Origin of the sequence: Akkermansia sp. BCRC 18949 (assembly GCF_045011645.1) — a bacterium.
GTDB classification, from domain to species: Bacteria; Verrucomicrobiota; Verrucomicrobiia; order Verrucomicrobiales; family Akkermansiaceae; genus Akkermansia; species Akkermansia massiliensis.
Map to the genome: position 1 here is coordinate 576,403 of NZ_CP123619.1, position 114,785 is coordinate 691,187.

Genomic DNA, 114,785 nt, shown 5'->3' on the forward strand with positions numbered 1-114,785 from the left:
GGAGAACAGGCCGGGATGGAACGTCCGGTTAGGGGAATTTCTGCATGATTGCAGCATTGAAAATGAACAGGTTTTTTGTTATACTGGTTATTTTGGTTCAAAGCGCTGCTCATGGCTTCTCCCAGATGGAATTCACCATTGGCCTTTTTGATGGCGGCAGGAACAGAGTGGTTCCGGTAACCGTTTATCAGCCGGAGAGGGAAAGCTCCGAGACAAAGGTAATCATTTTCAATCATGGCTATGACGGAAACAGGAACGTCAAATCCAGCCAGACATATTCCTATTTGAACCGTTTTCTTGCAGGAAAGGGGTATTATGTAATCAGCGTACAGCATGAATTGCCCCAGGATCCGCTTCTGGCAATGGACGGGAATTTGATGGAGGCCCGCATGCCGAATTGGGAAAGGGGAGTGGAAAATATCCTGTTTGCCATTCAGGAGTTCAGGAAGCTGAAACCGGGATTGGATTGGGGAAAGCTTATTCTCATAGGGCACTCAAACGGAGGGGACATGGTCATGCTTTTTGCGGCCAGGCATCCCCTTTTGGCCGATAAGGCCATTTCCCTGGATCACCGCAGGATGAAGATGCCGAGAATCCGGAAACCGCGGCTGTATACCTTGAGGGGATGTGATTATGAGGCGGACGAGGGAGTGCTGCCCGGTATAAAGGAGCAGGAGGAGTTTCATATGAGGGTGGTGAAGCTGGAGGGAGTTACGCATAGCGGCATGGGAGGGGGCGGAACGGAGAAACAGCACGAGCTGGTCAATCGGTTTGTACTTGAGTTTATCAAGTGAGGTCCGGATTGCCCGTTGGTGGCGCGATGCCCAGGGAAGAGATTTTCCTCGAAGGAGCGGTCTTGTTCTGCGGAAATAGAAAGGGCCGTCCCCAATAAATGGAACAGCCCCTTCCAGGTTAAAAGTTATATTTGGCGTTACGCTTCCACGGCTTTGGAGAATTCCTCCACCGTGTCACAGGTGCAGACCAGGTTCCGGTCCCCGTAGACGTTGTCCACCCGGCCCACGTACGGCCAGAATTTGTGGATGCGCAGGCCGGCTACCGGATAGGCCGCCTCACTGCGGGAGTAGGGGTGCCGCCATTCGTCGGCGGAGACCATTTCCGCGGTATGGGGGGAGTTTTTCAGGACGTTGTCTTCCTTGTCCGCCGTGCCGTTGATGACGGCCGTGATCTCCGCATGAATGTGTTCCATGGCTTCGATGAAGCGGTCCAGTTCCTCCTTGGGTTCCGATTCCGTGGGTTCCACCATCAGGGTTCCCGGAACAGGGAAGGACATGGTGGGGCCGTGGAAGCCGTAGTCCATGAGCCGCTTGGCGATGTCATCCACGGTGAGTCCGGCGTCATGGGTGAGCTGGCGCGGATCCAGGATGCATTCATGGGCCACCAGCCCCTTGTTTCCGGAGTAGAGGACCGGGAAGAGGGGGCCGAGTTTTTTAGCGATGTAGTTGGCGTTCAGGATAGCCATTTCCGTGGCTTCCTTGAGGCCTTCCGGTCCCATCATGGACAGGTACATCCAGCAGATGGCGGCAATGGAGGCGCTTCCCCATGCTGCGGAGGCCACAGCTCCTTCCTCATGGCCCAGCGTGAGGTGGCCGGGCAGGAAGGGAACGAGGTGTTCCGCCACGCCGATGGGCCCGATGCCGGGACCGCCGCCGCCGTGCGGCATCGCGAAGGTTTTATGCAGGTTCAGGTGGCAGACGTCCGCGCCGATGCAGCCGGGGCAGGTCAGCCCCACCTGGGCGTTCATGTTGGCGCCGTCCATGTACACCTGGCCGCCGTTGGCGTGGACGATGTCGCAGAGTTCCCTGATGGTCTGTTCATACACCCCGTGCGTGGAGGGGTAGGTGACCATGATGCAGGAGAGGTTGTCCCGGTGGGTTTCCGCCTGGGCTTTCAGGTCCTCCATGTCGATGTTGCCGCCTTCGTCACATTTGACGGGCACCACCTTGAGGCCCGCCATGGCGGAGGAAGCGGGGTTCGTTCCATGGGCGGAGGTCGGGATGAGGCAGACGTCACGGTGGCCTTCCCCTGCGTGCTTCTGGTAGCGGCGGATGGCCAGCAGGCCGGCGTATTCCCCCGCCGCGCCCGCGTTGGGCTGGAGGGAGACGGCGGCAAAGCCCGTGATTTTCGCCAGGCGGTCAGACAGGACGGAGAGCATTTCCCGGATGCCTTCCGACTGGTCCGCCGGAACAAAGGGATGCAGGGAGCTGGTTTCCGGCCACGTGATGGGGATCATCTCGGAAGCGGCGTTCAGCTTCATCGTGCAGGAGCCCAGAGGGATCATGGCTTCGTTCAGGGCCAGGTCCCGTGATTCCAGACGGCGGATGTAGCGCATCATTTCCGTTTCGGAATGGTAGGAGTTGAAGGCCGTTTCCGTGCAGAAGGGCGTCTGGCGCGTATGGACTGGAGCCCAGGCGGGAGTCTCGCAGCAGCAGGGGGCGGAGGTTTCCGCGCCCGCAAGGGCGGAGGCCAGCGCCTCTACGTCTGCGCAGGTAGCGGTTTCATCCAGGGAAATGGTGACGTGGCCGGCATCCACCTTGCGGATGTTGTAACCCGCTTCCAGGGCTTTCCGGACCATGGCGTCCGCCTGGCCGGGGACGGTCAGCAGCAGGGTATCAAAGAAGTCCTTGTTTTCAATGGTGATGCCGGCGTTCGTGAGTGTCTTGTACAGGCTTTTGGTTTTCCGGTGGATTTCCGTGCCGATGCGCTTGAGGCCTTCCTGCCCGTGGTATACGGCGTAGAAAGCGGCCAGCACGGCCAGCAGCACCTGGGCCGTGCAGATGTTGGAGGTGGCCTTGTCGCGGCGGATGTGCTGTTCCCGCGTTTGCAGGGCCAGGCGGTAGGCCGGGCGGCCCTGGGTGTCTATGGACATGCCGATGAGGCGGCCGGGCATGCGGCGCTTCAGGGCGTCCGTGCAGGACATGTAGGCGGCGTGGGGGCCGCCGAAGCCCATCGGAACGCCGAAACGCTGCGTGTTGCCAATGCAGATGTCAGCCCCGAAGGCGCCGGGTTCCCGGATGACGGTGAGGGCCATCAGGTCCGCCGCCACGACGCAGAGCGCGCCCGTGGCATGCACGCGGGAGAAGAAGTCCGTGTAGTCGCAGATGCGGCCGAGCGTGTCCGGATACTGGACGAGCGCCCCGGCCAGGTCCGCGCCGACGGAGGCGGGGTCAAAGGAGGTCCAGTCCCCCACCAGGATGTTGACGCCCTGGAAGGCGGCGCGGGTGCGGATGACGCTGATGGTCTGGGGGTGGCAGGTGTCCGCCACAAAGAAGGTGTTTGCCTTGGGGCGCGCGTTCCGGCACATGGTGACGGCTTCCGCGGCGGCGGTGCCTTCATCCAGCAGGGAGGCGTTCGCCACCGGCAGGCCCGTCAGGGAGAAGACCATGGTCTGGAAGTTCATGAGCATTTCCAGGCGTCCCTGGGCGATTTCCGGCTGATAGGGCGTGTAGGCCGTATACCAGCCGGGATTTTCCAGTACGTTGCGCAGGATGACGGAGGGCGTGATGGTGCCGTAGTAGCCCTGGCCGATGAAGGTTTTCAGAAGCTTGTTTTTCCGGAGGATGGAACGGAGTTCCTCCAGGGCTTCCGTTTCCGATTTGGCTGCGGGCACGTCCAGGGGATCCTGCATCCGGATGTCTGCGGGAACGATGTCCGCAATGAGTTCATCAAGAGTTTGGTAGCCGAGGCTGTCAAGCATCTCCCGGCGTTCTTCCCCCTGGGGGCCGATGTGCCGTCTGGCAAAGTCTGAGTGGGTATTCATGTGGTATCTGGCAGGTAATGGAACCCGGCCGCGGGGGCCGGGTTAAATTCAAAATGCCCCGGGATGGAATCACCGGGGCGGGGGAGGGAGGAACGGGTCAGGAACAGTATTCCTCGTAGTCCGTGGCGTTCATCATGTCTTCCGTTTCCATGGGAACGTCCAGGCGGATTTTGTACAGCCAGCCTGCTCCGTAAGGATCGGAGTTGATGAGGGAGGGATCATTGGAAAGTTCTTCATTCACTTCCAGGATTTCACCGGAAACCGGGGTGTACACGTCACTGGCGGCCTTGACGGATTCCACGACGGCGACGGGGTCGCCGGCGGCAACGGTGGCGCCTACTTCGGGAAGGTCTACAAAGACTACATCGGAGAGTTCGGCCTGTGCATGGTCTGAGATGCCGATGGTGCCGATGTCCCCGTCAATTTCAATCCATTCGTGATCCTTGGAATACAGCAGATTTTCTGGTACGTCGTGCATAAGATGTAATTGTTTGAGGTGAGAGTGTAGTAAAATGCAGTGTTTGTCAGTTTATTTTTGCGCCGTAGTGTCAACCTTTCTTATAAAAGGGTTTTTTAACTACCACGGCAGGGAATTTCCTTCCCCTTACGTCAATTTCCAGCTCGGTGCCGACCTTGGCATGGGCGACAGGCAGGTAGGCCAGGGCAATGCCCTTCATCAGTGAAGGAGAGAGCACGCCGCTGGTAAGTTCTCCGATGGCTTCTCCTCCGGGAACGTGAACGGCATAGTGGGCGCGGGGAGGAGCTCCCTTGCCGGTGTATTCAATAGCCACCAGGCGCTGGGTGAGGCCGTTGGCTTTCTGTTCACGAAGAATGTCGGCGCCGGTGAAGTCCGTATCCAGCGCGCAGAAGAAGCCGAGCCCGGCTTCCAGAGGCGTTTTGTCCGGAGCGAGGTCGGAACCGTTCAGAGGATAGCACATTTCCAGGCGCAGGCTGTCGCGCGCGCCCAGGCCGCAGGGCTTGGCGCCTGCGTCAAGGAAGGCTTCAAACCATTTGACGCCTTCCCGGGCCGGACAGAAGAATTCAAAGCCGTCTTCCCCGGTATAGCCGGTGCGGCAGACGAGGAGGTCCGTTCCGTCCACCGTGATGCGGGAGATGCCGTTGCGGGGGGGGAGCTCCACGCCGGGAATGACGCGGGCGAAGATTTCTCCGCATTTGGGGCCCTGGACGGCCAGGCCCACATATTCGTCGGAATGGTTTTCCAGAACCACGTCCGCGGGCTTGTGGGCGGAGAGCCACGCGAAGTCTTCGTCAATCTTGGAGGCGTTCACCACCACGAAGAAGGTTTCCGGCTCCATCCGGTACAGGATGAGGTCATCAATGACTCCGGCCCGGTCATTGAGCATGATGGAGTATTGCCCCTGGCCGATGTCCAGTTTATTGATGTCATTGGTCAGCATGGAGTTCAGCCATGCAGCCGCTGCGGCGCCGGCCACCGTGAACTGGCCCATGTGGGAGATGTCAAAGATGCCGCAGGCTTCGCGCACGGCTTTGTGTTCGTCCAGGATGCCGGTGTACTGCACCGGCATGTTCCAGCCGGCGAAGGGAACCATTCTGGCTCCCAGTTCAACGTGCTTGGCTGCCAAAGGGGTGGATTTGACGTCGGGATCAGTCATGAGGCGATGTGAAGGTTATGAGCAATCTGCTCTCTGCATCAGGAAAAGTCAATGGAATTCCGGTAAAGCTTTGGGCTAAACATTGAAGCGGAATTCGACCACGTCTCCGTCCTTGACGACATATTCCTTTCCTTCAATGCGCAGCTTGCCGTGCTCCCGCGCTCCGGCCTTGCCGCCGCAGGATACCAGGTCGTCGTAATGCACCACTTCCGCAGCGATGAAGCCGCGTTCAAAATCCGTGTGGATGACGCCCGCCGCCTGGGGGGCCTTGGCCCCGGCCGGGATGGTCCAGGCCCGCGTTTCCTTGACTCCTGTGGTGAGGTAGGTGCGCAGGCCCAGAAGGTGGTACACGGCGCGGATGAGGTCGGAAACGCCGGAATCCTGCACGCCCAGGGATTCCAGGAATTCGCGGGCTTCTTCATCCGAAACGTCGATGAGTTCTTCTTCAATCCGGGCGGAGATGACAATGGCCTCCGCGTTGTGGTGTTCCGCCACGTATTTTTTCACCTGGGAGACGTAGGGGTGCGCGTCCGGATTGTTGATGGCGTCCGCCAGTTCGTCTTCATTGACGTTGCAGGCAAAGATGCTTTTTTTGTCCGAAAGGAGCTGGAAGGAATGGAGCAGCTTGCGTTCGTCGTCATCCAGTTGCGATTCAAAGGTGAGGGCCGGATTGCCCTCATTCAGGTGGGGCAGCAGCTTGGTGATGAGGGCCACCTCCGCCTTGGCTTCCTTGTCTCCGCTGCGGGCCTTGCGCTCCCGGGAGGAAAGCCTTTTGTCCATGGTGGCGATGTCCGCCAGAATGAGCTCCGAATTGATGATTTCAATGTCGCGCAGGGGGTCCACGGAACCAAGCTCGTGGATGATGTCGTCATTGTCAAAGCAGCGCACCACCTGCACGATGGCGTCCACTTCACGGATATTCGCCAGGAACTGGTTGCCCAGTCCGGCTCCTTCCGAGGCGCCCTTGACCAGGCCGGCAATGTCCACGAATTCAATGAGCGTGGGGATGATTTTTTCAGAGCCGGACATGTCGGAAAGCACTTGCAGGCGGGAGTCCGGCACCGTGACCATGCCCACGTTCGGATCAATGGTGCAGAAGGGATAATTGGCCGCCTGGGCCTTGCGGGTTCTGGTGACCGCGTTGAAGAGGGTGGACTTGCCGACGTTGGGGAGACCTACAATACCTGCCTGTAACATAGGCAGGACTGATAGCGGCTCACGCCGTGAAAGTCAAATACCAATTGCCGCCGTGCATTTATGCGGCGTCACCCAGGGCCCATTTGAGCAGGTTTTCAGATTCCGCCCAGATGCGGGACGGATGGCAGCCGAGAACGACGACGATGACATGGCGGCCGTTGAAGCCGGCGGAGGAAACCAGGCAGCGGCCGGCGGCGTTCGTGTAGCCGGTTTTCATGCCGGTGACCCACGGGTGCTGGGTGAGCAGCTTGTTGGTGTTTCTCAGCAGAAGCGTCTTGCCGTTGGCGCGGGTGAAGGCGTACTGGCGTTTGCAGATGATGTTGCGCAGTTCCGGATTGCGGTAGACGTAATAGGCGCAGCGGGCCATGTCAATGGCGGTGGAGTACTGGTCCGCGGGGAGACCGTTGGGGTTGACGAAGCGGGAGTTGTACATGCCCATCTGGCGCGCCTTGGCGTTCATCAACTGGGCGAAACGGGGAACGGACCCCGCCGTGTCGCGGGCCAGGGCCACGGCTACGTCATTGAAGCTGCGGATCATCAGGGCATTGAGCAGTTCCCGGCGGGAATAGACTTCTCCGGCGCGGAAGCCCAGCTTGGTGGGATCCGCCTTGGTGTCGGAAGGCTGGATAACCACCTTCCTGTCCAGGCTGCCGTGTTCAAGGACGACCATGGCCGTCACGAGTTTCTGCGTGCTGGCTACCTGGCGGTGCTGGAGTCCGTTGTGGGAGAAAAGCACTTTTCCGGTGAGGGCGTCCATGACGCAGGCGCTGGCACAGCGGGGCGTGCGGGGGGCGCTCGGCGGAATGGCTACCGGACGCGTGGGAAAGTTGGCGGGGCGGGGAAGGGCGTTGGCTACCGGCTGGGAAAGCTGCGGGGGAACAGGCGTTGCCAGGGGGATGTAATCACTTGAATCCCCATACGATTGGCAGCTCGTGGAGCTCAGGCAAAGGGTGAATCCTGCGAGAAGGGCGAACAAACGCATGTCTTGTTGCTACAGTAAGAAGTTTCATTCATCAAGCCCAAACTCCGCATTTGAAAGGGAGTTGGACAAAAAAAGGCCGCGGGTTGTTTGATCCGCGGCCTTTTCTCTCTATTAACTACCTATGGAACCAAAAACCACCCTGGACGGATTTTGAGTTACTTTTCCCACCCGTCGGATAGATCTTGTGAAGGGTGAGACTTTATCCCGCAAAAAGATGTTCAAAATATGTCCGTAAACGGTTATTTTTTTAAGAAATATTTCTGCATGTTTTTATGTTTGCATTAATATAAACACGTTATGGGGTTTTGGCCCTGCATGTACTGTCTGTTGCAGGCATGAGAGTTCTTCCGCAGGCCTTGAAGCGCGAGGGATCTTCCCTTGTTGACATATTTAATTTCTGGAATAATAACTGTTAGGAGGTAGCTTGACGGCTGTTTTAGATGTTTGAGGGTATTTGTTTTGCATCATGAGAAGAAAGTTTTTTTTGCCGGAAGCAGCCCGGAAGCAAAGAAAAAAGTCATTGCGGAGCATAGACGATTATGGTTCCTTACCATAAATTTGAATCATCATGAAAGTTTCCGTCCTGTTTTTGTCACTGGTAGCCTCCTGCATGGCCTGCGCCGAAGTTCTTCCGTTCAAGACGCCCTCTTTTGATACCAAGAGATGCGCTGACAGCGCCAAGTCCTCCGTGTCCATGGAGCAGAAGGAAACGTGCGTTGAAGTGAAGCTGCTGGACGGGGAGAACAGCATGGAGGCAATGATTCCCTTCCGGGACAAGAACGATTACAGTAACCTGGCCGTTTTTGAAAAGGCATTTGCCAAGGAGAATATTTCAAAGAAGCTTGATATTTTGAAGAAGGTGGAACCGAGGCTGGTCAAGACCATTATCCGGGGCAAGGAGGTGAAATGCCCGGTGGTGCCGCTCGTTTCTCCGATCAAGGGAGAGGACGGCTTGATGCTGGCGCTTTTCCTGGCGTCCTATGAAAAGATAGATTTCAAGGCCCAGCAGGAAGGCCGCTTTCAGAAGAAAAGAAACCCGGACGACATCAAGTTTGTATATGGAGTGATTTTTGAAGTTTCCGATCCCGTGTCCAAGAAGAAGCTGGCCGCCCCAGTCAAGTGGGAGCAGGCGGAGACGATTTCCGCCTGGATTGATGCCGTGCGCAAGGAGGTTAAGCAGTAGGAGCTTTTTCTGTTCCTTTAACCGGGCTGACGCGGGCTGTCGCCGTCCGGGGGCGCCCTGCCTGCTGTTGAGACATTTCCGGAAAGGGAGGAGAACTGTTTAGTGTCCCTTGTGGTTGATGGAAAAGTATCCGCCTGCATCCGGCGTGATTTGCCCTGCAATTTGCATTCTGGACAGAAGCGGCGTAATGGCGCATGCCGGTTTCCCCAGTGAGGCGCAGAGGGTGTCAATGGTATTGAATCCCATCCTGACGGCATGGAGGATTTCCTTTTCCTCCGCAGTGGGAGGCAGCGGAGGTGCAGCGGCGGAAAGGGAGGATGGGGAAAAAAGGGGCAGACCCTGTTCCGGGGCGGTCCATTTCATGTCATGCAGGATGTCGGAGGCTCCGGCGGCCAGCGTGGCTCCGTCCCGGATGAGGGCGTGGCAGCCGTCGGAGGAATGCCGGTCAACCGGGCCGGGAATGCAGAAGACCTCCCGTCCCTGTTCCCCTGCCGTCCGCGCCGTGATCAGGGCTCCGCTGCGTCCGGAGGCTTCCACCACCAGCGTCGCGCGGCTCCAGCCGCTCACGATGCGGTTGCGCATGGGAAAGGTGGTGCGGGAGGGGGGCAGCTCCATCGGGAATTCGGAGACTACCGCTCCATGGCCGTCCGCAATGCGCTGCGCCAGGTTTCTGTTTTCCCATGGATACAGCTTGCTGAGGCCCGCTCCGATGACGGCGACGGTGCGTCCTCCCGCATCCAGGGCTCCCGTATGGGCCTCCGTATCCACGCCGCGCGCCAGTCCGGAAATGACGGTTACCCCGGCCTCCGCCAGGTCATGAGAGACGGTTCTGGCGCATAGCCTGCCGTAGTGGGTGGCCATGCGTGAACCGACGACGGCGATGGAGCGTTCGGAATCCCCCGCGGTCCAGGATCCCCAGGAATAAAGGACGATGGGCGCGTCCGTCAGCTCGCGCAGGGCGGCGGGATAGGAGGCGTCAAAGACCGTGGTGACCGTGGCCCCCGCCTTATCCGCCAGTTCCAGCTCCCGGTACGGATTGACGATGCTCCGCCAGGATGAGATGTGGCGAGCCAGCTGTGCCCCGATGCCGGGAATATCCATCAGCATGGAGGCCGGAGCTTCCAGAACCAGTTCCGGAGAGACGAATACCTGCATGAGGCGCATGACCCTGACAGGGCCCAGCCCCGGTATCAGGTTCAGGGTTATGGCGGCTTCCCGGGGCGTCATGAATAAGGGGTCAGTTCCTGGTAAACGTCCAGATGGGCCTGAATCATATCCTCCATCTTGTAAGGGGAGGGTATGTGACGGGGCAGGGGAGGGGGCTGGGCGTACCAGCGGGAAAGCAGGGCAGCCATGGATGAGGTGTCCCCCACGGCGATGTTTCCTTCCGGCAGGAAGGCGTCCAGTTGTTCCTTGACTCCGCCGTGGGCGTACCCGGCAACGGGTCTGCCCAGGGCGAGCGCCTCAAGGGTTGATTTGCCGAAGGCCTCCGGGCTTTTGGTCAGGGAAAGAGTGACGGAACAGGTGGAAATGATGTCCCGCAGGTCCTGGCGGTGGCCGGTCCAGGTGAAGGCGTGGGAGACGCCGGCCCGCTCAATTTCCCGGAGGACTTCGTTTTTATATTCTTCCTTTCCCTTTTTGGTCTCTCCCACGATGACGGCGTGGGCCGGAATTCCCCGTTCCAGAAGCTGTCTTACAATGGGAATCAGGTCCAGCTGCCCTTTCAGGCGCGTGATGCGGCCTGGCAGGCACAGGGTGAATTTTCCCTTGAGCTCGGGATAGGACATATGCCAGCCCGTGAGCCATTCCCGGGAAGGGGAGTAGTCCGGGTGGTGCTGGTCCGGGGAAATGGCATTGGGGATGATTCTGATATGGTCCTCGGGAGTGGACGGATAATGGGTGAGGATGTAGTCCCGGATGCAGTTGGAAACGGCAATCACCCGTTCCCCCCGGCTCATGATGGCGGAGTACCGGTTGACGGAGTAAAAGCCGTGCACGCTGGTGACGAGGCCGGGCCTGTCTTCCGGCGGCAGTTTTTTCCATGCCAGGTAGCCTACCCAGGCGGGAACGCGGGAATGAAGATGCAGGATGTCCGGCCTGACGGCCTGGAGCAGGGCGCGGAGGGCGCCGATGCGGAAGAAGGTGGCGAGGCTTTTTTTGCCGATCGGCATCAGGATGTGGCGGGAGCCTTCCTTTTCCAGCCGGGGAATCAGGCGTCCGCCGCCGGAGACGACGATGTTTTCCACGCCCCGGGCGGAAAGGCCGCTGCCCAGTTCCATGACGACTTGTTCCACGCCTCCGGATTCCATGGAGGGGACGAGATGTACTATTTTCATAAGGCGTGGAGTTGGGGAAAGAATCTGGTGAGGATGTAGTCTGCGGCGCGGTCCGCCTCCAGAAGGGGGGCTCCGGGCGCTGCCAGGCGGAAGCCCTGCTTTTTCCAGTCCCGGTATCCGGTGACCAAGCCTTCCTTTTCCAGCATTTCCAGGCCGGACAGGATGCGGGATTTACGGTTGCCGTGGCGGCGGGGGACAGCCAGGACGCCTACGGGCGCCCCCGCGCCCAGCGCTTCATATACCATGGAGACGCTGTCCTGGCTGACCCAGGTGGCGGAGGCGTGCGCCAGATGCCGCGCTACCCACCCCGGCTGCGTTTCCTCCACTGGAACGACGGTGATCTCCGGAACGGCCGTCTGGATTTTCTCTGCAAAGCCCGTCGGCGTCCGGCGCGAGGTGGTCAGCACGATGTTGCCGGGGGTGTTGATGCTGATGTCCGAGAGCTGGTTGAGCATGGCTTCGTCATCCCAGTCAAAATCCTTGCTGGGACCTCCGATGAGGATCAGGGTGATGTCCTTCGGGATGGAGGGATCAGGCCTCATGGGGTGAAGCGCTCCATGGGTGGGAAAGATGCCCGTATCCGTATAGTCGCGCCCGGGGCGCAAGTCATGGCGGGGAATGAGGCAGAGGTCAAAAAAGGTGCAGGGAAGCGTGGGCTTCATGCAGAGGACAGCCCGGGTCTTGAAATGATGGCGGGCGCAGATGAGCGGGATGTGCGTGGCGTGTCCGGCGGAGATGAACAGGTCCGGCTGCGGCGTGTCGCTGCCGGAGACGACCTTCCGGATTTTCCCCAGAAGGGAAAGTCCCTGCAGGTCCACCGTTTCCACGGCCCCCCCTGCTTTGGCAATCAGAGCCTGCGCCAGTCCCAGGGACTGGTTGAGATGGCCCTGTTTCCCATCGCTCAGAATCCGGATGTTCATATAGGTCTATTATGAAGCGGCGGCAGGGTGCAGGCAATCCAATTTCCACCGGATTGAAGAAAATTCTTGGTGGAAGGGGCGCTCTTGTCCATGATGCGGGCGTGCTGACGCCGGATCCCGCTGTTATTAAAGATTCCCTGTGCGCCGTGTCCCGGCAGCTTGGGTTTTCCGGCTGCCGGGTGGCCCGTGCGGGAAGGAGCCCGCATGCGGAAAAATTGTTCCAATGGCTGGAACGGGGCTGGCACGCCGGGATGGAATGGATGGCGCGTTCTCCGGAGCGGAGGGCGGACCCTGCGGAGGTGCTTTCCGGCTGCCGTTCCGTCATCTGCCTGTCCTATGACTATGACAGCCCCGCCATGCGTCCGGAGGGGGAGGGAAGCATCTGCCTTTACGCCCACGGAAGGGACTACCACGGAATTCTGGAAGAGAAGCTGGCGGATTTGCAGGAACTGCTTTCCATTTACGGCGGCGAGCAAAAGGGATATGTGGACGCCGGACCCGTCATGGAACGGGACCACGCGGAAGCGTGCGGCCTGGGATGGCGCGGAAGAAGCGGCCTGATCGTTCGCAGGAAGGGAGGCTCGCGCTTTTTCATCGCCACCCTGCTGACCACGCTGGAGCTGGAGCCGGACGCTCCGGTCTCCCACGGGTGCGGAAGCTGCCGGCGCTGTGCGGACCTGTGCCCGACGGGCGCAATCATGGAAAACGGCCAGGTGGATGCCGGACGCTGCCTTTCCTACTGGACGATTGAACACCGGGGCTCCATTCCGGAGGAAATACGCCCCCTGGTTGGGACTCGGCTGTACGGGTGCGACACCTGCGTGACGGTCTGCCCCTGGAACGGGAAGCCCCTGCCGGAGGCGGATGAGCGGTTCCGCATGTCCCGCCTGCTGGCTTCCATTCCGCTGCGCGATCTGCTTGCCCTGGATGCCGGCGGCTTTGCGGACCTGTTCCGGAATTCCCCCCTGAAAAGAATCAAGAGGGAGGGGCTGCTGCGCAACGGCTGCATTGTGCTGGGGAATGCGGGAACTCCGGATGACATTGATTTTCTGAAGGCGCTTTCCGGAGAGTCCCCCCTCGTGGCGGAGCATGCTTCCTGGGCGGTGGAACGCATCCTGCGCCGCCACGGGCGGCATGCATGTTCAAGCGGCGCAAGAGATTAAAAATAGAAAAAATGACGTTTTGCTCTTGTCAAAACCTCAATTTATGGTATCCATCTTGCCCCAAGCAATAGCTCTGCGCGAGGCAGAGAAAAATAACAGCTAGCAAATCCAATCCATTATGGCACGCCTTTTCGGTACAGAAATACCCAACGAGAAGCGCATCGAGGCTTCCCTTCCGTATATTTACGGAATCGGGCACTCGACTTCTAAGAGAATCCTGGAACAAGCAGGCATCAATCCCGACATCCGTACGGGACAGCTTACCGACGAACAACTCACGAAGATTGTTCAAGTGATCACCACTGACGGAATCCTGATTGAAGGTGACCTTCGTCGTGAAAAGCAATCCATTCTCAAGCGTCTGACCTCCATCAACTGCTATCGCGGTCAGCGCCACCGCCGCGGCCTTCCGGTCCGTGGCCAGCGTACCCGCACGAATGCCCGCACCCGTAAAGGCAAGAAGAAGACCGTTGGCGCGCAGGCCAAGAAGAAGTAATCCGCCAACCTGAATTTTACTATATAGCTTTACTATGGCTAGCGAAGAAATCACCAACGAAACCGCCGAAAAGCCCGTGGAAGCGGCAACTCCCGCTCCTGCTGCTGAAACTCCGGCCGCCGCTGTTTCCGCTCCTGAAGAAGTCAAGAAGCCCGAACCCCGCAAGGACATTTTTGCGGAACTCGGTCTGGGCGGCGATGATGACAAGCCCAAAATCCTGAAGGCCAAGGGCAGCAAGAACGTTTCCTCCGGCGTGGTTCATGTTTCCTCCACGTTCAACAACACCGTCGTGACCGTCACCGACCAGCGCGGCAACGTGATCGGCTGGTCCTCCGCCGGCAAGATGGGCTTCAAGGGCTCCCGCAAGAGCACGGCTTACGCCGGCCAGGTGGTTTGCCAGGACGCCTGCCGCCAGGCCATGGGCCACGGTCTGCGTGAAGTGGAAGTGCGTGTGAAGGGACCGGGTTCCGGTCGTGAATCCGCCGTGCGTGCCGTGCAGACGATCGGTATTGAAATCACCTCCATCAAGGACGTGACCCCCATTCCCCACAACGGCTGCCGTCCCCCGAAGGCCCGCCGCGTCTAATTGAATCCTTTTACCTATAGATCAAATATATCATGGCTCGTTATACCGGTCCCCGCGATAAAGTGTCCCGCCGTTTTGGCGTTGCTCTTTTCGGTTCCACCAAGGCTCTTGAAAAGCGCCCCTTCCCCCCCGGCCAGCATGGCATGCGCGCCGGCCGCAAGAAGAAGTCCGACTACGGCGTGATGCTTGCTGAAAAGCAGAAGCTGCGTTTCCAGTACGGTGTGCTTGAAGGCCAGTTCCGCAAGTATTATGCAGAAGCCGCCCGCCGCCGCGGCATTACCGGCGACATCCTGCTTCAGCTCCTTGAACTCCGTCTGGACAATGTTGTGTACCGTCTCGGTTTCAGCAACACCCGCGCCGGCGCCCGTCAGCTCGTTTCCCACGGCCATATCACCGTGAACGGCAAAAAGACGAACGTTGCGTCCTACTCCTGCCGCCCTGGCGATGTGATCGCCGTCGGTGGAAAGGCCTCCTCCCAGCAGCTGGCTACCCGTTTCCTTGACCTAACCCAGGCCACCGTGGTTCCGGATTGGCTGGAATGCGACCGTGACAAGCTCACGGGCAAGATTGCTCGCGTACCTTCCAAGGAAGAGATTGCTCCCATCGTCAACGAGCAGCTCATCGTGGAATTCTACTCCCGTTAATCTTATTTCCTTCTGGATTTGCTTCAAAACCCCGGTTGCCTTTTGGCGGCCGGGGTTTTGGGCGTTTAAGGGAAGAGGATGGAGAGTTGAGAGTTGAGAGTTGAGAGTTGAGAGTTGAGAGTTGAGAGTTGAGAGTTGAGAGTTGAGAGTTGAGAGTTGAGAGTTGAGAGTTGAGAGTTGAGAGTATAGGATGGGGGTATGACGGATGATTTGAGCGGAAGGGGAGTGGCCCTTTTTGATATGGACGGAACGCTGCTGCCCTGGGATACGCAATACGTTTTTTCCTGTTTCGTGCTGAGGCTCCATCCATGGCGGCGCCTGCTGGTGCTGCTTTTCCTGGCCTGCATTCCTCTTTATGTTCTGAGGATATGGGATGAAAACCGGATGAAGAGGGCCTATCTCATTTATTTGTGGGGACTCCCCGCAGAAACGGTGCGGGAGTATGGAAGGAAATTCGGCTCTCTGGCACAGGAATGGATTTATCCGGAACTGAAGGAACGGCTGGAGGAACACCGGAAGAAGGGGGATCTGTGCCTCATGGTTTCCGCCTCCCCAACCTTTTACGCGGAACCTCTGGGTGAGCTGCTGGGATTTGACGGCGTTCTGGGAACGGACGTGCTTCTGGACGGCCGCATGCCGGCGATGCCGGAATTGCCGAACGGCAACAACAAGGGACAGATGAAAGTGGAGCGCCTGCGCGAGCGGAAGGTGCTGCCGGAGCACGGCGTTCTGAATAATGCCGCCGCCTACAGCGACAGTGGCGCGGATATGCCCATGCTGCTTTCCTGCGGGCGAAGGGTCCTGGTGAATCCTTCTCCTTCCCTGAAGGAAGACGAACGCCTGGCCGGGGCGGAATGCCTGTATCCTGCCCGGCCATGGAGAGGAAAGCTTGGCAAGATCTGGAAGATTGCTCTTTTTGTCATGGGGATGGTAAATATAAATGTTAGAAAATCAATGATTAGCTAACTGTGGGGGAGAAAAGGCTTTACATTTGTGACGGAAATGTTTCACTTTCCTTAACAAGGGGGAAAAGATACTTTTCTTTCCTTGTTAGCAAATCAACAATTAATACCCTAACCAAGTAATAGTCATGCAAACCAAGAACATCATCAGTGTTGCGGCAGCTGTGGCATCCTTTGCCGGCGCTGCTCTTGCGGGCACTCCCGTCAAGATTGTTGCTCCGACTCCGGTTCCCACTCCCGTGGCGACTGTCAGCCCGCTGTCCGGCGATATCTACGCCGGTTATGCCTCCAATTACACCAGCCGCGGCATCGTGGCTTCCCACGCCTTGGTGGGAGGGGATAGCGTTATCCCTGCCGGTGTAAATCTGAATTACAAGCTGAGCGACGCCAACTCCATTGTGGGTGCCGCTTCCTACACCTCCCTGACCTCCGGTCACGAGCTGCTTGGCATGAAAGATATTGCTTTCCACAATGAAACCAATTTCAACCTTGGCTGGAAGAACCAGGACGGTTTGCTGAAGAACCTGTCCACCACCCTCGGCTGGAATCTGATTCATGGCGGTCTGCTCGGCAACTTTGCCAAGTATGATTACAGCAACCTCCTTGCAAACGGCGTCGTTGGCCAGCGTCATGCCCACTCCGTGGCTCAGGAATTCTATCTGAACCTGAACTATGACCTGTGCAGCAACTGGTTCGCCGGTGTGACCACTAGCTATGGCTTCCAGGGAATGACCGGATGGTGGTTCCAGCCGTATGTGGGCTGGAAGGCTTCCATCTGCCCCGCCACGGACATCGTGATCACGGGCGGCATGTCTGCCACTGCCGGCTACTTCGACAGCAAGTCCGCTTTCATGTCCAACGGCGCGCAAGCTTGGTGGGTGAAGGCTGAACTGCCTGTCAAGCTGGGCGTGAAGAATCTGGCCGTGGTTCCCTTCGTCAGCTTCAACTGGGCCGGCAACGGCGCCTTGAAGGCTAACAAGGGCGTGGACGCAGGTTCCAAGCCTTACAAGAACTTCGGCGTGGTGGCTGGCGCCAACCTCGTCTATTCCTTCTAAGCCGTCCGGCTTACGATTGAATCATGTTTCAAGAGCGGCGGAGCAATCCGCCGCTCTTTTTCTTTCATGTTCCGGATGGAGGAAGGAGAAATTGCCGATTAAGGCGGGGACTAAGATCCGGCCATTGTTCCTGTTCCGGCCGGTGATGGCTTAGGAAAAGCCGTCACGGATATGGCTGCTGTTGCACTGGCTGGAAAATTTGGGGCAGCGGCAGGGCGGATTTTTTTATTCCTTGCAGGATGAGCGGCTTGCGGAGGAATTGACTTTCCGGGGTAAAGGAGAATTGCTCCGCTCCTTTTTTGCTTGTTGCCAGAGGCAGTATTTTTATTCAGAATGCCGCGGAACAGGAGTTCCAAGTTTATGAGTTTTTCCTTTTTTTCTGCTCTTGGGGCGGTTCTGGCCGTTTCCATTTCAATTTCCCTGGCGGAGTCACGCATTCCGGATGTTCCTTCCGATCCGCCTCTGAGACCCGTGAGCGGCAGCTTGAAGGCGGGCTATTCCACGAATTACGAATTCCGCGGCCTGATTCCCGGCGGCTGTAATCCCACGGCCCCCTTGCGTCTGGACTGGAGAAGCGACCTGAATGACCGGTATTCCCTGATTCTGGCGTTGAAGGAGGAAATTTTCCTGGGGCATCCGGCGGTTGACTTGGAGAATGAGACAATGGCTGATCTTGGGCTTCAAAGGAAGTTCGGGAAGGCCACTTACGCCGCATTATCCTTCCGTGCGAATGACGGCGGTTTGGCGGGGTTTGCCTCCGAACATTTGTTCGGCAACGGTGGGACAACGTATGAAACGGCGCTGATTCTGCGCCATGATCTGGGCTTCCTGCCCGGTTTTTATGCGCAGGGAAGCGCCGCTTATTCCTTTTACGGCATTACGGGCTGGTGGTTTGACATGTGCACCGGGTCGGATTTCCGGATGACGGAAAACCTTTACATGGGTTTCAAGTTCGGCGCGGTGCTGAGTTCCTCCTACTGGCCTTCCGGCAGCAACGGTTGGCAGTCCCTGTACGTCAGGGTGACGGCGAATTACCGTTTGTTCGGGAATATTTTTGTGGAGCCGTTTGTGGGGCTGCACTGGCTCGGCAAGGGAGCCCACGGAGTGAACCGGGTGTATGGGAGAACGCTGGTGAAGGGCAATAGCTGGGTGACGGGCGTCAGCCTGGTTTATAGCTTCTGACCAGTTGGAGGTGTTTCCCCCTCCTGCGGGAAGAGGTCCGCACGCATGCGGATCATGTCAATGCACTGCACGCCGTTGTCCCAGACGGGTTCCGGGTAGTTGTCCGTAAAGTGGTTTTTGACGACGCCTGAAATCCGGAAGCCACAGCTTTCATACAGGGCCATTGGGCCCGGGGAGGCATCGCACGTTCCCAGTTCCGCATATCTTGCTCCCTTGTTCCTGATGATGTGCAGGGCGTGCAGCACCAGAGCGGTTCCGCAACCGTGCCTTCTGTATTCAGGGGCTACGGAACAGTTCATGATTTCCCATGTGTCTTCCCCCGTTTGCCGGATGACGATAGCTCCGGCGGCAGCTCCGCGGCTCCGTGCGACGTAAAGTTCGCCGTGGGCCAGATGGTCCGCTACCTGCCGTTCGTCCGGATCGGCATCCAGCAGAAGTTCCCTGAGGGGAGGGGGCGGAGGCCACACGGCTGTTTCCTGCGCCACATGGAAGGCAGGGGCCATCATTCCGCGCGCATGAAGATGATGGAGTCCGCCAGCAGTTCCCCTTGCAGGCTGTCCCCCTGGATGACGACGGGCTGGCCGGAGGTGATAAGCCCTTTTTCCTTCAGCAGGTTCAGAGCGGTGGAGATCATGCGGGCCGGGTCTTTCAGGAAGGGGGATTCAAAGGCGGTCACGTCGCGTGCCAGCGCGAGCTGCCGGACGACAACGGGGTCATTGCTGAAGGCGAAGATGGGGGCCCGTTCCGGCCTGAGGACGGCTGCCTGCGTGGCGGCCAGGCCGCGGCGGGTGAAGATGACCATGCAGGCGTTTTCCACGGAGTCCGCCAGGGAGATGGCTGCCTTGGTGGCCTTCTGCCTGTCTCCGTTCAGGATGGCGGAGGCGGCAAAGTTAAGGTTGCCGGAGCGCTCCATGCGGTGCGCGATGGAGTCCAGGACCTCCACGCAGCGCACGGGATAATGGCCTACGGAGGTTTCTCCGGAGAGCATGACGGCGTCCGCCTGTTCAAAGATGGCGTTGGAAACGTCCGTGACTTCCGCACGGGTGGGGGTGGGCTGCGTGATCATGGATTCCAGCATGTGCGTGGCGACGATGCAGCGGCGCCCCAGCCTGTGGCAGTGGCGAATAATGCGGCGCTGGATGATGGGAAGTTCCTCAATGCTGACTTCAATGCCCAGATCGCCGCGCGCGACCATGATGACGTCTGCAGCCAGGATGATGTCGTCAATGTGGCGGATGGCCTGCTGGTCCTCGATTTTGGCGACAATCTGGGCCCTTCCTCCAAGGTTGTCGATATGCTCCCGGAGCTGGGCAATGTGGGCGGCGTCCCGGACGAAGGACATGGCTACGTAGTCCGTCTCGCATTCCACGGCTACGGCCAGGTCCGCCAGGTCTTTTTCCGTCAGGGCGGGGAGCCGCAGGGCCACGCCGGGGAGGTTGATGTGGCGGCGGGAGCCGAATACTCCTTCCGTGAGCACCTTGCAGATGAGCCTGTCCGGGCGCACTTCCTCAATGCGCATGAGAATGCCTCCGTTGTCCACCACCATCGTATGGCCTACCTGGACGTCCTGCAGGAGCCCGTCATAGTTCACCGTGGTGGAGAAGGGGAGTTCCGGCTTGGCCGTGCTCAGGCGGATTTCCAGCGTGTCCCCTTTTTTCAGATGGTAGGGTTCGGGCAGGTCCCCGGTGCGGATGGATGGCCCCTGGAGGTCAAAGAGAATGGCTATGTTCGCCTGCAGCTCCGCGGCTTTCCGGCGGATGCGGAAGACGACTTCCCGGACCCAGTCGTGTTTGGAGTGGCTCATGTTGAGCCGGAAAACGTTGGCTCCGGCTTCAATAAGCTGGCCCAGCATGTCGGAAGTGTCTGTTGCTGGTCCAATGGTGCAGATGATTTTGGTGGCGCGGGGCCGGGAAGGTGTGCTCATGGTCTTTGTCAGTGCCCATACTGTATCCTACGGGACGTTCAAATGAAGTTTTTTGTGGTACATGGCAGGATTGTTGCATGTCACGGAGCGGATGCGGGAGCATACTGGCGGCATGAAGCAGATCAGGGTTGAATTGATCAACACCGGGACGGAAATTTTACTGGGGAGCATTGTGAATACGAATGCCGCGTGGCTGGGCAACAGGCTGTTTGAGGCCGGATTCCGTGTGGAGAGGGAGACCGTGGTTCCCGACGGCTATGCCATTAACGAGGCCATGAGGGAGAGCGCCCGGCGGGCGGATATCGTGATTGTGAGCGGAGGCCTGGGACCGACGAGCGACGATGTGACCAGAGAAGCCCTGTGCGACGTGTGCGGCGTGGACATGCACCGTGACGAGCAGGTGGCGGAGAGGTTGAAGAGCTATTTTGAACGCAGGGGAATTTCCATTGCGGAATGCAATTTCAAACAGGCCATGGTTCCGGACGGTGCCGCGGTGCTGGAGAATTCCAACGGCACGGCGCCCGGCCTGGTGATGCCTGCCAGCGGTTCCCTTCCCATGTTCATCCTGCTGCCCGGACCTCCGTCGGAGTTGAAGCCGATGGTGGAGCAGTCAGTGATGCCGCTTCTGGAAGATCTGGCGGATGAGGATATTCCGCATCTGCGCGTTTTCCGGCTGGTAGGAATCGGGGAGAGCGACCTTCAGGAGCTGGTGGATGATTCCCTGCACCAGGTGGAGGGACTGGAGGTGGCGTATTGCGCGCGCATCGGAGAGGTGGATGTGCGCCTGGTGGGCAGTGAAGTGGCGCTGAAACAGGGGGAGGCGCGCCTGCGCATCCTGGCAGGAGCGTATGTGCTGACTCCCGCGGGAGTATCCCTGGAGAAGGCGGTGGTGCTCCATCTGGCGGAACAGGGGTTGAAGGTGGCGACGGCGGAGAGCTGCACCGGCGGCCTGATTGCCAAGAGGATTACGGATGTGCCGGGTTCCTCCGGCGTTTTTGAGTTCGGCTGGGTGACTTACGCTGACCGGGCAAAGACGAAGATGCTGGGGGTGCCGGAGGATATCCTGAAGCTTCACGGAGCGGTAAGCGAACCCGTGGTGAAAGCGATGGCGGAGGGGGCCCTGGACCGTTCCGGTGCCGATGTGGCGGTTGCCGTCAGCGGCATTGCGGGGCCGGGAGGCGGCACGCCGGAAAAACCTGTGGGTACCGTATGGCTCGCCTGGGCTTTCCGGGGGGGAGAGACGCGGACGGAGATGATGCTTTATCCGAGGGACCGAGGGTCTTTCCGGCAGATGGTTTCCCAGAAGGCCCTGGCGGGGCTTCTGGACGCCAGAAGAAGGGAGCAGGTTACGGAATGAGGAACCATACGGGGAGCACTCTGGCTTCATGTAGCCCGCTGATGAATTCAAAGATGCCGATGAACCAGATGAACCACAGCGCGTCCACGATGTTGTGCGTGAAGGTGGCAGGATTGACGGAGTAGGTTGCGGGCGGCGGCTTCAGCCGCGATAGGGAGGGAATGAAGGAGGGGACGCTCCGGCAGTAGTTCCGGTAGGCGTCTCCGAAGAGGGAGATGAGCCGTTCCTGTTCCTTCCTGATGACGGACGGGTAGTAAATGCCGAAGGCCAATGCCGTCAGCAGGGGGATCGTGAAGGTTTCCGTGGCGCACGCTACGCCTATGCCGCCGATGAAGCTGAAGAAGTAAAGCGGGTTGCGGCACATGGAGTACGGCCCTTCAATGACAAGGACGTTGTTTTTATAACCAGCAATGTAGAGGGAGCACCAGATGCGCCCGAAGGCGCCTATGCCGGCCATGAAACAGGCCAGGAGCATGAGGCTTTCTTCTATGAGCGGGGACATTTCCCACCGGGATTCCCCAAAGAGCAGGGCGCAGCCGATAGCCAGGCCGAAGAGGAGTGAGATGAGTGTGCGGAAGCGCTCGTTGAGTGATTTTGCGTGGGCTTGCATAATGCTGAATAAAGGGTAATGGAAAGATGTTACGGCCTCCGGCAATGGCGTGAAGATGTTTTCCGTGACGTTTCCGTCACCCGCCCGGCGAATGCAAAAGAGGCTGTACGCATTAGCGTACAGCCTCTTGAAGAAAAAATGGGATTCCGGAAATCAGGCGCGCCTGCGGCGCAGCATCAGAGCTGCCAGCCCCAGCAGGCTGAGGGTAGCCGTGGCGGGTTCCGGCACGGCGCCCGCTACTACGTATTGCACCTTGACGTCTCCGTTTTCCGTGTAGAGGTAGTATTGGCCCTGATAGTCCGCTGCATTTCCTTCCATGAGGCCGGAGGCCTTGGTCAGCGCGCTGCCGTCTTCAGCGGTAAAGTCCCCCAGGGAGATGGAACCGCCGTCAAAACCGGCGGAGGTGACCAGCGTACGGGTAACGAACTGGAATTCTCCCACAGTCAGGTCCGTGGATGTGGTGGCCAGCAGTCCGGAGACGGAGAAGCTGGACGCGCCCCATATTTTCTGGTTGACGTTCATGATGCCTCCAATACCGAAGACAAGCCGTGCGCCATTGCCGCCGGGATCAATGCCGCAGACGGTGAGGTTGAGGGTTCCGTCAAGGGTGATGTCACTGCTTTTGAAGTCCACTTGCCCGAGGTTGAGAGTGGAACCGGAGCCGACCGTTACATTCCCCGTATAGCGGGTGCCGCCGACGGTAACGTTGCTGTTGCCCGTAACGGTGATGCCGCCGCCGTCGGAGGTGTCCACCATGGCGCCGTTGACGTTGACGGTTCCGGCATTGTTGAAGATGACATCCGGGCCCTGGCCGTTGCCGCGGCTGGGAATGCCGTTGCTCCAGTTGCCCGCGTTGCCCAGTTCATAGGTGTTGCCTTCCGTAGGTCCGGCCCCACCGGTCCATTCCGTGACCATGCTGGCGGCATGGGCGCAAACGCACAATCCGCAGAGCAGGGCGGCGATAGATAAGGTTTTTTTCATATTAAAACAGAAATGACTTGATAAATAAGCCCAGAAGAGACGCTGGCGCTACAATGAGGCTACCGGATTTACAATCCGTTACGGATTATAAACGGAAAAATGTCCATCTCCCCGCAGGAAGCACCGCATGCCTTGCGGCAATTGAAATACGTGTGCCCGTCAGGACGTACCGGCTTCCAGGAAAGAGAGTTCGCTAACGCTCCCTTTCAAATTCAGATGCCGCAGACGTCTGCGGCACTCCTCGCCGGAGTTCGGCAACTCCGGACGGTTCCCCATTTTATGTAAACAGCTCCCGATAGGCGAAGGAATGCCGTCGCAAGTTCTTTTCCCTTAGAATCACAGCTTGACTCCGGATTGTAAATCCGCAGAAAATTGAAGCGCGGAAGGGATTCATTAGTTTTCCTGGTCGTATTCATCCGCTTCACGGGTGGAGAAGCGCATGAGCTCCGCTTCAAAGTGGAGCGGCACGTCCCCGGTGGGGCCATTGCGGTTTTTGGCCACGTGGAGGTTGGCCCGTCCGGCCATCTGCTGGCGTTTTTCCTCATCTTCCGCATAGTAGGCGGAGCGGTAGAGCAGGCCGATCATATCGGCATCCTGTTCGATGGAGCCGGATTCACGCAGGTCGGAAATGCGAGGGACGCCCAGGCTGGCGCCCGTCCGGCTTTCCGGGCCGCGGTTGAGCTGGGCCAGGACGATGACGGGTACCTTGAGTTCCTTGGCCAAAGCCTTGAGTCCGGAGGAGATTTCCGCGACTTCTCGTTCACGGCTGTTAACTGCCTGCTTGGAGTGGGAACGCATAAGTTGCAGATAGTCCACGCCGATGGCGGCTAACCCTCCCTGATCCCTCATAACTCGGCGAGCCTTGGCCCGGAGTTCGTTGATGGAGATGGCAGCCGTATCGTCAATGACGAGTTGAGATGCACCTACTTCCTTGACCGCTTGCTTGAAATGTTTCATTTCCAACTGTGTCAAATTGCCGCGCTTGATAATTTCCGCACGCCGCACGCCGGAACGGGCAAAGAGAAGGCGTTCTACAATTTGGACCGCGGGCATTTCACAGGAGAAGAGCAGGGTGGGCTTTTTTTCATTGAGGGCAATGTGTTCTATGATATTGAGCAGGAATGAAGTTTTCCCCATGGAGGGGCGTGCTGCTATAATGAACATGTCTCCCGGTTTGAGTCCGTTACTTTTTTTATCCAGTTCTTCAAAGCCCGTGGTTAGCCCCTGGATCTGTCCCTTGCTGGCGATGAATTTTTCAAAGTTGGTGACAGCCTGCTTGAGGACATTAGCCAAGCTTTGTTCATCTTTGGCGCTAGTATAGCGCTCTCGTATCTGAAAGATGTTAGTTTCTACGGAATCCAGTAATTCTGGCACATCTTCTGGATTGTCAAAAGCTTGCGTAGTAGATTGTGTGGCGATCTTGATGATGGAGCGCAGAATAAATTTATCCTTCAGGATATTGAGATAATGCTCAAAGTAGGCCCCCGTGGTGGTAAAAGTGTAGATTTCCGCCAAGCCTGCACTTCCTCCCACAGCTTCCAACTGGTGCATGTCTTCCAGGGTTTGGGTAATGGAGACGATGTCAATGGGTTGGTTTTTGTTGTAGCGGGTTTGAAAGAGATTCCAGAGTAGTTGATGAGCCGGCAGATAGAAATAGTCTTCCGTTATGCCGATGGTGATGCACTGGCCTATGTAGGTAGCAGGATCCATGGTCATGAGGGCAAGTACGCCTTTTTCTGGCCCTGGTGCCTGGGGAATATCTCGGACGTCCAGTGCCATAGCTTTGCGTGGAGCCTTGGTCATTTCCAAAGGGGAGTTAGCGTTATTGGTATCCGTGGTGTCCATGACGATGCTAGTAGAAGGAGGTAACCGGCAGAAAAGAAATAGCACAATGGAGGGGGCCGGGCAAATACTAACCATGGGTTAGCAAATTCGGTTCAGAGAGGCGTGTTGCCTACTTATTGTTATTTTCCCGTTCCTTCCTCAGTCTCAACTGGCCGCAGGCGGCGTTGATGTCATGGCCTTTTTCATACCGCATGGTAACGGGGATGCGCGCCTTGTGGATGGCGTCCCGGAAGGCGCGGCAGCGGCTCTCCGCAGGGCGTTGCCACGGGAGCCCCTCCACAGTATTGTATGGAATGAGGTTGACCTTGGCGTGCAGGCGCTTGGCGATCCGGACGAGATGGGATGCGTCGTTCAGGGAGTCGTTCACGTCCCGGATGAGAATGTATTCCAGCGTGGGCATCTGGTTCTTGTCCTTCCCCCATTCCTCCAACGCGGGAATGAGCTGGGAGAGGGGCCATTTTTTGTTGACCGGCATGATCTGGTCGCGCACCTCGTCCGTGGCTCCGTGCAGGGAGACGGCCAGACGGATTTGCCTGGGATAGGCGGCCAGTTTTTTCAGGCCGGGAACGAAGCCTGACGTGGAGATGGTGATGTGGCGCGCGCCTATTTCCAGCCCGCGGTGGGAGGTGATGATTTCCAGGGCGTCCTCCAGGTTGTCGAAGTTGGAGAGCGGTTCCCCCATGCCCATGAAGACGAGGTTGTTGACCCGTTTTCCGGCGATGGCTTCCGCAGAGAGGATTTGCCCGATGATTTCCCCGGTCGTGAGGTTGCGTTTGAGGCCCAGCAGGCCGGAGGCGCAGAATTTGCAGCCGAAGGCGCAGCCCACCTGGGAGGAAACGCAGAGGGTGATGCGGTCCGCCTGTTCCCCGTTTTCCGCAGCGGCGGCGGGAATGATGACGGATTCCACCAGACTGCCGTCTTCCATTCTGGTCAGGAATTTCCGTGTGGTGTCCGCAGAGCCGTGGATTTCCACGATTTCCGGTGTGTGGAAACGGAAGTTTTCCGAAAGCAGGTTTCTGAGCGCCGGGGGAAGGTTGGTCATCGCGTCAAAGGAGGTGACGCGTTTGCGCCATATCCAGTCCAGGACCTGCTGGGCACGGAATTTGGTGTGGCCGCGTTCCGTCAGGAAGGCGAGCAGCTTTTCCTCCGTCTGGGCAGTAATGAGGGGAAGAGAGGGCATGGGGTTGAACGGACCCGTTACAGCAGGGAATCCACGTAGCGGTCCCGGTTGAAGGGTTCAAAGTCTTCAGCTCCTTCCCCGGTTCCCAGAAAGGCAGGGGAGATGTGCATTTCATCCATGATGGCTACGGCCACGCCGCCTTTTCCGGAGCCATCCATCTTGGTGATGATGACGGAGTCCAGGGGAGTGGCCTTGTGGAATTCCCTGGCCTGGGCCAGGGCGTTCGCGCCCGTGGTGGCGTCCACCACCAGCAGGGTGCGATGGGGGGCCGCTGCATCCTGCTTGGCGAGGGTGCGGCGGATTTTGGAGAGTTCCTCCATAAGGTTGTGGCGCGTGTGCAGACGCCCCGCGGTATCGCAGATAAGGTATTGGAAGCCTTCCCGGATGGCCTGAGTGTGAGCCTCATAGCAAACGGAGGCCGGGTCCTGGTTGGGCGCTCCCTTGTAGATGGGAATTCCCAGCTTGTCCGCCCAGCTCTGGAGCTGTTCCACGGCGGCGGCACGGAAGGTGTCCGCCGCGGCCAGGAGAACGCGGGAGCCCTGTTTTTGCAGCAGGTGGCCCAGTTTGGCGGCGGAGGTGGTTTTTCCCGTGCCGTTGACGCCTACGACCAGAATGACCAGCGGCTTTCCCTCCGGAGGAGCGGGCAGGGACGGAGCGGTAGCAGGAAAGGCCTGGCAGAGGACTTCACGGGTGGCTTCCACCAGGTTTTCCGCATCCAGTCCCTTGCTTTCCCTCAGTTGGTCCGCAATGTTCATGGCGCGCCGGATGCCGATGTCCGCAGTAACCAGGTCCGCTTCCAGTTCATCCCAGTCTATCCGGGAACCGCGGGAGAATTTGGTGAAGAGTTTTTTAAAGAATCCAGCCATGGTACAGGGTAGTGGTTACGCCGGGCGTTCCGTTTTTGAGATGCCGGCCAGCACGCCGTTGACGAAGCGGGGGGATTCCGCGGAGGAGAAGCGTTCCGCCAGGCGGATGGCTTCCGAGATGACGATGGGGGCGGCCAGGTCTTTGCGGTGAAGGAGTTCGTAGGCGCCCAGGCGCAGGATGGCGCGGTCAATGGCGCTGACGCGTTCCGGAGAGTAGTTTTCCAGGGTGCCGTTGATGGCGGCGTCCAGTTCGTCCCGGCGGCGCAGAATGTCTTCCCCCAGGGCTTTGGCTTCACGGTAGAGTTCATCCGCATCCTTTCCGGCTTCCACCACTTTTTTCATTTCCGCCAGGGAGGGGCGGCCGTCCGGGTGGATGAGGCAGTTGATGCGGTCGTTGATTTCCTGGAGCTTGTTGCAGGAGGAAACAAGGGGAGCCCAGATGCCGTTGTAGGCAGGAAAGTCCTTGAGGGCATCCAGCAGGCGGCGGCGCATCTGCATCAGGGTGGTGTTGAGTTCCTGCGCGGCGTCACAGGCGGCGGAAAGCGCGCCTTTGTCATTGGAGGGGTCTTCGTACAGGGTTTTTTTCAGTTGGAGCAGGGAGGCGTTGAATTCCCCTTCCTTGACCAGCAGGTCTTGGAGCAGGTCGCGGACGGGCAGGGTGAGGGGGTCGTGCTGAAGCTTGTCCGCCGTTTCCCGCGCACGGGTGACGAAGAGTCGCAGCTTGTCCGGATAGTCCCGGGTCAGGTGGCCGGAGACGGCCTTGGCCCTGAGCTTGCAGTAGTCCCCGCGGAAGGGTTCCATCAGGATGTCCCAGATGCCTTCGTCCTGTTCCTGCTCCGCTTCCGGAGTCTGGGAGGTGGCGTAGAGGTATTGGAGGGCTGCTTGTCTGATTTGGTTGCGTGAGAGCATGGCGGTAGAGAAGAGAGAGGGAGGATGTGCCTTATTGCCGGGAGAGGGAGTTGAGGAAGAGTTCCGCCATGCGGGCTGCGGTGCGGGCCGCTTCCCGGCCGCGGTTGAGCTGGGAGGCGATGCAGCGGGCAAAGGCCTGCTTTTCATCGTTCAGGAGAAGGACTTCATGAATGACGGGCGTGGTGAATTCCAGCGCGAGCCGCATCAGGGCCTGCGTGATGGTGGACCCGATGAGGTCCGCGTGGTCCGTGCTGCCGCGCAGGATGACTCCCAGGGCCACCACGGCGTCCGGGCGTTTTTCCGGAGAGCGGGAGAGGACGGATTTGATGGTGACCGGGATTTCAAAGGCTCCCGGTACGCGGATGATTTCCAGCCGGACTGCGGGGAGCACGGCTTCCAGTTCTTCCGAGCAGTTGTCTACCAGGGCCTGGGTGTATTGCTCATTGTATTCCGAGGCGACGATGCAGATTTTGGCGCGCGTGCCCGTGGCGCGCTGGCGGCGTGGAAGTTCCGTGGACATGGAGGGATGGGATGGAGTGGGAGTTTACAGGATGTGGCCCAGCTTGCATTTTTTGGTAGCCAGGTATTTGCTGTTTTGTTCGTTGGGGGGGATGACGAGGGGAACCTGTTCCGTGATTTTAATGCCGAAGCCTTCCAGCCCCACGATTTTCCGGGGGTTGTTGGTGAGCAGGCGCAATTGGTCCGCTCCCAGGTCATGCAGAATCTGGGCGCCGATGCCGTAGTCGCGAAGGTCGTCCGGGTAGCCGAGCTTGAGGTTGGCTTCCACAGTGTCCAGCCCCTGTTCCTGGAGCTTGTAGGCCTTGAGTTTTGCCGCCAGGCCGATGCCGCGGCCTTCCTGGCGCAGGTAGAGGAGCACGCCGCCTTCCTGCGCAATGCGGCGCATGGCGGTGTGGAGCTGGCTGCCGCAGTCGCACCGGCGGGAGCCGAAGACGTCCCCCGTAAGGCATTCGCTGTGCACGCGCACCAGCGTGGGCTTGTCCGGGGAGATTTCCCCGTGCACCAGGGCCAGGTGAAGGGCTCCGTCCAGATGGGATTCATAGAGGTGGCAAATGAAGTCGCCGTAGTCCGTGGGCATCTTGACGGTTTCCACCAGGCGTATCTGCTTTTCCTTGGCCCGGCGGTATTCGATAAGCTGGGCCACGGTGCAGGCTTTCAGGCCATGTTTTTTCTGGAAGCCGCCCAGGTCGCCGGTGCGGGCCATGGTGCCGTCTTCCTTCATGATTTCACAGCAGACGCCGGCAGGCTGGAGGCCCGCCATGCGCACGAGGTCGATGGTGGCTTCCGTATGGCCGGCGCGGCGCAGCACCCCGCCGGGAACGGCTCGGAGAGGGAAGGTATGGCCTGGCTGCACAAAGTCATTGACGGTGGCCTTGGGGTCCGCCAGCGTGCGGATGGTCAGGGCGCGTTCCGCGGCGCTGATGCCCGTGGTGATGTCATGGGCCGCATCCACGGAGACGGTGAAGGCGGTGGACATGTTTTCCCGGTTGACGGAGGTCATGAGCGGGAGCTGGAGGGCGTCCGCCCGTTCCGGGGAAAGCGGGGCGCAGACGAGGCCCCTGGCGTGGGTGACCATGAAGTTGATGGCTTCCGTCGTAGCGAATTCGGCGGCAATGATGAGGTCAGCCTCGTTTTCACGACCGGGGTCGTCCGTAACGATGATCATCCGTCCCTGCCGTATTTCTTCCACGGCTTCGTCAACGGTGCAGAATTGAAGTTGGTTGTCCATAAAGGGGATGAAAGGAGAGGAGGTTATTTTTGCTTTTTGGCCCAGGAGTCCTTAAGGGCCACGGTGCGGTTGAAGACGGCGCGTTTGCCCGGTACATGGTCCCTGCGGTCCGCCACAAAGTAGCCGAGGCGTTCAAACTGGCAGCGGAATTCAGGTTCCGCTTCAGCTAGGGATGGTTCCAGCTTGGCGTTCGTGATGACGGTCAGGGAGCCGGGATTCATGACGGAGAGGAAGCCTTCTTCCGCGGCATCCGGGTTTTCTTCCGTGAAGAGGCGGTCGTAGATGCGGATTTCACCGTCCACGGCGTCCCTGGTGCTTACCCAGTGGATGGCCGCCCGGCACTGGATTCCTTCCGGAGGGTTGGAGCCGATGGTGCCGGGGATATGCTCGCAGAAGATTTCCGTGATGTTTCCGTCCGCATCCTGCCGGTAGTCCGTACAGGTGATGCAGTAGCCGCCGCGGAGGCGCACTGTGCGGCCGGGAGCCAGTCGGAAGTATTTCTTGGGCGGGTCCAGCATGAAGTCGTCCTGTTCAATCCAGACTTCCCGGGTGATGGGAAGACGGCGGGTTCCTTCCTCCGGTTTTTCCGGATTGTTCAGCACTTCCGCCATTTCCTCCGCGCCTTCCGGCGGAGTGGTGATGGTTACCTTGAGGGGATTGAGCACGGCCATGCGGCGCGGAGCGTTGGCGTTCAGGTCTTCCCTTACGCTGTATTCCAGCAGGGCCACGTCCGTGAAGCCGTTGAATTTGGTGATGCCTATGGTCTGGCAGAAGTTGCGGATGGCGGCGGGCGTGTAGCCGCGGCGGCGCATGCCGGAGACGGTGGGCATCCGGGGGTCGTCCCAGCCGCTGACGTGCCCTTCCTGCACCAGCTGGAGCAGCTTGCGCTTGCTCATGACGGTGTAGGTGAGGTTGAGGCGGGCGAATTCCGTCTGGCGCGGGCGTGCCGGCACGGGGCAGTTTTCAATCACCCAGTCGTACAGGGGACGGTGGTTTTCAAATTCCAGCGTGCAGAGGGAGTGGGTGATGTGCTCGTAGGCATCCTCCAGCGGGTGGGCGAAGTCGTACATGGGATAGATGCACCATGTGCCGCCCGTGTTGTGGTGTTCCGCGAACATGATGCGGTACAGCACGGGGTCCCTCATGTTCATGTTGCTGGAGGCCATGTCTATTTTGGCGCGCAGAATGGCTTTTCCTTCCGGGATTTCCCCGTTTTTCATGGCCTGAAAGCGTGCCAGGTTTTCTTCCACGGAACGGTTCCGGTAGGGGGATTCCTGGCCGGGCACGTTCACGTTGCCGCGCTGGGCGCGTATTTCCTCCACCGTCTGTTCGTCCACGTAGGCCAGTCCCTTGTTGATGAGGGCGACGGCGCATTCGTAAAAGAAATCGAACATGTTGCTGGCAAAAAAGAGATTGTCCCCCCAGTCGAAGCCCAGCCAGCGGATGTCTTCCTGGATGCTGTCCACATATTCCTGGTCTTCCTTGCTGGGATTGGTGTCGTCAAAGCGCAGGTGGCAGCGCGCGCCCGGAAATTCCTGGGCGATACCGAAATTGAGGCAGATGGATTTGGCATGTCCGATATGGAGGTAACCATTGGGTTCCGGGGGGAAGCGGGTTACCGGTGCCTGATGCTTGCCGGAGGCAAGGTCATCAGAAATCATATCGCGGATGAAATCTCGGCGTTCGGCAGGCTGCAATGACATGGCGAAAATTCTACTACCAAATTTCCTTCTCTGCAAGCGTGTTCACTCGGAATGACATGGGGAGGAATACGGCGGATAAAGAGAGTTTTTTATCTTTTCCCGGAAGGCCCCGGTTATAAAATTTAAATAATTTATGTATAGGAATGTTTGGGAATGTGGATTTCTGATGAAGGTTGGCTAAAAAATCCCCAGTCTTTTACTAGGAAAAAATGTTGTCGGCCGCTTCGTCTTGTGTTCAAGGTTCTGAGGAATGGTTGTCAGTTATAGAATATTTTAAATGTAAGATACCTAGGTTAAATTTAAAGTTCAGGAAAAAAGAGGTGGAACGGGATGGTTCGGGAAAGCGGCTGAACTGGAGTTCAATGGGACATCCTTGAAAATTTATGCAGAATAACCGGCGAAAGGAAAGTTTGAAAGACAGGTATTGCAAAAGAATCAAAAACGTGCATATTGAACTCCGGTGAATCTGAATTGTCCACAGTGCAAACGACATATCAATGTTCCTTCCGCTGCGGAGGGTTCCATGGTGAATTGCAGCAAATGCGGCCATGAGTTTCTTTGCGACAGGGAAAAGCTGATCCCCAAGAAGCCTTTTGCCAGGGCGAAGAAGGCCGTTACCGTGCATACCCCCAAAGACCGCCGGGAGGCCATTCAGAGCGCCTTGATGGAAACGGGGCTGATTCAACTGATGTGCCTTTGCGCCTCCCTGGTCATCGCCGCCGGCTGCGTCTGGCTTTTTTACAATGCCTCTTCCGAGATGGACGGGACCTTTTTCCTTTCCATGCTGCAGCAGCCCCAGCAAAAGGCGTTCGCCCTGTTTTTCGCCTGTCTTGCGGGGGGCTTGATGGCCTGCGCCGGACGCAGGCACAAGATTGTTTTCATTTTGCTGGGCTTTCTGGTGGCGGGGGGCATTGCCTCCCTGCCTTTCGTGTATCCGGTCAAACTGAATCCCTCCCTGCTCGGCGGGAAGGATGCGGTCGCCCAGGCTGAGGAGGAGGAAGGCGTCTCCGGCTTTACCAGCATGAGCCTGGAACAACTGGCCGAACAGAACGCTTCCGTTCAGAATTACGGGGAAGGGGATTTGAAGCCCCTGTTTGCCGCCATTGACCGGAAAGAGGCCCAGGGTGTTCTGGGCGTGTGGGTGGTCGGGGTGAATGCGGCCAACCGGGACATGGTGAAGGCGTATTTGAAGAGGATGGCCCAGTCTGAGGACGAGCCGATTTTTTATGACCGCAAAGGCACGGGCGGCGGCTTGTTCGTTATTACTCCTACTCCCATCACATTTAAGGAGTTTGTGAACGTGGCGGCCAAGATGGGGAACGTGACTTTGCAGGACAAGGAGCGTTTCTTTGTGGAAGTGGTTCTGAACCGGGACAAGTTTGAAGCGCGCCCGGCTTCCGCCGCGTTGCAGGATGAACGCCACCAGTATTTCGTACTGGCCAATTTGAAGGAATTGTCCTGTCTGGACATCCGGCGCGTGATTGCCGCGGCAAAGCGCCTGGCTTCCGTGAAGCCAGACAAGATGCGCCATGAAGTTTCCGCCAAGCTGGTGGAGCTTCTCCGGGAGCCGTGGGGGCGTGATGCGGAGTATGTGACCGCTTTGGCTTCCGCCCTCGTCGTGTGGGCGGAGCCGGATAACGCGGAGGCGCAGCGCGTGGTTTACTATGTGGCTACGGAGTTGAAGAAGGCGGACTGTGAGATTCCTGCCTCTCTGGTCAGGTTTTTGCTGCACGGTCCGGAGAAGAAGAGCTTTGCGCTGCTTCTGGATGAATGGAAAAAGGATCCCCAGAAGTGGGAGGACGAGTGCAAGGCCGTCGGTCCCACCGGGGAAGCCGACATTATCCGGCTGATGAACGAGTCGGACGATTTTGTGCTGAAACGTTCCGCCGCCCGTATTCTTGGGGAAATCGGTTCGGAGGCTTCCCTGTCCGCGCTAAAGGCTTTCACCCATGACGCCGACAACGAATTGCGCCTGTGCGCGGAGCTGTCCGTGAACCTGATTGAAAAGCGGCTGGGGATAGATTCTTCCGCGAAGAACCCCCAGTAGGGACGGCATCCGTTTCCGGAAGAGGGCCGGATGGACAGGGCGGGAGGTTTTTTATGCCCGGTCTGAATGGGACGCGTCGCACCGCTCTTTTTTCAGCTGAATGGTTCACGGGGCCGGAGGGAAGGCGCCCGCGTTTTTTTCTTTTGCGGCTGTTTTTTCATGAAGATGCGGGGAAAATGGCAGGAGGTGTTTTTGGAGTCATTTTAAACGATCTTCCTTTCCTGTACGGCTTCCTAGTTGTTTCTTTTGTGATATTTTTACCATTTGGGCGCATTTGAGGGGAGGAAAGTTGTTTTTGTCCCGGAAGCGTCTCTTTTTTGGTTGCGGAGAAAAGCCAATTTACTAGAATGCAACGACCATGACAGACCAAGAAAACATGAAGGCCGCCGTTCCGGATGCGGCCAGGCGATACATGCGCTACCTCCTCATCATGGCCGGTTTGGGCGGCCTGCTCTACGGTGTGGACGTCGGCGTGATTGCTGCGGCGCTCCCCTACATTGAGCAGACGGCTGGTTTCAATCCTTCCCAGCTTTCCCAGGTGGTGGCGGCCGTGCTGTTCGGCAGCGTGCTTTCTTCCCTGTTTGCCGGGTATCTGGCGGACAAGTTGGGACGCAAGGCGTTGATTACCGTAGCCGCCGCCCTGTTCACGGTGAGTATTCCCGTGATCTGCCTGTCCCAGGAAGTGTTCGGCATCATGCTGCTGGGCCGTATTCTCCAGGGCGCCAGCGCCGGTATTGTAGGCGTGGTGGTTCCCCTGTACCTGGCTGAGTGTTTGAGCGCGGAATCCCGTGGCAAAGGGACGGGGATGTTCCAGTTCCTGCTGACGGTGGGCCTGGTGTTCGCCGCCGTAGTCGGTCTGCTTGCCGCCAGTTATGTGGGCGGCGTGGAAAATTCCGGCGCGAGCGAGGAAACGCTGACTTCCGCCAAGATTTTTGCGTGGCAGGCCATTTTCTGGGTTTGCGCCGTTCCCGGCCTTTTCCTGTTTTTCGGTTCCTTCCGTTTGAGCGAATCCCCCCGCTACCTGTTCCGCCGCGGCCGCAAGGATGAAGCCATGGCCGTGCTGGTGCGCAGTTATGGAGATGTGCGCGCCAAGGAGGTGTTTGATGAAATGGTCCACATTGAAGAGGAAGAGAAGCAGAAGGCTGAAGAGCTTAAGAAGCAGAGTTCTTCCGGTGAATCCCTTCTTCAGCGCAAGTATGTGTATCCCTTTGTTCTGGCGGTCCTCGTCCTGGCGTTTACGCAGGCCACGGGTATCAACTCCGTGCTGAATTACTCTGTGAAAGTGTTCCAGCAGGCCGGCCTGGAAGGCACCACCGCCAACTGGGCGGACTTCACCATCAAGGTGGTGAACTGCTTGATGACCATCGTCGCCATGATCCTGGTGGACCGCAAGGGCCGCAAGTTCCTGCTCAAGATCGGCACTGCCGGCATTGTGGTGGGTCTGCTCGGCACCGGGTTCCTGTTCAATAATGTGGAAAAAGCCCGCAAGGACGTGACCACGGACGTGGCCGCCCTGCTGGCCGCCCAGAGCCCTTCCGTCCAGAAGGAGTTTGACCAGGGCAAGGACGTAGGCTCCATCCGCACGCTGCAGCTGGAACGCACGCCCGATTCCCCCTTCGTCAAGAACCTGCTTGCCAAGAACGGCATGGGCGACAAGGACATCAACAGGATGCAGCTCATCATCACCTATGACCAGCCGGAAGCCAATCCCGCCTGGTACCAGTTCCTGATGGGTTCTTCCACCCAGCTTTCCGTGGTGGAATTTTCCGAGCTGACCAAGGATGCCAAGGATATCAAGAAGGAAGAGGACAAGGCTTCCCTGGCCGTGATCAAGGCCGTTCCGGATTCCACCAACAAGATGGTGGTGAACGGCAAGGACGGCTATGCCATGAAGCCCGTTTCCATCCTGAAGGCGGAACTGGGCGAGAAGCCGGATACCTCCATGGGCTGGGGCGTGACCGCCTTCTTCATCATCTTCATCGCGTTTTATGCCACCGGCCCCGGCGTGTGCGTCTGGCTGGCCCTGTCCGAACTGATGCCCGCCCGCATCCGTTCCAACGGCATGGCGATTGCGCTGCTGATCAACCAGCTTGTTTCCACGATCATTGCCGGTTCCTTCCTTCCGTGGGTGGGAAGCTGCGGCTATTCCGGCGTGTTCTTTACGCTGGGCGGCATTACGGTGCTGTACTTCATTACGGTGACCTTCTTCCTGCCTGAAACCAAGGGCCGTTCCCTGGAGGAAATCGAAGGCTATTTCACAACAGGCAAGATGCCGGAAGATCTCAAGATGATCGGTGAAGGCATTGAAGCGGAAGAATAATCTTCCCTCCTGGGGTTTTCAAAGCCGCCTCCCCGTCCGGGGGGCGGCTTTTTCATGTTCCGCCAGAGGAAAATGTTTGCTCCATGGCTCCGGAAACCTGGCTGTTCCGGGCTTCCGGCATTTCCGGAAGGAGCATGCCGGGCGTGTTTAAAGACCGGAAGAGGCGGCTTGCGTAAAGTCTCTTTTGTACGGGAGAGGTCCGGGGATGAATCCTGGAACGGGCAGGCCAAGGCTCTGCTGCGGCTCGCTTGAAAGACCCGTGGCGGACGGGAACGGCCAGACCCCTTTTTCCGCTTTCACTGGAAAGGAAGATGGCGTTACTCGGTACGCGGTGCTTTTTTCTGTTTGGCCTGCCAGTCTTTAATGGCTTCCGCAATGGGGGGATACCCGTTTTTCATGTGGAAGTCATAGGCGGTCTGGCCGTCATCGTTGCGAAGGGCGGGATTGGCGCCGTTGTCCATGAGGCAAACGGCTATCTCAGGAGAGTTGCAGGCCATCAGCGGCGTCAGGCCGTCCACGTCCGGCTGGTTGGGGTCCGCTCCCGCCTTGATGAGAAGTTCAATGAGGGGGATGAGGCGTTCCGCCGGTTTTTCCTTGGTGCAGACCAGATGCAGGGGGGACTGCTTGCTTTCAAAGAAGCGTTCGTTGACGTCGCAGCCTGCCTTGATGAGCCGTTCGTAAATGGCAGGGGAAAGGCTGAGGAAGCCGACTCCGCGCGCCTGGGCGTTTAACCTGCGCTTGAGGTCCGGAGAACCGGCGTCCAGCAGGGCCAGGGCTATTTTTTCCTGTCCCGGATCAGAGTCATTGAGGGCGGCGGAGTACATGAACGGGGTGACGCCCCACGGTCCCGGCTGGTCCGGGTCGGCCCCGTGCTTGAGCAGGGACTGCACCAGCGGCAGCCTGTCTTCCGCCGTGGAGTTCATGTAAAGGCCCGAGAGGCAGGCCCAGGTGAGGGGGGTGTCTCCCGGTTCCTTAGTGCCGTCATGCATGAAGATGGATTGGGCGTTGACGGGAGCGCCCGCTTCTATCATCCGGATGGCCAGTTGATTCAATCCCAGGGCAATGCAGAGGTGCAGGGGCGTGTTGCGGTCCGGAGCCTGAAGCATGAGGTTGCCAGTCTCCCGGAATTGCTCCAGCATCCGGTAGCACTGGAGGATGGAGTGGAATTCCTGTTGAGCCTCTCCGGCGAACATGATTTCCAGGGGCCAGGAGTCGTGCAGGAAGCGGAGGGTAAGTCCCAGCAGCTTTTCATTTGCCGCTTGGATTTCCTGTTTTTCCGCTTCCGTGAGCTGGATCGTCCTTTCCTCCGCATCCGCCAGGGGGGCGGCTGCGACGGCTGCTGCGGACAGAAGCAGCATGGACCCTGTCATTTGTCTCATGGCATCCTTATAGGGGAAGGAAAGTGGCCTGTCACTTCAAATAAGGGGCATTATCCCAGTTTGGAGAGGCTGACATGGACTGCTTCCACCGTACGGTCAATGTCTTCTTCCGTATGGGCCGTAGAGATGAAGCCCGTTTCATACGGGGAGGGGGCAAAGTAGACGCCCTGTTCCAGCATGTTCCAGAAGAAGGGTTTGAAGAGTTCCTTGGAGGCTTTTTGCGCGGAGTCCAGGTCATAGACTTCCTGCTCCGTGAAGAAGAGGCAGAACATGGAGCCTGCGCGGTGGAAGGTGTAGTTTTTTCCGTGTTTCCGGAGAGCTTCCCTGATGCCTTCCTCCAGGCGTGCGCCGAGCTGTTCCAGGCGGTCGTAGGCGTTTCCGTCCAGGAGCTCCCGGAGCTGGGCAAGGCCCGCCGCCATGGCGACGGGGTTGCCGGAGAGGGTGCCCGCCTGGTACACGGGGCCGATCGGGGAGAGGCAGTCCATGATTTCCGCACGGCCTCCAAAGGCCCCCACGGGGAGGCCGCCGCCGATGACCTTCCCCATGCAGGTGAGGTCCGGCGTGATGCCGTGAAGCTGCTGCACGCCGCCGGGCGCGACGCGGAAGCCCGTCATGACTTCGTCAAAGATGAGCAGGGAATCGTGCCGGAGCGTGATTTCCCGCAGAAAATGGAGAAAATCGTTCTGCGGGAAGTAAAGCCCTGCGTTGGCCGGGAAGGGCTCTAGGATGACGGCCGCAATGTCGTTCCCGTGGAGCTCAAAGGCTTTTTTCACCGCTTCCCGGTCATTGTAGGGCACCGTAATGGTGAGCTGGGTCATTTCCCTGGGTACGCCTGCGCTGTCCGGTTCTCCGAAGGTGAGCGCCCCGGAGCCCGCCGCCACCAGCAGGGAGTCCACATGGCCGTGGTAGCAGCCGATGAATTTGATGATTTTGCGGCGTCCGGTGTAGCCGCGCGCCAGCCTGATGGCGGACATGGTCGCTTCCGTTCCGGAGTTGACCATGCGCACTTTTTCCACGGAGGGCACCATGCCCGTAATCATTTCCGCCATGTCCACCTCCGCCGGCGCGGGGATGCCGTAGCCCAGCCCCCTGTCCACGGCGGCATGGACGGCATTTAGAACGGTCTGCGGAGCATGGCCCAGAATGGCCGGGCCCCAGGTGCCGATGTAGTCAATGAGCTGGCGTCCGTCCGCGTCAGTGATGTAGGCTCCCTTGGCGGATTGGACAAAGAAAGGGTCGCCGTCCACGTTGCGGAAGGCTCTGACGGGGGAGTTGACGCCGCCGGGGATGACGGCGCGCGCGCGGGAGAAGAGCTGGGCGGACTGATTCATGTGCTGAGGGAAGCAAAAAGGGCAAACCTTGAGAAAGGGTTGCCCTCATTGAAATGGGTTCTATTCCCGAACCAATACTGATTTAAGCTTCAGGAGCGGAAGCGGGAGCTTCAGCGGTTTCGGGAGCGGCTTCTTCGCTCTTGTTGCTGTAACGCCATTTTACCTTGTTGCGCTTGCTGGCGGAACGGGCCTTGCGGCGGCGTTCGTCCATCGGGGTTTCAAAGGCGCGGCGGCGGCGCATTTCATCCAGAATGCCTTCAACATCCAGTTTTGTTTTGAGGCGCTTAAGAGCGCGGTCGATAGGTTCACCTTTTCTTACGGTAACTTCACGCATGATTTGTTTTCCTTTTTCTATTCGTCCGGGAACGGGAGACAATACGTAGTGCTTTCCTGCTTACAGGTCAAGATTTTTATCATGGCTGACCCATTTTTTGCCTCTGAAAGAAGGGTTCCGGCGCCCGGGGCGGAGGGGACAGCCTGTCTTGCGCCGTTTTCCGGCTCCGGAACGGGCTTCAACTGTCCTTGCCTTACGGTATGGGGCATGGTAGAAAGGAACGTCTCCCATGAATCGGCTGCATACATTGATTGACGGATTTCCCCGCGTGCGGATTCTCTGCATCGGTGACGTAATGCTGGACAAGTTTCTGTACGGGAGCGTCAGCCGGATTTCCCCGGAGGCTCCGGTTCCCATCATGAAGATGGACCGGGAGACGCGCATGCTGGGCGGCGCGGGCAACGTGGTGACCAACCTGTGCGCACTGGGATGCCGCACCACCTTCGTCAGCGTGGTGGGGAATGACGGCCATGGACGGCAGGTAAGGCGTTTTCTGGAAGAGACGTGCTGCGTTCCGGAGCTGCTGGAGTGCGAAGGGTATGAGACGACCGTGAAGGTCCGTTTTGTGGCGGGGAAGCACCATTTGCTGAGGGCGGACCAGGAACAGCCGCTGCGGATGGTTCCGGAGCTGGCCTCCCGTTTTCTGGAACGGGTGGACGCCTGCCTGCCGGAGGCCGACCTTGTTCTTTTGTCCGATTACGGGAAAGGGCTGTTTGACGGGCAGACAACCCCTGACGTGATCGCCCGGTGCCGTGCGGCGGGCAAGTCCGTGATTGTGGATCCGAAGGGTTCGGATTACTCCCGTTACAAGGGGGCCACGCTGGTGAAGCCCAATATGAAGGAGTTCCAGGAGGCGACCGGGGTGACGCTGAATCCTTCCGCGACAGGCTGGGAAAGGGATGCCATCGCAGGGGCGCAACGGCTGTTTTCCGAGTTCGGCATTGAGAATTTGCTCGTCACCCTGAGCGAGCACGGCATGATTTTCATTCCTTCCTCCAATCCTTCCGATTTTGTCTGCATTCCCACGGAGGCCCGTGAGGTTTTTGACGTGTCCGGAGCGGGGGATACCTCCCTCGCCAGCCTGGGCGCGGCGCTGGCGGCCGGAGCTACGGTGCCGGAGGCCCTGGTGGTGTCCAACGTGGCCGCCGGAATCGTGGTGGGCAAGTTCGGAACGGCCAGCGTGACCGGAGCGGAGCTGAAGAAGGCGCTGGAGGAGAAGGCCCTCAAGGCATCCTCCTGGCATCACCGGAACAATATTCTGACGCCGGAAGCCGCGGCGGAGCTGGCGGAGCGTTTCCGACGGGAGAAGAAGGTGGTGGGGTTTACAAACGGTTGTTTTGACCTGCTGCACCTGGGGCACCTGCATTCCTTCATGAAGGCGCGGGAAGCGTGCGACGTGCTTTTCGTGGGGCTGAATACGGACGCCTCCATCAAGCGGTTGAAGGGAGAGGACAGGCCGATCAATAATGAGGAGATGCGTTCCCTGCTGCTGGCCTCCCTGGATTTTATCGATTACGTGGTGCCGTTTGACGAGGATACGGCGCTGCCGTTGATTGAGAAGTTGCGCCCGGACGTGATCGCCAAGGAGGGCTATCCTCTGGAACGCTGGCCGGAAGGGCAGTACGTCACATCTTACGGGGGACAGGCTCTTGAGCTTCCCCGCCTGGAGGGCTTTTCCTCCACCAATATCATCAACCGCATGAAGAACAGTCCGGAATGAGCGAGTACATCAGGAATCAGATTTTAGGAATAGCGGATAATTTCAAGGCTCTGGCCGCCATGGCCGGAGAGATTGAACAGGTCGCCCGCGTCTGCGCGGATACCCTCAAGGCCGGGAACAAGATCATGTTCTGCGGCAACGGAGGCTCCGCCGCGGATTCCCAGCACCTGGCCGCCGAGCTGGTGGGCCGCTACAAGCTGAACCGTCCCGCCATGAATGCGCTGGCCCTGACGGTGGATACCTCCATCCTGACCGCCGTAGGGAATGATTACGGGTATGAAACGGTCTTTTCCAGGCAATTGCAGGGATTAGGCCGTTCCGGTGACCTGTTGGTGGGGCTTTCCACGAGTGGCAATAGCCAGAACATCGTCCTGGCGATGGAGCTGGCGCGCCGCATGGGCGTCAGGACCGTGGCCCTGACGGGCCAGGGCGGCGGGGAGATGAAAACCGTGGCGGATTTCTGCATTGCCGTTCCTTCCGATGCCACGAACAATATCCAGGAGATGCACATTGCCGTGGGCCATCTGGTCTGCGAGCTGGTTGAGCAGGAAATGTATGGCAGCTAAGGCTCTGTTTCTGGACCGGGACGGCGTGGTCAATGTGGACGGCGGCTACGTGCACCGCATTGAGGATTTTCAGCTGGTTCCCGGTATTCTGGACCTTTGCCGCCGGGCGAAGGAGAAGGGGTATCTGGTGCTGGTGGTGACCAACCAGTCCGGCATAGGCCGCGGCATGTTTACGGAAGGGGATTTCACCCGGCTGACGGAGCATATGAAAGGCGCGTTCAGCGCCGCCGGAGCGGAGATAGCGGATGTGTTCCACTGTCCCAGCGTGGATGACGGCCATCCTGACCGGAAGCCGAATCCCGGCCTGTTTTTGAAAGCCGCCGCCGCCCATGGACTGGATATGGCGGCTTGCGTGTCCGTGGGTGACCGGGAGCGAGACATTCGCGCTGCGCTTGCCGCCGGAGTGGGGCGGAATTTCCTTTTTTCCGCGGAAGATGTCCCGACTCTCGCCACAGCCCGTGTGGAGGCGTTGGAAGAAGTAGCGGCGTGGCTGTAAGCTTGGGAGTGATTGCTCAGGACTGCCCTGTCAGCCCTCCCCGTGTTCCGGCCGCCGGGATGTAATGATGGATGTTCCTGCTTCAAAAAGAAAGCTTTACAAGGGAATGAATATTTCTTATCTATCCAATAGGATGAAACCCTTGCTACCCCTGTTATTGATTGCGTTGTTTCCTGGCCTGTGCGCCGCTGCCAAAACCGCAGAGCCGGCCATGCCCGAGCGGCTGGAAAAAAGAGAAGCGGCCACCCGCATTACCTATCAGGGCGGAGACGGCTCCAGCTTTGAGAAGGCCGTCGTGATTGCCGGAGCGAAAAGTTCGATGGATGGCGTTCCTGCCGAACGGAAATGGCTCAAGAAGAAGTACGGAAATTACGAAAAGCTCAAGCAGGCGCTCGTCAAGGAAGGAGGCAAGTATTATGACCTGGTCACGATCAGGACGAAAAAAGGCAAGGAGCTGGTCGTCTATTTCGATATTTCCGGATTCTTCAATCGTGAAGAATAGGGGAGGCCGTTCTTTTGCAACTCTTGATGGCGTGCCGTCCCCGGCTGTCTGCCCGGTCGTTCCCGTGTTTTAGCACATTCCCGCTTTTCCCGTCCCGGGAGCTGCTCCTCCAGCGGCGGCCGTCGCGATGTGGAACCGGGCATGAAGGAGGGAAACGGAGAGCCGGGTTGGGAATCCGGCGGTGTTTGCGGGAACAACCGGATTCCTGAATGACTTATCCCCGGAAGAGGCAACTTCCCGAATGGGGCGAAGTAATTTGACATACGGGGAGCGCCCTGTTAGAAGTGGGGCGATTGGTCCGTAGTTTCGTGGACTTGTCCTGTACAGGCTTTTTACTTTTGCACATATGAACTTGATTTCCTTCCGATCCATGATGGCGGTTACGGCGCTGGGAGCCGGCCTTGCCCTTCCGGTGTTCGCCCAGTCCTCTTCTCCGGCCTCTTCCTCCGCGCCTGCGGCCTCCCGCGCCAAAAAAACGGCCAAGATGCCGGTGTATCCCATCCCGCAGAAGATGACCAGGAGCGGCGGTTCCGTGACGGTTCCGGCCCTGAAGCTGTCGGGAGCGCGGGACGAACCTACCGTGAATGCGCTGAAGAGCATGTTTTCCATCGCTCCGAACGGGCTGCCCGTGCAGATGTCCATCATCAAGGGAAGCAAAAAGGCCTCCGGGAATGTTCCGCAGAAGGCCGGGGCTTATTCCCTGAGCGTCACGCAGCAGGGCATCCGGATGACGGGCTATGACGACGAAGGCCTGTTTTACGCGGCCCAGACGCTGCTTCAACTGGCGGAGAAGACTCCTTCCGGCGTAACGGTGCCTGTGGTGGAGGTTCTGGACTGGCCGGACGTTCCCTTCCGCGGCACCATTGAAGGCTTTTACGGCCTGCCCTGGGGGCAGGAAGGACGCATCAGCCAGTTCAAGTTTTACGGGAAGTACAAGATGAATACTTACATCTACGGCCCGAAGGACGACGTGTTCCACGGTTTTTCCAAGCGTTGGCGCGAGCCGTATCCCGCGGACATGGCGAAGGACCTGAAAGAGCTGGTGAAGGTCGCGAAGCAGAACAAGGTGAATTTTGTCTGGGCGGTGCACCCCGGAGCGGACATTCACTGGGGGGAGGCGGACCGGAAAGCCGCCGTGAAGAAGTTTGAGATGATGTATGACCTGGGGTTCCGCTCCTTTGCCGTGTTTTTTGACGACATCGGCGGGGAGGGCGCCAAACCGGAAGGCCAGGTGGAGTTCCTGAATTACCTGAACAAGGAGTTTATCCACAAGAAGCCAGACGTGACTCCGCTGATCGTGTGCCCCACGGCGTATTCCGGCGGAGGTGGCCGCTACCACGAGGTGATGGGGGAACATCTGGACAAGGACATCGGCATCATGTGGACCGGGTCCAGCATCGTGAGCGATATCCGGACCCCGGCCTTGAAGGGGATCAACAAGTATTTGCAGCGGCCGGCGTTCATCTGGTGGAATTTCCCGGTGACGGATTACGTGCGCCACGCCCTGTTCCTGGGGCGCACCTATGGCGTGGATGCGGACGCGATGCCGTTCATGCAGGGGTTTGCTTCCAATCCGATGGACAAGCCGGAGGCCTCCAAGATTTCCCTGTTCAGCGTGGCTAACATGACCTGGAATGCCAAGGCCTATGATTCCGACAAGACATGGAAGGACAGCATCCGGATTTTGTTCCCCGGCTGTGCCTCCGCCATGCAGACGTTTGCCGACCATAACAGCGACGGGGGGCCCAGCGGGCACAATTACCGCAAGGAGGAGTCCGTAGAGATTGCCCCCGTGGTGGAGCAGGTGCTGGAATTGTGCCGCCGCGGCGCCAAGGTGTCTGAAAGCAAGGCGTTTGACCGCCTGAAGGCCGAGTTTGCGAAGATGGCCCAGGCTCCGGACATGATCCGGGCGAAATCGAACAATCCCGCTTTCGTCGCAGAGGTAGAGCCGTGGCTCATCCAGTTCGAGTCCCTGGGGAAAGCTGGAATGAACAGCATGCAGATGATTGAGGCCACGGAGGCGGGAAATGCCTCCGGAGCGCTGAATTACGCCATGGAGGCCGCCTGCCTGCTTGCCGAGATGCAGCGTTACAGCAAGGAGATCAGCAAGGCCATCAACAAGCACGTGACGGAGGTGACCAAGAAAAATTCCCCGTGGCAGACCGCCGTCAAGCCGTCCGAACTGGTGATGGCCCCTGCCGTGCGGGAGCTGCTGGACATGGGGTCCACCCCCGTGCTTTCCCGTGTGAGCGGACAGGCCGTTGGCCGTGTGAAGCCTTATGTTTCCACCAAGTCCAAGGGAGGGATCGAGAAGATGCTGGATGACGATCCCGAGTCCTTCTATTATTGCAAGGAGGTCCAGAAGAAGGGCGACTTTTTCGGCGTGGACCTGGGCGCTCCGCGGGAGATACGCACCGTTTCCATCGTGATGGGCCGCAATGATTCCGATACGGATGCCGTGAACAAGGGCCAGCTTGAGGTATCCATGGACGGGCAGTCCTGGTCGCCCCTGATGCCGGAGTCCAGCGGGCTTCGCGTGGAGTACCAGGGAAATGGCAAGAAGGGCCGTTTTGTACGCTACCGTGCTACGGCGCAGGGTGTTCCGGGCGGGAAGTCCGACGTGTGGACGGCCATCCGTGATTTCAAGGTGAATGCCCCCGCCGCTCCTTCCGTGCTGACGGACGCTCCGGCGTTCAAGACTGCTGTGGTTGAAGCCGGGGACAAGGATATTTCCCTGAAGCGCATCATGGAGGTGCATCCCCTGCCGCCGAAGAAGTCCCTGGGGCTTCAAATTCCGGCGGGAGCATCCGTGGAGTCCGCCTCCGTCAATTTGAAGACGCCGGACATGAAGTGGGCCAAATTGTACATTTCCATGGACGGAAAGTCCTGGACGGAGGTTCCGTTGAAGGCGGACGGTTCCGCGGAGATTGGCGGCGTGATCAAAGGCATCAGGCTGTTGAACGCCGGATCCTCCCCACAGGAGGTGACCCTGGAAGAGTTCAAGCTGAATCTTGCCAACAAGGGAGGAAAGTCTGCCGACAACGGAGCCGCCGGGGATTTCAACCTGGCTACGTTCCTCCCGGTGGAGCTGTCTCCGGAGAAGGTGGAGATTCCCTGTGATTCCCCCCGTGCGAATTCCGCCATTGTCCTGTCCGACGGTAAGGAAGCTTCCGTGCTGGCCTGCGGGGCCGACGGACGGTGGGTTCCCGTGGGCAATCTGGCCAAGGGCAGGAAGGTGAATACGTTCAGCCTGAAGTCCGTCAAGAAGCCGGTGAAGGCCCTCGGCCTGACCGGGAAGAAGGGAAGCTCCGTGAATGTTTTTGAAGTGATCTGGAAGTAACGGGTTCCGCCGGGGGCTGGCGCATGCGGCAGTCTTCCGCGGGGCGATGCCCGTTGATCCTGGGGCGGCTGTTTCCTCCGTGGAATGGCCGCCCCGGCTTTTTTCAGTTCCTGGTTTGCCGGGAGGCGCGTTTTTCCGCCAGGTGCATGCAGCCGAGGACGAGGGCTATGATGACCAGCGGACCCAGGATGTCCGCATACCCCACCATGCCCGTGTTCACGGGGGCCACGCAGAGCAGGAACCACCAGGCCAGGGTCAGCAGGCGGAGCAGGGGCGGAGCTCCGTTGCCGGAGAGGAAGACGTAGATGACGAGAGCCCATAGCTGCGGGAAACGGGGCAGCGTGACCAGCCATTCCCGGTGGTCCCCGCCGGGCCAGACAAGCGTGCCGTAGGAGCCGGCTGCGGGGAGGTCGCCCCACATGGCTCCCGCGGGAAGCGCCAGGTTCATCAGCAGGTTCAGGAGCAGTCCCGCATAAACGGCGATCATCAGGGCCCTCCATTGGGCGCCCGTACGCACCGCCAGGAACAGGAAAGCGGGCACCAGCAGGAAAGGCGTCAGTTCCAGCGCTCCCATCCAGGCGGGGAGGACGGTGCCTATTTCAGCGTAGCGGTCCGCGCCCTGTGGAACGGCGGAAAGAAGAGCCCAGTACAGGAGCATCAGGAGAATGCAGCGGTACCTGGCACCCTGGCCCACCGGGCGTTCCTCATCCGGAGGAAGGCCCAGCCATGCTCCGGAATGGGGCTGGTTGGAGGGGTACTGCATGGCGGGTTGGGAATGGAGCCTTTTGTAACGGGAATAGACGGCTTTGTCAATAAAGCCCGGTTCAGGTCCGGAACCGGGATTGTTTTTCAACAAAATGGGCATTCCTGCTGTCCACATTGTGACAAAGTTGTTGCCATCGGATTCTTGCCGCGGGCGGCTTCTTCTGCTAGTCGGTGCCTGAAAGGGCGCGGAAAAATGGCTGTGCCCCAGTAACTCATTCCTTTTGATTATGTCCCATTCCAGATTCCTGACGATTTTACCGGCCCTGTTTTTCTGCCTGCTGGCTGTTTCCTGCGGAAAGAAGGAGAAGGACGATCCGAACGTCATTGAATTGAACTTCGGCCATTTTCCCAACGTGACGCATGTGCAGGGCCTGGTGGCACACCATTTTTCCCGGCAGGGGAAGGGGTGGTTTGAGGAACGGCTGAAGGAGGCCACCGGAAAGGATGTCAGGATCAACTGGTACGTATACAATGCCGGCCCCAGCGCCATGGAGGCCGTGTTTGCCCGCTCCATTGAATTGGCTTACGTGGGGCCCAGCCCGGCCATCAATGCGTTTGTGCGTTCCCGCGGGGATGATATCAGGATGATTGCCGGGGCCGTGGAAGGAGGCGCCGCCCTGGTGGTTCCGGAGGATTCCACCCTGAAGGAGCCTGCTGATTTCCGCGGCAAGGTGATTGCCACTCCCCAGCTGGGGAATACGCAGGATGTTTCCGCCCGCGCCTGGTTTTCCCGCGGCGGCCTGCACGTGACGCAGCGCGGCGGGGACGTGACGATTTTGCCCACCCCCAATCCGGAGCAGCTCAGCCTGTTCCGGCAGGGCAAGCTGGACGGCGTGTGGACGGTGGAGCCGTGGGTGAGTCGCCTGGTGATGACGGCGGGGGGAAAGGTGCTGGTGAACGAGAAGGAGTCCATCGCTACCGTGCTGGTATGCGGAGCGGATTTCCTCAAGGAGAAGCCGGAGGTGGCGAAGGCCTTGGTGCAGGCGCATGAAGAGCTGAATGAATGGATCAGGCAGCATCCGGAGGAGGCCCGGGCGATCGTGGTCAAGGAACTGGAGGAACTGACCCATTCCAGGATAGACCCGGCGTTGATTGCGGAGGCCTGGAAGAGCATCGTCATGAAGGACAGGATTTCCATTCCCAAGCTCCAGCAGTTTGTGCGGGACGCCCATGAGGCCGGTTTCATGAAAGAGGTTCCGGACGTGGGCGGCCTGGTAGTGCCTGAGGCGGCGGAGGAACAGTTGACCATGGTGAAGGAGGCTGCCGGAAGATGATTGTGGGTGAAGAACATTGCGGCCCCGGAGGGTGCAAGCTCCGCATTGCCGGCGTGAGCAAGGTGTTTGACGGGCGGCGCGGAAAGGTGGTGGCGCTGGAGGGCATCAATTTGAATATCAGGAGCGGCGAGTTCGTCTGCCTGGTGGGGGCCAGCGGCTGCGGAAAGACTTCCCTGCTGAATATCATCGCCGGGCTGGAGTTTCCCACTTCCGGGGTGGTTGAACTGGACGGGGTTCCCGTGACGGGGCCCGGACGGGACCGCACCGTGATGTTCCAGGAGTCCGCCCTGTTTCCGTGGCTGGACGTGATGGGGAACGTAATGTTCGGCCTGAAGCTGACGCCCGGCCTGACGCGGGGGGACCGGCTCGCCATTGCGGAGAAGAATCTGGAGCTGGTAGGGCTGAAGGAATGCGCGCATTCCCATATTCATGAACTTTCCGGCGGGATGAAGCAGCGCGTGGCGCTTGCCCGCGCCCTGGCTACCAGCCCCCGCATCCTGCTGATGGACGAGCCTTTTGCCGCCCTGGACGCCATGACCCGCGAACAGCTTTACCAGGATATTCAGGATATCCATTTCCGTTGCGGCATGACGATCGTTTTCGTCACGCACAATATGCGCGAGGCCGTGTGCCTGGGGGACCGCGTGGTGCTGTTTACTCCGCATCCGGGCCGGGTCTGTGAGGAGTATTTCGTGGACCTCCCCCATCCCAGGGACATCAACAGCCGCGATCTGGCGCAATTGTCATCCCGCATCACCCGTGATTTGAAAGGAGCCATGGCATGAACAGGAACAAATGGTCCAAGTGGGGCGCCCATGCCTGCTCGCTCGTGTTTTTCATTCTCGTGATCTGGTTGTGGCAGTATTTGAGCGACCAGAAGGTCTGGAAGCCCTATTTGTTTCCCTCTCCGCTGGAGGTGTGGGAGTATTTATGCTCCTCCTTCCTGGACGGATCTCTGGAGGAAGCTTCATGGATTACTGTGAAGAGGCTGGTGATGGGGTATGGAATAGGCCTGGTGATGGGGATTCCCCTGGGCATGCTGTGTTCCCGCTTCCAGCTCATGCAGAATACCCTGGGCCTCGTTTCCCTGGGGTTCCAGGCCCTCCCGAGCGTATGCTGGGTTCCGCTGGCTACCCTGTGGTTCGGCCAGACGGAGGGGGCCATGCTGTTCGTGGTGATCATGGGGACGCTGTGGTCCGTGATTCTGGCGACGGCCAACGGCATGAGGAACGTTCCGCCCATTTATGCCCGCGCAGCGCGCACCATGGGCGCTGGCCCCATTTATTGCCTGATTCACGTGACGCTGCCTGCCTCCGCCCCGTTTGTGGTGAGCGGGATGAAGCAGGGCTGGGCCTTTGCGTGGCGTTCCCTGATGGCGGCGGAAATTTTCGTTCCCATCCTGACCGGCTTCGGCCTGGGGCAGCTTCTGCACTTCGGCCGGGAGTTGAACGCGATGAACCAGGTGGTGGGCATCATGTTCGTGATCGTGGTGATCGGCCTGCTGTCTGACAAGATTCTGTTTTCCCCGCTGGAACGGTTCCTGCACCGCCGCTGGGGGACGGGGCAGGCCTGAGGGCTGCGCCTTGCAGACACAGATGAGCTGGTTGCGTCCGGCGAGGGGAAAGCCCGTTACTTGCCGGGGGATTCCAGGTTCCTTTTAAGAGCGTGGACTTCCTTGATGAGGGCCGGGAGCTTTTTGAGCGCGGCATACTGGCGGCTGGCGTCCTTGAACGGAGATGCCGGGAAACCCCAGTAGGCGACGTTTTCCGGGATGTCCGAGATGACTCCCGTTTTGGCTCCCAGAACGGATTTCGAACCGATTTTAAGGTGTCCGGAGATGCCGACCTGGGCGGCGATGGTTGCATAGTCGCCGACTTGGGTGCTGCCGGCGATTCCGGATTGGGCGACAATCACGCAATGCTTGCCGACGACGACGTTGTGGCCGAGCTGGATAAGGTTGTCTATCTTGGTGCCTTCCCCCACGATGGTGCGGCCGAACCTGGCACGGTCAATGGTGGTGTTGGCTCCTACGTCCACGTCGTCCCCCAGCTCCACGATGCCCACCTGGTCAATGCCCACGTAACGGCCGTTGTCTCCCATCAGGAAGCCGAAGCCGTCGGAACCGATGACGGCCCCCGGCTGGATGGTCACCCGGCTGCCGAGCTTGCAGCGTTCCCGGATGATGACATGGGCGTGCAGGCGGCAGTTTTCCCCTATCGTGACGCCGTCCCCGATGTCGCAGCCGTTGCCGATGTCCGTGCCGTCGCCAATTACGCAATGGGCGCCGATGCAGGTATAGGCGCCCACATGGATTTTGTCCGGATTGAAGGTGGCCGTGGGGTCGATAATAGCTGTGGGATGGATGCCGGGCGTGAACCGGTAGGCGGAAGCCATGAAGTATTTCACCAGGGCGTTGAATGCCATGGAAGGATTGTCCACTTCCACAAAGGCGACGTTTTCCGGGTACGCGGGCAGGGCCGGAGGCACCAGGACGATTCCGGCGGAGGTGTGAAGAAAGTCTTCGAAGTATTTCTCGTTGCCGAGGAAGGAGGCTTCCTCATGAGATGCGTCGAGAAGAGAAGCGACCCCGAACACAGTCAGTTCGGGGTCGCCAGAAAGGATTTTCCCCCCGGTGAGGGCGGCCACGGCTTCAAGTGTAAGCTTCATGGGAGTATGATTCCGCCTTCCCGGGGGTAATGTCAAGGGTTAGTTGGCCGGGGCCGCGGGAGCGGCAGGAACGGCCGGGGTCTTTTTCTTGGTGGGGTCAAAGCCCTTGGGAGCGTCCTTGTTGAGTTCCTTCATCACGGAGGGGGTGATGTCCATGCTGGGCTTCGTGTACACGAAGACCTGGTTGGAACGGAGAGCCTGGGCGCTCTTATCCAGAATGAGGTCATAGTTGCCCTTGGTGGCGATGCCTTCCGTGATCTTGGTGATTTCACCCATGATCTTGGTGGAGCGCACCTTCATCTGTTCCTGAAGGGACTTGAGCTGGCGTTCCACGAAGCCGCGGCGTTCCTGTTCCAGCGCGATGACTTCCTGACGCTTGATCTGGGCTTTCTGTTCCAGCTCCTTCTTGTCCTTTTCATTCAGCATGGGATCCTGAAGCTGTTTGACCATGTCGTTGAAGTCGGCTTCCATCTTCTTGATGGTTTCCGCGCGGGTGTTGTTGGTTTCCTGTACGGTCTGGGCAGCCTTGTCTACTTCTGCCTGGGCTTCATGGGTCTTATAGTAGTCGGCGAAGAGTTTCTGCACGTCCACCGTTGCTACTTTAAGTTCGGCGTTGGCAGTGGCGCTTAATGCCATTGCAGCTGATACACATAATGCTGTTTTGAAGAATCTCATAATTTTTAGCGTCTTCTGACTTTGCCAGTTTACATGTGGAACGGCATGCGTCAACCTTCTAGCTATATTTCAGGATTGAACTTTTGTCATCATGGGGCCACTTTAGGCGCATGCAAACATTTTCCACCAAGGCCCAGTTGAAGGCGGCCCTTCTCAAGCATCACCGCAAGCATGACCACGTGGTTCTCGTTCCCACGATGGGAGCGCTTCACGACGGGCACCGCGCCCTGCTGGAACAGGCCCGCAAGCTGGCCGGGGAGGACGGCGTGGTGGTGGCCAGCATTTTCGTCAATCCCATCCAGTTCAACAATTCCTCCGACCTCCAGACCTATCCCCGCACCCCTGAAAAGGATTTGGAGGTGTGCGAGGGAGCGGGCGTGGATTACGTGTTTTCTCCCTCCCCGGAGGAGATGTATTCCGGGGAGCGCAGCATTACCGTGGAGGAGAGCTTTTTATCCGCTACGCTGTGCGGGGCGTCCCGCCCCGGACATTTTTCCGGCGTCTGCACGGTGCTTGCCAAGTTGTTCAACCTGGTGCAGCCCACGGACGCCATTTTCGGCAAGAAGGATTACCAGCAGCTGGCGATTATCCGCCACATGGTGCGTGACCTGGATTTCCCGGTGCACATCCACGGGGCGGAGATTGTGAGGCACGGGAACGGCCTGGCCTATTCCTCCCGGAACGCCCGTCTGACGGCGGAACAGAAAGAGCAGGCCGTGGTGATACGGAAGGCCATGCTTCAGGCCAGGGACGAGTTCCGGGCCGGAACGGATGTCCGGACGGTGAAGGAACATGCCGCTGCCATGATTGGGGCCGTGCCCGGCACGCGCATCGATTATCTGGAGATTGTGGATGCGGAGACGATGCAGCCGCTGGAGGAGAACCGGAATCCGGCCCTGATGGCCGCCGCCGTCTATTTTGGCGACGTGCGTCTTATTGACAATATAGAACTTTAATCCGGCACGGATTCCCTTATACTGCGCCCGTGATTACCGCCGCCAACCTCCACCGCAGCTATTCCATCGGCAAGAAATCCATTGAGATCCTGCACGGGGTGGACCTGCACATTGCCGCTGGGGAGAAGGTGTTCCTGTGCGGTCCCAGCGGAGCCGGCAAGACCACGCTGATGTACACGCTGGCCGGGCTGGAGACGCCCCAGGAGGGAAAGGTGACGATTGACGGCACGGATATTTACGCCTTGTCCGCCACGGCGCGGTCCGTGTTCCGGAACCGGAACATGGGATTCATTTTCCAGAATTACCTGCTGATGCCGGAGCTGACGGCGCTGGAAAACGCGTGCCTGGCTTCCTCCATCGGCAGGAGGCCGCGCGTGGAGTACGTGACGGAGCTGATGGCGCGCGTGGGCCTGTCCCACCGCCTGAACCATCTGCCCAGCGAGCTGAGCGGCGGGGAGCAGCAGCGCGTGGCGATCGCCCGCGCCCTGGCGAATGACGCCCCGATTATTTTTGCAGATGAACCTACCGGGAACCTGGACCGGAAGAACGGCGTGGAGGTGCTGGACCTTTTGTTCGGCCTGGCGGACGAATCCCGCAAGACGCTGGTAATCGTGACGCATGACGAACACCTGGCCCGCCGGGGGGACCGCATCATCACGATCATGGACGGGCAGGCGGTCTGAGGCCGTCCGGTCCTGCAAGTTTTTTATCTCTCCTTTTATTTGCCGTCCGCCGCCAAATGCAGGACGGCCTGGTGCACGCCCCGGACCACCTGGGCCATGCGGCGGTAGTCCAGCGTTTCCGGCAGGTCTCCGGACTGATGGTAGTTCGGGTTCCGGAAGAAGGAGGTGTCCGTAATCATGACGGCGGGCAGGTCTTTGGCCCAGAAGTTGCGGTGGTCGGAGAAGTTCATGCACATGCCCTTGATTTCCGGCAGGTTCAGGCGGACGGTAGGCAGGAAGGACTGCATGTTTTTCTGGACTGTCCGCGCCAGCCTGACGCTGTCCCAGTTGCCGACGATGGCGATGAAGTCCCCCTTGTCCGGGTACAGGGCGCCCATGCCCGCGGCGGGGTAGGACTGGCTGTTTTCCTTGTCCGAGAAGTAGCCGATCATTTCCAGGCAGATCATGGCTTTCACGCCTATCTGTTCCGTATAAAGTTTTTGGGCGTGCTGCGCGCTGCCCATCTGTTCCGTGCCGAAGTAGGGCGGTTCCTCGTTGGCATACGCGATGAGTTCAATGGTGTCATGGGGGGAGATGCCCTTGAGCATGCGCCCCAGGGCCAGCAGTCCGGCTACGCCGCTGGCGTTGTCGTCCGCTCCGGGGGTGCTTCCGCAGGTGTCGTAATGAGCGCCGACGATGACCCTTTTGGCGGATTTGCCGGGGAAAACGGCGCTGACGTTGACGAAGGTGCGCTTGTCCGCCGTGAAAGGCTGGTACGTGACCGCGGCTCCCGATTCCGACAGGGACCGGGCGATGTATTGGACCGCCCTGGCCTGGTTCTTTTCATAATCCGCCGGGCGCGGGTGGCAGGTTTTGGCCAGGTAGAGGACGTCCTTTTTCAGTTCCTGCTCCAGCCCCGGGCGGACGGCCGCGGCGGGAGCGCCGCCGGCCGCGGGGGTGGTGCAGTGGGAAATGATGCAGCCCGTGGAGACGGTGAGGATGGCCAGGGCGGAAAACAGAGAGAGATAAACCCGGAGCTTCATGCTCCCTTTATATCAATCTATGTCTGGCGTGACAATTTCAATGTGAGAGGTCTAATATGGAGTATTCCTGCATGTTTTTCTCAGCAAATCATAAATCGCCGTTTTTTACCGGTGAGGCGGCAAGAGGGATAACACCGGACCCCTGAATACAGCCTGTATTTTATATGGAAAAGGGAGCAATCTACTCTTTTTAGAATTAGGAAAGAGTTGCTGAATGTCCGGCGAAACTGAAGTTTACTGGAGCGGTGAGATTAACGGGCCTCACTAGGATGGTCATTTGAACGTTCCGGTTGAATTGACAATGTTGTTGTTCACTGAAGGAATAACCTTGGGAAAATCGATCGTCATCACTTCCATAAGCATCAATCTTATTTTCCGGATCAAAGATAAGATGTTTGCCTTGTTTATTCTTTGTCAGGAGAACGGCATGCCGTTCATCGCCACTTGCGTTGGAGGCGGTAACGATCACACTTGGGTAACCTAACTGAGCCCAAAGAATATGCAGTAAAATGCACCGTTCCCTGCAAAAGGCGATTCTGCGTTCAAACAAAGTCATCAAAGGGACAATAGGGTTTATTCGATAATATTCCGTTCGTTCCTGTTGCTTGGATTCTACCTCTTCTCCCTGGAGAGGTCGTCCGAAGGTGGTGACGAAATTCCAGATGTCCGCAAAGTCTTCGGAGAGTGCCTGAATACGTGGATAGTTTTCCAGTTTCGTATTTTGAAGAATTCCGTTAATGAGCGCTGTTTCACTTCCATTAGTGTATTCATTATTAAGGAACTGTACGTTTTGTAAATTCATTGTTTTGATTATGTAATGTTTACTGTTTTTATGATTTGGATTTTCTGCTGCATAGGTATCTTCCCAGAGCAGTTTTCTGGTGTTCCGGGTTCGCGCAGAATGGCACACCTGAATTTCCACTATAGGTTTTCGCGCTGATATTGCCTTCTTGCTTTTCCCGAGAGTGCATTACTTTTGCCGAAAGCATCAGACTTCAATCGGAACTTCTCATCTAGAGGGAATCGTCCGATTTTCAGGTTTTCCGTTCGTGGTTGCTTCATCCGGCACAAAAACTGAAGGGAAAGGATCGGTATTGCAATCATGCGGGTTGTTGTGTAGCTTGTTGCGCATGTGGGACTGGATTATGATCAAGGATGCGCTCCGGGCGATCGTTGAAATTTTCATCCTGTGGGTATTCCTGTACCAGATTTACCGCGCTTTCCATGCAACGCGCGGCGCGCGCATCATGGTGGGGCTGTTCGCCTGTTTCCTGGCCTTGGTGGTGCTGGCCTTTTTCTTCCAGTTGAACGTGATTTCATGGATCCTGACGCGCATTTTCGCCCCCGGCCTGGCGCTGGCGCTGGTGGTGATTTTCCAGCCGGAGCTGCGTGTGGGGCTGGCGAAGCTGGGCAGCCATCCGTTCTTCTCCTCCTTCGCCAAGCTTCAGCGGGTTGACTTTCTGGACAATTTCTGCAAGGCGGTGAGCAAGCTTTCCAACCAGCGGTTCGGCGCCCTGTTCGCTTTTGAGCGTAGCATCAGCATGAAGCCCATTGAGGATTCCGGCGTGAAGCTGGACGCCATTTTTTCTCCGGAACTGGCTCTGACGATTTTCCATACCAAGACCGCCCTGCACGACGGAGGCGTGGTGATTTCCGGCGACCGCATTTCCGCGGCGGCCTGCGTGTTCCCGGTTTCCCAGAAGGAGATGAGCGACCGTACCCTGGGGCTGCGCCACCGGGCGGGCGTGGGCATGTCCGAGGAGAGCGACTGCGTGGTGGTGGTGGTGTCCGAGGAAACGGGGGCGATTGCCCTGGCCGTGGGGGGCAAGCTGGAACGCAACCTGACGCCGGAACAGTTGAAGGGCCGCCTTGAAGAGCTATTGAATATTTCTCCTTCCAATGAAAAAACTGCTATTGCTTAACTGGCCGGCCAAGCTGTTCTGCCTGGTGCTGGCTGTGATCATCTGGTCTTTTATCAATCACTGGGTGACCACGAACGACGGCGTGCCCTCCCGTGGGCAGCTTGAGGAGATCAGAAGATCCCATCCCTGAAGATTTACCGTTATGAGGAATTTCATTGTTACCGGAACCGATACGGAAGTCGGTAAGACTTATGTGAGCTGCCTGATCGTCAAGGCCCTGAGAGAAGCGGGCATCAATGCCGCCGGGTTCAAGCCCGTGGCCTGCGGAGACAGGCAGGATGCCCGTCTTCTGCGCGAGGCAGGACCGGCGGGGCTGACGCTGGACGAGCTGAATCCCGTTTTCCTGAAGAACGCCACCTGCCCTTATGTGGCGGCCCGGCTGGAGAATACGCAGGTGGATGAAGGAGCCATCCGCCGCGCCTATGACGCCCTGGCCGCCGCGCATGAATGCGTGCTGGTGGAAGGTGTGGGGGGATGGGAAGTCCCGATAGGCCCCGGCCGGAATTTCAGCGACGTGGCCGCGGATTTCAAGCTGCCCGTGCTGCTGGTGATCGGCAACAAGCTGGGGGCCATCAATCATGCCCTGCTGACGCTGAATGCGGTCAAGGCGCGCGGCCTGGAATGCCTGGGCATTGTGTTTAATAACGTGAAGGATGAATGGGATACGGCCTGCGTGACGAACAGGAGCATGGTGGAGGAGTTTTCCGACGCGCCCATTCTCGGCGAGCTGATCCATGGGCAGGATTCCATGGACATTGACGCCTTGATGGAACGCCTGCGCTGAGCACGGTAGCAGTTTGACGGATGGAAGAAGATGGGGGGAAGAAGCTCTTTCCTCCCCGTTCGTTTCAGGGTGTGAACTGGCGGCGTAGAGGAACCGGCATGTAGTGTTAAAAAGACCAGGGGAGAGGGACAGGTTTTCAGCTCCGGAAGTCCTGTTTTGACAGGAATTGAGACGGGAGGGCGTAAATAAGGAATGTTTTTGTCCAGAGTTTTCAGCATTCCTGTACGGTTTTTTATTGCCCTGCTGGTTTGTTTCCCGTGGGAGCTGCTGGCAGGGGAGGTGGTAACTGCGCCTGTGCCGGAGTTTTCCTCCCCTGCGCTGATTCCCTATCCTTCCAAAGTAGTCTGGGGTAAGGGCGGGGCGCGTTTTAAAAGCGTTCATGTACATTTGGGCCGGGATGTTCCCCGCAGGGATGACCTGGTGAGGGAAATGAAGGATGTATTCAGGATGTCCGGCATTCCGGCTGCCGTGAGCAAGGATGTTTTTGAGGAAGGTTCCCTGACATGGGAGTTAAGCCTGGACGCCGGAATTGAGGGAGAAGCGTATGTCCTGTCCGTCACGCCGGAAAAGACAACTGTCAGGGCAGGGGGCTTTGGCGGTTTTTTCAATGCCCTGCAAACGCTGCGGCAGCTGGTTTCCAAAGAGAAGGAAGGTTTTTTCATGCCGTCCGTGCAGATCAGTGACGAACCCGCCTTCGCCCTGCGGGGTATGATGCTGGACGTGGGGCGCTATTACATGTCTCCCGCGTTTATCAAGGAGCTGATGCGCCGGGTTTCCCGCTACAAGATCAATACGCTGCATTTGCATTTGACGGATGATCCTGCGTGGAGGCTGGAGGTGAAGAAGTATCCGGCTTTGACAGACCGCGCCTTTCACTGGAAGTCACGGTTGCCGGGCAAATTTTATACGCAGGAACAGTTGAAGGACCTGACGGATTATTGCGCCCGGCTGAATATCCAGGTGATTCCGGAGATCGACATGCCGGGGCACAGCCAGCCGTTCGCCAAGGCCATGAAGACCGGCATGCAGACGGAGAAGGGCGTTTCCATATTGAAGGATGTCGTGGACGAGACCGTTGCCCTGTTTCCAGGAAGGTTTTTTCACATGGGGTCCGACGAGGTGCACATTACGATGAAGGATTTTATTCCGCGCATGGCGGAGTATATCCGCGGGAAGGGCAAGGAGGTGATCGTGTGGTCGCCGGGTGGCCCGCACGATAAGGATTCCGTGCTGATGTGCTGGGGCGAGAGCGAGGCCGGAGCCCGGATGGACAAGGGAATGAAGCGCATTGACAGCAATGGCTTTTACATTGACTGGGCTGATTCCCAGTCCGGCGTATACCAGGTGTTTTTCCAGCAGCCCTGCGAGGTGCCGCAGGGGGATGAGAAGGCGTTGGGAGCCATCATGCCCGTGTGGTGCGACGGGAACCTGAGCAGTGAGAAGAGGGTGCTGGAACAGTATCCCCTTTACCCCTGCGTACTGACGTTTGCGGAGCGCGTCTGGCGCGGGAGCGCCACCAAGAGGAAGGATTACATGGCGCAGCTCCCTCCCAGGGGAACAGCCGGATGGGCGGAGTTCCGGGAGTTTGAACAACGGCTGGCTTCCCACCGTGACCGGTTTTTCCGGGACGTTCCCTTTGCGTACGTGAAGCAGGCGGATATAGCCTGGAGCCTGATAGGGCCATTCGACCACCGGGGTAAGAATGACACGTCCTTTGAACCGGAGCGGAAGATTGCGCCTTCCTACCGGGACGGGGACAGGACGCTGGAGTGGAAGAAGACGCCCGTTTACGGTGGAGCCGTGCATATCAGGCACCTTTTTGCGATGTTCAATATGCACCGGAACCAGTACCGGCTGGACCACTGGCCCACGCTGATGTCGGGGGACGTGGGAAAGGGCAGCGGAACCTGCTATGCGCTGACTTCCATCCGCAGCCCGAAGGATCAGGAAGTGTGGCTGATGGTTGGCCTGAACGGCATGTGGGGGCATTCAGGCGGGTACCGCAGTGCCCGTGCTCCGGAGCAGGGGAGCTGGGATTTTTCCGGCGGGGACGTGTGGCTGAACGGAAAGCGCGTGAATCCGCCCAGGTGGCCGTTCAAGAGCCTGCCCTGGACGGATTGGGGGAAAGGCCGCATTGAAGAAGCCCCCCTGACCTGGGAGGGGTATTTCTTCCGTCCCCCCGTGAAGGTGAAGCTCCGCAAGGGATTGAACCGCGTACTGATACGCAGCGTGTTCGGCCACTGGAAGGGGGACAACGGGCAGAGAAGCTGGTTTTTCTGCTGTATTCCCGTCCTGTGGGATGGTGTCCATTACCGGGAGGTTCCGGGCCTGGAATATGATCCCCGCCCGGACGCCCGCTGACAGGCAGGCTTCCTGCCGTCACTCTTTTTCAAAGGCGGAGAGGATGGCCTCATGCACGTCCTGCGCGGAACGGATTTCCGGCAGGGATGCCGGGCCGATGAATACGGGCTGCTGGTTTGCGGGTACCCGGTCCCTGCCATGGGAGCCTTTCACCTGGTCTCCGTTGAGGGGAATGATTTTCATCAGTGCGCGGAAGCCCAGCTTTTTTTTCAGCAGGAAGGCGGCGGCGTGGAACATGGGGAAGGAGAGGGCCGGGTCAAAGAACATTTCCGCCGGATCGTAGCCGGGCTTGCGATGGATGTCTACGCAGCGGGCGAAGTCCGGGGCCCTGGCGTCGTCCAGCCAGTAGTAGTAGGTGAACCACGCATCCGGGGCCGCGACGGCAGTGAAGTCCGGCAGGCGTTCCTGCGCCGCAGGATTCAGGCCGGAGAAGTCCGTTTCCCTGGTTTCCTCCACTCCGGGGGTGGCGGCGAGCAGCGTTTTCACCTCTTCCTTCACGGAAGGGTCGTTGATGTAAATATGGGCTGTCTGATGGTCCGCCACAGCAAAGGCCCGGGAGGCGCCGCAGTCCAGCATTTCCGTACCCATTTCCGGTTTGACGGCGATCCAGCCCCGTTCACGGAAGAGGCGGTTGAGGGCAATGCTGCGGGAGACGTCGGAAATGCCGTATTCACTGAGGATAACGGGGGTGACGCCTTCCTGTTCCAGAAAGTCGACCAGGTCGCAGAGCAAACCGTCCATGGCTTTCGCCGCCCGGGCCGCCTGCATTGAGGAAGGGCCGAATTTCTGAAGGTCATAGTCCAGGTAGGGCAGGTAGATGAGGTTGAGGGCAGGGCGGTGTTTCCGTTCCACCCACCGGGCGGAGTCCGCTATCCATCGGGAGGACTGGATGCCGGCCATGGGGCCCCAGAAGGTGGGGAAGGGGAATTCCCCCAGGTCTTTTTTAATGGTCTCCCGGAGTTCCATGGGCTGGGTGTAGATGTCGAAGACCTTGCGGCCGTCCGCCGGGTACATGGGGCGCGGCGTGATGGTCCAGTCCGCCGTGGAGTACATGTTGTACCACCAGAAGAGCTTGGCACAGGTGAAGCCGGGTCCGTACCGTTCCCGCAGCTTTTCCCAGAGGCGCGGTCCCTGCACCAGTTTGTTGGATTGCTTCCAGAACTGGATTTCACTCATGTTCCGGTTGTACCATCCGTTGCCGGGGATGGCGTGCTCCCGCGAGGAAAGCCCCGTCACATAAGTACTCTGCGCGGAGCAGGTGAGGGCCGGAAAGGCAGGGGGGAAGGAGGAAACGCGCCTCCCCTCCGCCCAGGCGGAGAGTCGCGGCATGTGTTCCATCATCTGGCGGGAAAGGGCCACCACGTCAATGACGGCCACACGGGTGCGAGGGAGTTTCATGGAAGGGATATTAGCGGTTTGATGAGGGAATTCCATCTTTCCATTTGAAAAAAATGGCGGCATCCGTCATGATTCCCCGCATGGAACGTCAGGATAAACGACTTGTGGACCAGTTGCGCCCGATCAGCTTTGAAACGGGGATTGCCCCGAATGCCACGGCCTCCGTGCTGGTGACCTTCGGCCGCACCAAGGTAATTTGCGCCGTTACGATTGAGGAGGATGTCCCCCGCTGGATGAAGGTTCAGCGTGTGGAGGGCGGCTGGCTGACGGCGGAGTATTCCATGCTCCCCTATTCCACGCTTGACCGCAAGCGGCGCGATATTACGGCAGGGAAGCTGGACGGACGTTCCAGCGAAATCCAGCGCCTGATAGGCCGCTCCCTGAGGGCTGCCGTGGACCTGGGCAAGATCGGGCAGCGCACGATCTGGGTGGACTGCGATGTTTTGCAGGCGGACGGGGGCACCCGGACCGCTTCCATCACCGGGGCTTCCGTGGCTCTGGCCATTGCCGTGAACAAGCTGGTGGCGCAAGGCAAGCTGGCGGAGTCTCCCATGAAGAGGCTGGTTTCCGCCGTTTCCGTGGGGATGCTGGGCGGGGAAGCCCTGCTGGACCTTTGCTATGTGGAGGACAAGGATGCGGAGGTGGATATGAACCTGGTGATGACGGACCGCGGTGAGTTTGTGGAAGTGCAGGGCTCCGGGGAGGAGGCCGTGTTTACGGCGGACCAGATGAGCCGGATGCTGGAACTGGGCCGCAAGGGCCTGGAAGAGATTGCCGGGCTTCAGCGCCAGGTGATCGCCGATGCGGACAAGCCGGACGCCGACGCGCTGGAAGGGCTGAGCGCCTTTTTCGGCAGCGGCAGGCAGGCATGAATTTCCCATGGCGCGGGATTGTTCCGGCTCCCCGCAAACGGGGGGGCCGGAGGAATCCCGGCGCCCTTCCAGGCCCAACATTTTTATGAGAATATGCTTGTCCTGACTGGGAAATCACGTTAATAGTAGAGACGAACATAGATAACCACGTACGGTTTTCTTAAACTGTAAACATTCCATCATATCCAACAATGAAAGTATCTTTTGCAACACGCCAGTTACGCAGGGGGTTCACCCTGATCGAACTTTTGGTTGTTATTGCCATTATCGCCCTGCTGGCTTCCGTGGCGTACGGTCCGATTCTGAACCAGATCAACAAGGGCGACCAGATGCAGGCCCTGACCAACATGAAGAACGTGGGTGTGGCGATGAACGAGTTCAAGTCCAACAGCAAGCTGGGCAACTTCCCCGATGACATCACCGCGGACCGCGTGGTGGCGCAGCACAATTACATGAGCGGCCTGGGCGCGCTCCAGGGGGATACCTCCAATGACTACTTCCGCCAGCTTCTGGGCAATGAGTCCGTTTCCGAAAGCAACTTCTACGCCAAAGTGCAGACTCCTTCCGGCGGTTCCACCGTTACTCCCGACGGTGAAATCTATGACGGCAAGGCCCTGACCCCCGGTGAAGTGGGCTTCTCCTACGTCATGCGCAAGGGTGACAATAACAAGAAGGTAGGCATTGGCAGCTCCGTGGGTGAATATCCCCTGATGGTTACTTCCGTGCTCCCCGGTGAAGACGGCAGCACCGTCGTGGCTGGCAACGCCGTCCGCTTTGACCCGGAAAGCTTCCGCGGCAAGGTTCTGATTTTCACGACCGCCCAGAGCGCCAAGACTCTGGAACTGGATGACAACGACAACCTTCAGGACACCTTCATTCCCAAGAGAAGGGGCAAGGATGTCAGTGACCAGTTCCTGATTCTCACGCCTGATTTCAGCGGCCAGGAATAAGTTTTTTCCGTTAGCATGATTTGCACAGGGCGCATCCTTAGGGATGCGTCCTTTTTCATGCCCCTTCACTGGAATCTGGAGCATTCCGAACCGCCGGTCCACACCGTATGACAGAAATGGCCGGCCCGGTAAAAAGAGGCAGCGGCCACGGTTGGTCCGGGAACAAGGAGTAAAAAACGTTGTTGGATTTCCCCATGGTTGTTTGGATTGCATTTGATTAGCTATTTTTTATATCTGCCGCCGGATAGCCGCATGATGGGGCAGCGGAAAGGCGCGGCCCGTGAGCTATTGTCATTTATGGGTCATCCGTTGTGCGCTACGGAGTGGTCATGGTTTCAATACACTTATCATGACCAAGATTGTGATTGCCCTGTTATCCTTAGCGGCGCCACTGGCATGCGCCGCCCTGCCTTCCGGTTCACCCTCCGGAGCCGCCGCCCCTGGTGAGGAGAAGGTGGTTCAAATGAAGGGCGTCATGTCCTTGTCTCCCGCTATGGTCAAGGAGATCAATGAAGGCGGAGCCCTGACTATTTCCTCCCCCTCTTTTCCTTCCGGTTATTATACCGTGTACCGTTTTGTTTCCTCCCGCGGGAATGTAGTGCAGGCTTTTTCCGTGTTGGAGAGGAACCAGCTCCAGGCCCTTGGGATGGCTCTTCCCGTGCAGGTAAAGGCCCGGGAAGAGCTGGATGAAGACGTATCCTGGAAGCTGGAACGGGAAGTGGTAGCCATGTTTTCCTATGGAAGATCCTATATGCCCCATTGTGAGGAAGTCCTGGTGCGGGAGGCCGTGTACGGCCCCTTGTCCGGCGCGATGGTTTCCCATGGCGGCGGCGGAGGATTTTACGGAGGGCCTCCCGGCAGGGGAAACGGGTTTGCCGCCAACCAGCTTAAACCAAGTCTTCCGGATAATGAGGCCAGCTCCAAGCCGTCAGACGACAAGGAGACGCCTGTTTCTCCGGACAGGAAGCCCGACGGAGGGACAGAGGCGGCCGGAGATGAGGCTGTGGCTGATTCCGGGAAGGAAGAGCTTTCTCTGGATTCCCTGCTTACTGAAAATACGGTGCCGACGTCTTCTCCCGATCCCAAGACGCTGCGTTTGCCGGCGTCTCTGAAGGCGGAGGCCGTTCCGGAACCGTCTTCCGCCATGCTGGGCATGTTCGGCATCGCCTGCCTGCTGATGCGGCGCAAGCGGAGTTGAACTCCGGTCCCGTTCTCCATTCCGGTTTTCCAGCCGGGAAGGAATGGCTTTTCTTTTCCACGCCGGAACATGGTTTGCAAACAGGCAGTGTCATGAAAAAGACGTTCCGGCCTGAAAAAGCCGGAACGCCTTCATGCAGCTAAGTGAATGGATTTTATTTGCCTGCGGGCGTGCCGAAGACGTTGATTTCCGCAGCAGAAGCGCTGTTGCCGTCCAGCGAGTTCGTGCCGGTGAAGCGGAAGTAGCGTACGGGTTCCTTGACGTTCTTGAGGTTGACGGATTGCTCGATGGGATTGGCGCGGAGGTTGGAGAATTCCCCTTCCGCCGCCTTCGTCCAGGTTTTTCCGTCCGGGCTCACTTCAAACTGGTATTTGTCCGTCATTCCGGAGGTTTTTCCATCCTGCCTGGGCAGGTAGGAGAAGCTGGAGACCTGGTAGGGTTTGCCCATATCCACCACAAAGGATTGGGGCGCCTCAGCTTTGGCGAACCAGGAGGTTTCCGGATTGTCGTCAATGGCCGCCGCAGCGTTTCCGGAAGTGGCGTTTTTCACCTTCCACCCGGTTTTGCTGATGCCGAATTTGGCCTGGCTGACGGGACCCAGCTTGCCGTTGGAGAATTGGCAGCGGGCCTTGACTGTGCCGCTTTCCGCAAATTTGGCACCCTGGCTATAGACGGGGGAGCCTTCCTTGGGTTCGCTGCCGTCCGTCGTGTATAGGATTTTGTTCTTGCCGTCCGCAAGGATAATGAGGTTGTCTCCGCGGCGGAAGATGGAGGGCCGCACGGCGCCTGCAGGCTGGCGGAAGAGGGAGAATTCAGAGATGCAGGGCGTGGCCTGGCTGCCCGTGATGCGTAGGCGCAGCTTCTGGGCGGTGATGGGGCGGTTCAAACGCCGCATGACCTGGTTGCCGATGGTCTTTCCTTCATTGTCGATGCAGACCCATTTGCCGTTGATGAAGGCGTCAATGTTGAAGGAGTCCACACGCTGGCCCAGGCGGATCTGTTCGCGCAGCCGGATGACGTCGAAGGTGGCGGGTTTGGGCAGCGTAATGAAGGCGGTGGGCGTCAGGTTGTCGTCCTCCACGGCCCAGTAGGTTTCCATGTTGCCGTCCGTCATGTTGGAGGGGGCGAATTTTTTGTCATTGCCGCGCGTCTGGCTGGCCGTGACGGTGGCGCCCAGAGCATAGTCCCTGGCATACAGCTTGTCGCGCAGTTCCTTGAATTCCATCAGGGATTTAACGTCCGCAGGGTCCAGTTTGCCGGTTTTGTCCGCCGCCACGTTGAGGATGAGGTTGGCTCCGCGTCCCACGGAGTCAAACCATACCTGCATGAGTTCTTCCGGGGATTTGACGCGGGAAGCCTGCCCCTGGTGCCAGAACCAGCCGGAATGGTTGATGGTGGTGTCCCCTTCCGCCGGCACCCAGCGTTCTCCGCCGCGCTTGCCGGTTCCTCCGCCTCCGCCGTTCAGCCCTACGGTGCTCCAATGGGGGTAGTTGACGTGGCCCTTTTCAGAGCCGCCCCAGCGGGCGTCTCCGTAGTGGCCCGCGCCCCAGATGATGCAGTTGGGCTGGATTTTGCGGATCATCTCCACGATTTTTTCAAAGTTGTAGTACTTTTCCGCGTCGCCGATGTTGCGCTTTTCCTTGGCCCCTCCGTAGTAGCCGTCCCCCCCGTTGGCGCCGTCAAACCAGATTTCAAAGACGGGGCCGTAGTTGGTCAGCAGTTCGCGGATTTGCTTGTAGTAAACGTCCAGATAGCCTTCCTTGCCGTAGTCCGCATTGTTGCGGTCCCAGGGACTGAGGTAGGTGCCGAATTTAATGCCGTGCTTTTTGCAGGCCAGGGCGAATTCCTTGACCACGTCTCCCTTGCCGTTTTTCCACGGGCTTTTGGTGATGTTGTGGTCCGTGGACTTGGTGGGCCACGCGCAGAAGCCGTCGTGGTGCTTGGCCGTATAGATCATTCCTTTCATGCCGCCCTTCTTGAAGGTGGAAACGATGTCGGAGGCATTGAAGTCCGTAGGGTTGAAGATTTTCGGATTTTCGTCGCCATAGCCCCATTCCCTGCCCGTGAAGGTATTCAGGCCAAAGTGGATGAAGCCGTAGAATTCCATGCGCTGCCAGTTGACCTGGGAGGGGGTTGGCACCGCCCCGTAGGGCTTGGGAGGGTCTGCGGCCCAGCCGGGCAGCATTGAAGAAGAGAGAACCGTTCCGAGGAAGAGGGAGGTAAGCTTGTTCATGCAGAAAAAACGTGTGTTAAAAAATACGGGGAATGTTCCACCCTTCTTTCATACGGGGGCTTGGCTGTCAAGTTGAAAGGGAGGGTGGAAGGGGAACGAAGGGGGTTAGCAGGCTCTAACTTCGACATGCGGGGAATTCCGCTTGATACGGGACCGGGGTCCGTTTAGCATACAGAGGACTTTTGTTCCCATGTCCTATTTCCGTTTTTTACTGCTGGCGCTGGTTCTTCTGACCGGTTCCGCGTTTATCAGCGAGAGCGCTCCCGTTTACATGGCCCGGCGGGACAGCAAGTTCGCGCTCGTCCCTCTTTGCGACGGTTTTGATTTTCCGGTAGGCAAGCCTGACGGCAACGGCTATTACCGGTCCCGCGGCCTGCGCGTGAAAAGCCCCCGCCACATGGGCGAGGACTGGAACGGCAACAGCGGGGGCAATTCCGATCTGGGCGATCCCGTTTATTCCGTGGGCCACGGCGTGGTGACTTACGCGGCGGACGCCCGCGGCGCGTGGGGAAAGGTGGTGATTGTCCGCCATGCCTTCCGCGAGCCCAAGTCCGGAAAGGTTCTTTGCTGCCAGACGCTTTACGCCCATTTGAATGATATTAACGTCGTGCTGGGGCAGTTGGTGCTCCGCGGCACCCAGGTGGGCACCATCGGCACGAACCGCGGCATGTATCCGGCCCACCTTCATATTGAACTGCATTACAATCCGGACGTGAATTGCGGCCAGCAGGGTATTCCCAAGACGGAGCGCAATTACGGCCGCCTGACGGATTTCATCACCCGCTTCCGCCGCCTGCCTCTGGAAAAGAGGATGGTGCGCGTGCCCATCGGCGGGTTCCTGCCTTACAAGGGCACGGAAGGACTTTGATTTTTTGACGGATGACGGACGGTGAAGCTGTGCATTTTCGGCGGTTCGTTTGATCCCGTGCATGAAGGGCACGTTCGTGTGGCTGCGCATGCGCGTGAGTACTGCGGGCTGGACCGTGTGCTGTTCATGCCGTGCTCCCTGTCTCCGCTGAAGGAGCAGGCCCCCGCCGTGACGGATGACCAGCGTTGCCGGATGATTGATCTGGCGCTTCGGGGACTGGATTGGGCCGTGCTTGACCGGACGGATTTGAATCTTCCGCCGCCTTCGTGGTCTTGGAGAGTGGCGGAGTGCGCAGCGGACCGTTATCCCGGCGCGGAGCTGTTCTGGCTGATGGGCAAGGACCAGTGGGATTCCCTGGAACAGTGGGGCCGCTGGGAGCACCTGGCCGGGCTGGTGACGTTCATCGTGTACCACCGTGGCGGTGAACCGGCGCCCAGGGAAGGGGTGCGCGCCGTTTTCATTGAGGGGGATGAGCCCGCTTCTTCCACCCGTGTGCGGCATGATCTGCGTACGGGCGTATGCCCCGTGCCTCATTTGAATCCGGAGGTGGAGAGCCTGATCAGGCGGGAAGGCCTGTACGGCGCGGCGCGCAGCTAGGGGGGAAGCAGCCTGTTTTACCTCATTCCTGCTTGTTTCCGGGGGCTTCCTCCGCGTAGTGGACCTGCATCAGCGTGAGCCCGTCCGGCGGGGCGCAGAACGGGCTTTTATCATCCGGGCGTGGGTAGTTAATGAGGCGCGCCAGTTCGTCCAGCGTGATTTTTCCCCGCGCGGCTTCATGAGCGGCTCCTGCCATGAGGCGCACCATTTTATAGAGAAAGCCCGTTCCGGTGAGGGTGATGAAGACATGTTCCCCCTCCTGCACCACCTGCGCCTGCGTGATGGTGCGGAGGAAGTAGTCCGCCGGGATGGGGCGCGGTTCATTGCCGCGCAGGGCCGCAAAGGCCGTAAAGTCATGCGTTCCCAGAAAGAGCCGGACGGCTTGCTCCAGAATGTCCGTGCTCCAGGCCAGTGGACGGTGCCAGGCCAGCCCGGCGTCAAAAGGGCTGAGGACAGGCGCACGGGAGATGCAGTAGCGGTAGGTTTTTCCCGCCGCGCTGAACCGGGCGTGAAAGCCTGGGGGAACGTATTCCGCCTGGGTGATCCGTATGGTCCGGGGCAGGCGGGTATTGAGGGCGGTGGGCCATTTGTCCGCAGGAATGCGGTGGGTGTCCGGCGCATCCACATGGAAGACCTGGCCCAGCGCATGCACGCCGGCATCCGTCCTGCCGGAGCCGTGGATGCGGACGGCGGAGCCGAAGAGGGCGGAAAAGGCGCGTTCCAGGGCGTCCTGTACGGTGCGGCCCCCCGGCTGGCTTTGCCAGCCCAGGTAGGGGCGTCCATCGTACGCGGTGGTGAAACGGATGCGGGGCATGGGGCCGATTGTGTTGGAACGGTCCGGTTTTGGCAAGCGGCAAGTACCGTGCGGTGACGGTTTGGAATGGATGCCGTGCGTTCCGTCCGCTCCCTAGCTTGGAGGCCATAAAAAGATGGCTATACGAATACAGGATTTTGGAATGCTGCATGTGGCTCCGGATTTGTCCGGCGTGATTCCGTTGAACGCGTTTGAAGCGCAGGCCGCCGGAGTGCGGAACCTGGCTGCGGGCGCGATGGATTTGGCAGGAACGGCGGGTGCCGCGCTGAAGGAGATGCAGGAGGTGAGGGATGCCGGGCAGTGGGCGCAGGCCCGCGACGGCCTGTACCGCTTTGAACAGGACGTGATGCGGGAGCTGGAGGCCGGCGGGGAGCCGGACCGCCTTCAGGAGAAGTGGAAGAAGGCTTTGGCGGAACGGCTTCCCGCCTACCTGCCGGGCCGGATGTCCGCCCCGGTGAGGGAGCGCGTGGAGCTGGCGAGGGAGAAACTGGAGACTGCCGGAAGCATTTATTTGCAGAAGATGTCCCGGCTGGGCCAGTTGGAGGAGGCTCGGCGGTCCTGGGCCGGAGGGGTGGAGTCCGCCGTAGAGCAGGGGGAGGATTCCCTGGCCGAACGCAGGATTGAAGAAGGCCGCGGCGTGTTTGTGACCGGAGATGAAGCCTCCCGCATGGCGGAGGAAGCTCGTGCCCGTGTGGCGCTGAACCGGGCGGTGGAGGAGGTTCGCCGTGATCCGGCCGCGGCAGTGCGCCTCGTTTCCCGGGAGCGGGAAATGCCTCAGACCCCGGAGGAAAGAAGAGTGGCGCAAGAGGCTTCTGCGGCATATGGAGAGCTGAAGCGGCGTTATGCGGATGCTGTGGCGGCTACCGTATCCGGCGGCGGCCTGCTGCGGGATGACGGGCTGGCGAATGCGGAGAAGCACGGCTTGATCAGTTCCGAGCAGTTGAGGCGTTATACGGCTTCCAGGGACCGGAGGCAGGCGGCGGAGTTTTCCGGCGTCAGCATTCCGGGAGACGACATGCTGCTGTGCCGCATGGCCTCCCTGATTGATGAGGATTGCGGAGGAGAGGGGGATGCGGACGCCATGATTGAAGTGGCTACTTCCGGCCTGCCTGCGGCGCAGGTGGAAAGACTCCTCCGGCGGCGGGAGGTGATGATGAATGTTCCCCTGGAGCTGCGCCGCGCGGCTTCCCGCCGCCTGTCCTCCATGTTCCGGAACGGAGCCTGGGGACCGCCGGAGGACGCCCGTGCGGTGGAGGAATGGAAACGCGTCCAGATGGAGTTGGCGGAGGCCGTGCAGAGGTCTCCGGAACAGCCGGCGGAGGAGATGGAGAAAGTTTTTGAGAAGGAAAACCGCCTCCAGGATGCAGGCTGGGTAGGTTTTACGGATATGAATATGAATAATGGAAAGGAAGGCAAGTGATGATGGAAGATGAGAGGAACCAGGAACAGGACGGGACATTTTTAGTAGAAGAAGGCGTGCCGGAAAAGGCCTCCGCAACGATGGAGGAAAACCGGTTGCAGGAGGAGAACGCGGTATCCGCAGTCCCTTCCGGCGCGGGAGAATTCCCGGAGCCGGTGGCGGCGGCGAAGGAAGAGTACTGGAACAGCGTGCTGACGGGGGATGTGATGACCATTCCCCGGGAGGTCAGGCAGAAGGCGGAAGCGATGTATCCGGCGGGAACGGCTGACCGGGAAAGGATTGCCGCGTGCGTGATGCAGTCATGGGTGGCGGATTCGGGGGAAATCCCCCGCGAACGCATCCGGAGGGACTGGAAGAGTATCCGGGAAGAGGTGGCGCGGCAGTATGGAGCGTCCGGCAAATCTGATGACGAATTGTTTGTGGCCGTCTCCATGCACAACCAGGTGCGCCTTTCCCAGCGGGAAACCTTGTTTGAATTGTACCAGGAGGAGTATGACCGCACGCTGGCCGGGAGTGGAACGGCTCCGGACGAACGGAGGAAAGAGGCTGTTTCCGCGTGGCCGGAGGAGATGCAGGCCGTGGCGGACCAGTTGAAGAGCAGGGCCGTGTCCGACGCCCTGGATGACAGGAACCGTCTGGCGGACGCCGCCGGAATTATCCGCAGGGGGCTGGAAGGGCTGGTAGCCAGTGAGGCCCCGGCGCCGGAAGGTTTTCCCGCCGTACAGGTGAACCGGAAGGCGGTTGCCGGAGTTCCGGACGTCGTTCGCGCCGTGGATTGCCTGGCGTCCCTGGAGGACGGGGACCGGCGGAAGGTGTTCCGCATGATGGCCCCCTACCTGCGTTCCCGGCCCGCTTTCCGGGATGCCCTGGGGGGCGCGCTGAAACGCGGAGCAGCGGAAGCAGCGGAAAATGTGGCTCATCTGGCCGTGAACGGTGCGGCCTGGGCCCTCCCGGAAGGCCGGGAGAAGGAGGCGTTGGACAGGTATTCCCGGAGTTTTGAGGAACTGCGGGATTTTGCCAGGATGGAGTTTGCTCCCCTGCGCGGAGGAAAGGATGCCCCCTGGTTCCGGGAGATGCTGGTGGACATGGCCCAGCAGGGCGCATCCACGGCGCTGGCGTTCAGCGGCCCGGCCGGGCTCGGACTGCTGATGGCCGGGGAGACGGGCCGCCACATGGCGGATGCCCGGCGCATGAATCCGGACGGCGTGTTTGACGCCCAGATGGGTGGCGCGGTCGTGTCCGGGGGGATGAACACCCTGCTTTCCTTCGGGATGACGAAGCTGGGCCAGCGGATGCTGGGACAGGGGATGCGCGCGTTCCGGGCCATGAGGTCCGCTTCCGGGAATGTGGGAGCGGTTCTTTCCGGAACGGGAGCCATGGCGGCGGATGCCGTGAAAATGGCGGCGGAGAACAAGCTGATGGAGCTGACGCCCATGGTGGCCCAGGAAGGCGTGGGAGCGTTGACGGACAGGGTGTCCGGCGTGGACTGGGAGGGATGGAAGGAGCGGCAGATGTCCGTGGACGACCAGTTGAGGGAGGCGGCTATGATGATGCCGTTCCTGCTGATCGGCGCGGGAAAGGCTTCCCTGCACCATTTCCGCCATGCCGGAACCTTGCTGGGGGACGGAGAACCTCTGAAGGTGTTTGGCATTCCGGATGAAGCGGTAACCCGCATCCTGCGGGAGAAGGACATGCGCCGTGCCGGGGAGCTGCTGCAGAAGTCCCTGCGTGATTCTCCCCTGTGGGGATCCCTGTACATTTCCAGAAAGGCGCTGGAATGGTCCCGCGCGCTGGATGAAGCCGGGGAGCCTTTTTTAAGGACGGAACAGGACGTGAGGGATTTTCTGGAACTGCCTTCTCCCGTGCGCACGAAGCCCTGGAAGATGAGGGATTTTCCGGAGTCGGAAGCAGTGTTGAAAAAACTTTTTCCCCATCCGGACCATGCGGCGGCCAGGACCAAGTGGCTGTTGCGGGCCGGGCTGCCCCGCGTGGGAGAGTCCGCCGCGGCGGACGGCCGCCACGTTTATGAGGCGGAGCCGGCCCCCGGCATGGAGATGAAGAGAACCCGGGGCCGGAGTTCGGTAGAAGAGGCCCTTTCCTCCTGGTATGAAGCCCTGTGCCGTATGGAAGAGGAAGACCTAGGGCTGGCCAGGAACAGGAACGGGAGGGAAATTCCGTGGCGTTTGAGGAATGCGGCGGATTACGACGTGCAGGCGGACGCCCTGCGCCGCGCGTTTGTGGAAGACAGGCTGAAGAAGCGCGCCTACCGCCCGTACAGGATGTTGCTGCTGGCTTATCCGGAGGAAGCGGGGCGTAGCGGTTTTTCCGGCAGGGACTGGGACGCCGTCACCGTGGAAATGGAGCGCCGGACGCGCGCCAATGTTTACGAGGGAGTGATGGAACGGGTGCACGGCGCTTCCCATGAGGAGGTGTCCGGGCATGTGGCCCTTCGCCTGTGGGAGTCGTTTTGCCGTGATGAGGGTTCCTGTGCCAGGGCGCGCCGCTGGCTGGAGGAAGGGAGCTCCCTGCTGAACGCTCCGGATTTGCTGGCCGGGGCTTCCGGTCCGGACGGCCTGGCCGCCGCCCTGTCCAGGATGAGCGGCATGATGGCTTCCCTGGGGGACCGGGAACGCCACCGGGTAAGCCCGGAGCTGCGGGAGATGAACCGCATGGTATGGGGAACTCAGGCGGATGTGAACAGCTTGTACCAGGTGCTTCCCAATATGAAGGAGTTTGACGTGCATGTAGGGCGCGGCTACACGCCGGTGGAGAGTTACGGGCGGCTGCTGTCCCGTTTTCTGGAAGTGGAACCGGAACACGTGGCCCGTTATGCCACCGTGCTGGATGCGCCGCGGCTGCATGCCGGTCCGGAGCGGGCGGTTCCCCGCGTTTATCCGGGTACGCAGAAAGCGGTGGAAAATCTTTCCCGCCTGACTCCGCGCCTGTTCCAGTCCTCGCGTGGGAGCGGAGGCGGGGAAAGGCTGTGGCGGGTAAAATATCCCAATGGCAGATGGTCGGCCTGGCATCCTTCGCAGGAGGCGGCGGGAGCGGACCTGATGGCCAATGTCTCCATGATGTTTTCCCCCGCCTGCACGGCCAAGAGGGATTTGATCCGGAGCTGGGAATGGCACGCCCGCAGCGGGCATCCGGAATGGGATACCAATTATCTGCGGCTGACCGCAGGACTGGAAAACGTGCAGGGGGAAAGGCTTTCCTGCCTGTATGACAGCCTGACGGCCATGGCGGTGGCGGATATGCTGAAAGCCGGTTACGGCGTGCGGGGCGCCGTGGGTTCAGGGGACCGTCTGGAGGTGACGGGCAGGGGCCGCGTGGCCGCTGAAACGCTGATGAGCCATGACGCCCTGCGGGAACGCATGGATATCCACGGCAAGTACGTGGGGGACGTGCAGCGGCTGGGAGTGGATGCGGACAATCAGCCCGTTCCCTCGGCCAAGGGACTGGTGATGCACCGGCTGCGGCTCCATAATACGGAAAATCCCCTGGCCTTGATTGAGGACAAGGCGGAGGTCGTATGGGACCGGCTGATGCGCACGGACCAGCTTTCCCCGGAGGACGCGTGGGAGATGCTGAAACGTCTGGGCCGCGTGCCGCGCCGCAGGGCGCTTCCCGGAGAAACGGAATTGATTGAAGAGCTTTCCCAGCTCTCCAAGGAGTATTTTTTTGCCCATCTGGACCATGACGCCGTGCCGGAGACGGTAGCTTCCTGGGCGCGCTACGGGGCCGCAAGCCCGGACAAGGCTCTGGAACCTCTGGAGGAATTGGTGCGCCGCGCCGGGCTGCTGAAGAAAACGCTGAAGGAGGGGCCGGAAACCGCCGAATTCATGGGCATGCTCCGTGAAACGGTGGGAATGAATGACCGGATACGGGCTGAACGCGCCTGGGACGCAGGCGGAGAGGAGGTGCGCCTTCCCATGATGGAAAGGTACGCCCATAGCCTGATGACCGGCAGGCTGCTGTCCACCGCGCCGGACCACGTGAGGGAGGACCTGCTGCGTTCTCTGGCCGCGCTGGACGGATACGGGGGCGGGTCCGTCCGCAGGATGGAACGGCTGGCGGAACACCGCATGACGGAACTGGCACGGGCGCTTCAGGAGTTTCCCCAGTTGAATGCATGGCGTCCGGACCCGGAGCATCCCGGCCTGTACCTGCATTTGGTGAAGCGGCCGTTCAAGGCCGGGAAGGGAACCCTGCGCGCGAAGGATGTTTCTCTGGAAGCCATGGGAGAACTCCTGCCGGAACCTGTTCTGGAGGCCCCCCTGTATATGGAGGAGGATTTTTCCGTCAGGAGCGGCGTTCCTGCCCCTGCCGCATGGCGCAGCCGTCCGGAGGTAATCCGTGCGGTGGAAACGCTGGACGTGGTGAGGCGGGATTTTGCAGCCCGGCCGGAAGCCGCGGAGTCCGGCGTCATCTGGCAAGGAAGAACCTACCGGATTGATTCCTGGACGGCCCCCGAAGGGGTGGCAACGGCCTGGAGCCGGGAACTTCCCCTGGATGAAGCCGCCTCCCTGATTGATGTTCTGGACCGCAGGCAGGAGGAAATGAGAGGGGGCATGCTCCCCTTCCTGCCTGATCCGGAGGAGGCGCGCGCGATGTACGCCAACTGCGTGATTTACCGTGACCCGGACGATCCGGGGCATACCGTTCGCCTGATGCCGGGCATTCCGGAAAGCCCCGTACGGCAGGCGCGCGCTCCGTATGTGGTGCATGCGTGGAACGGCGTTTACCTGGACAGCCGGGGTCTGCCTGCGGCGTCCGAGCGGGATTCCTATATTCCGCTGGAGCGCTTCACAGGCGCGGGAGAGGAGCCTTCTCCGGAAACCGCTCGGGAGAGCCGCGCCCGGTCCCTGGGCCGGATTCTGGAAACGCTGGGGGATGCGGATGCGCAGGAACGCTGGTGGTGGAACAGGGAGCAGGCCGTTGGGTGCTTCATGGAAGACGTCGTCAGGCTGTATGAAGAGCTGGGGGTACGCTCAGGCTATCTGAGGGGGGAGCTTGACCTGCTTGATCCCGTGATGGTTCAGGCTCTGCGCTTCGTCTCCCACGTGCTGAACGATCCCCTGGCCTACCGCCTGCCCCTGGACAAGGGGACGGAGGCCCTGAAGGGAATGACCAGGGAGGGAGTCCTGCTGAAAGAACTGGTGGAGGAACATGGAAACTTCTAATCATCTGACGGAATCCTGGAGCCAGCCTTGGCAGTCTGTCCTGTCCAGCCAGCTCTGGAGGCTGGAGCACCTGTACTGGATAGAAAACAAGGCCGGGCAGCTCCAGCGCTTCTCCCTGAACAGGGCGCAGCGGCGGCTGCATGAGCGGCTGTGGTACAGGAACGACATCCTGAAGGCGCGCCAACTGGGCATTTCCACGTATGTGGCCATGCTGATGCTGGACATGAGCCTGTTCCGGTCCAATTTCCATTGCGGCATTATTGACAAGAGCCTGCCGGACGCCCAGCAGAAGCTTGCCAAGCTGCGTTTCGCCTGGGACCATCTGGATTACGTGCCGCCCGACCCTTCCGCGATGGATGTGGCCCTGGCCCGGCTGGGAGAGAGAATCAAGAGCCTGTCCGGCGTGGAGAAGAAGGGGGAATGGCGGCCCTGCACGTCTGCGCGCAACCGCCTAGCTTTCGCCAACGGGAGCGACGTGCGCGTGGGGACGAACCTGCGCGGGGGCACCATGCAGTTCCTGCACGTTTCCGAGCTGGCGCATGTTTCCGTGCACGCCCCGTGGCGTGCCAGGGAAATCCGCACGGGGGCGATCAATACGGTGCCCCCCGGCGGCTTTATCCTGAAGGAGAGCACCCATGAGGGCGGCCGGTACGGCGTGAATTACGAACTGACGCGCCAGGCCATGGAGAACATGGGCAAGAGCGAGCTTTCTCCCCTGGATTTCCGGTTCTTCTTCTTTAGCTGGTTTGACCAGGAGGAGTACACGTTGCCGGGGCGCGGCAGATGGAGCCGGGAACTGGACGAGTACTTCCTTTCCCTGGAACGGGAAACCGGGGTGGCGCTGGATGCGGGCCAGAAAAGGTGGTACGCCAGGATGGCCCGCGTGATGGGGGCGGCCATGAAGCAGGAGTACCCGGGAACGCCGCAGGAAGCTTTCTCCACCGGGGAGGAGGGGAGCATTTACGGCAGCCGCATCATGGCCCTGCGGGAACGCGGGCGCGTGGGGACGGAGTTTGCGGCGGACCCGGACGCCCCCACCTTCACGGCGTGGGACCTGGGGTTGAGCGATCATACGGCCATCTGGCTTGTGCAGGTGATGGGGGACAGCTTCCACTGGCTGGACCATTACGCCGCCAACCAGCAGCCCCTGGCCCATTATGTGGAAAAAATGAAGGAATGGGAGAAGGCGCACGGCGTGGCGGTAACGGCCCATCTGCTGCCCCACGACGCCGCGCGGAGGGATGCCCACGGCATTTCCTACGTGGAGAACATGGCACGTCTGGGATTGGCGAACGTGCGCGTCGTTCCCAGGACCACGGACGTCTGGCGCGGCATCAATACGCTGCGGGAACTGCTGGAGCGCAGCTTCTTCCATGCCCGCACCCAGGAAAGGGTGCGCGGCGTGCGCGGAGAGGAGGAGCCCGGCGGCGTGGAACATCTGGAATTGTACAGGTCCAGGCCGCCGGGTGCGGGCGGTTCCGTGGTGGAGAGCCCCGTGCATGACGGACATTCCCATACGGCGGATGCCGCGCGCACATTTGCGGAGGCGTGGTCCCATGGACTGCTCCACGGGCCCGGGAATGACCGGGGCCGCGGCAGGCGCGCACGGATGTGGTGATGGAAGGAAAACGGGGCCGGGAAGAGATTTTTTTGATTGATGGTTGACAGTTTTGTCAAAAAGCGGTTCCTTTTTCCGGCTTTCCGTTGTCTAACGCAGTGATGCGACTCCCCGAGATGAAGTTACCCCTTTTCCATCTGCTGGTTCCCTGCCTGTGCGTTCCGTTCCTGTTTTCCTCCTGCGGCACCACGGGTGGGGGCTCTTCCCCTTCTTCCTCTTCCAATGTTCCGGTGGAGGAAATGACCGGGTATTTTGAGGAAAGCGGAACCATTCCGGGACACCTGCTCAAGTGGGAGGACGATCCGTCCCTGCCCGGAAAGCTCCTGGTCGTGGTGGACAAGAAGAAGCAGATGATGTACGTGTACCGCGGGACGCACCGCATCGCGTATGCGCCCATCAGTTCCGGCAGGAGTTCCGGCATGACGCCCTCCGGCTATTTCCGCATCGCCTCCAAGGATGCGGACCACCATTCCTATTACGGCGCGTTCATCAATGCCGCCGGGGAGCTGCGGGACGGGGATATACGGAAGGATGCCGCACGGCCCGGAGAAAGGTTTGAACCGGCCAAGATGCCCTATTTCATGAGGGTGAACGGGGCTGTAGGCATTCATGAGGGGTACCTGCCCGGCCGCCCGTCCTCCCACGGGTGCATCCGCATCCCCCATCTGGTGGCGAAGAACCTGTTTGAAGTGGCTCCCGTGGGAACCCGCGTGATTGTCAGAGACGGGGATTGGAATATTCACGAGCTTCAGAAAAAGCCGTCCGGTATTTTCAGAACGGTGCATAAGCCGTCCGCCCAGCGGGCTGGCGCAAATTCAGCTTCCTCCGGGAAGAAGGAGCTTGTAAAGTCAGAGGCGTCCGTAGAGAAGGATGCCGCTGCCATGCCGCCTGTTGGAGAACAGGAAAACGCGCCGCTGCCTTCTTCCGGCGCGGACGCCGTGACCCCCTCTTCATCCCATGGACTCGAAGGACTGGAATAACATGCTGGCCGGGCGTTTGTACCATGCCCAGGATTCCGAATTGACAGCCAGGCGCCTTCGGGCGCGCAAGCTCGTCTTCCGTTACAACCAGTCCGCCCCGGAGGAGGAAGAACTGCGCCGGGAATTGGCGCGGGAGCTCTTCGGCGGCATGGGGGAAAACTGCTATCTGGAACCTCCGCTGCGGTGTGACTATGGAACGAATATCCGGCTGGGGGATCGCGTATATGCCAACTTCAACCTGGTGGTGCTGGACTGTGCCGCCGTCACGATCGGCAGTGATGTGCTGATAGGCCCCAATGTGGGGATTTACACCGCCACGCACCCCGTGGACCCGGGGCTGAGGCGGGACGGTCTGGAATTTGCGCTTCCCGTCACCATTGAGGACGGGGTGTGGATAGGCGGCCATACGGCCATTGGCCCGGGCGTGCGCATCGGGCGCAATTCCGTGATAGGCGCGGGAAGCGTGGTGACGAAGGACATTCCCGCCAACGTGGTGGTTGTGGGAAACCCCTGCCGCGTGATACGGCCCATTACGGAAAAGGACCGCGAGGCCTGGGGTGCGGTGGAAAATGGTGGGGAGGCCGCTACCGCAGGAACGGAGGCAAATTCTCCTGCATGATGAAATTTGAATTGCTTTTGGGGACGGATGGTGCATAGTTGGCGCCCTCACAGTGTCGATTAGCCGCTGCCACGAGCTAAATACATTCAAAGAAAACACTTATGAGTAACGAAATCAATTTGCAGGAATTCAAGATGCATGAAAAGGATTCCGGTAGCTCCAGCTACCAGATCGCCCACCTGACCCAGCGCATCGCCCACCTGACCGACCACCTGAGCACGAACAAGCACGATGTTTCTTCCCGCCGCGGGTTGTTGAAGATGGTGGCTCTGCGCCGCAAGCTTCTTGATTACGTCAAGCGTGAAGATCTGGCCCAGTATCAGAGCCTGATTCAGCGTCTTGGCCTTCGCCGCTAAACGGCGGAGCATATTCCCGTTTGATTCGGCCGTTGCGGTTTTCCGCAGCGGTCGTTTTTTTGCCGCGGGGGAAGGGCGGTTCCCCGTATTTTTGTTCCGGAAGAGGCCTTGACCTTTAAAAAATGTCTGTTAGCCTGACAGACATCTATGGAACAAATGACACGGGTCCAGCAGAACACGCTGAGAAAAATCGTGGAGGCGGCCATTGAACTGATGAGTGAAAAAGGGTTCCACCGCGTCAGCGTTCAGGAAGTAGGGAAAAAGGCCGGTATTTGTGAAAAGACCGTCTTCCGCTACTTTGCCACCAAAAAGTCCCTGCTGGATGAAATCATCCGGTACCGGGAATATGCCAGCGAACTGAAAAAGGAATTCGAGAACAGGAAAACGTGGGACCTGGCGCATGACCTGAAACTGGCTGCGCGCCTGTACTTCCAGGCGACGAAGGCCAAAAGGAACGCCTTCCGGGCCTACTTGAGCGCGCTGGACTCCGTGGATACGAACGGAGATGATTTTTTGCGCGACCCGCGGGAGCTTCATTCCTTCCTGTGTGACTACATGGGCGCCATGCAGGAAAAAGGAAAGGTCAGGGAGGGGGATGTGGGGCTCATGGTGCGCGCCTTTGTCAATACCCTACACGGCTACATGCTGATGTACTGCCTGAATGACGACAGCAAGGCATGGCAGGACAAGGTGGCCTCCATGAAGCTGACCATTGGCCTGTTCATTCAGGGATTTTCCCGGCAATGCACATCCTGCGGCGCATGAGCAAGCATTTGAAGGCCATTTCACTGGGCAGCATGGCCCTGGCGGCCGTGGGAGCCATCGGCTGGGGAGTCTGGCATTTCCGGGAGAGCCGCACCATGAAAACGGACGACTGCCGCGTGGAGGCGAGCATTGTTTCCGTGGGATCAAAGCTGGCGGAGCGCGTCACCAGCGTGGATGTGGAGGAAGGGGAAACCGTCCGCCGCGGGCAGACGCTTGCCCATCTGGACAGCCGCACCATGCAGGCGCGCCTGATGGCCGCGCGTTCCCGCGTCAAGCTGATGCAGGCCAGACATGACGAGATGCTGGCCGGCTTCCGCCCTCAGGAAATCGAGTCCCAGCGGGCCAGGACGGCCCAGGCCTCCGCCAGCCTGGAACATGCGCGGCGTGATTACGAGCGCATTGAAAAGCTGGTGAGGGAGCAGGCAGGCATCAGCTCCGCGGACCGGGACGCCGTACGGGCCACCTACCTGGCGGCGCAGGCGCTGGAGAAGGCGGAGCAGGAGAATCTGGCCCTCAAGCTGGAAGGTTACCGCGAGGAGGAAAAAAGATCCGCCCAGGCCCAGCTGGAAGCCGCACGGGCGGAACTGGAGGAGTTGGAAGTGCTGTGCGGGGAATGCGTGGTTAAATCCCCCGTGGACGGCGTGGTGGCCCGCAAGCTGGTGAACGGCGGGGAGATGGTCAGTTCCGGCCAGAAGTTGTTTTCCATTGTGGACGGCGGAGACATCTGGCTCAACGTCCGCGTGGAGGAAACCAAGATAGGGCGCATCCGGCAGGGTCAGGACGTGCAGTTCACGCTGGACGGTTATGACGGCAGGGTTTTCCACGGCACGGTTTATGAAATAGGGGCGGCCACCTATGCGACATTCTCCCTGATTTCCACGGAGAACGTCAGCGGTTACTTCACCAAGGTCATGCAGCGTTTTCCCGTCAAGGTGAGCCTGCCGAAGCCGGAGGACGGAGTAGTATTCCGCCCGGGAATGCAGGGAAAGGTTTCCATTGATTTTTAAGGAAAAAGTATGAGCGGTCCGGTTATGCAAACAATGGTTCCGGCGTGGAAACGGCGCCTGCTGGCGGGGATGGCCTGCGCGTGCACGATGCTGACGTTTCTGAATATGGGCTGCATCACGGCGGCCACACCGGATTTGTCAGGCACATTTGTGGTGGGCACCCTGGATGTTTCCTGGTCGGGTGCGGCGTGCCCGCTGGGAACTGCCCTCTCCTTTACCGTGGCGGCGTATCTGTGGGCGCGCATCGGACTGAGAAGGTCCCTGCGCACGGCCCTGCTGATCATGCTGGCCGGAACCTTGCTGGGACTGGCGGCGGACCATTTCTTCCTCATGATTGCGGCCCGCTTCCTTCAGGGGGCAGGAGGCGGCCTGGCGCTGGTGTACGGAACGGGGCTGGTGAATGCCGCCCTGCCGCCGGAGCGCCGCGGCGTGGCGATGGGAGTGAAACTTTGTTCCATTGGCGTGGCTTCCTGCGCCAGCCCGGTAGTGGGGTGCCTGCTGGTGCAGTACTGGCACTGGCGGGGGCTGTTCGTCATTGTGGGCGCAGCGGCAGCCGTTCTGGCCGTGCTGACGACGCTGTACGTTCCCGACCAGAAGATTCCCAAGGGAGGAAAATTCGACTGGTTTTCCTTCCTGGCGGTGGGGATGGGATGCGTGTGCATGCTGATGGTGCTCATTTACGGAGAGACGGACGGCTGGACGGCGCCCGGCGTGCTGGCCTGGATGTACGGCGGATTTTGTTCCTTTGCCCTGGCCTTCATTTCCTGCATGACCCACCGCACCCCTCTGCTGGACGTCCGCGTGCTGGGCAACTGGCGGTTCCTGTGCGGCCTGCTGGCGTCCCTGTGCAACATCTTCTGCATTTGCTGGGTGCGGGTGGGAACGGTGCAGTTCATGCGCAATGTCATGAATTATGAACCGGTGGGCATTGCCTATGTGTTCATGGTTCTGGTGGCCGGATTTTGCGGCGGCGCGGCGCTGGTGCTCCCCCTGATGCAGAAGGGCAGGCTGGCCCTGCGGGTGGGCATGATGGCGGGGCTGCTGGCGCTGGGCGCCTCCGCCTTCTTCCTGTCCCGGCTGGACGCGGGCTGCTCCTGGCTGGACGTGGCGTGGCCCCTGGGGCTGTTCGGAATCGGTTATGCCTTCTGTTTGAATACGGCCACGCCGCTTGCCCTGAGAGGGGTGGAGGGGCGTTCCGCCGCCGCTTCCTCCCGGACGCTGAACACCGTGCGCTACATCTTCATTTCCCTGTACGTCAGCAGTGTGAGCACGGTATTGGCCCATATGAAAACGGGGTTCCGCTTCAGCATGGCGGAACAGGTAAGGGACGATTCCCCGGGAACGGCGCATACGCTTGACATGTGGCAGAGGCACTTTGCGGAAACCGGCGGCACGGCGCGGGAAATCCATGCATCCGTGGATGCGGTGCTGCAAAAGGCCGTGGCGCTCCAGAGCCAGGTGTTCTCCGTGGATACCTTTTATCTTTGCACCGTGATCGTGGGGGCGGCGGGAGTCCTGTTTGCCCTGTTCTGCCTGAAATCCAGCCCGGAAAGGAAGGCCGCTTCATGAAACGTCTGATGCTTCTTCTCATGGCCGCGCTGCTGGCTTCCTGCGGCAGTCCCGCCGTATTTGAAAGGCCCGTCATGGAAATGCCGGAGGGAACGGCCCGGACTTCTCCCGTAGGGGCCGGGTGGTGGCGCATTTTCAATGACCGTGCGCTGGACCGTCTGGAAGAAAAGGCCGTGGCTCATAACCGCGATCTTGTCCGCGCGTCCGCCCTGGTGGACCAGGCCTCCGCCCTGGCGGCGCGGACGGGCGCCGCCATGCTGCCCCGGGCGGAACTGGAAGCCGGAGCCAGCAGCGAGGAATTGTCCGAAGGTGAACGCTACATGAACAACCTGCCGGACCGGGCGAGGGATTTGTGGTCCATGTCCGGCGTGCTCTCCTATGAAGTGGACCTGTGGGGAAAGCTGCGGGCGCGCACGGAAGCCGCCCGGGCGGAGCTGCTGGCTTCTTCCGCCGCACGGGATGCGGTTTATCTGCGGCTGACGGCGGAGGTGGCCTCCGCCTACATCAATGTGCGCACGTGGGAGGAAAAATGCCTTATCATCCGCCGCGTCCACGCCTCCTATGAACAGACCTGCGCCATGTATGAAAAAAGATTTGTGCAGGGGCAGTACCCGGAGCTTGCCCTGCGCCGCGTCCAGGCGGAGCGCTCCAAAACGCTGGCCCAGCTCAGGCTGTCGGAAAACGAACTGTCCCGTGCTGAAAGCGTGCTGTCCGTGCTGGTGGGGGACAGTCCCAGGCAGGTGATGAAGGGCGGAAGGCCCGGCGGGGGCAATGCCGCCCTGCTGGCTTCTCCTCCGGTCATTCCGGCGCGGCTCCCTGGTGACATGATCGAACGCCGTCCGGATATCTGGGAGCTGGAATCCCGGCTGAAAGCCGCCTTTTACGGAAGGGAGGCGGCGCGGAAGGACAGGTTCCCGTCCCTGGTGCTGACGGGGCAGCTGGGGCAGGTCAGCACCCAGTTGAACGAACTGCTGAACCAGTCTTCCAGAAATTATGAATTGGGAGCGGGCATTCTCCAGACCCTGTTTGACGGAGGACGGAAGCGCGCCGCCGTACGCGCCGCGGATGCTGAATGCGCCGCCGTCCAGGCCGCGTATGAGCAGGCTGTGCTGAACGCCTTCCGGGAAATCAGGGATGCCCTGGTGGAACGCCGCAAAAGTACGGAGGTTTACGAAGCTACGCTTGATGAAGTGAACTGCCTGCGCCGCAGCTGGGACATTGCGTCCAGGCAGTATGAGGCCGGGTATGTGGGGCTGATGGATGCCCTGGATACGCACAGGAGCCTGCTGAGCGGGGAGCTGGACATGGCGGATGCCGCGCAGATGCGGCTGAATGCCGTCGTCAAATTCTGCAAGGCTCTCGGCGGCGGATGGCAGCAGCGCCCCGGTTCCGCATGAGGGACGGTTCTTGCCGCCGGGGATGCCCCCATCTGCTCCGGAGGAAGTTTTCCGGCAGGGAAGGGAGGGGATGTCCATTCCCGACAGGTGGCGGGGAAAAGCACGGAACAGCGGGGCTATCAAACTATTTGCTTGCATTCTCCTTGACAGGGCTTATGCTGGCATCCGACGTTCGGGGACTCGTTTCCCGGTGCGTTTCTGTCGGGCATGCCTTGAGAAATTTTCGGATTTTCACAGGCTGTCAAGCCGGTAAGACTGGGCCGGAGCGTTTGATCCATCTGGGATGTGCGCCCTGCCGCGCGGACAGTGTTCCCCTTCATTTCTGGGAAAAGGCTGCTGCGGATAACACTCTTCCTGAGGCACTGCCCGTACCTGACGCCATTCAGGCTTCCCGCCCGGAGCCGGTCTGAATGGGCTGATGAGGCTGCGGGTGACTGAAAGACAAGAAATATAATGAGCATACATTCAGTTGAATGCAACGTTGGTACGAATCCCATCACGATTGAAACCGGAAAAATGGCCCGTCTGGCAGACGGCGCGGTTGTCGTCCGCAGCGGCGATACCGTCGTTCTCGTGACCGTGGTGAGCGCCACCAAAGTCAAGGAAGGCCAGACCTTCTTCCCCCTGTCCGTGGAATACAAGGAAAAGGCCGCTGCCGCGGGCATGTTCCCCGGCGGCTACTTCAAGCGTGAAGGCCGCCCCACGGAAAAGGAAATCCTGACGTGCCGCATGACGGACCGCCCCCTGCGCCCGATGTTCCCCAAGGGCTACTTCTATGATACGCAGGTGATTACCCTTCTGCTCTCCGCCGACGGTGAAAATGAACCGGACATTCTGAGCATCAACGGCGCTTCCGCCGCCTGCGTCGTTTCCGACCTCCCCTTTGCCGAACCCGTGGGCGCCGTCCGCGTGGGCCGCGTTGACGGCCAGTTCATCATCAACCCGACCAACTCCCAGCGTGAAAACAGCCAGCTTGACCTGGTGTTTGCCGGGACGAAGGACCAGGTGATCATGATTGAAGGTTCCGCCAACGAACTGCCGGAAGAAGACTTCATCGCCGCCCTGCGCCTGGCTCAGGAAAACGTGAAGGTTCTTTGTGAAAAGCAGGAAGAACTCCGCGCCGTCTGCGGCAAGGAAAAGCGTTCCTACGAACTCTGCCTTGCCAAGCCGGAACTGCTGGAAATCGGCTATGAAATCGCCGGTGACCGCATTGAAGACGCCATCTATGCCGCCTCCAAGGTGGAACGGCAGAAGAAGGTGGGAGCCCTGCGCGACGAAGTGGAAGCCGCCATCAAGGAACGCCATCCGGAAGCTACCGATTTTGACGTGGAACAGGTCTTTGAATACATTCAGAAGAAGGCCTTCCGCATCTCCATCATGGACAAGGACAAGCGCGCCGACGGCCGCGCCCTCAAGGAACTGCGCCCCCTGACCGCGGAAATCAACGTGCTGCCCTCCGTGGTGCACGGCTCCGCGATGTTTGCCCGCGGTGAAACCATGTCCCTCTGCCTGGCGACGCTCGCTCCGATGGAAGAACGCCAGTACATGGACAACTACACGGGCAGCGTGAATGAAAAGCGCTTCATCCTGCACTACAACTTCCCGCCCTTCTCCGTGGGCGATACCGGTCGTTTCGGCGGTCAGAACCGTCGTGAAATCGGCCATGGCGCCCTGGCGGAACGTTCCATCGCTCCGGTTGTCCCGAGTGAACAGGAATTCCCGTACGCCATCCGCATTTCTTCTGAAATCATGGAATCCAACGGTTCCACCTCCATGGCTTCCGTCTGCGCGGGCACGATGTCCCTGCTGGCGGCCGGCGTGCCCCTCAAGCGCCCCGTGGCGGGCATTTCCGTGGGCCTGGTGACGGAACAGAATGACCAGCATGAAATCACCACGTACAAGACCCTTCTGGACATCATCGGTTCCGAAGACTTCTACGGTGACATGGACTTCAAGCTTTGCGGCACGTCTGAAGGCGTGACGGGCTACCAGCTGGACCTCAAGCTGCCCGGCATCCCCCTCTCCATTCTGGAAGAAGCCATCCACGTGGCGAAGGCCGGACGCACGGACGTGCTGAAAGTCATGAATGACGCCATTGCGGCTCCGGCCCAGATGAGCCCGAATGCCCCCCGCATTGAGACCACCAAGATTCCCGCCGACCGCATTGGCGAGCTGATTGGCCCCGGCGGCAAGAACATCAAGGCCATCCAGGCTGAATCCGGCGCCGACATCAACATTGAGGAAGACGGCACCGTGCACATCTACGCCTCCAAGCAGGAAGGCCTGGACCGTGCGCTGGAACTGGTCACCCGCATGTTCAAGACCATTGAAATCGGTGAACTGTACACCGGCAAGATTGTTTCCACGACCACCTTCGGCGCGTTCATGGAAGTGCTTCCCGGCAAGGACGGCCTGATTCACATCTCCGAGCTGGCCGAAGGCCGCACCGCCAAGACGGAAGACGTCGTTAGCGTGGGAGACGTGGTGACTGCCAAGTGCATCGGCATCGACGACAAGGGCCGTGTGAAGATGTCCGTGCGCGCCGCTCTGCGCGACGCCAAGGCAGCCGAAGCGGAAGCCGCCGGCATCACGGAATAACGGTTTTTCCATTGAACCTTTAAACTTCCAGCCCCGTTTCCGGTTTGTTCCGGGAGCGGGGCTGTTTGATTGTTTAAGGGGGGGATTGACTGTAAGAAGGGAAGGGCTGTTCGCGTGATCTTCCGGATGTTTTTTTGCCGTTTCAGGGAGGAGCCGGGAAAAATCAGGCAGCCAAGGAGAACAGGCTGCGGAAGAAACCGGGAGGCGGTTTTGTTTTTGCAGCGGTATGTTTCTGGACCGCGGGCTGGATTCGTGCCTGCATTATTGCCGTTCCTTCCGTAAGAAGATTTTTTTGCCGTACGGCATTCCTGCGGGACGTCAGGGATGTTCCTTTTTCTGCACGGACGCCGTTTTCACTTCAGCAGAAGGAGGCGTGCACAGAAAGCGGCCCAGCAGATCCAGCGTGGCTTTCACGTCCTTCAGGTCCGCCAGCTCCCGGGGAGAATGCATGTAGCGGATGGGGGGCCCAGAAAAGTGGCGTGGACGCCGTAAAGCTTGACGGGGACGAAATTGGCCATGCCGGGCGGGAAAGCGGCGTCCTTCTGGAACGGAATCCCGTGTTCTTCCGCCAGTTGGAGCAGTTGGGCAGTGATAGGCTGGTAAAAAATTTTGTCATGAGTAAAAATGACGGGGCCTTCCCCCATGGCCTGGCGGCTCAATCGCTCGTTTTCTTCACGGGGCGGCAGGTCGTCCAGCTGGACGGTATCCAGCGTGCAGTCAATAACAATAGCCAGTTTGGGACGGTTCCTGCCACAATACGCCGTGGCTCCTGCCAGCCCTGTTTCTTCCTGGGAGGAGGAAAGGAGCGTGACGTGGTATTTCAGGTCTTTTTTGTGCCGGGACAGGAAGGAGGCCAGCTCCATCAGCATGAAGGAATTGAGGCGGCAGTCCAGGCCGTGGGCCATCAGGCGCGTGCCGTGCAGCAATTCCGGCTTGGTGGAGGGAACGCCGCGCCGGCCGACGCTCAAGCCCATTTCCCGTGCTTCCTCCGCGCTGGATGCCCCTGCGTCAAACAGGATGTATTCCCCTCCTGCCGGAAGGGGCTCGCGGTTCAGCCACCAGCCGGGAACCGCCCCGGCAAAGGCGGTGACGGGGCCGTGTTCCCCGTCAAAACGGTAAGGGCAGGAAAGCATGGACTGGAAGTCCGGAAAACCGACGGGCCTTACTTTCAGAAAGCCGGACGGAGTGATGCCTGCAATGACAACGCCCACTTCGTCGGCATGGGCGTCTATCAGCAATTCCGGGGCGTCCGGGTCCGGGCTGCGGAATGTAGCCCAGGCATTTTGATGCGCGTCCGTGCCGGAACTGTCCGCCAGGGGCGCCACGTGCTTGAGCCAGAATTGCTGGAGGGGGGCTTCCGCTCCGGAAGTGGAGGGGATGTCCAGCAGGGAAGCCAGCCGTTCCATGGACTGACCGCTGAAAGGCGGCTGCGTTTCCGGCATGGAGGCCACGCAAAGGTTGAAAAGAAGCAGTGGAAGCAGCAAAAAGCGGATAGAGGGCATTCCCCAGCCTATCATGGAAGAAGGGCGGGAAGCAATGCTGGAGGAATGAAGTGCGCGGTCCGCATGGCAGATTTTTTTGTTTCCCGTTCTTGACAGGATTTTTTTGGTTCCTATGATGCGGATGCCCGTTGCGTTTTACGGACACCCCCGCCATACATGATTCTTTTTATCATCTTCGTTATTCTTTTCCTGATTCTGGTCAACGCCTTTTACGTTGCCGCAGAATTCGCAGCGGTGAGCGTGCGCCGCAACATGATCCGGGAGATGGCGGAAGGCGGCAGCAAGGTGGCTGCCCATTTGCTGAGGATTTTGGAAAACACGAAGGAACTGGACCGCTACATTGCGGCCTGCCAGTTCGGCATTACCATTTCCAGCCTGATTCTGGGTGCGTACGGCCAGGTGGAACTGTCCGCCTACCTGCTCCCCCTGTTTGAACGGTTTGGCGGCATGGATTCCGTGATGGCCAATTCCGTAGCCGCCATTGTAGTGCTGGTCGTCCTGACGGTCCTGCAGGTGATTCTGGGGGAACTGATGCCCAAGTCCCTGGCGCTGCAGTTTCCCAAGCAGGCGGCCCTGTACACGTATTACCCCATGCGCTGGACGCTGACCTTCTTCGCATGGTTCATTGACTTCCTGAACGGAAGCGGTCTTCTGCTGCTTAAACTGTTCCGTCTGCCCCCCGGAGGCCACCAGCACATCCACTCCCAGCAGGAGATCAACATGCTGCTGGATGAAAGCCACCAGGGCGGCATGCTGGAGGAGGATGAACATGAACGGCTGCACAGCGCGCTTTCCCTGGCGGAACGTACGGTGGAGCAGATCATGATTCCCCGTTTCCAGCTCGTCTGCCTGGATGTGGACGCTACCCAGGAGGATATTCTGAACATGATTGCGGACAGGCCCCATACCCATATTCCGGTGTATGAAGGAAACCGGGAGGCCGTCATCGGCATGCTGCACATCAAGGACATGGTGGCCGCGTATGCGGAAAAGGGTGTTTTGCCTCCCCTGCGCTCCATGCTGCGGCAGGTGCCGTGCGTGATGGAGATGCAGACGGTGGAGATGCTGATGTCCCGTCTGCGGGAGGACAAGGCCAAGGAAGCCTTTGTGCTGGATGAGTACGGCAAGTTCGTGGGGCTGGTGACGCTGGAACGGCTGCTGGGTGAAATGGTGGGGGATATTGATGAGGAATTCATCCGCTCCGGGGAAAAGGTGGAATACCTGCCGGACGGTTCCGTGCGCATTCCCGGCATGATGCGCGCCCATAAGGCGGAATGCCTGGTGCCCTTCCTGATGAACGGCGCCACCACAGTGGGCGGCTGCGTGATCAAGCACATGTCCTGCATTCCGAAGGAGGGGGACCGCCTGATTATTGCGGGGCGCGTGCTGGTGGTGGAAAAGATGGACCACAACCGCGTTTCCTCCATCCTTCTGTTGCCTCCGGAGAAAAAGGAGGATGAACCTGCCATGGAAAGCGGGGTGGAATCATGATGACGATTTTTATTATTCTGCTGCTGATTGTACTGAACGGCCTGTTTGTGGCCGCGGAATTTGCGCTGCTTGGCGCGCCCCGCGCGGCTCTTGAGCAAATGGGGGCGTCCGGCAACATGGTGGCGCGCCGTGTTTCCCAGATATTGAAAACGCCCCGTTTGCAGGACCGCTACATTGCCACGGCCCAGCTCGGCATCACATTCGCCAGCCTGGGGCTGGGCATGTACGGGGAGCATGCCGTGGCCGGATGGCTCCACGAATGGCTGGCCCAGTACGGCTGGGCCTCTTGGCTGGTGGCGCATGGCGCAGCCAGCGTTCTGTCCGTAGCGGTGCTGACGTACCTGCACATCGTGCTCGGGGAAATGGTGCCCAAGGCTCTTTCCCTCCAGTACGCCACGAAGCTCTGCCTCATCATTACCATGCCCATGTACGTGATTCAGCTCTGCCTGTATCCGCTGGTGGTGGGCATGAACACCCTGGGCAACTTCTTCCTGAGGCTGCTGGGCGTGGACAGGAATGAATCCAAATCCCATTACCATTCTGCGGAAGAACTTCAGTACATCATTGAGGAAAGCCATGAAAATGGCGCCCTGCCGCAGGAATCCGGCCGCATCATGGACGGCCTGTTTGACCTGGAAGACCTGTATGTTCACCAGGTCATGACTCCGCGCGTCAGGATAGACGCCATTCCGGAAAGAGCTGGGCATGAGCAGATAAGGGAAATCGTGCGCCGCACCCGCCGTACCCGCTACCCTGTCTACCGCGGGGACCTGGACCACGTGGTGGGCATGGTGCATGCCCGTGACCTGTTCCGCATCATGCTGCGCGGGAAGGCCCTGACGTCCGAATACATCCACGCCATTCCCAAGGTGCCCAAGACGGTGAAGTTTGACAACGTGGTGGAAATCATGAGGAAGGACAATGTGCGCCTTGCCATCATTCTGGACGAGCATGGGGGAACCTCCGGCCTGCTGACCCTGACGGACGTGTTTTCCGAGGTGATGGGCTGGGACCGCGGCCGCATCAGAGTATTGACAGACCTGCCGCGGGATGCGGTGGGCTTCTCCTGCGACGTGTCCGGACTTGCCCGTATTGAGGAGCTGGGGGAAGCCATGGACATGGACTTGCAGAGTGAGGAAATCGATACTGTGGGCGGCCTGATTCTCAATCTGCTGGAAGCTCCGGCGGAGGAAGGGGACACCGTGGGCTACCGCGGCCTGGAATTCAAGGTGACCCGGACGGAGAACGGCGGTGTGGAACGCTGCACCGTAACCCGGATTACTCCACTGATGCGGGAGGAAGCTCTGGAAGAAGAGGAATAATCCGCGGGACTCAGGCGGGAATGCGCCGGAACCGCGTTGCTTTGTGCAAAAGTTCCTTGGTGGAGCGCGTATGATATGGCAGAATATTTTCCGTCATGTCCCAACCTGAGTCCGCCGATGCTTCCATGAAACGCCCCTCCATGAAAAAGTGGGTTGTTCTCCTTGTTGTTCTTGGGGCGCTGATCGGGGTAGGCACGATGATGAAGGCATGGATAGACCGGCGTTCCGGCGCGGAGGCCCAGCCGGCCGTTTTCTCAGGCGGCAGCGAGCACTGGGACCAGAATGAAGTTCCCATCTCCATGCAGTGCGGGGCTTGCCATGAAAAGGAATTCCGGCAGTGGGCCGGATCGGATCACGCCTGGGCGTTCCGCAAGCTGGGGGATCAGTGGGAATCTGAGGCGTTCCATAACATGAAGCTGAACGCCCACGGCAGCATTCTTCAATTCTCCACAAATGCAGAGGGGCGCATGGTGCATGACGGCCAGTCCTCAACCTCCTGGCGCGCGGACTGGGCCACGGGGAGAATCCCCCTGGTGCAGTACCTGGTTCCCGCCAAGGACGGCGGTTATCATACCCTGAGCGCCGCGTGGGACGTGAACCGCAAGGAATGGTTTGATATCTTTGGCAAGGATGCCCGGCAACCAGGGGACTGGGGGCACTGGACGGGCCGTGGCATGAACTGGAACACGCAGTGCGCGTGGTGCCACATGTCCCTGTTCCATAAAAATTATGATCCGGTCAAGGACCGCTATGCCTCCACCTGGACGGAACCCGGCGTGACTTGCATCCAGTGCCACGGCCCCTTGCTGGACAAGCCGGAGGAGGGGACGGGATGCATGATTTCCACCAGGGACAAGCTGACGCCGCAGCAGGTTCATGACAACTGCGCTTCCTGCCACGCCCGGCGGGATGAATTCGATCACGATTTTGCCGTTGGCGACCGTTTTGACAACCATTTCCAGCTCGTGCTTCCCGTACAGCCCGGCGTTTTCTGGCCCAACGGCATGCAGAGGGATGAGGATTATTGCGAAACCGGGCTGCGCCTGAGCCGCATGGGCAAGGCGGGCGTCACCTGCCTGGACTGCCATGACCCGCATACGGGAACGCTGAAGCTTCCGCAGGAGGATAACACGCTCTGCCTGCGGTGCCACGGCACCGGGGAGGCGGTAAACGGCGTAAAAGCCCCCGTCATTGACATGGCCAGTCATACGCCGTGTCCGCAGTCCAGCATGGGCGCCCGCTGTGTGGAATGCCACATGCCGGAAAGCCTGTACATGGCCCGCGATCCGCGCAGGGACCATTCCTTCAATTCTCCCGATCCCCTCCTGAGCGTGGAGCTGGACATTCCGAATGCCTGTACCATGTGCCACCGGGAAAAGAGTAATGAATGGGCCGCGCAAGCGGTGGAAAAATATTACGGGGCCAAGCCCAAGATGGCGCAGTACAGGGACCGCACCCGGGCCGTGCAGCGTGCCTATGAAGGGCGGGAGGATGTGCTGCCCCTCCTGATGGAATGCTTCAAACGGGAGGAAGTGGGCGCATGGCGCGCGACGCTGCTGGATCTGATGGATGCCTGGGCGCATGAACCTGCCGTTCAGGAGCTAGCTGCAGCGGCGGTCAAGGATCCGGACTCCCTGACGCGCGCCGCCGCCGCCAAGGTGATGGGCCGTGCGGGCAATCCCGCCGCGGGCAAACTGCTCAATGATCCCTTCAAGGTAGTGCGCCTGCAGGCGGAGTGGGCCCTCCGGGATTCCCTGCCGCCGGACAGCCCCGGCATGAAGGAGCTGACCGCCGCCGCCCTGCACCAGGCGGACCAGCCGTCCGGGGCGATGAAGCTGGCCCAGATAGCCATCAGCCGCAAGGATGCGAAGGCGGCAGAACAGTGGTTTGCCAAGGCTTTGAAATGGGATGCCACCTCTTCCGTGGTGCACCGGGATTATGCCGTTTTCCTGGCCTCCCAGGGCCGCAGCGGGGAGGCGGTGGACCAGATGAGGGAGGCCGTGCGGCTGGCTCCGAAGGATGCCAATCTGTGGTATCTGCTGGGCCTGGGCCAGATTGAAAACAACGATGAGCCGGGCGCGCTGGAATCCTTTAATGAAGCTCTGAAAATAGAACCCTCCTTCATCCGTGCCCTGTTCAACCGCGCCCTGCTGAATGAAAAGGTGGGACGGCTGGAACAGGCTCTTCAGGACCTGGAAAACTGTTCCTCCCTGGACAAGGAGAATGCGGATATTCCGTTCACGCTGGCGGTGATGCTTTACCGCAACGGACGGTACCGTGACGCCGCCGCCGCCGCCGCGGAAGCCCTGCGCCGCGATCCTGGGCACGCGCAGGCAAGGCAGATTTTGGAATCAGCTTCTCGACATGGAAGGTAAGAAGTAGTATATCAGCGTTATGCGCATGAAATTTTCCCCCTGGCGTATTCTGCTGGTGTCCGCATTCGTAGCGGGTTCCTCCTTCTGTTTTGCGGACACTCCCGGAGCGTCGGAGGATCCGTCCCTCCGCATTTGGACGAATAAAAGCACGGGCAGTACGGTGGAGGCACGTCCTATTGCCTTGAACATGAAGACCGTCAAGCTGGTAACTACGGCCAAAAAGCCCATCACCATGCCGTTGGAAAAGCTTTCCGAAGAAGACCGCGCGTGGCTGGAGGAACACAAGGAAGTGATAGGTAAGCCTGTTGCGGAATGGTCCTCCGTGCCGTCCGGCCCCGTGGCGGAGGAAATGAAGGGGAAAACCTACATGCTGGGAAACGGCAAGCTTGAAAAGAAGGACGGGAAGCTGAATCCCGGGCATTTCATCCTGTATTTCAGCGCAAGCTGGTGCGGCCCGTGTTGCCGGAATGCGCCCCACAGCGTGGAGGCCTACAACAAGGCGGTGAAGGACAATCCGGATGTGGAAGTGATCATGTGCAATCTGGACCAGAACCTGGAAGCCGCCCAGAAATGGGCCGCCGCCAACAACATGCCCTGGCCCATCCTGCTGAGGCAGGATTTGACGGAGCTTGCCAAAAAGGTGGCCCCGCGCGGCATCCCTACGATGATTCTGGTGGATAAGGACGGCAAGCCCATCCAGTCTTCCCAGGACATGGAACAGTTGGTGAAAGCCGCTGGTTCAAGCCGTTCCTCCCGCTAGGCGGCAGCACCGTTTGATCTTTTGAAACGATGGCTTCCATCCGCAAATCCCAGTCGGACCGCTCTGCGGAAACCAGCGGTAAAATTCTCCGTGCCGCGCAGAAACTTTTTGCCCTCAGGGGATTTGACGGAGTGACCATGAGGGCGATTGCCTCTGAAGCAGGGGTGAACCTGGCCTCCATTGTTTACTACTTTGAAAACAAGGAAGGACTGTACCTGGCCGTTTTCAGGCAATATGCGGAACCCCTGATGGAGGAGCGCATGAAAATGCTGAAAGAAGCGGACCTTCATCCGTCCCTCAGGGCGTATGCCCGTGCCTTCATTGAGCCCGCTTTCCGTTTGCTGCTGGATAAAAACCTGGGCGGTCCGGATCACGCGCGCCTGCTGTGGCGGCTGCCCCAGGAACCGGAATACCTGGGAAGGAAGATTTACGATGAATTCTATGCTCCGCTCATCCGGGAGATGACGTTGAGGGTTCGCCGATTCTGCCCATGGGACGATGAGCTTTCCATATCCTGGCACATACATATCATGAGTTCCATTTTCCATGCCACGCTGGGGAAATACGTCACACGGCTGGAACTTCATGACAAGGAGCCGTGGATGAAGGATCAGGACCGCATCCTGCAAATGATTGTAGATACGGCGGTCCTGCTGATTTCCCGTCCGGCTCTTTCTCCGGAGGGAGAGGAAAGACAGGGGTAACCGCAGGAGTGGAATGCAATACCCGGGAAGGCGCGTCTTTCCTCACGCTTCTCCCAGTCTTTTTCTAAGCGCCGCGACCGTTTCCGTTATATCCGGGTGTGTAAGCAGCCAGGAAACGATGACGACCCTGCTTGCTCCCGCCTCCAGAACGGAGGGCAGCGTGTTTCCATTAATGCCTCCGATGCAGAAGACGGGAAACTCTTCCGGTAATTGCCGCCGCACGCCTGCAATGTCTTCCAGGCCGATCGCCGGCCTTCCCGGCTTGGTGCCCGTGGGAAACAAGGGGCCGAATCCGATGTAGTCCGCCTGCTCCCGGAACGCGCCCAGAGCCTGTTCCGGGCTGTGCGTGGAACGCCCGATGATGGCGTTCGCCCCCAGCATGGCCCGCACGGGAGCCAGTTCCCCGTCGTCCTGGCCTAGATGGACGCCGTCCGCCCCTGTGCTCAGGGCAATTTCAGGATAGTCGTTGATGATGAAAAGACAGCCGTATTCGCGGCACAGCGGGGCAAGCCGGCTACCCATGCGCGCGATATGTTCCGGATCATGGTTTTTCGCCCTGAGCTGGAGGATGCCCAGACCGCCCGCCAGCAATTTTTCCGTAACGGAGATTAATTGATGTTCAGCGGTATATCCCATATCCGCGATGCCGTATAGCCGGCAGGATGAGAGGCGTTCCTTCCTGTTCATGGCAGGGAATTGTACCGGATAAAATCATCCCGGCAAGACGCTTCCCATTCTTGACCCTAAAGGAGGGTGTGATACACTCCCCGCATCGTGTCACCCGCCTTATATTCCGCCGCTAAAAGTGTACTGTTCCAGATGAATCCGGAAACCGCCCACAAAGTGACCTTGTGGGGGCTGCGCCTGGCAGAAAAGATGCGCGTACTGCCCCTTCTGATGGGGGAGGTTCCTTCCGACCCCGTGGAAATCCTGGGGATGAAATTCCCCAACCGTGTGGGTCTCGCCGCCGGAATGGACAAGGAGGCGGATACGGTGAACGCCTTCGGCCAGGCCGGGTTCGGCTTTGTGGAAGTAGGCACGCTGACTCCGCGGCCGCAGCCGGGCAATGACAAACCCCGCCTGTTCCGCCTGATTCCCCAGCAGGCCATTATCAACCGGATGGGATTCAACAATGAAGGCATTGCCGCCGGAGTGGAGAACATCCGCTCCGCCACCCGTTTTCATGGCGTCCTGGGAGTTAACATCGGAAAAAACAAGGTGACGCCCAATGAAGATGCGGCCCAGGACTACCTGACCTGCCTGCGTGCGGCATGGCCCGTGGCGGATTACATTGCCATCAACTTCTCTTCTCCCAACACGCCCGGACTGCGCGACCTTCAGGCGGCCGAACCCGCCGCGCGCCTGCTGGCATCCCTGAAATCGGAGCAGTCCAACCTGGCTGTGGAAACCGGACGCAATGTGCCCATTTTCATGAAGGTGGCGCCGGATGTGACGGATGAGCAAATTGCGGAACTCAGCCGCGTTTTCCTGGATGAAGGTCTGGACGGCCTCATTGCCACGAACACCACGCTTTCCCGGGCCGGGGTGGAAGCCAGCCCGCGTCGTGAAGAAGCCGGCGGCCTGTCCGGCGCGCCGTTGACGGCGCGGTCTACGGAAGTTATTGGAGCGTTCGCCTCCGAATTGAAGGGGCGCATCCCGATCATTGGCGTAGGCGGCATCATGAGCGGCGCGGACGCCGTCGCGAAAATCAAGGCCGGGGCCAGCCTGGTGCAACTCTACACAGGGTTCATTTACCGCGGGCCGGACCTCATCCGGGAATGCGTGGAAGCCATGAAGGCTGAATGCCCCGTTAACTCCTGATTCTCCTTATTCACTGCCTACAGGTTTCATTCATGCCCGGTTCCTTCGTACATCTTCACAATCACACGGAATACTCTCTGCTGGACGGCGCAGTCCATATCAAGGACCTCATTGCCGAATGTTCCCGCATGGGAATGCCGGCCGTAGCCATCACGGACCACGGCAATCTCTTCGGGGCCATTGAGCTGGTCATGGAGGCGAACAGCCTTAACAAATCCGTGGCCGCCTGGAACAAGGAACATCCGGAAGGACCGCAGAAGCAGGAGGTGAAGCCCATCTTCGGTTGCGAGGTGTACCTTTCCCCCACGCCCATCGGCGTGAAAAAACAGCTTCCCGGGCGCCGCAAATATACGCACCTGCTTTTGCTGGCGGAAAATGAAACCGGCTGGCAGAACCTGGTCAAGCTGGTATCCCGGTCCCATCTGGAAGGTTTTTATTACAAGCCCCGCGTGGACATGGAAACCCTGCGGGAATTCCATGAAGGTCTTATTTGCTGTACGGCGTGCCTTGCCGGGCCGCTGAACGAATGGCTGCTCAATGACCAGCCTGAAAAGGCGGAGGAAGCCCTCCTGGCGCTGAAGGATATCTTCGGGGACGACAACATTTTTGTGGAGCTTCAGGACCATGGCATGGAGGAGCAGAAAAAATGCCTGCCGGAGCTGGTGCGCATCGCCCGCAAGACCAATACCCCCATTCTAGCTACCAATGACGTGCACTTCCTCCGGAAGGAGGACCACGATATGCACGACGTGCTGATCTGCATCGGCACCAACGAAAAGCTGGCTTCTCCCAAGCGCATGCGCTACTCCACGGAAGTCTACCTGAAATCCCCCGAGGAAATGAGGGAGGTGTTCAGGGACTATCCGGACGCCGTGGAAAACACGCTGAAAATCGCGGAACGGTGCAACGTCACCATCAAGCTGGACTCCGCCAGTACGGAAAAATACCCGGAATTCGGCACTCCGGACGGCTCCACGCGTGAGGATTACCTGCGCAAGGTATGCTATGAAGGACTGGAGGAGCGGTACGGCAAGGAACGCGTGGCTAAGGACAAGGAACTCCGCGACCGCCTGGATTATGAGCTGGGGATTATCAACCAGTTGAAATTCCCCTCCTACTTCCTGATTACGGCGGATTTCATCAACTGGGCGAAGGACCATGACATTCCCGTGGGGCCCGGCCGCGGTTCCGCCGCCGGTTCTCTGGTGGCGTATGCCATGAAGATCACGAACATCGACCCCCTGCGGTTCGGGCTGATCTTTGAACGTTTCCTGAACCCGGAGCGCGTCAGCCCTCCGGATATCGACATTGACTTCTGCCAGACGCGCCGTCCGGAGGTGATTGACTATGTGCGGCAGAAATACGGGGAGCGCGCCGTGTCTCACATCATCACGTACGGCACCATGGGCGCCAAGTCCGTGCTCAGGGACGTGGCCCGCGTGATGGACATGTCCTACGCGGATGGAGACCGCATTTCCAAGCTGATTGAACCCGGTCCCAAGGTAACCCTCCAGTCCAGCTACAAGAGCAGTGAGGAACTGCGGGAGCTGATCGCCTCCGATGAAGGATACGCGGAGCTCTGGGGTTATGCGACGCGCCTGGAAGGGCTGATCCGCAACGTGGGCGTGCACGCGGCGGGCGTCGTGATTGGTGACCGTCCGCTGGACGAGCATGTGGCGCTCACCCGTGACGACCTGTCTGATCCTCATGCAGCCGTCGTCGCCCAGTGCGACATGAGCGCGATTTATGAAGTGGGTCTCTTGAAAATGGACTTCCTGGGTCTGAAAACCCTGACCGTCATGCATGATGCGGAGGAATACGCCCGCTGGCGCGTGCCGGACTTCAAGCTGGATTCCGTGCCCTTGGATGACCGGGAAACGCTGGACCTGCTGAACAGGGGGGACACGATGGGCGTGTTCCAGCTGGAATCCGGCGGCATGGTGGATACCTGCCGGCGCTACGGCATCCAGAAGATTGAAGACATCATTGACTTGCTGGCCCTTTACCGTCCGGGAGCCATGCAGTTCATGGATGAAATGATCGAGGTCAAGAAGGGGCTGCGCCAGGTGGTGTATGAACACCCGCTGCTGGAACAGGTCAGCGGAGAGACCTACGGCGTGATGATTTACCAGGAACAGGTTCAGGCGGCGGCCAAGCTGCTGGCGGGCTACACGCTCGGCGGGGCCGACCTGCTGAGGCGCGCCATGGGCAAGAAGGACCCTGCAAAAATGGCCAAGGAAAAGGCCCACTTCGTGGAAGGGTGCTGGAAAACCAACCAGATTGATGAAAAGACGGCTACGGCCATCTTTGACAAGATTGAGAAATTCGCCGGGTACGGCTTTAACAAATCCCACTCCGCCTGTTACGGCCACATTTCCTACTGGACGGCCTACCTCAAGGCACACTTCCCGGTGGAATTCCTCTGCGGCCTGATGTCCAATGAAGCGAACAACGACAAGATCGGCGTGTTCATTCAGGAAGCCAACCGCATGGGCATTGAAATCCTGCCCCCCAACGTGAACAAATCCATGCTCAAATTCACTCCGGAGGAAACGCCTTCCGGCAAGCTGGCCGTGCGCTACGGACTGGCGGCCATCAAGAATGTGGGGGAAGGAGCCATGCAGATTCTTTTGGAGGAAAGGGAAAGAAACGGGGAATTCACCAGCATGGAGGACATCTGCAACAGGCTGGATTCCAAATCCGTCAACAAGAAGATTCTGGAATCCCTGATTCGCGCGGGAGCGCTGGACTGGACGCTGGAACCGCGCTGCGCCCTGTTTGAGCGGGTGGACCTGGCCCTCAGCGGCGCATCCCAGGTGCACAAGGACAAGGCCCTGGGGCAGGGCGCCCTGTTTGACATGACTTTTGAAGCTCCCAGGGTGAAGGATGAGCCTGCTGTTCTGGAATGGTCCAAGGAGCAGCGCATGGGGGATGAAAAGGACCTGTTGGGCGCCTACTTCTGCGGCCATCCGCTGGACTCCATGCGCGGCGTCATTGATGCGGAAAAATACACCCGCATCGGTCTCATTGACGCGCTGGAGTCGCACGAACTCAAGCAGAAGCACCAGATCGCCGGCATGGTGCGCTCCGTCATCCCCAAGATCAGCAAGGCAGGCAGGAAATTCGCCATCCTCACACTGGAAGACTTTACCGGCAGCATTGAAGTGCTGCTGTGGTCGGATGTCTATGAAAAGGCCCTGGAAATGGAAGGCGGCCTGGAACCGGGCGTCTTCGTCTCCGTGCGCGCCAACATCCGGGAGGATGACCGCACTTCCGCCAAGAGCGTGGCCGCGCAGAGCGTGGACCCGCTGGGAGGCAGGAGGCGCAAGTCCAAGGCCGGGGACCAGGGCCCTCTGAATATCATTGTCAGCCCCCTGCGCCACACGAGGAAAAATCTGGAGCAGATACGGGACATCCTGAAAAGGTACCCCGGTCGTTCCAAGGTCAATCTCACGATCAAGGACAGCCTGGGCCATAGTCAAATACTGGAGCTGGACGAACGGTTCCGCGTGAACCGCTGTCCGGAGCTGGAAACGGAACTTTCCATGTACAACTAGCGCCATGCCGGGAGGAAAACTGCTCTTGCCGGAATCGGAACGGCTGGCATTCCGGGCGTGGGGGGAAAGGGACTGGCCCTTTTTTGCGGCCATGAACGCCAATCCCCGGGTGATGCGTTTCTTCCCCGCCGTCATGACGGAGGAGGAATCCCGCGCCATGTGGAACCGCCTGCGGGCGGAACTGGATGAAAAGGGTTACGGGGTGTACGCCGTAGAGCTGAAATCTTCCGGCTCCCTCATCGGCCTCCTTGGTTTTCATTGGGCGGATTTTAAAGCGGACTTCACGCCCTGTGTGGAAATAGGCTGGCGGCTTGTGCCGGAAGCCTGGGGGCATGGCTACGCCACGGAAGGGGCCAGGGCTTGTTTGGAGCACGGTTTTGCCAGGTTGGGCCTTGACCGGGTGTATTCCTTCACCGCCTGTGTGAATCTTCCTTCCCAGGCCGTGATGCAGCGTGCCGGAATGAGGAAGACGGCGGAATTCAACCATCCCAAAGTAGCTCCGGATTCCGTCCTGTATCCGCATGTGCTGTATGTAAGGGAAGCTTCCCACGCATGATTCCATGACGGGGTTTCCGGTGTAGCCTGCCGGAGGCCGGCCGGTCCATTTTTTTAATTGTTCTGCCTCCTGGAAAGCAACGGACGCGTGCATTTCCGGTGAAATGGCCAGTGCGTTCTTTACGCTTGTTGCTGCCGGTTTCCGGAAAAAATCGAACGGGCTGCAATCCCGGAGGAATGCAGCCCGTTGACTGGGCAGGGGGCGCAGGGCAGCGGAACGTGCCCGCTGCCGTCATGCGCGACTTAGAAGGCGTAGCTTACCCCGGCGTTGACCCGGTGGTAGGTTGACTTGCTCCTGCCTTCGAATTCATAGCCGGCGTAGGCCGTCCATTTGGGGTTGATGACGACGGTGCTGTTGTAATTGACGCGTACGGCGTTCCGGTCCGGGCGGGAACCCCTCGCGGTCCAGCTGAAATCGTTCAGCAGGCGCGTGGCCCTGGTTTCCGGGTTGTCACGCACCACGTCGGGCACGTAGCTTACGGACAGGCTGTTCACCCACAGCACGCCGTTGCTGAATTGCAGGGCCTTGCTGACGCCTACGCCCACGGGCAGGCTCAGGTTCTTCAGATTCCCGCGGTCGAAGTGCCGGGCGTCATATCCCGTTTCCGTGAAGGAATTCTGGTTGACCTGGGTGTACTCGATTCCCAGGAAGGGGGAGAGCGTCCAGCCCTTGTTCAGGCTGTGGTCCCACGTGGCCTGAAGGGTGGCGAAGCCCATTCTGTTCTGCCATTTGCCGTGGGAAGCCCCTCCGTCATAATAGGAGTCCAGCTTGTTGGTTGTCCATCCGAAGCCGGCTGTTCCGCTGATGGTCAGCATGTCCTTGGGGGCAAGCTGCTTTCTCCATGCTCCGTAAAGCAGGGCAACGTAGGAGGTCTGGTCCACTTCGCTGGGCCAGCTGCGGCTCTTGTTGGTGCCGTACAGGTTGCCGAAGGCGGCGCCCAGAATGGTGTTCGGGGTGAACCTGCGGTCCGCACCCACGGCATAGCCGCCACCGTTGTAGTCGTAGCCGTCAATGCCGTCGCGGGTGGCATGGTAGGTGAAGTCTCCCATTCCCTTGATCCAGAAGTTATTCTTCGGACCCATCAGGAACCGGGTGATGCCCACCTGGCCCAGAGCGGCATTGGAAACGGACTTCATGTTGGAAGCGGAGCTCCACATGGAGTTGCCGATGTCCGCCCCGTCCAGTTCCGGGAGAATCTCTTCAATGCCGGCGGTGGGGTTCCAGACGGCGTACAGATGGTCGTTGATTCCGTCTCCGTCCAGGTCTTCCCATTCCTTGGTCCAGTACCCTTCGTAGGTATAGGGGGAGTTGACCGTATTGGTTCCGGTGGCTGTGGAATAGATGTCGTCAAAATCCCCGGAAGTTCCGGGAATGGCCGCTTCCCCGATGGCTATGGCCAGGAAGCGCTGCTTCTCGGCCCATCTCTTGTGGGCGTAATCCTCCAGGGAATCCGCTACTCCCATGGAGCCGCCCATGGTGTGGCTGTTGGCTTGCTCAATGCTGAGTCCGGAGCTGTAATCGTCCATGAAGGGGCGGAAGTCAAAGATGACGCCCTTGCTGATGTCGATCGTGTCCGCATGGAAGGCGGCGCCCCTTCCGGTTCTCAGGGTCACGCCGGATTCAATGGTGATGTTCCTGCTGTTCACGGAACTGTTTCCCGTGATTTCCAGAACGCCCTTGTTCACAGTGAAGGATGAGTCTTTGGTGAGGTCCTTGTTGCCGTATGTCACACCGTCTTCCAGAATCAGGGTACCATCGTACAAGGTGGTTTTTCCGCTGACATTGAAGTACTTGGACTCCGCCAGCCGGTTTTGCCAGTCGGCTTCCGTTTCTCCGGCGGCCTGGGTGATCAGCTTGTCCGCCTCCGCTCCGGAAAAGCGGATGGTTCCGGTGAATTCCGGAGCCGTTCCGTTGTAAGGAGTGGTATCCACTCCTTCGGACTTGTTGAAGTCATAGACAATGTTGTCATACTCCACTCCGTCGCCTTCATTCCGGAAGGGGTCGTAGAAGGTGACCGTCCTTCCTTCCTGCGCGCGGAGCACCACGCTGTCCATGGAAGCGCTTCCGTTGGTTCCAAACACCAGGGAGTTCAGAATAGGGTTGGCCCCTCCGCGTTTTTCCGTGTTGCCTTTCACGATGATGTCCCCCTGGTCAGCGGAAAAGACGGCATCCTTGTAATAGAGGAGCATGGCTCCCGCAACACCGTCCACAGAGTTGTTCTCAATAAGCACGCCGCCGCGGTTGTTGATGAACTCCAGGCCGTTGGCCCCCTGAAGTGCTCCAACGTCCCATTTGGCCGAGTTGCCGGAGATGGTGACCTTCCCCGTATTGACGAAGGATGTTTTCCCATCCACCAGGAGGGCGCCATAACCGTAGTCCGTGGATTTGTTGCCGGAAATGGAGATGTCTCCCGTGTTGGCAAAGGACAGGTTCCCGTGGAACTGCCCCACGCCGTAGTGCCAGCCCGCCGTATTATTGTCCATGGAGATGTTTCCGGTCCGGGTGAACGAGGTATTACCGGTCACCTCAATGGCGCCGTTGTACTGGTCCGCGCTGTTTCCGGAAAGGGAAATGTTCCCTGCATCCGTCACGCTGAACGTTCCGTAAAAGCGCAGGGCTCCGTTGGAACCCTTGGTGGAGTTTCCTTCCACGGTGATGTCCCCATTGTTGCTGAACGTGGTATTGCCGAAGACGGCTACACCTCCCATTTGATTGTCCGAGCTGTTTCCTGAAATGGTGATGTTTCCCGTATTGGTGACGTTCCAGTCCTTGCTGATCCAGCCTACGGCATACGTCTTGTCCGCGTGGTTGCCGATGAAGGTGATGGAGCCGATGTTATTGAGGTTGAAGTTTCCGCTGACGCCGAATGCCCCGGCGCTGTTGCTGGCCTGGTTGCCTTCAAAGCGCAGGTCTCCGCCGATGTTGGAGATGTCCAGGTCTTGGCCGCTGTATACTGCGCCGAAGTTGCCGTTCCAGTCGGAGGCCAGTTCCCCGGCGTCCGCCCGGTTGTTCCTGAAAATCACGTCTCCGGTGACGCCGGCTATCTTCATGCCGCCTCCGGTATTATCGTAGCCGTCTACGGCGCCTGCATAAGCGTAAATGGCGCCGGCTATCCATGCGGAATTGTTTTCAAAGGTCATGTTTCCGGTAACGTTCTGGAACGTCAGCGCATATTCCCCGGCGGGAATGTAAGCCTTGGTTGCCGTAGAAGTGGAATCATGCGCGCCTGCATAAATGGCGCCCCCGATGTTGGAGTGGGCGCTCGTGGGCGAGTGTCCGGTGGAGTTTCCGCTGAACAGGATGGACTTGGTATTTTCAAAGTCGATCTTTCCCCACGTGAACAGGGCCCCTCCGAGGGCTTGCCCCTGCTGGCTGTCGTCACCCAGCATGTTGTTGGTGAAGGAAATATTGCCCATGTGGGAGAAGGTGATGTCACCCCTTGCGTTCACGGCGCCCCCGGCATTCGTATCCGCATTCACGATGGATTTGCAGTTGTTGAAGGAAAGGTCGCCCATGTCCGTGAAGGTGAGCGTTTCTCCGCGGATGGCGCCTCCCCCTTCGTTGTCATTGACCCAGCGGTCGCTGTGGATGGAGGAACAATCGTCAAAGCTCATGGACATTCCCGTGCCGGTAAATGTCATGACGGACTCGCTGGCGGGCCGGGTGTGGTCTGCCAGCTGATTGAAGAAGACGCTGCCTGCGAAGACGGTGTCTTCCGTCCGGAATCCGGAAAAGCTCAGGTCCTCCTTCAAGGTGTAAGTGATGCTGTCCTGCGTCTCCTGGCGCGTGACAACGGTGCCCTGATAGAGGTCTTCAGCCTGTTGGGCTGTTCCCGTCTGCGCCAGGGAGGCTGTCATCAGGAGAAGGATGGCGGATACTGCAAATTTTGGTTTCATTAGTATGCGGTAAGGTTCTTTGTTAGGTACCAGACCTGAGCCGTCTTTTGCCCGGGCGCCCGGGTGGGGGCTTTTGCGCGCGCTGGCACCGGTGTCTGGAAACTATAAGAGTCTTTTGAGCGCGTTTTTTCTCAACGGATGTCATGCTGTGCGCAAGGCTCTTCTAACATATTATTCCGCTTGGCCGTTGAAGCTGAAAATGTCCGGGCCCCTCATCTGTGAAAATATGGCCTGTGTCATACATAGGGTGTTTTATGAGTGTAGGTCAGGAAATATAACAAATTTTGTAATTTAATGATTTTTAGTAACGCATGGATAATAAAATAAAGCTTGTTCCTGTATTTTTGTAGAAAAGTTATGCGGGGGTGAATGACAATAGAAATATGAACACTTTTGTTCGTAGAAGCTTCTATCCTTCATGCGGGCGGTCTTTCACGGCTGGCCCGGAAATGATGAAACAATAGATACCGTCATGTTTGATCCAAATCAAAAACCCGATACAGCCCGGGCAGAAAATTCCATTTTCGGCTCTCCGGAAGCAGACAACCTACTGCCCAAGGATCAGTTCCCGGATTACGCCATGCGTGCGGAGGACGCCTTCCAGTTGGTGTCCGATGAATTGATGCTGGACGGCAATGCCCGCCAGAACCTTGCCACCTTCTGCCAGACGTGGGATGAAAAGCAGGTCAGGATGCTGATGAATATCAGCATTAACAAGAATATGATCGACAAGGATGAATATCCCCAGACAGCCGCTATTGAAATGCGCTGTGCTGCCATCATTGCCAACCTTTGGAACGCCAGCCAGGATGAAAAACCCATCGGCTGTTCCACCATCGGTTCCAGTGAAGCGTGCATGCTCGGGGGTATGGCCGCCCTGTGGCGCTGGAGAGCCCGCCAGAAAGCTGCCGGCAAACCCACTGACAAGCCCAACCTGGTATGCGGGCCCGTCCAGATCTGCTGGCACAAGTTCTGCCGCTACTGGGATATTGAAATGCGTGAAATCCCCATGTCACCCGGAAAATGGAAGATGGATGTGGACAGCATGCTGGAACAGATTGACGAAAACACCATCGTGGTGGTTCCCACGTTTGGCGTGACCTACACGGGCGCTTATGAACTGCCTGCGGAAATTGCCAAGGCTCTGGACGATTACGAAGACAGGACCGGCATCAGTGTGGACATCCACGTGGACGGCGCTAGCGGCGGTTTCCTGGCCCCGTTCTGCGCTCCGGACATTGTCTTTGACTTCCGCATTCCCCGCGTCAAGTCCATCAGCGCTTCCGGCCACAAATACGGCCTGGCTCCGCTCGGAGTGGGCTGGGTGGTATGGAGAGACATCGCCGACCTGCCTGAAGGGTTGATCTTCAACGTCAACTATCTTGGCGGTGAAATCCCCAACTTCGCCATTAACTTCTCACGGCCGGCCGGACAGATCATCTGCCAGTATTATGACTTCATCCGTCTGGGCAAGGAAGGGTATACCAACATCCATACCCAGGCCTATGAAGTGGCCAAGTACATTTCAGATGAGGTTTCCAAGCTGGGGCCGTACGAATTCATTTGCACGGGCGATCCGGAAAAGGGCATTCCCGCCGTCTGTTTCTTCATCAAGGACGGAGCCAAGACGAACTATACCCTCTTCGACCTCTCGGACAAGCTGAGAACCCGCGGCTGGCAGGTGCCCGCTTTCACCCTCCCTGCCAATTGCCAGGATACGGTGGTAATGCGCGTGATGGTCCGCCAGGGCTTCACCAAGGACTTGGCAGACCTGTTCCTGGAAGACTTCAAGCGCATGGTTGATTTCTTCGAGAAACACCCGGTCACTTCTCCGATGACTGCGGAAGAAGGCACGGCCTTCCACCACTCCTGATGGAAGCTCCGCAGAATAATTTTTGTTGGATGAATAAGTGTGTGTAAGCGCAGCTCCGCAGTTGTCAAGGTTTGTGCGTGGACCTGGCGGCTGCGGAGTTTTTTTATGCTCCGGCGGCTGCGCCGCGGATGGCGGAAGCGTGATGGAGGCTTCTGTTGCGGATGAACGCGGACTGCTCCGGAACTGTTTCCGAAAGGGGCTTTGTGAGACCTGGCGGACTTTTCCGTTCCCCCTCCGGAATTCGCGGAATGCCGTTTTTCCAAGTTGCTTCGTGAAATCCTGCGCGTTCCCCGTCTTCTTATAAAAAACCGGGCATTTTGTTATTCCTGCGTCTTCCGTTTCGTTTGGGAAAAGGCATGCTTCCGCAAGGTTCCTTGCATCATTCTTTCGGAAGGGTGGGGGGGGTAGCGCGGGCTACGGATAAATGCGGGGTCCACCTGTTTGAGGCGCCATCTTTACTTGGTGAAAGATTGCTGCGTTTCAAAGCCTGGCGCGTTGCCGCCATGTCCGGACAGGCGGGATTGATAAAAACCGTCCTGTTTTTTCATGCCGCCGGGTTGCAGACCCTGCGGAGATTACCGGAAGGGGACGGCGCGGAGGCTGTTGATTCCCTGATCCGCTTACATGATGCCGCGTCGCGGACGCATTGCCGGCTGGCAGCGAATGATGGATTCAAAAAAGCTGTGCCCGCCGCTTTAACACGATCGGCAAAAAGCAAGGGAACAACCCCGGTCAGGAGTCTTCCATCCATCCTCACATCCGGAATGCAGCGGGAGGCGTGGAATGGCGCTTAGCTGATGCAGCGGTAATAATAATCCACGCGGGAAATGAACCAGGACCATTTGAAACCGGGCTTGCCGTTGTCCAGCAGCAGGTGGGGGCAGCGTTTTCCGGTCCAGTAGTAATGCGGCACGACGTTCCGCAGGGGAATATCGTGGGCGTACATGTTGTAGGCGGCCAGCTTGGCGGCGCGGTCAAAGGTCTTGACGATGCTCTGTCCCCGCTTTTCGCACATTTCAATGCCGATGGAATACATGTCCCCGGGGCCGCCCCGGTCCGCATGGCGTCCCGTTTCATTCAGGGGGATGTGCTGCATGGCTACATACGGATCCACCGTGTAGTGCCAGTTGCAGCGCAGGGCTCCGTTATTCAGCGCGCGCGCGTGCTGCATGGCGTCTGCGGAAGGGTTTTCCGTGTTGTGCATGGTGATGAAGCGCGGCTTCATCCGGGAAGAGCGCTGCCGGAGAGGGGAAGAGCGGGGCATGAACATAGGCCGGACGTTGCATTCCGCCAGCAGCTGCCGTGGAGAGCGCTTCACCACGGGGACACCGGAGGGCTTGAAGGAAATCATGGGCGCCATTCCGGCTTTGCCGGAGGGTTCCGAACAACTGGTCAGGGCCAGCAGGGCGGCGGCTTCCAGCAGGAAGGTTCTGCGGTCCATGCCCTGGACTTTCTCCAGCATGGGCTGGAGCTGTCCGGAAACACGGGCAAGATAAGTGGCGATGGTGGAAATATTGCTCATACGGCGGCCGGGAGGTGAGGGATTTACAGCACGGATGCGGGAAAAGTTTAGTTCACGCTAAGATTCACCTTTCTTCTTTGCAACGAAAAAGTGTGAAAGCTTTAGCTTTGTGCCGAATTCTTCACGCTTTTTGTCATATTGGGCCGTTCAAACCGTTGTTGAGAGCAAAACGGTATCCGGTTCCACGGCGGTGACGGCGTCCGCATTTGCCGGAGACAGGATGAATTCCCCCTGCCGCGCCGTTTTCCCGTCCCAGGACACGGAGCCGCGGAGAACCGTGAAGATGGCGAAGCGGGAGGCGTCCGGCTGGGTGAATCGTTCTCCCTGGTCCAGCCGATATTCCTCCGTGGTGAAATGCGGCATTTCCGTCAGGTAGCCGGGCTGCCGGCAGAGCTCCCGGAATTCCGCGATGGAATCCAGCGCCTGTTCCATGTGCAGTTCCCGTCCCTGTCCGGAAGCGTCTGTCCGGTTCCAGTCGTAAAGGCGGTAGGTGGTGTCGCTGTTCTGCTGGATCTCCGCAATGAGGTGCCCGGCGCCGATGGCGTGAACCAGGCCGGCGGGAATGTAAAGATGTTCCCCCTTTTCCAGATGGGTGGAGCGTATCAGTTGCTCCATTTGGCCCGTTTCCGCCGCCCGGCGGATGTCCGAGAGCGTAGCGGTTTCTTCCATTCCTCCGTAAATCAGGGCATCCGGGTCCGCGTGCAGCACGTACCATACCTCGTTTTTAACCTCTCCCCGCCGTGCTGCCGCCGTGCATTCCGGGGGATGCACCTGGACGGAAAGATTCTCACGGGCGTCCAGAATTTTGCAGAGCAGGGGAAAACGCGGAAAACGTTCGTAGCCGGGCCCGAAGAGTTCTTCCCGCCGTTCTTCCCATAGCTGGTGCAGGGGCATTCCTTCCCATTCGCCTTCCCTCACCGTGCTCATGGCTTCCGGACGGTCGCTGATTTCCCAGGCTTCCCCGTAGGCCGTTTCCCGGTTGGGCAGTTCCCGGCCCAGCATGGTTCTCATGTGCTGGCCGCCCCAGATGCGCGGCTGATAGATGGAATGGAATCGAAAAGGCTGCATCGTAATAACGGGAGCGTAGGCCATCTTTTACGGCCGGGCAAGTAAAATGCCCGCAGGAGGCCTGCGGGCATGAAGAGAGGGAAATCGGGAAGTTTCCGGTTATTTGATGGATTCCCATACGATGCCGATCTCATCAAACGGCACATATTCCTTGTTCTTGTCCGGTTTCGGCACACCGTAGTTGGTCCGGAACAGGGGCAGGATGGGCGCTCCCGTCTTGGGATCCTTGCTCATGGGTGCCATTCCCACTTCCTCCAGCAGCAGGGTCATGCCGAATTCGCCGCCGGGACCTTCGCTGACCAGGATTTCAATGGGGTACACCTTGCCTTGCTCCACCGTGAACTGCTTGCCGGCGGCTACGCCGCGCATGGTGTTGTTCCAGTGGCCGGAGGGGCCGTATTTGTAGAACGTGACGGGGGGGACGTTGATGCCCGCGTCCTTGAGTTCCTTCTTCAGGTCGTCGTTGCCGGGCTTGCCTTCCATGGCATCAAGCCATTTGGCGTTGTTCGCCGTCATTTTCCCCAGGGAGGCGGATTCCCAGCCGTAGTCGAATACATTCTGGTTGTTGAACCGCACTACCAGGTAGTCGTCTCCCAGCCCCACGAAGCGGAACGTGCCGGATTTGGGAGCGCGCACTTTGCCCCGGTAAATGGCAAGCCACTGGCTGGGTTTCACCTTGTCGTCGCATCCGTAGGCCTTGGGCGCGTCTTTGGCGGGAGTTCTGGGAATGTAGAACTGGGCGGCGTACAATTGCTGCGGCGCCTTGTAAAAACGATTCAGCTCCGACTCATTCCAGCCTTTGTTGACAAAGCGGGAAAGAAAGGCGCGGTACTGGTCCATCGTCATGTTGGTGGGCCGTCCGCCGGGCGTCTGCTTGGTATCGTAAAAGGTGCCTACCAGCGTACTTCCGGAGGGCTGGGACGTGCCGAAGGCGGAGGTGGCGTCACCCAGGTCGGGGCCGAAGCCGTCTCCCATGCCCAGGGCGGTTCCTTCTTCCAGCATGACGGGTTCGTCCGGCGGGTCAATGTCGATCTTGGGGAGGCTGACCGGGGCTGCCGCCGCGGCTACCACGACTTTGACGGGAGTTTCCGCATGGGAGGAAGAGGAGGTTTCCCTCTGCACTTCCGGCGGCGGAGGCGTATCCGACGGAGGAGCTTCGTCCGGCGTGATGTAGCCGACGACCTTGGGTTCTTCCGGGGGGGCGATGATGATGGTCAGGGAGTAGAGAATGGCTCCCGCCAGGACGACGGAGAGAATGGATGTCGCCAATGCGGCAATGTAATTTTTCCGCCTTTCCTTGCGCAGGGTTTCCACTGCGTCTTCTGTGGGTTCTATATGAAGGCTCATGCATGTATGATAACATAGGAGCCCCATATGTTGAGTAACATGAGGATAACAAGGATAACATGTCGGTAACAAAAAGGGCGTCTTTGACGCCTCTTCTTCCTTATGGCTTCTCAGCTTTTCCTGCGCTTTCCCGTTTTTCCGGGAGCCAGTGCGATGGCAAGAATGGAACAGACGCCCAGAATCAGGGGGTAATACAGGTATTCCATGATCAGCAGGGGGGAAACCTGGGCGATTCCGGCGGCCATGAGCATCTGGGCCCCGTAGGGAATGACGCCCTGGACCAGGCAGGAAAAGGTGTCCAGAATACTGGCGCTGCGCCTGGGCGCGATATGGAATTTATCGCTGATCTCCTTCGCGATGGGACCCACCGTAATGATGGCGATCGTGTTGTTGGCGGTGCAGAGATTGGCCAGGGAGACCAGGCCGGCGATGCTGAATTCCGCGCCGCGCCTGCTCCGGATGTGGGCCGTGATTTTTCCGATGATGTACGCAATGCCGCCGTTGAAGCGGATCAACGCCAGCACGCCGCCGGCCAGCAGGGTGACGATGATCAGCTCCCCCATGCCGGTCATGCCGCTGCCCATGGCGCGGAACCAGGCCATGAAGGAAAAATACCCCATGCCTACTCCGACAAGTCCCGTGGCGAGCAGCCCCAGCGTCAGAACGGCCATCACGTGGACTCCGGCCAGCGCCGTCACCAGAACCAGCAGGTAGGGGAACACCTTCATCCATTCAATGGGAGCGTCCGCCATGGAGGGGGACTGCACGTTCCATCCGAGCAGGGTGTAGCAGGCCAGGGCCAGCAGCGCGGCGGGAAGCACCACCTTCACGTTAGCCCGGAATTTGTCCCGCATGGCGCAGCCCTGCGTGCGGGTGGCGGCGATCGTGGTGTCTGAAATGAAGGAAAGGTTGTCTCCAAAAAACGCTCCGCCCACCACAATGGCCGTCATCATGCCGGTGCTGACCTGCGTGGCGTGCGCCAGCCCCGTGGCTACGGGAGCAAGCGCCACAATGGTGCCCACGGAAGTGCCCACGGAAAGGGAGATGAAGCAGGATGCGATGAAGACGCTGGCAAGCAGCAGATTGTCCGGCAGGAGGCGCAGCGTGAGCTGCACGGTGGCGTCAATTGCCCCCATGTCCCTGGCGGACTGGGCGAATGCGCCCGCCAGCACGAAAATCCAGATCATCATCAGGATATTCCGGTTGGCTACGCCGGAGGAAAACAGGTCCACCCGTTCCGCCATGCTTTTCCCGCGGGTGATGAGCACGGCCCAGACTGCCGCCGCCGTAAAGGCCACCGTCACCGGAACGGCGTAAAAATCCTGTACGGCTACGGAGATGACCAGGTAAAGCAGGAAGAAAACCAGCAGGGGGCTCAGCGCCCACAGGCTGGGTTTGACGGGCGCCGTATCCTGGCTGTCTGGAAAATGGGTCATGGGGAGTGCGTGCTGCCGGAGATGCTGGGCGGCTTAGTTTCCGGCGGCTTCCGCCTGGTCCAGATACCACCGGTAGATGCGCTCCACGCCTTCTTCCAGATCCACCCGGTGTTTCCAGCCCAGGGAATGCAGCTTGGAAACGTCCGTCAGCTTGCGCATGGTGCCGTCCGGCTTGTCCGCGTTGAATACCAGTTCTCCCCGGTAGCCTTCCGTGGCGGCTATCAGGCGCGCCAGATCGCCGATGGAGATTTCCTTTCCGGTGCCGATGTTGATATGGCAGTTCCGCACCTCCCGGTCTTCCCCTTTCAGCTGGCTGAAATCCACCTGTTCCATCACGTGGACGCAGGCATCCGCCATGTCTTCGCTCCACAGGAATTCGCGCAGGGGCGTGCCCGTTCCCCACAGTTCCACGGAACCGGGGGTGATGCCGTATTTGGCCAGCGCGGCCAGGATGGCTTCTTCCGGCGCCGTTCCGTCCACCTGTTCCACAGGCCGCGCGTCCAGGTCTTTCCGGACGGCGTCCCAGTCCCCTTCCATCAGGCGCTTGGCCAGGTGAATCTTGCGCACCATGGCGGGCAGCACGTGGCTGTTCTCCAGGTGGAAGTTGTCATTGGGGCCGTACAGGTTCGTAGGCATCACGGCGATGTAGTTGGTGCCGTACTGGAGGTTGAAGCTCTCGCACATTTTCAGGCCTGCGATTTTGGCGATGGCGTAGGGCTCGTTGGTGTATTCCAGCGGGGAGGTGAGCAGGGCGCTCTCCTTCATGGGCTGGGGTGCCTCTCGCGGATAGATGCAGGTGCTCCCCAGGAAGAGGAGCTTGGATACGCCGTGCCGGAAACTTTCCCCGATGACGTTCTGCTGGATCTGGAGGTTGCGGAAGATAAAGTCCGCCCGGTACCGTGAGTTGGCGATAATGCCGCCCACGAACGCCGCCGCCAGAAAGACGTATTCCGGCTTTTCCCGGTCAAAGAATTCCCGCACGGCCGCCGGGTCCTCCAGGTCCAGTTCCCGGTGCGTCCGTCCGATCAGGTTGGAATAACCCCTGTCTTCCAGGGATTTCCAGATGGCCGAGCCCACGAGGCCGCGGTGTCCGGCCACGAATATTCTGCTGTTTTTTTCCATCTCAGGAATTGACGGGATTTTTGACGTATTCCATGTCGTGGCGGACCATGATGCGCACGAGTTCCTCAAACGGGGTGGAGGTGGGGTTCCAGCCGAGGAGGGTTCTGGCCTTGGTGGGGTCTCCCAGCAGTTGTTCCACCTCGGAGGGGCGGAAGTACTTGGGATCCACTTCCACCAGGATATGGCCCGTCTTCTTGTCGCGCCCGCGTTCTTCCACGCCTTCGCCTTCCCATTCCAGCTCAATTCCGGCTTCACGGAAGGCCAGCGTGCAGAATTCCCGTACCGTGTGCATTTCCCCGGTGGCGATGACGAAGTCTTCCGGCTTGTCGTGCTGGAGAATCAGCCACATGCACTCCACGTAATCCTTCGCGTAGCCCCAGTCGCGCAGGGCGTTCAGGTTGCCCAGGTAAAGCTTGTCCTGCATGCCCTGGGCGATGCGGGCCGCCGCCAGCGTGATCTTGCGGGTGACGAAGTTTTCCCCGCGGCGTTCGCTCTCGTGGTTGAACAGGATGCCGTTGACGGCGAACATGCCGTAGGATTCGCGGTAATTCTTGGTGATCCAGAAGCCGTATTGCTTGGCTACGCCGTAGGGGGAGCGGGGATAGAACGGCGTGGTTTCCTTCTGGGGAACTTCCTGCACCAGCCCGAAGAGTTCGGACGTGGAAGCTTGGTAAATGCGGCATTTCTTTTCCATGCCCAGGATGCGGACGGCCTCCAGCATGCGGAGGGTGCCCACGGCGTCCGTTTCCGCCGTGTATTCCGGCACGTCAAAGCTGACCTTCACATGGCTCTGGGCCGCCAGGTTGTAGATTTCATCCGGCTGCACGGTCTGGATGATGCGGATCAGGGAGCTGGAATCCGTCATGTCGCCATAGTGGAGGTTGATCAGCCGGTTTTTCTTCATGTCCCGCACCCACTCGTCCAGGTAAAGATGCTCGATGCGGCCCGTGTTGAAGGAAGAGGAGCGGCGCAGGATGCCGTGTACTTCATAGCCCTTGTCAATCAGGAACTCTGCGAGAAAAGAACCGTCCTGTCCCGTGATGCCGGAGATTAATGCGATTTTGCTCATGTGGTGTGTAGATGGTTTGTTGGTTGGGGAGGTTGATGAATGAAAGGAAAAACCTCCGCCGGAGCCGCAATTCATGTGCCCGGGCATAAATAGCGCATTTTTCCCAGGGAGGCGAGGAAAATGCTCCGCCGCAGGAAGGGGGCCGTTTCCGTCAGCGGGCGGTTTGCCGTTTGCTGGCCGCAATCATCTGCTTGAAGTCCCGGAACAGGTACTGGGGGTCTCTGGGGCCGGGGGCGGCTTCCGGGTGGTACTGCACGCTGAAAACGGGGAGCGTTTTGTGGGCGATGCCCTCCACGGTATTGTCATTCAGGTTCATCAGCGTGATTTCCACGTCGTCCGGCACGGTGTCCGGATCCACGGCAAAACCGTGGTTCTGGGACGTGATGCTGATTTTACCCGTGCGGAGGTCCTTCACCGGATGGTTGGCGCCGCGGTGGCCGAACTTCAGCTTGAAGGTCTTCGCCCCCAGCGCGTGGGAAATGATCTGGTGCCCCAGGCAGATGCCGAACATGGGAACCTTCCCGATCAGGGCGGCTACTTCACGGTGGATGTCCGTCAGCGTGGCGGGGTCCCCCGGACCGTTGGAAAGAAAAACGCCGTCCGGCTTCATGCCAAGCACTTCCTCCGCCGTCGTGTGGGCGGGAACCACGGTCACACGGAAGCCGTTTTCCCTCAGTTGGCGCAGGATGTTGTACTTGATGCCGAAGTCGAAGGCCACGATGTCGTACTCCGTGGGGGGCAGTACCCCTTCCGTCACCAGCGCGTCCACTTCCTCCGGGGTCATGGGATGGGAGCCGATCTTGTCCACGATGTTGCAGCCTTCCATGGAGGGGGCCTTTCTGGCGGCTTCCACGGCTTCCTCCGGCGTCAGCTCCGTGGTGAGGCAGGCGCGCATGGCGCCCGCGGAGCGCAGGTGCTTGGCAATCTTGCGGGTGTCCACCCCCTCAATGCCGATCACGCCCTGCTTTTCCAGCCACGGGCCCAGGGCTTCCGTGGCGCGCCAGTTGGAAGGAACCTTCGCCAGCTCCGCCACCACGAAGCCGCTGACCTGCGCCTTGCCGGACTCGTAATCTTCCGGGTTGACGCCGTAATTGCCGATCAGGGGGTAGGTCATCGTGACAATCTGGCCGCTGTAGGACGGGTCCGTCAGGACTTCCTGGTAGCCGGTCATGGACGTGTTGAAGCAGGCTTCCCCCACTTCCGTGCCCGTGGCTCCGAAGTGCGAACCGATGAAGACGCTTCCGTCTTCCAGTGCGAGAATGGCTCTCATGATGATATAAAAATGCTGTTTGGTATGGGGTTAAACGGTCTGGGCATGGTATTCCTGGATGGTGCACACCTGGAGGTTCCTGTTCTTCAGCGCCTCAATGGCGTTCACGCAGGCCTGTGCGGAGGCCAGGTTCGTGCAGTAGGAGGTTTTGGCGGCGATGGCGGAGGAACGGATGATGATGTCGTCCGCCCGCGCGTCGTGGGAGCCGGGCGTGTTGATGATGAAATCGATGTCCCCGTTCTTGATGTGGTCCACGATGTTCGGGCGGCGCGCCTCGTTCACCTTGTACGCGCGTTCGCATTCGATGTCGTGCTGGAGCAGGTGGATCATCGTGCCGCGCGTGGCGCACAGCGTGAAGCCCATGTCCGCCAGCTGGCGGGCCATGTGGAGCACGCGCTCCTTGTCCCGGTCATTCACGGAGATGAAAACCTTGCCTTCCGTCGGCAGGGGATTGAATGCGCTGATCTGGGATTTGGCGAAGGCGATGTCCGGGTCCGGGTCGATGCCCATCACCTCCCCGGTGGATTTCATCTCCGGCCCCAGCACCACGTCGATACCCGGGAAGCGGCCCCAGGGGAAGACGGCCTCCTTCACGCAGTGGTATTCCGGCGTGATTTCCCGGGTAAAGCCCAGCTCCTCCAGCGTCTTGCCGGCCATGACCTGCGCGGCCAGCTTGGCGAGGGGCCTGCCGATGGCCTTGGAGACGAACGGAACGGTGCGGGAGGCGCGCGGATTCACTTCAATGACGTAAAGCTGTTCGTCCTTCACGGCGAACTGGATGTTCATCAGCCCGCAGACGTTCAGCCGCCGTGCCAGCTCCTTGGAGGCGCGCGTGATTTCCTTGTGCATTTTCATGGAAATGCCCATGGCGGGAATCATGCTGGCGGAATCCCCGGAGTGGATGCCCGCGGGCTCCACGTGCTGCATGATGGCGCCGATGACGGCCCGCTCCCGGTCCGCGATGACGTCCACGTCAATCTCCACGGCGTTTTCCAGAAAGCGGTCGATCAGCACGGGGCGTTCCTCGGAGGCCTCCACGGCTTCGTTCATGTACCGGCGCAGCTCCTGCTCCTCGTACACGATGATCATGCCGCGGCCGCCCAGCACGAAGGAGGGGCGCAGCAGCACCGGATAGCCGATGCGGGCGGCAATAGCGGCGGCGTCCTCCACGTTGGTAGCCGTCCCCGCGTCCGCCTGCTTCAGCCCCAGCTCCCTCAGCAGGGCGGAGAAATGTTCGCGGTCTTCCGCCAGGTCAATGGCCTTCGGGC

Annotated in this window: 94 protein-coding genes (1 of these 94 running past the window's edge); 51 read left to right on the top strand and 43 right to left on the bottom strand. The window is 59.4% G+C overall.

All coding sequences use genetic code 11. The features are described from left to right. Positions 1–62 precede the first annotated feature (62 nt). Complete coding sequence (locus P8A25_RS02385) at positions 63–794, top strand: alpha/beta hydrolase (RefSeq protein ID WP_345783930.1); 732 nt, start codon at positions 63–65, stop codon at positions 792–794. A 137-nt stretch (positions 795–931) separates the two neighbouring features. Here the strand turns inward: P8A25_RS02385 and gcvP are convergent, their stop codons facing one another. From gcvP to P8A25_RS02410, 5 genes are all read right to left on the bottom strand, one after another. Beyond that, complete coding sequence (gene gcvP / locus P8A25_RS02390; protein ID WP_215442437.1) at positions 932–3,778, bottom strand: aminomethyl-transferring glycine dehydrogenase; 2,847 nt, start codon at positions 3,776–3,778, stop codon at positions 932–934. A 97-nt stretch (positions 3,779–3,875) separates the two neighbouring features. Next, entirely contained in the window at positions 3,876–4,256 is a 381-nt protein-coding gene (gene gcvH / locus P8A25_RS02395) for a glycine cleavage system protein GcvH (protein WP_404838754.1), read from the bottom strand. A 70-nt stretch (positions 4,257–4,326) separates the two neighbouring features. Then, positions 4,327–5,412, bottom strand: coding sequence for a glycine cleavage system aminomethyltransferase GcvT (gene gcvT, locus P8A25_RS02400; RefSeq protein WP_102726640.1), 1,086 nt, complete (start codon positions 5,410–5,412; stop codon positions 4,327–4,329). 75 nt (positions 5,413–5,487) lie between these two features. Beyond that, on the bottom strand, positions 5,488–6,609 hold the full coding sequence (gene ychF / locus P8A25_RS02405; protein ID WP_022396500.1) for a redox-regulated ATPase YchF: 1,122 nt from the start codon (positions 6,607–6,609) through the stop codon (positions 5,488–5,490). Positions 6,610–6,667: 58 nt separating this feature from the next. Then, positions 6,668–7,591: a D-alanyl-D-alanine carboxypeptidase family protein gene (locus P8A25_RS02410; RefSeq protein WP_022396501.1), complete on the bottom strand. Its 924-nt coding sequence runs from the start codon at positions 7,589–7,591 to the stop codon at positions 6,668–6,670. A 568-nt stretch (positions 7,592–8,159) separates the two neighbouring features. On the opposite strand from P8A25_RS02410, the gene P8A25_RS02415 reads away from it, so the two are divergent. After that, positions 8,160–8,774 (top strand): hypothetical protein, encoded by a 615-nt coding sequence (locus tag P8A25_RS02415; protein ID WP_022396502.1) that lies wholly within the window; start codon positions 8,160–8,162, stop codon positions 8,772–8,774. Positions 8,775–8,873: 99 nt separating this feature from the next. Here the strand turns inward: P8A25_RS02415 and dprA are convergent, their stop codons facing one another. The 3 genes from dprA to P8A25_RS02430 are packed head-to-tail and all read right to left on the bottom strand — an operon-like array spanning position 8,874 to position 12,030. After that, the gene (gene dprA, locus P8A25_RS02420) at positions 8,874–10,001 is read right to left on the bottom strand and encodes a DNA-processing protein DprA (RefSeq protein WP_215442438.1); all 1,128 of its coding nucleotides are present in this window, start codon (positions 9,999–10,001) and stop codon (positions 8,874–8,876) included. Next, a complete protein-coding gene (locus tag P8A25_RS02425) occupies positions 9,998–11,110 on the bottom strand; it encodes a glycosyltransferase (protein WP_102722664.1) in 1,113 nt (370 codons plus the stop codon). Before P8A25_RS02425 ends, dprA begins: the two co-directional genes overlap by 4 nt. Then, entirely contained in the window at positions 11,107–12,030 is a 924-nt protein-coding gene (locus P8A25_RS02430) for a mitochondrial fission ELM1 family protein (protein ID WP_022396506.1), read from the bottom strand. The genes P8A25_RS02425 and P8A25_RS02430 overlap by 4 nt, the downstream gene beginning before the upstream one ends. A gap of 53 nt (positions 12,031–12,083) precedes the next feature. On the opposite strand from P8A25_RS02430, the gene queG reads away from it, so the two are divergent. The 6 genes from queG (at position 12,084) to P8A25_RS02460 (ending at position 16,936) form a co-directional block, all read left to right on the top strand. Further along, positions 12,084–13,193: a tRNA epoxyqueuosine(34) reductase QueG gene (gene queG, locus P8A25_RS02435; RefSeq protein WP_180972885.1), complete on the top strand. Its 1,110-nt coding sequence runs from the start codon at positions 12,084–12,086 to the stop codon at positions 13,191–13,193. 118 nt (positions 13,194–13,311) lie between these two features. Then, the gene (gene rpsM, locus P8A25_RS02440; protein WP_022396508.1) at positions 13,312–13,689 is read left to right on the top strand and encodes a 30S ribosomal protein S13; all 378 of its coding nucleotides are present in this window, start codon (positions 13,312–13,314) and stop codon (positions 13,687–13,689) included. 34 nt (positions 13,690–13,723) lie between these two features. Beyond that, positions 13,724–14,275 (top strand): 30S ribosomal protein S11, encoded by a 552-nt coding sequence (rpsK, locus tag P8A25_RS02445; protein WP_404838755.1) that lies wholly within the window; start codon positions 13,724–13,726, stop codon positions 14,273–14,275. 32 nt (positions 14,276–14,307) lie between these two features. Beyond that, positions 14,308–14,919 carry a 30S ribosomal protein S4 gene (gene rpsD, locus P8A25_RS02450; protein ID WP_022396510.1) on the top strand — a complete coding sequence of 204 codons (612 nt, stop codon included), beginning with the start codon at positions 14,308–14,310 and terminating at the stop codon, positions 14,917–14,919. A gap of 198 nt (positions 14,920–15,117) precedes the next feature. After that, entirely contained in the window at positions 15,118–15,885 is a 768-nt protein-coding gene (locus P8A25_RS02455) for an HAD family hydrolase (RefSeq protein WP_215442439.1), read from the top strand. A 124-nt stretch (positions 15,886–16,009) separates the two neighbouring features. Further along, on the top strand, positions 16,010–16,936 hold the full coding sequence (locus P8A25_RS02460; RefSeq protein ID WP_022396512.1) for a hypothetical protein: 927 nt from the start codon (positions 16,010–16,012) through the stop codon (positions 16,934–16,936). A 110-nt stretch (positions 16,937–17,046) separates the two neighbouring features. Here P8A25_RS02460 and P8A25_RS02465 read toward each other — a convergent pair whose 3' ends face one another. Next, positions 17,047–17,373, bottom strand: coding sequence for a hypothetical protein (locus tag P8A25_RS02465; protein WP_215442440.1), 327 nt, complete (start codon positions 17,371–17,373; stop codon positions 17,047–17,049). 34 nt (positions 17,374–17,407) lie between these two features. Here P8A25_RS02465 and P8A25_RS02470 point away from each other — a divergent pair, with 34 nt between their 5' ends. Then, the gene (locus P8A25_RS02470) at positions 17,408–18,118 is read left to right on the top strand and encodes a hypothetical protein (RefSeq protein ID WP_146021154.1); all 711 of its coding nucleotides are present in this window, start codon (positions 17,408–17,410) and stop codon (positions 18,116–18,118) included. Here P8A25_RS02470 and P8A25_RS02475 read toward each other — a convergent pair. Both P8A25_RS02475 and pyk read right to left on the bottom strand, forming a co-directional pair. Beyond that, entirely contained in the window at positions 18,106–18,624 is a 519-nt protein-coding gene (locus P8A25_RS02475) for an N-acetyltransferase (protein ID WP_022396514.1), read from the bottom strand. The genes P8A25_RS02470 and P8A25_RS02475 overlap by 13 nt on opposite strands. Beyond that, complete coding sequence (pyk, locus tag P8A25_RS02480) at positions 18,621–20,042, bottom strand: pyruvate kinase (protein WP_022396515.1); 1,422 nt, start codon at positions 20,040–20,042, stop codon at positions 18,621–18,623. The genes P8A25_RS02475 and pyk overlap by 4 nt, the downstream gene beginning before the upstream one ends. A gap of 112 nt (positions 20,043–20,154) precedes the next feature. Between pyk and P8A25_RS02485 the strand changes: the two genes are divergently transcribed. Beyond that, positions 20,155–21,399 (top strand): competence/damage-inducible protein A, encoded by a 1,245-nt coding sequence (locus tag P8A25_RS02485; RefSeq protein WP_180971838.1) that lies wholly within the window; start codon positions 20,155–20,157, stop codon positions 21,397–21,399. Here the strand turns inward: P8A25_RS02485 and P8A25_RS02490 are convergent. The 9 genes from P8A25_RS02490 to P8A25_RS02530 form a co-directional block, all read right to left on the bottom strand. After that, entirely contained in the window at positions 21,389–22,009 is a 621-nt protein-coding gene (locus P8A25_RS02490) for an isoprenylcysteine carboxylmethyltransferase family protein (protein WP_205597352.1), read from the bottom strand. The two genes, P8A25_RS02485 and P8A25_RS02490, sit on opposite strands and share 11 nt — an antisense overlap. 153 nt (positions 22,010–22,162) lie before the next feature. After that, complete coding sequence (locus P8A25_RS02495; protein ID WP_102733168.1) at positions 22,163–22,990, bottom strand: PEP-CTERM sorting domain-containing protein; 828 nt, start codon at positions 22,988–22,990, stop codon at positions 22,163–22,165. A 393-nt stretch (positions 22,991–23,383) separates the two neighbouring features. Then, positions 23,384–24,835 (bottom strand): replicative DNA helicase, encoded by a 1,452-nt coding sequence (gene dnaB / locus P8A25_RS02500; RefSeq protein ID WP_102721951.1) that lies wholly within the window; start codon positions 24,833–24,835, stop codon positions 23,384–23,386. A 109-nt stretch (positions 24,836–24,944) separates the two neighbouring features. Beyond that, positions 24,945–26,015, bottom strand: a complete 1,071-nt coding sequence (rlmN, locus tag P8A25_RS02505; protein WP_102721950.1) for a 23S rRNA (adenine(2503)-C(2))-methyltransferase RlmN — start codon at positions 26,013–26,015, stop codon at positions 24,945–24,947. 17 nt (positions 26,016–26,032) lie between these two features. Then, the gene (gene ftsY / locus P8A25_RS02510) at positions 26,033–26,881 is read right to left on the bottom strand and encodes a signal recognition particle-docking protein FtsY (RefSeq protein WP_102721949.1); all 849 of its coding nucleotides are present in this window, start codon (positions 26,879–26,881) and stop codon (positions 26,033–26,035) included. A 15-nt stretch (positions 26,882–26,896) separates the two neighbouring features. Beyond that, positions 26,897–27,790, bottom strand: coding sequence for a transcription antitermination factor NusB (gene nusB / locus P8A25_RS02515; RefSeq protein ID WP_102721948.1), 894 nt, complete (start codon positions 27,788–27,790; stop codon positions 26,897–26,899). A gap of 31 nt (positions 27,791–27,821) precedes the next feature. Next, on the bottom strand, positions 27,822–28,310 hold the full coding sequence (gene ribH, locus P8A25_RS02520) for a 6,7-dimethyl-8-ribityllumazine synthase (RefSeq protein ID WP_022396524.1): 489 nt from the start codon (positions 28,308–28,310) through the stop codon (positions 27,822–27,824). A gap of 24 nt (positions 28,311–28,334) precedes the next feature. Beyond that, positions 28,335–29,537 carry a bifunctional 3,4-dihydroxy-2-butanone-4-phosphate synthase/GTP cyclohydrolase II gene (locus P8A25_RS02525; RefSeq protein WP_102721947.1) on the bottom strand — a complete coding sequence of 401 codons (1,203 nt, stop codon included), beginning with the start codon at positions 29,535–29,537 and terminating at the stop codon, positions 28,335–28,337. Positions 29,538–29,560: 23 nt separating this feature from the next. After that, positions 29,561–31,240 (bottom strand): glutamine--tRNA ligase/YqeY domain fusion protein, encoded by a 1,680-nt coding sequence (locus P8A25_RS02530; RefSeq protein WP_215442441.1) that lies wholly within the window; start codon positions 31,238–31,240, stop codon positions 29,561–29,563. A 523-nt stretch (positions 31,241–31,763) separates the two neighbouring features. Here P8A25_RS02530 and P8A25_RS02535 point away from each other — a divergent pair. Beyond that, a complete protein-coding gene (locus P8A25_RS02535) occupies positions 31,764–33,287 on the top strand; it encodes a hypothetical protein (protein WP_102730050.1) in 1,524 nt (507 codons plus the stop codon). A 358-nt stretch (positions 33,288–33,645) separates the two neighbouring features. Continuing rightward, entirely contained in the window at positions 33,646–35,607 is a 1,962-nt protein-coding gene (locus tag P8A25_RS02540) for an MFS transporter (RefSeq protein ID WP_022396528.1), read from the top strand. 317 nt (positions 35,608–35,924) lie between these two features. Here P8A25_RS02540 and P8A25_RS02545 read toward each other — a convergent pair whose 3' ends face one another. The 3 genes from P8A25_RS02545 to rpsU form a co-directional block, all read right to left on the bottom strand. Further along, a complete protein-coding gene (locus P8A25_RS02545) occupies positions 35,925–36,986 on the bottom strand; it encodes an ankyrin repeat domain-containing protein (protein ID WP_146017867.1) in 1,062 nt (353 codons plus the stop codon). 50 nt (positions 36,987–37,036) lie between these two features. After that, complete coding sequence (gene hemL, locus P8A25_RS02550) at positions 37,037–38,317, bottom strand: glutamate-1-semialdehyde 2,1-aminomutase (protein WP_102721943.1); 1,281 nt, start codon at positions 38,315–38,317, stop codon at positions 37,037–37,039. A gap of 82 nt (positions 38,318–38,399) precedes the next feature. Continuing rightward, positions 38,400–38,651, bottom strand: coding sequence for a 30S ribosomal protein S21 (gene rpsU / locus P8A25_RS02555; protein ID WP_022396531.1), 252 nt, complete (start codon positions 38,649–38,651; stop codon positions 38,400–38,402). Between the two features lie 229 nt (positions 38,652–38,880). Here rpsU and P8A25_RS02560 point away from each other — a divergent pair, with 229 nt between their 5' ends. The 5 genes from P8A25_RS02560 (at position 38,881) to P8A25_RS02580 (ending at position 45,275) form a co-directional block, all read left to right on the top strand. Beyond that, the gene (locus P8A25_RS02560) at positions 38,881–40,371 is read left to right on the top strand and encodes a bifunctional heptose 7-phosphate kinase/heptose 1-phosphate adenyltransferase (protein ID WP_215442442.1); all 1,491 of its coding nucleotides are present in this window, start codon (positions 38,881–38,883) and stop codon (positions 40,369–40,371) included. Continuing rightward, a complete protein-coding gene (gene gmhA, locus P8A25_RS02565; protein WP_102721941.1) occupies positions 40,368–40,937 on the top strand; it encodes a D-sedoheptulose 7-phosphate isomerase in 570 nt (189 codons plus the stop codon). Before P8A25_RS02560 ends, gmhA begins: the two co-directional genes overlap by 4 nt. Beyond that, the gene (locus tag P8A25_RS02570) at positions 40,927–41,433 is read left to right on the top strand and encodes an HAD-IIIA family hydrolase (protein WP_022396534.1); all 507 of its coding nucleotides are present in this window, start codon (positions 40,927–40,929) and stop codon (positions 41,431–41,433) included. The genes gmhA and P8A25_RS02570 overlap by 11 nt, the downstream gene beginning before the upstream one ends. 133 nt (positions 41,434–41,566) lie before the next feature. Next, positions 41,567–41,935, top strand: a complete 369-nt coding sequence (locus P8A25_RS02575) for a hypothetical protein (protein ID WP_022396535.1) — start codon at positions 41,567–41,569, stop codon at positions 41,933–41,935. A 370-nt stretch (positions 41,936–42,305) separates the two neighbouring features. Beyond that, positions 42,306–45,275 (top strand): beta-N-acetylglucosaminidase domain-containing protein, encoded by a 2,970-nt coding sequence (locus P8A25_RS02580; RefSeq protein WP_215442443.1) that lies wholly within the window; start codon positions 42,306–42,308, stop codon positions 45,273–45,275. A gap of 103 nt (positions 45,276–45,378) precedes the next feature. Here the strand turns inward: P8A25_RS02580 and P8A25_RS02585 are convergent, their stop codons facing one another. Beyond that, positions 45,379–46,038: a hypothetical protein gene (locus tag P8A25_RS02585; RefSeq protein WP_146021364.1), complete on the bottom strand. Its 660-nt coding sequence runs from the start codon at positions 46,036–46,038 to the stop codon at positions 45,379–45,381. 229 nt (positions 46,039–46,267) lie between these two features. Between P8A25_RS02585 and P8A25_RS02590 the strand changes: the two genes are divergently transcribed. The 3 genes from P8A25_RS02590 to P8A25_RS02600 are packed head-to-tail and all read left to right on the top strand — an operon-like array spanning position 46,268 to position 48,887. Next, positions 46,268–47,314: an ABC transporter substrate-binding protein gene (locus tag P8A25_RS02590; RefSeq protein WP_215442444.1), complete on the top strand. Its 1,047-nt coding sequence runs from the start codon at positions 46,268–46,270 to the stop codon at positions 47,312–47,314. After that, entirely contained in the window at positions 47,311–48,099 is a 789-nt protein-coding gene (locus P8A25_RS02595) for an ABC transporter ATP-binding protein (RefSeq protein WP_215442445.1), read from the top strand. The genes P8A25_RS02590 and P8A25_RS02595 overlap by 4 nt, the downstream gene beginning before the upstream one ends. After that, positions 48,096–48,887 carry an ABC transporter permease gene (locus P8A25_RS02600; protein WP_022396540.1) on the top strand — a complete coding sequence of 264 codons (792 nt, stop codon included), beginning with the start codon at positions 48,096–48,098 and terminating at the stop codon, positions 48,885–48,887. The genes P8A25_RS02595 and P8A25_RS02600 overlap by 4 nt, the downstream gene beginning before the upstream one ends. 56 nt (positions 48,888–48,943) lie before the next feature. Here P8A25_RS02600 and lpxD read toward each other — a convergent pair whose 3' ends face one another. After that, entirely contained in the window at positions 48,944–49,981 is a 1,038-nt protein-coding gene (gene lpxD / locus P8A25_RS02605) for a UDP-3-O-(3-hydroxymyristoyl)glucosamine N-acyltransferase (protein WP_102721935.1), read from the bottom strand. Between the two features lie 39 nt (positions 49,982–50,020). Continuing rightward, on the bottom strand, positions 50,021–50,617 hold the full coding sequence (locus P8A25_RS02610; RefSeq protein WP_022396542.1) for an OmpH family outer membrane protein: 597 nt from the start codon (positions 50,615–50,617) through the stop codon (positions 50,021–50,023). Positions 50,618–50,766: 149 nt separating this feature from the next. Here P8A25_RS02610 and panC point away from each other — a divergent pair, with 149 nt between their 5' ends. After that, entirely contained in the window at positions 50,767–51,612 is an 846-nt protein-coding gene (panC, locus tag P8A25_RS02615; RefSeq protein ID WP_215442446.1) for a pantoate--beta-alanine ligase, read from the top strand. Positions 51,613–51,641: 29 nt separating this feature from the next. Continuing rightward, positions 51,642–52,295, top strand: a complete 654-nt coding sequence (locus tag P8A25_RS02620) for an ABC transporter ATP-binding protein (protein WP_215442447.1) — start codon at positions 51,642–51,644, stop codon at positions 52,293–52,295. 35 nt (positions 52,296–52,330) lie between these two features. Here P8A25_RS02620 and P8A25_RS02625 read toward each other — a convergent pair whose 3' ends face one another. Next, the gene (locus tag P8A25_RS02625; protein WP_215442448.1) at positions 52,331–53,317 is read right to left on the bottom strand and encodes a M28 family peptidase; all 987 of its coding nucleotides are present in this window, start codon (positions 53,315–53,317) and stop codon (positions 52,331–52,333) included. Positions 53,318–53,513: 196 nt separating this feature from the next. Next, entirely contained in the window at positions 53,514–54,119 is a 606-nt protein-coding gene (locus P8A25_RS02630; RefSeq protein ID WP_146018206.1) for a hypothetical protein, read from the bottom strand. A gap of 328 nt (positions 54,120–54,447) precedes the next feature. On the opposite strand from P8A25_RS02630, the gene cdaA reads away from it, so the two are divergent. From cdaA to P8A25_RS02650, 4 genes are all read left to right on the top strand, one after another. Further along, positions 54,448–55,239, top strand: a complete 792-nt coding sequence (gene cdaA, locus P8A25_RS02635; protein WP_022396547.1) for a diadenylate cyclase CdaA — start codon at positions 54,448–54,450, stop codon at positions 55,237–55,239. Continuing rightward, the gene (locus P8A25_RS02640) at positions 55,217–55,369 is read left to right on the top strand and encodes a hypothetical protein (protein WP_012419453.1); all 153 of its coding nucleotides are present in this window, start codon (positions 55,217–55,219) and stop codon (positions 55,367–55,369) included. The genes cdaA and P8A25_RS02640 overlap by 23 nt, the downstream gene beginning before the upstream one ends. Positions 55,370–55,381: 12 nt before the next feature. After that, a complete protein-coding gene (bioD, locus tag P8A25_RS02645) occupies positions 55,382–56,023 on the top strand; it encodes a dethiobiotin synthase (RefSeq protein WP_102721928.1) in 642 nt (213 codons plus the stop codon). 192 nt (positions 56,024–56,215) lie between these two features. After that, positions 56,216–58,384 (top strand): family 20 glycosylhydrolase, encoded by a 2,169-nt coding sequence (locus P8A25_RS02650; RefSeq protein ID WP_102726621.1) that lies wholly within the window; start codon positions 56,216–56,218, stop codon positions 58,382–58,384. Between the two features lie 18 nt (positions 58,385–58,402). On the opposite strand, the gene P8A25_RS02655 is transcribed toward P8A25_RS02650, so the two are convergent. After that, a complete protein-coding gene (locus tag P8A25_RS02655) occupies positions 58,403–59,782 on the bottom strand; it encodes a nucleotide pyrophosphatase/phosphodiesterase family protein (protein WP_251828028.1) in 1,380 nt (459 codons plus the stop codon). Positions 59,783–59,862: 80 nt separating this feature from the next. Here P8A25_RS02655 and rph point away from each other — a divergent pair, with 80 nt between their 5' ends. From rph to P8A25_RS02670, 3 genes are all read left to right on the top strand, one after another. After that, on the top strand, positions 59,863–60,654 hold the full coding sequence (gene rph, locus P8A25_RS02660; RefSeq protein WP_251828029.1) for a ribonuclease PH: 792 nt from the start codon (positions 59,863–59,865) through the stop codon (positions 60,652–60,654). A 191-nt stretch (positions 60,655–60,845) separates the two neighbouring features. Then, positions 60,846–61,604, top strand: a complete 759-nt coding sequence (locus tag P8A25_RS02665) for a type II secretion system protein (protein ID WP_022396552.1) — start codon at positions 60,846–60,848, stop codon at positions 61,602–61,604. 349 nt (positions 61,605–61,953) lie between these two features. Further along, positions 61,954–62,802, top strand: coding sequence for a PEP-CTERM sorting domain-containing protein (locus P8A25_RS02670; RefSeq protein ID WP_102726618.1), 849 nt, complete (start codon positions 61,954–61,956; stop codon positions 62,800–62,802). Positions 62,803–62,956: 154 nt separating this feature from the next. Here the strand turns inward: P8A25_RS02670 and P8A25_RS02675 are convergent, their stop codons facing one another. Next, positions 62,957–65,035 (bottom strand): alpha-L-fucosidase, encoded by a 2,079-nt coding sequence (locus P8A25_RS02675; RefSeq protein ID WP_215442450.1) that lies wholly within the window; start codon positions 65,033–65,035, stop codon positions 62,957–62,959. Positions 65,036–65,225: 190 nt separating this feature from the next. Here P8A25_RS02675 and P8A25_RS02680 point away from each other — a divergent pair, with 190 nt between their 5' ends. Together P8A25_RS02680 and nadD are read left to right on the top strand one after the other, a co-directional pair. Further along, positions 65,226–65,903: a M23 family metallopeptidase gene (locus tag P8A25_RS02680; RefSeq protein WP_022396555.1), complete on the top strand. Its 678-nt coding sequence runs from the start codon at positions 65,226–65,228 to the stop codon at positions 65,901–65,903. Positions 65,904–65,924: 21 nt separating this feature from the next. Next, entirely contained in the window at positions 65,925–66,500 is a 576-nt protein-coding gene (nadD, locus tag P8A25_RS02685; RefSeq protein WP_215442451.1) for a nicotinate (nicotinamide) nucleotide adenylyltransferase, read from the top strand. A gap of 22 nt (positions 66,501–66,522) precedes the next feature. Here nadD and truA read toward each other — a convergent pair whose 3' ends face one another. After that, the gene (truA, locus tag P8A25_RS02690) at positions 66,523–67,314 is read right to left on the bottom strand and encodes a tRNA pseudouridine(38-40) synthase TruA (RefSeq protein WP_102721922.1); all 792 of its coding nucleotides are present in this window, start codon (positions 67,312–67,314) and stop codon (positions 66,523–66,525) included. A gap of 115 nt (positions 67,315–67,429) precedes the next feature. Between truA and P8A25_RS02695 the strand changes: the two genes are divergently transcribed. From P8A25_RS02695 to P8A25_RS02745, 11 genes are all read left to right on the top strand, one after another. Beyond that, a complete protein-coding gene (locus P8A25_RS02695; RefSeq protein WP_215442452.1) occupies positions 67,430–68,734 on the top strand; it encodes a hypothetical protein in 1,305 nt (434 codons plus the stop codon). Beyond that, positions 68,734–73,917, top strand: a complete 5,184-nt coding sequence (locus P8A25_RS02700; protein ID WP_404838756.1) for a hypothetical protein — start codon at positions 68,734–68,736, stop codon at positions 73,915–73,917. The genes P8A25_RS02695 and P8A25_RS02700 overlap by 1 nt, the downstream gene beginning before the upstream one ends. After that, positions 73,904–75,535 carry a hypothetical protein gene (locus P8A25_RS02705; RefSeq protein WP_215442454.1) on the top strand — a complete coding sequence of 544 codons (1,632 nt, stop codon included), beginning with the start codon at positions 73,904–73,906 and terminating at the stop codon, positions 75,533–75,535. Before P8A25_RS02700 ends, P8A25_RS02705 begins: the two co-directional genes overlap by 14 nt. Before the next feature lie 116 nt (positions 75,536–75,651). Further along, complete coding sequence (locus P8A25_RS02710) at positions 75,652–76,515, top strand: L,D-transpeptidase family protein (protein ID WP_180975187.1); 864 nt, start codon at positions 75,652–75,654, stop codon at positions 76,513–76,515. Beyond that, positions 76,493–77,134 carry a sugar O-acetyltransferase gene (locus P8A25_RS02715; RefSeq protein WP_215442455.1) on the top strand — a complete coding sequence of 214 codons (642 nt, stop codon included), beginning with the start codon at positions 76,493–76,495 and terminating at the stop codon, positions 77,132–77,134. The genes P8A25_RS02710 and P8A25_RS02715 overlap by 23 nt, the downstream gene beginning before the upstream one ends. Positions 77,135–77,235: 101 nt before the next feature. Then, positions 77,236–77,490, top strand: a complete 255-nt coding sequence (gene rpsO / locus P8A25_RS02720) for a 30S ribosomal protein S15 (protein WP_022396563.1) — start codon at positions 77,236–77,238, stop codon at positions 77,488–77,490. A gap of 147 nt (positions 77,491–77,637) precedes the next feature. Beyond that, positions 77,638–78,255: a TetR/AcrR family transcriptional regulator gene (locus P8A25_RS02725; protein WP_102728460.1), complete on the top strand. Its 618-nt coding sequence runs from the start codon at positions 77,638–77,640 to the stop codon at positions 78,253–78,255. Beyond that, complete coding sequence (locus tag P8A25_RS02730) at positions 78,252–79,262, top strand: HlyD family secretion protein (RefSeq protein WP_180973226.1); 1,011 nt, start codon at positions 78,252–78,254, stop codon at positions 79,260–79,262. The genes P8A25_RS02725 and P8A25_RS02730 overlap by 4 nt, the downstream gene beginning before the upstream one ends. 24 nt (positions 79,263–79,286) lie before the next feature. Next, a complete protein-coding gene (locus tag P8A25_RS02735) occupies positions 79,287–80,831 on the top strand; it encodes an MFS transporter (RefSeq protein WP_215442456.1) in 1,545 nt (514 codons plus the stop codon). Continuing rightward, positions 80,828–82,228 carry an efflux transporter outer membrane subunit gene (locus tag P8A25_RS02740; protein ID WP_215442457.1) on the top strand — a complete coding sequence of 467 codons (1,401 nt, stop codon included), beginning with the start codon at positions 80,828–80,830 and terminating at the stop codon, positions 82,226–82,228. Before P8A25_RS02735 ends, P8A25_RS02740 begins: the two co-directional genes overlap by 4 nt. A 453-nt stretch (positions 82,229–82,681) precedes the next feature. Further along, positions 82,682–84,826 carry a polyribonucleotide nucleotidyltransferase gene (locus P8A25_RS02745; RefSeq protein WP_022396568.1) on the top strand — a complete coding sequence of 715 codons (2,145 nt, stop codon included), beginning with the start codon at positions 82,682–82,684 and terminating at the stop codon, positions 84,824–84,826. A 318-nt stretch (positions 84,827–85,144) separates the two neighbouring features. Here the strand turns inward: P8A25_RS02745 and P8A25_RS02750 are convergent, their stop codons facing one another. After that, complete coding sequence (locus tag P8A25_RS02750) at positions 85,145–85,276, bottom strand: hypothetical protein (RefSeq protein ID WP_286011365.1); 132 nt, start codon at positions 85,274–85,276, stop codon at positions 85,145–85,147. Continuing rightward, the gene (locus P8A25_RS02755) at positions 85,246–86,328 is read right to left on the bottom strand and encodes a hypothetical protein (RefSeq protein ID WP_215442458.1); all 1,083 of its coding nucleotides are present in this window, start codon (positions 86,326–86,328) and stop codon (positions 85,246–85,248) included. The genes P8A25_RS02750 and P8A25_RS02755 overlap by 31 nt, the downstream gene beginning before the upstream one ends. 156 nt (positions 86,329–86,484) lie before the next feature. Between P8A25_RS02755 and P8A25_RS02760 the strand changes: the two genes are divergently transcribed. The 5 genes from P8A25_RS02760 (at position 86,485) to P8A25_RS02780 (ending at position 92,980) form a co-directional block, all read left to right on the top strand. Next, positions 86,485–87,819: a hemolysin family protein gene (locus P8A25_RS02760; RefSeq protein ID WP_022396570.1), complete on the top strand. Its 1,335-nt coding sequence runs from the start codon at positions 86,485–86,487 to the stop codon at positions 87,817–87,819. Next, positions 87,816–89,141: a hemolysin family protein gene (locus tag P8A25_RS02765; protein WP_102721911.1), complete on the top strand. Its 1,326-nt coding sequence runs from the start codon at positions 87,816–87,818 to the stop codon at positions 89,139–89,141. The genes P8A25_RS02760 and P8A25_RS02765 overlap by 4 nt, the downstream gene beginning before the upstream one ends. 95 nt (positions 89,142–89,236) lie before the next feature. Next, complete coding sequence (locus P8A25_RS02770) at positions 89,237–91,516, top strand: tetratricopeptide repeat protein (RefSeq protein WP_215442459.1); 2,280 nt, start codon at positions 89,237–89,239, stop codon at positions 91,514–91,516. 19 nt (positions 91,517–91,535) lie between these two features. Beyond that, a complete protein-coding gene (locus tag P8A25_RS02775; protein ID WP_404838757.1) occupies positions 91,536–92,276 on the top strand; it encodes a thioredoxin-like domain-containing protein in 741 nt (246 codons plus the stop codon). A 29-nt stretch (positions 92,277–92,305) separates the two neighbouring features. Then, the gene (locus P8A25_RS02780; protein WP_102721909.1) at positions 92,306–92,980 is read left to right on the top strand and encodes a TetR/AcrR family transcriptional regulator; all 675 of its coding nucleotides are present in this window, start codon (positions 92,306–92,308) and stop codon (positions 92,978–92,980) included. Between the two features lie 42 nt (positions 92,981–93,022). On the opposite strand, the gene thiE is transcribed toward P8A25_RS02780, so the two are convergent. Then, the gene (thiE, locus tag P8A25_RS02785; protein ID WP_102721908.1) at positions 93,023–93,667 is read right to left on the bottom strand and encodes a thiamine phosphate synthase; all 645 of its coding nucleotides are present in this window, start codon (positions 93,665–93,667) and stop codon (positions 93,023–93,025) included. Positions 93,668–93,754: 87 nt separating this feature from the next. Here thiE and P8A25_RS02790 point away from each other — a divergent pair, with 87 nt between their 5' ends. The 3 genes from P8A25_RS02790 to P8A25_RS02800 are packed head-to-tail and all read left to right on the top strand — an operon-like array spanning position 93,755 to position 98,914. Beyond that, positions 93,755–94,801 (top strand): quinone-dependent dihydroorotate dehydrogenase, encoded by a 1,047-nt coding sequence (locus tag P8A25_RS02790; protein WP_102721907.1) that lies wholly within the window; start codon positions 93,755–93,757, stop codon positions 94,799–94,801. 32 nt (positions 94,802–94,833) lie between these two features. After that, positions 94,834–98,358, top strand: coding sequence for a DNA polymerase III subunit alpha (dnaE, locus tag P8A25_RS02795; protein ID WP_022396577.1), 3,525 nt, complete (start codon positions 94,834–94,836; stop codon positions 98,356–98,358). A 4-nt stretch (positions 98,359–98,362) separates the two neighbouring features. Next, entirely contained in the window at positions 98,363–98,914 is a 552-nt protein-coding gene (locus P8A25_RS02800; protein ID WP_022396578.1) for a GNAT family N-acetyltransferase, read from the top strand. A 242-nt stretch (positions 98,915–99,156) separates the two neighbouring features. Here P8A25_RS02800 and P8A25_RS02805 read toward each other — a convergent pair whose 3' ends face one another. Next, entirely contained in the window at positions 99,157–102,810 is a 3,654-nt protein-coding gene (locus P8A25_RS02805) for an autotransporter outer membrane beta-barrel domain-containing protein (RefSeq protein WP_215442461.1), read from the bottom strand. 472 nt (positions 102,811–103,282) lie between these two features. Here P8A25_RS02805 and P8A25_RS02810 point away from each other — a divergent pair, with 472 nt between their 5' ends. Beyond that, the gene (locus tag P8A25_RS02810) at positions 103,283–104,683 is read left to right on the top strand and encodes a glutamate decarboxylase (RefSeq protein ID WP_102721963.1); all 1,401 of its coding nucleotides are present in this window, start codon (positions 103,283–103,285) and stop codon (positions 104,681–104,683) included. Positions 104,684–105,473: 790 nt separating this feature from the next. Here the strand turns inward: P8A25_RS02810 and P8A25_RS02815 are convergent. The 8 genes from P8A25_RS02815 to carB form a co-directional block, all read right to left on the bottom strand. Then, positions 105,474–106,205, bottom strand: a complete 732-nt coding sequence (locus tag P8A25_RS02815) for an N-acetylmuramoyl-L-alanine amidase family protein (RefSeq protein ID WP_022396581.1) — start codon at positions 106,203–106,205, stop codon at positions 105,474–105,476. A gap of 147 nt (positions 106,206–106,352) precedes the next feature. Continuing rightward, positions 106,353–107,297: a type I phosphomannose isomerase catalytic subunit gene (locus P8A25_RS02820; protein WP_102728471.1), complete on the bottom strand. Its 945-nt coding sequence runs from the start codon at positions 107,295–107,297 to the stop codon at positions 106,353–106,355. Between the two features lie 75 nt (positions 107,298–107,372). After that, positions 107,373–108,620 carry a hypothetical protein gene (locus P8A25_RS02825; protein WP_022396583.1) on the bottom strand — a complete coding sequence of 416 codons (1,248 nt, stop codon included), beginning with the start codon at positions 108,618–108,620 and terminating at the stop codon, positions 107,373–107,375. Positions 108,621–108,730: 110 nt separating this feature from the next. Continuing rightward, positions 108,731–110,056 carry a Na+/H+ antiporter NhaC family protein gene (locus P8A25_RS02830; protein WP_102728472.1) on the bottom strand — a complete coding sequence of 442 codons (1,326 nt, stop codon included), beginning with the start codon at positions 110,054–110,056 and terminating at the stop codon, positions 108,731–108,733. 33 nt (positions 110,057–110,089) lie between these two features. Further along, the gene (locus P8A25_RS02835) at positions 110,090–111,178 is read right to left on the bottom strand and encodes a GDP-L-fucose synthase (RefSeq protein ID WP_215442463.1); all 1,089 of its coding nucleotides are present in this window, start codon (positions 111,176–111,178) and stop codon (positions 110,090–110,092) included. A gap of 1 nt (position 111,179) precedes the next feature. Further along, positions 111,180–112,247, bottom strand: a complete 1,068-nt coding sequence (gene gmd / locus P8A25_RS02840; RefSeq protein WP_102721901.1) for a GDP-mannose 4,6-dehydratase — start codon at positions 112,245–112,247, stop codon at positions 111,180–111,182. Between the two features lie 151 nt (positions 112,248–112,398). Beyond that, positions 112,399–113,517: a glutamine-hydrolyzing carbamoyl-phosphate synthase small subunit gene (gene carA, locus P8A25_RS02845; protein WP_102726599.1), complete on the bottom strand. Its 1,119-nt coding sequence runs from the start codon at positions 113,515–113,517 to the stop codon at positions 112,399–112,401. A gap of 30 nt (positions 113,518–113,547) precedes the next feature. Next, positions 113,548–114,785, bottom strand: the final stretch of a protein-coding gene (gene carB / locus P8A25_RS02850; RefSeq protein WP_022396588.1) for a carbamoyl-phosphate synthase large subunit. 1,966 nt of this gene lie beyond the right edge of the window; 1,238 of the gene's 3,204 nt are visible here — the last part of the coding sequence; the start codon falls outside the window, past its right edge — the gene reads right to left on this strand; its stop codon occupies positions 113,548–113,550.

What these genes read in the sequence shown, in the direction of transcription:
- P8A25_RS02385 (WP_345783930.1), top strand. Translation starts at nt 63, where the DNA reads ATGAACAGGTTTTTTGTTATACTGGTTATTTTGGTTCAAAGCGCTGCT.
- gcvP (WP_215442437.1), bottom strand. Translation starts at nt 3,778, where the DNA reads ATGAATACCCACTCAGACTTTGCCAGACGGCACATCGGCCCCCAGGGG.
- gcvH (WP_404838754.1), bottom strand. Translation starts at nt 4,256, where the DNA reads ATGCACGACGTACCAGAAAATCTGCTGTATTCCAAGGATCACGAATGG.
- gcvT (WP_102726640.1), bottom strand. Translation starts at nt 5,412, where the DNA reads ATGACTGATCCCGACGTCAAATCCACCCCTTTGGCAGCCAAGCACGTT.
- ychF (WP_022396500.1), bottom strand. Translation starts at nt 6,609, where the DNA reads ATGTTACAGGCAGGTATTGTAGGTCTCCCCAACGTCGGCAAGTCCACC.
- P8A25_RS02410 (WP_022396501.1), bottom strand. Translation starts at nt 7,591, where the DNA reads ATGCGTTTGTTCGCCCTTCTCGCAGGATTCACCCTTTGCCTGAGCTCC.
- P8A25_RS02415 (WP_022396502.1), top strand. Translation starts at nt 8,160, where the DNA reads ATGAAAGTTTCCGTCCTGTTTTTGTCACTGGTAGCCTCCTGCATGGCC.
- dprA (WP_215442438.1), bottom strand. Translation starts at nt 10,001, where the DNA reads ATGACGCCCCGGGAAGCCGCCATAACCCTGAACCTGATACCGGGGCTG.
- P8A25_RS02425 (WP_102722664.1), bottom strand. Translation starts at nt 11,110, where the DNA reads ATGAAAATAGTACATCTCGTCCCCTCCATGGAATCCGGAGGCGTGGAA.
- P8A25_RS02430 (WP_022396506.1), bottom strand. Translation starts at nt 12,030, where the DNA reads ATGAACATCCGGATTCTGAGCGATGGGAAACAGGGCCATCTCAACCAG.
- rpsM (WP_022396508.1), top strand. Translation starts at nt 13,312, where the DNA reads ATGGCACGCCTTTTCGGTACAGAAATACCCAACGAGAAGCGCATCGAG.
- rpsK (WP_404838755.1), top strand. Translation starts at nt 13,724, where the DNA reads ATGGCTAGCGAAGAAATCACCAACGAAACCGCCGAAAAGCCCGTGGAA.
- rpsD (WP_022396510.1), top strand. Translation starts at nt 14,308, where the DNA reads ATGGCTCGTTATACCGGTCCCCGCGATAAAGTGTCCCGCCGTTTTGGC.
- P8A25_RS02455 (WP_215442439.1), top strand. Translation starts at nt 15,118, where the DNA reads ATGACGGATGATTTGAGCGGAAGGGGAGTGGCCCTTTTTGATATGGAC.
- P8A25_RS02460 (WP_022396512.1), top strand. Translation starts at nt 16,010, where the DNA reads ATGCAAACCAAGAACATCATCAGTGTTGCGGCAGCTGTGGCATCCTTT.
- P8A25_RS02465 (WP_215442440.1), bottom strand. Translation starts at nt 17,373, where the DNA reads ATGCGTGACTCCGCCAGGGAAATTGAAATGGAAACGGCCAGAACCGCC.
- P8A25_RS02475 (WP_022396514.1), bottom strand. Translation starts at nt 18,624, where the DNA reads ATGATGGCCCCTGCCTTCCATGTGGCGCAGGAAACAGCCGTGTGGCCT.
- pyk (WP_022396515.1), bottom strand. Translation starts at nt 20,042, where the DNA reads ATGAGCACACCTTCCCGGCCCCGCGCCACCAAAATCATCTGCACCATT.
- P8A25_RS02485 (WP_180971838.1), top strand. Translation starts at nt 20,155, where the DNA reads ATGAAGCAGATCAGGGTTGAATTGATCAACACCGGGACGGAAATTTTA.
- P8A25_RS02490 (WP_205597352.1), bottom strand. Translation starts at nt 22,009, where the DNA reads ATGCAAGCCCACGCAAAATCACTCAACGAGCGCTTCCGCACACTCATC.
- P8A25_RS02495 (WP_102733168.1), bottom strand. Translation starts at nt 22,990, where the DNA reads ATGAAAAAAACCTTATCTATCGCCGCCCTGCTCTGCGGATTGTGCGTT.
- dnaB (WP_102721951.1), bottom strand. Translation starts at nt 24,835, where the DNA reads ATGGACACCACGGATACCAATAACGCTAACTCCCCTTTGGAAATGACC.
- rlmN (WP_102721950.1), bottom strand. Translation starts at nt 26,015, where the DNA reads ATGCCCTCTCTTCCCCTCATTACTGCCCAGACGGAGGAAAAGCTGCTC.
- ftsY (WP_102721949.1), bottom strand. Translation starts at nt 26,881, where the DNA reads ATGGCTGGATTCTTTAAAAAACTCTTCACCAAATTCTCCCGCGGTTCC.
- nusB (WP_102721948.1), bottom strand. Translation starts at nt 27,790, where the DNA reads ATGCTCTCACGCAACCAAATCAGACAAGCAGCCCTCCAATACCTCTAC.
- ribH (WP_022396524.1), bottom strand. Translation starts at nt 28,310, where the DNA reads ATGTCCACGGAACTTCCACGCCGCCAGCGCGCCACGGGCACGCGCGCC.
- P8A25_RS02525 (WP_102721947.1), bottom strand. Translation starts at nt 29,537, where the DNA reads ATGGACAACCAACTTCAATTCTGCACCGTTGACGAAGCCGTGGAAGAA.
- P8A25_RS02530 (WP_215442441.1), bottom strand. Translation starts at nt 31,240, where the DNA reads ATGTCATTGCAGCCTGCCGAACGCCGAGATTTCATCCGCGATATGATT.
- P8A25_RS02535 (WP_102730050.1), top strand. Translation starts at nt 31,764, where the DNA reads ATGGTGAATTGCAGCAAATGCGGCCATGAGTTTCTTTGCGACAGGGAA.
- P8A25_RS02540 (WP_022396528.1), top strand. Translation starts at nt 33,646, where the DNA reads ATGACAGACCAAGAAAACATGAAGGCCGCCGTTCCGGATGCGGCCAGG.
- P8A25_RS02545 (WP_146017867.1), bottom strand. Translation starts at nt 36,986, where the DNA reads ATGAGACAAATGACAGGGTCCATGCTGCTTCTGTCCGCAGCAGCCGTC.
- hemL (WP_102721943.1), bottom strand. Translation starts at nt 38,317, where the DNA reads ATGAATCAGTCCGCCCAGCTCTTCTCCCGCGCGCGCGCCGTCATCCCC.
- rpsU (WP_022396531.1), bottom strand. Translation starts at nt 38,651, where the DNA reads ATGCGTGAAGTTACCGTAAGAAAAGGTGAACCTATCGACCGCGCTCTT.
- P8A25_RS02560 (WP_215442442.1), top strand. Translation starts at nt 38,881, where the DNA reads ATGAATCGGCTGCATACATTGATTGACGGATTTCCCCGCGTGCGGATT.
- gmhA (WP_102721941.1), top strand. Translation starts at nt 40,368, where the DNA reads ATGAGCGAGTACATCAGGAATCAGATTTTAGGAATAGCGGATAATTTC.
- P8A25_RS02570 (WP_022396534.1), top strand. Translation starts at nt 40,927, where the DNA reads ATGGCAGCTAAGGCTCTGTTTCTGGACCGGGACGGCGTGGTCAATGTG.
- P8A25_RS02575 (WP_022396535.1), top strand. Translation starts at nt 41,567, where the DNA reads ATGAAACCCTTGCTACCCCTGTTATTGATTGCGTTGTTTCCTGGCCTG.
- P8A25_RS02580 (WP_215442443.1), top strand. Translation starts at nt 42,306, where the DNA reads ATGATGGCGGTTACGGCGCTGGGAGCCGGCCTTGCCCTTCCGGTGTTC.
- P8A25_RS02585 (WP_146021364.1), bottom strand. Translation starts at nt 46,038, where the DNA reads ATGCAGTACCCCTCCAACCAGCCCCATTCCGGAGCATGGCTGGGCCTT.
- P8A25_RS02590 (WP_215442444.1), top strand. Translation starts at nt 46,268, where the DNA reads ATGTCCCATTCCAGATTCCTGACGATTTTACCGGCCCTGTTTTTCTGC.
- P8A25_RS02595 (WP_215442445.1), top strand. Translation starts at nt 47,311, where the DNA reads ATGATTGTGGGTGAAGAACATTGCGGCCCCGGAGGGTGCAAGCTCCGC.
- P8A25_RS02600 (WP_022396540.1), top strand. Translation starts at nt 48,096, where the DNA reads ATGAACAGGAACAAATGGTCCAAGTGGGGCGCCCATGCCTGCTCGCTC.
- lpxD (WP_102721935.1), bottom strand. Translation starts at nt 49,981, where the DNA reads ATGAAGCTTACACTTGAAGCCGTGGCCGCCCTCACCGGGGGGAAAATC.
- P8A25_RS02610 (WP_022396542.1), bottom strand. Translation starts at nt 50,617, where the DNA reads ATGGCATTAAGCGCCACTGCCAACGCCGAACTTAAAGTAGCAACGGTG.
- panC (WP_215442446.1), top strand. Translation starts at nt 50,767, where the DNA reads ATGCAAACATTTTCCACCAAGGCCCAGTTGAAGGCGGCCCTTCTCAAG.
- P8A25_RS02625 (WP_215442448.1), bottom strand. Translation starts at nt 53,317, where the DNA reads ATGAAGCTCCGGGTTTATCTCTCTCTGTTTTCCGCCCTGGCCATCCTC.
- P8A25_RS02630 (WP_146018206.1), bottom strand. Translation starts at nt 54,119, where the DNA reads ATGAATTTACAAAACGTACAGTTCCTTAATAATGAATACACTAATGGA.
- cdaA (WP_022396547.1), top strand. Translation starts at nt 54,448, where the DNA reads ATGTGGGACTGGATTATGATCAAGGATGCGCTCCGGGCGATCGTTGAA.
- P8A25_RS02640 (WP_012419453.1), top strand. Translation starts at nt 55,217, where the DNA reads ATGAAAAAACTGCTATTGCTTAACTGGCCGGCCAAGCTGTTCTGCCTG.
- bioD (WP_102721928.1), top strand. Translation starts at nt 55,382, where the DNA reads ATGAGGAATTTCATTGTTACCGGAACCGATACGGAAGTCGGTAAGACT.
- P8A25_RS02650 (WP_102726621.1), top strand. Translation starts at nt 56,216, where the DNA reads ATGTTTTTGTCCAGAGTTTTCAGCATTCCTGTACGGTTTTTTATTGCC.
- P8A25_RS02655 (WP_251828028.1), bottom strand. Translation starts at nt 59,782, where the DNA reads ATGAAACTCCCTCGCACCCGTGTGGCCGTCATTGACGTGGTGGCCCTT.
- rph (WP_251828029.1), top strand. Translation starts at nt 59,863, where the DNA reads ATGGAACGTCAGGATAAACGACTTGTGGACCAGTTGCGCCCGATCAGC.
- P8A25_RS02665 (WP_022396552.1), top strand. Translation starts at nt 60,846, where the DNA reads ATGAAAGTATCTTTTGCAACACGCCAGTTACGCAGGGGGTTCACCCTG.
- P8A25_RS02670 (WP_102726618.1), top strand. Translation starts at nt 61,954, where the DNA reads ATGACCAAGATTGTGATTGCCCTGTTATCCTTAGCGGCGCCACTGGCA.
- P8A25_RS02675 (WP_215442450.1), bottom strand. Translation starts at nt 65,035, where the DNA reads ATGAACAAGCTTACCTCCCTCTTCCTCGGAACGGTTCTCTCTTCTTCA.
- P8A25_RS02680 (WP_022396555.1), top strand. Translation starts at nt 65,226, where the DNA reads ATGTCCTATTTCCGTTTTTTACTGCTGGCGCTGGTTCTTCTGACCGGT.
- truA (WP_102721922.1), bottom strand. Translation starts at nt 67,314, where the DNA reads ATGCCCCGCATCCGTTTCACCACCGCGTACGATGGACGCCCCTACCTG.
- P8A25_RS02695 (WP_215442452.1), top strand. Translation starts at nt 67,430, where the DNA reads ATGGCTATACGAATACAGGATTTTGGAATGCTGCATGTGGCTCCGGAT.
- P8A25_RS02700 (WP_404838756.1), top strand. Translation starts at nt 68,734, where the DNA reads ATGATGGAAGATGAGAGGAACCAGGAACAGGACGGGACATTTTTAGTA.
- P8A25_RS02705 (WP_215442454.1), top strand. Translation starts at nt 73,904, where the DNA reads ATGGAAACTTCTAATCATCTGACGGAATCCTGGAGCCAGCCTTGGCAG.
- P8A25_RS02710 (WP_180975187.1), top strand. Translation starts at nt 75,652, where the DNA reads ATGAAGTTACCCCTTTTCCATCTGCTGGTTCCCTGCCTGTGCGTTCCG.
- P8A25_RS02715 (WP_215442455.1), top strand. Translation starts at nt 76,493, where the DNA reads ATGGACTCGAAGGACTGGAATAACATGCTGGCCGGGCGTTTGTACCAT.
- rpsO (WP_022396563.1), top strand. Translation starts at nt 77,236, where the DNA reads ATGAGTAACGAAATCAATTTGCAGGAATTCAAGATGCATGAAAAGGAT.
- P8A25_RS02725 (WP_102728460.1), top strand. Translation starts at nt 77,638, where the DNA reads ATGGAACAAATGACACGGGTCCAGCAGAACACGCTGAGAAAAATCGTG.
- P8A25_RS02730 (WP_180973226.1), top strand. Translation starts at nt 78,252, where the DNA reads ATGAGCAAGCATTTGAAGGCCATTTCACTGGGCAGCATGGCCCTGGCG.
- P8A25_RS02735 (WP_215442456.1), top strand. Translation starts at nt 79,287, where the DNA reads ATGCAAACAATGGTTCCGGCGTGGAAACGGCGCCTGCTGGCGGGGATG.
- P8A25_RS02740 (WP_215442457.1), top strand. Translation starts at nt 80,828, where the DNA reads ATGAAACGTCTGATGCTTCTTCTCATGGCCGCGCTGCTGGCTTCCTGC.
- P8A25_RS02745 (WP_022396568.1), top strand. Translation starts at nt 82,682, where the DNA reads ATGAGCATACATTCAGTTGAATGCAACGTTGGTACGAATCCCATCACG.
- P8A25_RS02750 (WP_286011365.1), bottom strand. Translation starts at nt 85,276, where the DNA reads ATGCATTCTCCCCGGGAGCTGGCGGACCTGAAGGACGTGAAAGCCACG.
- P8A25_RS02755 (WP_215442458.1), bottom strand. Translation starts at nt 86,328, where the DNA reads ATGCCCTCTATCCGCTTTTTGCTGCTTCCACTGCTTCTTTTCAACCTT.
- P8A25_RS02760 (WP_022396570.1), top strand. Translation starts at nt 86,485, where the DNA reads ATGATTCTTTTTATCATCTTCGTTATTCTTTTCCTGATTCTGGTCAAC.
- P8A25_RS02765 (WP_102721911.1), top strand. Translation starts at nt 87,816, where the DNA reads ATGATGACGATTTTTATTATTCTGCTGCTGATTGTACTGAACGGCCTG.
- P8A25_RS02770 (WP_215442459.1), top strand. Translation starts at nt 89,237, where the DNA reads ATGTCCCAACCTGAGTCCGCCGATGCTTCCATGAAACGCCCCTCCATG.
- P8A25_RS02775 (WP_404838757.1), top strand. Translation starts at nt 91,536, where the DNA reads ATGCGCATGAAATTTTCCCCCTGGCGTATTCTGCTGGTGTCCGCATTC.
- P8A25_RS02780 (WP_102721909.1), top strand. Translation starts at nt 92,306, where the DNA reads ATGGCTTCCATCCGCAAATCCCAGTCGGACCGCTCTGCGGAAACCAGC.
- thiE (WP_102721908.1), bottom strand. Translation starts at nt 93,667, where the DNA reads ATGAACAGGAAGGAACGCCTCTCATCCTGCCGGCTATACGGCATCGCG.
- dnaE (WP_022396577.1), top strand. Translation starts at nt 94,834, where the DNA reads ATGCCCGGTTCCTTCGTACATCTTCACAATCACACGGAATACTCTCTG.
- P8A25_RS02800 (WP_022396578.1), top strand. Translation starts at nt 98,363, where the DNA reads ATGCCGGGAGGAAAACTGCTCTTGCCGGAATCGGAACGGCTGGCATTC.
- P8A25_RS02805 (WP_215442461.1), bottom strand. Translation starts at nt 102,810, where the DNA reads ATGAAACCAAAATTTGCAGTATCCGCCATCCTTCTCCTGATGACAGCC.
- P8A25_RS02810 (WP_102721963.1), top strand. Translation starts at nt 103,283, where the DNA reads ATGTTTGATCCAAATCAAAAACCCGATACAGCCCGGGCAGAAAATTCC.
- P8A25_RS02815 (WP_022396581.1), bottom strand. Translation starts at nt 106,205, where the DNA reads ATGAGCAATATTTCCACCATCGCCACTTATCTTGCCCGTGTTTCCGGA.
- P8A25_RS02820 (WP_102728471.1), bottom strand. Translation starts at nt 107,297, where the DNA reads ATGGCCTACGCTCCCGTTATTACGATGCAGCCTTTTCGATTCCATTCC.
- P8A25_RS02825 (WP_022396583.1), bottom strand. Translation starts at nt 108,620, where the DNA reads ATGAGCCTTCATATAGAACCCACAGAAGACGCAGTGGAAACCCTGCGC.
- P8A25_RS02830 (WP_102728472.1), bottom strand. Translation starts at nt 110,056, where the DNA reads ATGACCCATTTTCCAGACAGCCAGGATACGGCGCCCGTCAAACCCAGC.
- P8A25_RS02835 (WP_215442463.1), bottom strand. Translation starts at nt 111,178, where the DNA reads ATGGAAAAAAACAGCAGAATATTCGTGGCCGGACACCGCGGCCTCGTG.
- gmd (WP_102721901.1), bottom strand. Translation starts at nt 112,247, where the DNA reads ATGAGCAAAATCGCATTAATCTCCGGCATCACGGGACAGGACGGTTCT.
- carA (WP_102726599.1), bottom strand. Translation starts at nt 113,517, where the DNA reads ATGAGAGCCATTCTCGCACTGGAAGACGGAAGCGTCTTCATCGGTTCG.